At 53.7% G+C, this 115,343-nt stretch carries 98 protein-coding genes and 1 other RNA gene (1 of these 99 running past the window's edge); 49 read left to right on the top strand and 50 right to left on the bottom strand.

Annotation, left to right across the window (positions count from 1 at the left end):
- The 9 genes from AAC086_RS13400 to AAC086_RS13360 form a co-directional block, all read right to left on the bottom strand.
- On the bottom strand, window positions 1-124 hold the 5' end (the start) of the coding sequence (locus tag AAC086_RS13400; RefSeq protein WP_339779283.1) for a hypothetical protein. The gene continues 437 nt to the left of window position 1, outside the view; the window shows 124 of its 561 coding nt (coding positions 1-124); it begins with the start codon at window positions 122-124; its stop codon lies beyond the left edge, outside the window.
- Between the two features lie 396 nt (window positions 125-520).
- Complete coding sequence (gene hemA / locus AAC086_RS13395; RefSeq protein ID WP_339779281.1) at window positions 521-1,738, bottom strand: 5-aminolevulinate synthase; 1,218 nt, start codon at window positions 1,736-1,738, stop codon at window positions 521-523.
- 602 nt (window positions 1,739-2,340) lie between these two features.
- The gene (locus tag AAC086_RS13390) at window positions 2,341-3,774 is read right to left on the bottom strand and encodes an aspartate aminotransferase family protein (RefSeq protein ID WP_339779279.1); all 1,434 of its coding nucleotides are present in this window, start codon (window positions 3,772-3,774) and stop codon (window positions 2,341-2,343) included.
- Window positions 3,775-3,981: 207 nt separating this feature from the next.
- Window positions 3,982-4,824 carry a universal stress protein gene (locus AAC086_RS13385; protein WP_339779277.1) on the bottom strand — a complete coding sequence of 281 codons (843 nt, stop codon included), beginning with the start codon at window positions 4,822-4,824 and terminating at the stop codon, window positions 3,982-3,984.
- Window positions 4,825-5,058: 234 nt separating this feature from the next.
- The gene (locus AAC086_RS13380) at window positions 5,059-5,592 is read right to left on the bottom strand and encodes a hypothetical protein (RefSeq protein ID WP_339779275.1); all 534 of its coding nucleotides are present in this window, start codon (window positions 5,590-5,592) and stop codon (window positions 5,059-5,061) included.
- A 108-nt stretch (window positions 5,593-5,700) separates the two neighbouring features.
- Entirely contained in the window at window positions 5,701-6,687 is a 987-nt protein-coding gene (locus AAC086_RS13375; protein ID WP_339779273.1) for an ABC transporter permease, read from the bottom strand.
- Window positions 6,684-7,637: an ABC transporter permease gene (locus AAC086_RS13370; RefSeq protein WP_339779271.1), complete on the bottom strand. Its 954-nt coding sequence runs from the start codon at window positions 7,635-7,637 to the stop codon at window positions 6,684-6,686. Before AAC086_RS13370 ends, AAC086_RS13375 begins: the two co-directional genes overlap by 4 nt.
- A gap of 6 nt (window positions 7,638-7,643) precedes the next feature.
- On the bottom strand, window positions 7,644-9,308 hold the full coding sequence (locus AAC086_RS13365; RefSeq protein ID WP_339779270.1) for a peptide ABC transporter substrate-binding protein: 1,665 nt from the start codon (window positions 9,306-9,308) through the stop codon (window positions 7,644-7,646).
- 157 nt (window positions 9,309-9,465) lie between these two features.
- A complete protein-coding gene (locus AAC086_RS13360) occupies window positions 9,466-10,158 on the bottom strand; it encodes an orotate phosphoribosyltransferase (RefSeq protein WP_339779269.1) in 693 nt (230 codons plus the stop codon).
- Between AAC086_RS13360 and AAC086_RS13355 the strand changes: the two genes are divergently transcribed.
- Window positions 10,157-10,375, top strand: coding sequence for a hypothetical protein (locus AAC086_RS13355; RefSeq protein WP_339779268.1), 219 nt, complete (start codon window positions 10,157-10,159; stop codon window positions 10,373-10,375). The two genes, AAC086_RS13360 and AAC086_RS13355, sit on opposite strands and share 2 nt — an antisense overlap.
- A 99-nt stretch (window positions 10,376-10,474) precedes the next feature.
- Window positions 10,475-11,260 (top strand): enoyl-CoA hydratase-related protein, encoded by a 786-nt coding sequence (locus AAC086_RS13350; protein WP_339779266.1) that lies wholly within the window; start codon window positions 10,475-10,477, stop codon window positions 11,258-11,260.
- 23 nt (window positions 11,261-11,283) lie between these two features.
- On the opposite strand, the gene AAC086_RS13345 is transcribed toward AAC086_RS13350, so the two are convergent.
- The 7 genes from AAC086_RS13345 to AAC086_RS13315 form a co-directional block, all read right to left on the bottom strand.
- Entirely contained in the window at window positions 11,284-11,793 is a 510-nt protein-coding gene (locus AAC086_RS13345; RefSeq protein ID WP_339779265.1) for a DinB family protein, read from the bottom strand.
- 69 nt (window positions 11,794-11,862) lie between these two features.
- Window positions 11,863-13,092 (bottom strand): multidrug effflux MFS transporter, encoded by a 1,230-nt coding sequence (locus tag AAC086_RS13340; RefSeq protein ID WP_339779264.1) that lies wholly within the window; start codon window positions 13,090-13,092, stop codon window positions 11,863-11,865.
- A gap of 311 nt (window positions 13,093-13,403) precedes the next feature.
- Window positions 13,404-14,813, bottom strand: coding sequence for a TRAP transporter large permease subunit (locus AAC086_RS13335; RefSeq protein WP_339779262.1), 1,410 nt, complete (start codon window positions 14,811-14,813; stop codon window positions 13,404-13,406).
- A 24-nt stretch (window positions 14,814-14,837) separates the two neighbouring features.
- Window positions 14,838-15,413: a TRAP transporter small permease gene (locus AAC086_RS13330; RefSeq protein WP_339779261.1), complete on the bottom strand. Its 576-nt coding sequence runs from the start codon at window positions 15,411-15,413 to the stop codon at window positions 14,838-14,840.
- A gap of 36 nt (window positions 15,414-15,449) precedes the next feature.
- Window positions 15,450-16,445, bottom strand: coding sequence for a TRAP transporter substrate-binding protein (locus AAC086_RS13325; RefSeq protein ID WP_339779259.1), 996 nt, complete (start codon window positions 16,443-16,445; stop codon window positions 15,450-15,452).
- Between the two features lie 439 nt (window positions 16,446-16,884).
- Window positions 16,885-18,243, bottom strand: coding sequence for a sigma-54 dependent transcriptional regulator (locus AAC086_RS13320; RefSeq protein WP_339779257.1), 1,359 nt, complete (start codon window positions 18,241-18,243; stop codon window positions 16,885-16,887).
- Window positions 18,240-20,474 carry an ATP-binding protein gene (locus AAC086_RS13315; RefSeq protein WP_339779255.1) on the bottom strand — a complete coding sequence of 745 codons (2,235 nt, stop codon included), beginning with the start codon at window positions 20,472-20,474 and terminating at the stop codon, window positions 18,240-18,242. Before AAC086_RS13315 ends, AAC086_RS13320 begins: the two co-directional genes overlap by 4 nt.
- Window positions 20,475-20,701: 227 nt before the next feature.
- Here AAC086_RS13315 and AAC086_RS13310 point away from each other — a divergent pair, with 227 nt between their 5' ends.
- A complete protein-coding gene (locus AAC086_RS13310) occupies window positions 20,702-21,742 on the top strand; it encodes a mitochondrial fission ELM1 family protein (protein WP_339779254.1) in 1,041 nt (346 codons plus the stop codon).
- A 159-nt stretch (window positions 21,743-21,901) separates the two neighbouring features.
- On the top strand, window positions 21,902-22,729 hold the full coding sequence (locus tag AAC086_RS13305) for an aldo/keto reductase (protein WP_339779253.1): 828 nt from the start codon (window positions 21,902-21,904) through the stop codon (window positions 22,727-22,729).
- Window positions 22,730-22,802: 73 nt separating this feature from the next.
- Here AAC086_RS13305 and hemN read toward each other — a convergent pair whose 3' ends face one another.
- Together hemN and AAC086_RS13295 are read right to left on the bottom strand one after the other, a co-directional pair.
- A complete protein-coding gene (gene hemN, locus AAC086_RS13300) occupies window positions 22,803-24,197 on the bottom strand; it encodes an oxygen-independent coproporphyrinogen III oxidase (protein ID WP_339779251.1) in 1,395 nt (464 codons plus the stop codon).
- 40 nt (window positions 24,198-24,237) lie between these two features.
- The gene (locus AAC086_RS13295; RefSeq protein ID WP_339779249.1) at window positions 24,238-24,666 is read right to left on the bottom strand and encodes an HIT family protein; all 429 of its coding nucleotides are present in this window, start codon (window positions 24,664-24,666) and stop codon (window positions 24,238-24,240) included.
- A gap of 212 nt (window positions 24,667-24,878) precedes the next feature.
- Between AAC086_RS13295 and AAC086_RS13290 the strand changes: the two genes are divergently transcribed.
- On the top strand, window positions 24,879-26,198 hold the full coding sequence (locus AAC086_RS13290; RefSeq protein WP_339779248.1) for an NAD(P)/FAD-dependent oxidoreductase: 1,320 nt from the start codon (window positions 24,879-24,881) through the stop codon (window positions 26,196-26,198).
- Between the two features lie 135 nt (window positions 26,199-26,333).
- On the opposite strand, the gene AAC086_RS13285 is transcribed toward AAC086_RS13290, so the two are convergent.
- Window positions 26,334-27,035, bottom strand: a complete 702-nt coding sequence (locus AAC086_RS13285) for an NAD(P)H-dependent oxidoreductase (RefSeq protein WP_339779246.1) — start codon at window positions 27,033-27,035, stop codon at window positions 26,334-26,336.
- Window positions 27,036-27,158: 123 nt separating this feature from the next.
- On the opposite strand from AAC086_RS13285, the gene gcvA reads away from it, so the two are divergent.
- Both gcvA and otnI read left to right on the top strand, forming a co-directional pair.
- Entirely contained in the window at window positions 27,159-28,076 is a 918-nt protein-coding gene (gene gcvA, locus AAC086_RS13280) for a transcriptional regulator GcvA (protein WP_339779245.1), read from the top strand.
- Between the two features lie 93 nt (window positions 28,077-28,169).
- On the top strand, window positions 28,170-28,961 hold the full coding sequence (gene otnI, locus AAC086_RS13275) for a 2-oxo-tetronate isomerase (RefSeq protein WP_339779243.1): 792 nt from the start codon (window positions 28,170-28,172) through the stop codon (window positions 28,959-28,961).
- 76 nt (window positions 28,962-29,037) lie between these two features.
- Here the strand turns inward: otnI and AAC086_RS13270 are convergent, their stop codons facing one another.
- The 3 genes from AAC086_RS13270 to AAC086_RS13260 form a co-directional block, all read right to left on the bottom strand.
- Window positions 29,038-30,753 carry a methyl-accepting chemotaxis protein gene (locus AAC086_RS13270; protein WP_339779241.1) on the bottom strand — a complete coding sequence of 572 codons (1,716 nt, stop codon included), beginning with the start codon at window positions 30,751-30,753 and terminating at the stop codon, window positions 29,038-29,040.
- Window positions 30,754-31,385: 632 nt separating this feature from the next.
- Window positions 31,386-32,699 (bottom strand): glycerate kinase, encoded by a 1,314-nt coding sequence (locus AAC086_RS13265; RefSeq protein WP_339779239.1) that lies wholly within the window; start codon window positions 32,697-32,699, stop codon window positions 31,386-31,388.
- Between the two features lie 73 nt (window positions 32,700-32,772).
- Window positions 32,773-33,537, bottom strand: a complete 765-nt coding sequence (locus AAC086_RS13260) for a FadR/GntR family transcriptional regulator (protein ID WP_339779490.1) — start codon at window positions 33,535-33,537, stop codon at window positions 32,773-32,775.
- A 216-nt stretch (window positions 33,538-33,753) separates the two neighbouring features.
- Between AAC086_RS13260 and AAC086_RS13255 the strand changes: the two genes are divergently transcribed.
- The 6 genes from AAC086_RS13255 to AAC086_RS13230 all read left to right on the top strand — a co-directional run bounded on the left by AAC086_RS13255 (window position 33,754) and on the right by AAC086_RS13230 (window position 37,316).
- Window positions 33,754-34,554 (top strand): N-formylglutamate amidohydrolase, encoded by an 801-nt coding sequence (locus tag AAC086_RS13255; RefSeq protein ID WP_339779238.1) that lies wholly within the window; start codon window positions 33,754-33,756, stop codon window positions 34,552-34,554.
- Between the two features lie 10 nt (window positions 34,555-34,564).
- Window positions 34,565-35,725: a carboxylate-amine ligase gene (locus tag AAC086_RS13250; protein ID WP_339779488.1), complete on the top strand. Its 1,161-nt coding sequence runs from the start codon at window positions 34,565-34,567 to the stop codon at window positions 35,723-35,725.
- A gap of 119 nt (window positions 35,726-35,844) precedes the next feature.
- Window positions 35,845-36,090 (top strand): DUF2312 domain-containing protein, encoded by a 246-nt coding sequence (locus AAC086_RS13245; RefSeq protein ID WP_085581299.1) that lies wholly within the window; start codon window positions 35,845-35,847, stop codon window positions 36,088-36,090.
- 94 nt (window positions 36,091-36,184) lie between these two features.
- Window positions 36,185-36,628: an MmcB family DNA repair protein gene (locus tag AAC086_RS13240; protein ID WP_339779234.1), complete on the top strand. Its 444-nt coding sequence runs from the start codon at window positions 36,185-36,187 to the stop codon at window positions 36,626-36,628.
- Between the two features lie 116 nt (window positions 36,629-36,744).
- Window positions 36,745-37,023, top strand: a complete 279-nt coding sequence (locus tag AAC086_RS13235) for a type II toxin-antitoxin system RelE/ParE family toxin (RefSeq protein ID WP_339779232.1) — start codon at window positions 36,745-36,747, stop codon at window positions 37,021-37,023.
- Entirely contained in the window at window positions 37,023-37,316 is a 294-nt protein-coding gene (locus tag AAC086_RS13230) for a HigA family addiction module antitoxin (RefSeq protein ID WP_339779230.1), read from the top strand. The genes AAC086_RS13235 and AAC086_RS13230 overlap by 1 nt, the downstream gene beginning before the upstream one ends.
- Window positions 37,317-37,837: 521 nt before the next feature.
- Here the strand turns inward: AAC086_RS13230 and AAC086_RS13225 are convergent.
- Window positions 37,838-41,320 carry an indolepyruvate ferredoxin oxidoreductase family protein gene (locus AAC086_RS13225; RefSeq protein ID WP_339779228.1) on the bottom strand — a complete coding sequence of 1,161 codons (3,483 nt, stop codon included), beginning with the start codon at window positions 41,318-41,320 and terminating at the stop codon, window positions 37,838-37,840.
- A 357-nt stretch (window positions 41,321-41,677) separates the two neighbouring features.
- Between AAC086_RS13225 and AAC086_RS13220 the strand changes: the two genes are divergently transcribed.
- Window positions 41,678-42,109 (top strand): VOC family protein, encoded by a 432-nt coding sequence (locus AAC086_RS13220; RefSeq protein WP_339779226.1) that lies wholly within the window; start codon window positions 41,678-41,680, stop codon window positions 42,107-42,109.
- A gap of 64 nt (window positions 42,110-42,173) precedes the next feature.
- On the opposite strand, the gene AAC086_RS13215 is transcribed toward AAC086_RS13220, so the two are convergent.
- The 12 genes from AAC086_RS13215 to tkt form a co-directional block, all read right to left on the bottom strand.
- On the bottom strand, window positions 42,174-43,352 hold the full coding sequence (locus tag AAC086_RS13215) for a benzoate/H(+) symporter BenE family transporter (protein ID WP_339779225.1): 1,179 nt from the start codon (window positions 43,350-43,352) through the stop codon (window positions 42,174-42,176).
- A 334-nt stretch (window positions 43,353-43,686) separates the two neighbouring features.
- Window positions 43,687-44,850 carry a peptidoglycan -binding protein gene (locus AAC086_RS13210; protein ID WP_339779223.1) on the bottom strand — a complete coding sequence of 388 codons (1,164 nt, stop codon included), beginning with the start codon at window positions 44,848-44,850 and terminating at the stop codon, window positions 43,687-43,689.
- A 4-nt stretch (window positions 44,851-44,854) separates the two neighbouring features.
- The gene (locus AAC086_RS13205; RefSeq protein ID WP_339779221.1) at window positions 44,855-46,039 is read right to left on the bottom strand and encodes a flagellar motor protein MotA; all 1,185 of its coding nucleotides are present in this window, start codon (window positions 46,037-46,039) and stop codon (window positions 44,855-44,857) included.
- 12 nt (window positions 46,040-46,051) lie between these two features.
- Entirely contained in the window at window positions 46,052-47,665 is a 1,614-nt protein-coding gene (locus tag AAC086_RS13200) for an OmpA family protein (protein ID WP_339779219.1), read from the bottom strand.
- A gap of 240 nt (window positions 47,666-47,905) precedes the next feature.
- Complete coding sequence (locus AAC086_RS13195; RefSeq protein ID WP_339779217.1) at window positions 47,906-48,715, bottom strand: inositol monophosphatase family protein; 810 nt, start codon at window positions 48,713-48,715, stop codon at window positions 47,906-47,908.
- Between the two features lie 43 nt (window positions 48,716-48,758).
- On the bottom strand, window positions 48,759-49,325 hold the full coding sequence (efp, locus tag AAC086_RS13190) for an elongation factor P (protein ID WP_339779215.1): 567 nt from the start codon (window positions 49,323-49,325) through the stop codon (window positions 48,759-48,761).
- A gap of 141 nt (window positions 49,326-49,466) precedes the next feature.
- Window positions 49,467-50,765, bottom strand: a complete 1,299-nt coding sequence (locus tag AAC086_RS13185) for a YbfB/YjiJ family MFS transporter (RefSeq protein WP_339779213.1) — start codon at window positions 50,763-50,765, stop codon at window positions 49,467-49,469.
- Window positions 50,766-50,854: 89 nt separating this feature from the next.
- Window positions 50,855-51,793, bottom strand: coding sequence for a LysR family transcriptional regulator (locus AAC086_RS13180; protein ID WP_339779211.1), 939 nt, complete (start codon window positions 51,791-51,793; stop codon window positions 50,855-50,857).
- Window positions 51,794-51,890: 97 nt separating this feature from the next.
- On the bottom strand, window positions 51,891-52,547 hold the full coding sequence (gene thiE / locus AAC086_RS13175; protein ID WP_339779209.1) for a thiamine phosphate synthase: 657 nt from the start codon (window positions 52,545-52,547) through the stop codon (window positions 51,891-51,893).
- A gap of 60 nt (window positions 52,548-52,607) precedes the next feature.
- Entirely contained in the window at window positions 52,608-53,111 is a 504-nt protein-coding gene (locus AAC086_RS13170; protein ID WP_339779208.1) for a hypothetical protein, read from the bottom strand.
- Window positions 53,112-53,194: 83 nt separating this feature from the next.
- A complete protein-coding gene (gap, locus tag AAC086_RS13165) occupies window positions 53,195-54,202 on the bottom strand; it encodes a type I glyceraldehyde-3-phosphate dehydrogenase (RefSeq protein ID WP_339779207.1) in 1,008 nt (335 codons plus the stop codon).
- A gap of 102 nt (window positions 54,203-54,304) precedes the next feature.
- Window positions 54,305-56,287, bottom strand: a complete 1,983-nt coding sequence (gene tkt, locus AAC086_RS13160) for a transketolase (RefSeq protein ID WP_339779205.1) — start codon at window positions 56,285-56,287, stop codon at window positions 54,305-54,307.
- Window positions 56,288-56,566: 279 nt separating this feature from the next.
- Between tkt and AAC086_RS13155 the strand changes: the two genes are divergently transcribed.
- From AAC086_RS13155 to AAC086_RS13120, 8 genes are all read left to right on the top strand, one after another.
- Complete coding sequence (locus tag AAC086_RS13155) at window positions 56,567-56,854, top strand: hypothetical protein (protein WP_339779203.1); 288 nt, start codon at window positions 56,567-56,569, stop codon at window positions 56,852-56,854.
- A gap of 4 nt (window positions 56,855-56,858) precedes the next feature.
- Window positions 56,859-57,197 (top strand): cell division protein ZapA, encoded by a 339-nt coding sequence (gene zapA / locus AAC086_RS13150; protein ID WP_339779201.1) that lies wholly within the window; start codon window positions 56,859-56,861, stop codon window positions 57,195-57,197.
- Between the two features lie 59 nt (window positions 57,198-57,256).
- A non-coding RNA gene (gene ssrS, locus AAC086_RS13145) (6S RNA) lies at window positions 57,257-57,416 on the top strand.
- A gap of 125 nt (window positions 57,417-57,541) precedes the next feature.
- A complete protein-coding gene (locus tag AAC086_RS13140) occupies window positions 57,542-58,357 on the top strand; it encodes a TIGR00282 family metallophosphoesterase (RefSeq protein ID WP_339779199.1) in 816 nt (271 codons plus the stop codon).
- A gap of 337 nt (window positions 58,358-58,694) precedes the next feature.
- Entirely contained in the window at window positions 58,695-59,615 is a 921-nt protein-coding gene (locus tag AAC086_RS13135; RefSeq protein ID WP_339779197.1) for an AraC family transcriptional regulator, read from the top strand.
- A gap of 349 nt (window positions 59,616-59,964) precedes the next feature.
- The gene (locus AAC086_RS13130; RefSeq protein WP_339779195.1) at window positions 59,965-61,323 is read left to right on the top strand and encodes an Nramp family divalent metal transporter; all 1,359 of its coding nucleotides are present in this window, start codon (window positions 59,965-59,967) and stop codon (window positions 61,321-61,323) included.
- A gap of 307 nt (window positions 61,324-61,630) precedes the next feature.
- Window positions 61,631-62,350: a cytochrome c oxidase assembly protein gene (locus AAC086_RS13125; protein ID WP_339779193.1), complete on the top strand. Its 720-nt coding sequence runs from the start codon at window positions 61,631-61,633 to the stop codon at window positions 62,348-62,350.
- Between the two features lie 40 nt (window positions 62,351-62,390).
- Window positions 62,391-62,909, top strand: coding sequence for a copper chaperone PCu(A)C (locus AAC086_RS13120; protein WP_339779191.1), 519 nt, complete (start codon window positions 62,391-62,393; stop codon window positions 62,907-62,909).
- An 80-nt stretch (window positions 62,910-62,989) separates the two neighbouring features.
- Here AAC086_RS13120 and AAC086_RS13115 read toward each other — a convergent pair whose 3' ends face one another.
- Both AAC086_RS13115 and AAC086_RS13110 read right to left on the bottom strand, forming a co-directional pair.
- Complete coding sequence (locus AAC086_RS13115) at window positions 62,990-65,206, bottom strand: methyl-accepting chemotaxis protein (RefSeq protein ID WP_339779189.1); 2,217 nt, start codon at window positions 65,204-65,206, stop codon at window positions 62,990-62,992.
- Between the two features lie 649 nt (window positions 65,207-65,855).
- Window positions 65,856-68,087 carry a methyl-accepting chemotaxis protein gene (locus AAC086_RS13110; protein ID WP_339779187.1) on the bottom strand — a complete coding sequence of 744 codons (2,232 nt, stop codon included), beginning with the start codon at window positions 68,085-68,087 and terminating at the stop codon, window positions 65,856-65,858.
- A gap of 549 nt (window positions 68,088-68,636) precedes the next feature.
- Here AAC086_RS13110 and AAC086_RS13105 point away from each other — a divergent pair.
- The 15 genes from AAC086_RS13105 to AAC086_RS13035 all read left to right on the top strand — a co-directional run bounded on the left by AAC086_RS13105 (window position 68,637) and on the right by AAC086_RS13035 (window position 83,918).
- Window positions 68,637-69,383: a YebC/PmpR family DNA-binding transcriptional regulator gene (locus AAC086_RS13105; protein WP_339779185.1), complete on the top strand. Its 747-nt coding sequence runs from the start codon at window positions 68,637-68,639 to the stop codon at window positions 69,381-69,383.
- An 81-nt stretch (window positions 69,384-69,464) separates the two neighbouring features.
- On the top strand, window positions 69,465-69,986 hold the full coding sequence (gene ruvC / locus AAC086_RS13100) for a crossover junction endodeoxyribonuclease RuvC (RefSeq protein WP_339779183.1): 522 nt from the start codon (window positions 69,465-69,467) through the stop codon (window positions 69,984-69,986).
- A complete protein-coding gene (gene ruvA, locus AAC086_RS13095) occupies window positions 69,983-70,687 on the top strand; it encodes a Holliday junction branch migration protein RuvA (RefSeq protein WP_339779181.1) in 705 nt (234 codons plus the stop codon). The genes ruvC and ruvA overlap by 4 nt, the downstream gene beginning before the upstream one ends.
- On the top strand, window positions 70,684-71,763 hold the full coding sequence (gene ruvB / locus AAC086_RS13090; protein ID WP_339779179.1) for a Holliday junction branch migration DNA helicase RuvB: 1,080 nt from the start codon (window positions 70,684-70,686) through the stop codon (window positions 71,761-71,763). The genes ruvA and ruvB overlap by 4 nt, the downstream gene beginning before the upstream one ends.
- The gene (locus tag AAC086_RS13085) at window positions 71,760-72,209 is read left to right on the top strand and encodes a YbgC/FadM family acyl-CoA thioesterase (RefSeq protein WP_339779177.1); all 450 of its coding nucleotides are present in this window, start codon (window positions 71,760-71,762) and stop codon (window positions 72,207-72,209) included. Before ruvB ends, AAC086_RS13085 begins: the two co-directional genes overlap by 4 nt.
- Before the next feature lie 7 nt (window positions 72,210-72,216).
- Window positions 72,217-72,948 carry a protein TolQ gene (gene tolQ / locus AAC086_RS13080; RefSeq protein ID WP_339779175.1) on the top strand — a complete coding sequence of 244 codons (732 nt, stop codon included), beginning with the start codon at window positions 72,217-72,219 and terminating at the stop codon, window positions 72,946-72,948.
- Between the two features lie 3 nt (window positions 72,949-72,951).
- Window positions 72,952-73,413 (top strand): protein TolR, encoded by a 462-nt coding sequence (gene tolR / locus AAC086_RS13075; protein ID WP_339779173.1) that lies wholly within the window; start codon window positions 72,952-72,954, stop codon window positions 73,411-73,413.
- A 6-nt stretch (window positions 73,414-73,419) separates the two neighbouring features.
- Entirely contained in the window at window positions 73,420-74,439 is a 1,020-nt protein-coding gene (locus AAC086_RS13070; protein WP_339779171.1) for an energy transducer TonB, read from the top strand.
- 345 nt (window positions 74,440-74,784) lie between these two features.
- Window positions 74,785-76,155: a Tol-Pal system beta propeller repeat protein TolB gene (tolB, locus tag AAC086_RS13065; protein WP_339779169.1), complete on the top strand. Its 1,371-nt coding sequence runs from the start codon at window positions 74,785-74,787 to the stop codon at window positions 76,153-76,155.
- 127 nt (window positions 76,156-76,282) lie between these two features.
- Window positions 76,283-76,786: a peptidoglycan-associated lipoprotein Pal gene (gene pal, locus AAC086_RS13060; RefSeq protein WP_339779167.1), complete on the top strand. Its 504-nt coding sequence runs from the start codon at window positions 76,283-76,285 to the stop codon at window positions 76,784-76,786.
- 144 nt (window positions 76,787-76,930) lie between these two features.
- Complete coding sequence (ybgF, locus tag AAC086_RS13055; RefSeq protein WP_339779165.1) at window positions 76,931-78,103, top strand: tol-pal system protein YbgF; 1,173 nt, start codon at window positions 76,931-76,933, stop codon at window positions 78,101-78,103.
- Between the two features lie 61 nt (window positions 78,104-78,164).
- Window positions 78,165-79,655 carry a tRNA lysidine(34) synthetase TilS gene (gene tilS, locus AAC086_RS13050; RefSeq protein ID WP_339779163.1) on the top strand — a complete coding sequence of 497 codons (1,491 nt, stop codon included), beginning with the start codon at window positions 78,165-78,167 and terminating at the stop codon, window positions 79,653-79,655.
- A 111-nt stretch (window positions 79,656-79,766) separates the two neighbouring features.
- Window positions 79,767-81,704 carry an ATP-dependent zinc metalloprotease FtsH gene (gene ftsH / locus AAC086_RS13045; RefSeq protein ID WP_339779161.1) on the top strand — a complete coding sequence of 646 codons (1,938 nt, stop codon included), beginning with the start codon at window positions 79,767-79,769 and terminating at the stop codon, window positions 81,702-81,704.
- Window positions 81,705-81,723: 19 nt separating this feature from the next.
- Window positions 81,724-82,842, top strand: coding sequence for a dihydropteroate synthase (gene folP / locus AAC086_RS13040; protein WP_339779159.1), 1,119 nt, complete (start codon window positions 81,724-81,726; stop codon window positions 82,840-82,842).
- A 311-nt stretch (window positions 82,843-83,153) separates the two neighbouring features.
- Window positions 83,154-83,918 (top strand): response regulator transcription factor, encoded by a 765-nt coding sequence (locus AAC086_RS13035; protein WP_339779157.1) that lies wholly within the window; start codon window positions 83,154-83,156, stop codon window positions 83,916-83,918.
- Window positions 83,919-84,008: 90 nt separating this feature from the next.
- Here the strand turns inward: AAC086_RS13035 and AAC086_RS13030 are convergent, their stop codons facing one another.
- Both AAC086_RS13030 and AAC086_RS13025 read right to left on the bottom strand, forming a co-directional pair.
- Window positions 84,009-86,096, bottom strand: a complete 2,088-nt coding sequence (locus AAC086_RS13030; RefSeq protein WP_339779155.1) for a sensor histidine kinase — start codon at window positions 86,094-86,096, stop codon at window positions 84,009-84,011.
- Entirely contained in the window at window positions 86,096-88,000 is a 1,905-nt protein-coding gene (locus AAC086_RS13025) for a sensor histidine kinase (protein WP_339779153.1), read from the bottom strand. Before AAC086_RS13025 ends, AAC086_RS13030 begins: the two co-directional genes overlap by 1 nt.
- A 507-nt stretch (window positions 88,001-88,507) precedes the next feature.
- On the opposite strand from AAC086_RS13025, the gene glmM reads away from it, so the two are divergent.
- From glmM to AAC086_RS13005, 4 genes are read left to right on the top strand one after another with little or no spacing between them, the layout of a single operon-like run.
- Window positions 88,508-89,881 (top strand): phosphoglucosamine mutase, encoded by a 1,374-nt coding sequence (gene glmM / locus AAC086_RS13020; RefSeq protein ID WP_339779151.1) that lies wholly within the window; start codon window positions 88,508-88,510, stop codon window positions 89,879-89,881.
- A 26-nt stretch (window positions 89,882-89,907) separates the two neighbouring features.
- A complete protein-coding gene (gene thiD, locus AAC086_RS13015) occupies window positions 89,908-90,708 on the top strand; it encodes a bifunctional hydroxymethylpyrimidine kinase/phosphomethylpyrimidine kinase (RefSeq protein WP_339779149.1) in 801 nt (266 codons plus the stop codon).
- 23 nt (window positions 90,709-90,731) lie between these two features.
- Entirely contained in the window at window positions 90,732-91,292 is a 561-nt protein-coding gene (locus tag AAC086_RS13010) for a DinB family protein (RefSeq protein ID WP_339779147.1), read from the top strand.
- Complete coding sequence (locus tag AAC086_RS13005; RefSeq protein ID WP_339779145.1) at window positions 91,289-91,648, top strand: hypothetical protein; 360 nt, start codon at window positions 91,289-91,291, stop codon at window positions 91,646-91,648. Before AAC086_RS13010 ends, AAC086_RS13005 begins: the two co-directional genes overlap by 4 nt.
- Before the next feature lie 6 nt (window positions 91,649-91,654).
- Here AAC086_RS13005 and AAC086_RS13000 read toward each other — a convergent pair whose 3' ends face one another.
- A complete protein-coding gene (locus AAC086_RS13000) occupies window positions 91,655-92,530 on the bottom strand; it encodes an AEC family transporter (protein ID WP_339779144.1) in 876 nt (291 codons plus the stop codon).
- 247 nt (window positions 92,531-92,777) lie between these two features.
- Here AAC086_RS13000 and AAC086_RS12995 point away from each other — a divergent pair, with 247 nt between their 5' ends.
- Complete coding sequence (locus tag AAC086_RS12995; RefSeq protein WP_339779143.1) at window positions 92,778-93,416, top strand: HAD family hydrolase; 639 nt, start codon at window positions 92,778-92,780, stop codon at window positions 93,414-93,416.
- Between the two features lie 45 nt (window positions 93,417-93,461).
- Here the strand turns inward: AAC086_RS12995 and AAC086_RS12990 are convergent, their stop codons facing one another.
- On the bottom strand, window positions 93,462-95,531 hold the full coding sequence (locus AAC086_RS12990; RefSeq protein WP_339779142.1) for a tetratricopeptide repeat protein: 2,070 nt from the start codon (window positions 95,529-95,531) through the stop codon (window positions 93,462-93,464).
- A gap of 677 nt (window positions 95,532-96,208) precedes the next feature.
- On the opposite strand from AAC086_RS12990, the gene ilvD reads away from it, so the two are divergent.
- Both ilvD and AAC086_RS12980 read left to right on the top strand, forming a co-directional pair.
- A complete protein-coding gene (gene ilvD, locus AAC086_RS12985; RefSeq protein WP_339779141.1) occupies window positions 96,209-98,062 on the top strand; it encodes a dihydroxy-acid dehydratase in 1,854 nt (617 codons plus the stop codon).
- 193 nt (window positions 98,063-98,255) lie between these two features.
- On the top strand, window positions 98,256-98,897 hold the full coding sequence (locus AAC086_RS12980) for a LysE family translocator (RefSeq protein WP_339779139.1): 642 nt from the start codon (window positions 98,256-98,258) through the stop codon (window positions 98,895-98,897).
- 83 nt (window positions 98,898-98,980) lie between these two features.
- Here AAC086_RS12980 and ald read toward each other — a convergent pair whose 3' ends face one another.
- The gene (gene ald / locus AAC086_RS12975; protein WP_339779138.1) at window positions 98,981-100,096 is read right to left on the bottom strand and encodes an alanine dehydrogenase; all 1,116 of its coding nucleotides are present in this window, start codon (window positions 100,094-100,096) and stop codon (window positions 98,981-98,983) included.
- 168 nt (window positions 100,097-100,264) lie between these two features.
- Between ald and AAC086_RS12970 the strand changes: the two genes are divergently transcribed.
- Together AAC086_RS12970 and AAC086_RS12965 are read left to right on the top strand one after the other, a co-directional pair.
- The gene (locus tag AAC086_RS12970; RefSeq protein ID WP_339779137.1) at window positions 100,265-100,723 is read left to right on the top strand and encodes an Lrp/AsnC family transcriptional regulator; all 459 of its coding nucleotides are present in this window, start codon (window positions 100,265-100,267) and stop codon (window positions 100,721-100,723) included.
- Between the two features lie 310 nt (window positions 100,724-101,033).
- On the top strand, window positions 101,034-101,723 hold the full coding sequence (locus AAC086_RS12965; protein WP_339779136.1) for a TetR family transcriptional regulator: 690 nt from the start codon (window positions 101,034-101,036) through the stop codon (window positions 101,721-101,723).
- Between the two features lie 160 nt (window positions 101,724-101,883).
- Here AAC086_RS12965 and AAC086_RS12960 read toward each other — a convergent pair whose 3' ends face one another.
- From AAC086_RS12960 to AAC086_RS12935, 6 genes are all read right to left on the bottom strand, one after another.
- Complete coding sequence (locus AAC086_RS12960) at window positions 101,884-102,726, bottom strand: ABC transporter permease subunit (protein WP_339779135.1); 843 nt, start codon at window positions 102,724-102,726, stop codon at window positions 101,884-101,886.
- A complete protein-coding gene (locus tag AAC086_RS12955) occupies window positions 102,723-103,652 on the bottom strand; it encodes an ABC transporter permease subunit (protein ID WP_339779134.1) in 930 nt (309 codons plus the stop codon). Before AAC086_RS12955 ends, AAC086_RS12960 begins: the two co-directional genes overlap by 4 nt.
- Window positions 103,649-104,812, bottom strand: coding sequence for a polyamine ABC transporter ATP-binding protein (potA, locus tag AAC086_RS12950; RefSeq protein WP_339779133.1), 1,164 nt, complete (start codon window positions 104,810-104,812; stop codon window positions 103,649-103,651). The genes AAC086_RS12955 and potA overlap by 4 nt, the downstream gene beginning before the upstream one ends.
- Window positions 104,813-105,122: 310 nt before the next feature.
- Complete coding sequence (locus AAC086_RS12945) at window positions 105,123-106,229, bottom strand: polyamine ABC transporter substrate-binding protein (protein ID WP_339779132.1); 1,107 nt, start codon at window positions 106,227-106,229, stop codon at window positions 105,123-105,125.
- A gap of 169 nt (window positions 106,230-106,398) precedes the next feature.
- Window positions 106,399-107,502, bottom strand: a complete 1,104-nt coding sequence (locus AAC086_RS12940; protein ID WP_339779130.1) for a polyamine ABC transporter substrate-binding protein — start codon at window positions 107,500-107,502, stop codon at window positions 106,399-106,401.
- A gap of 232 nt (window positions 107,503-107,734) precedes the next feature.
- Window positions 107,735-109,084, bottom strand: a complete 1,350-nt coding sequence (locus AAC086_RS12935; RefSeq protein ID WP_339779486.1) for a glutamine synthetase family protein — start codon at window positions 109,082-109,084, stop codon at window positions 107,735-107,737.
- Window positions 109,085-109,359: 275 nt separating this feature from the next.
- Between AAC086_RS12935 and dgcN the strand changes: the two genes are divergently transcribed.
- From dgcN to AAC086_RS12920, 3 genes are all read left to right on the top strand, one after another.
- Window positions 109,360-110,364: an N-acetyltransferase DgcN gene (gene dgcN / locus AAC086_RS12930; RefSeq protein ID WP_339779128.1), complete on the top strand. Its 1,005-nt coding sequence runs from the start codon at window positions 109,360-109,362 to the stop codon at window positions 110,362-110,364.
- Between the two features lies 1 nt (window position 110,365).
- Entirely contained in the window at window positions 110,366-111,352 is a 987-nt protein-coding gene (dgcA, locus tag AAC086_RS12925; RefSeq protein WP_339779126.1) for an N-acetyl-D-Glu racemase DgcA, read from the top strand.
- 350 nt (window positions 111,353-111,702) lie between these two features.
- A complete protein-coding gene (locus AAC086_RS12920) occupies window positions 111,703-112,842 on the top strand; it encodes a GGDEF domain-containing protein (protein ID WP_339779124.1) in 1,140 nt (379 codons plus the stop codon).
- A 771-nt stretch (window positions 112,843-113,613) separates the two neighbouring features.
- On the opposite strand, the gene AAC086_RS12915 is transcribed toward AAC086_RS12920, so the two are convergent.
- Both AAC086_RS12915 and AAC086_RS12910 read right to left on the bottom strand, forming a co-directional pair.
- The gene (locus tag AAC086_RS12915) at window positions 113,614-114,216 is read right to left on the bottom strand and encodes an N-acetyltransferase family protein (protein ID WP_339779123.1); all 603 of its coding nucleotides are present in this window, start codon (window positions 114,214-114,216) and stop codon (window positions 113,614-113,616) included.
- Window positions 114,213-115,082 (bottom strand): N-formylglutamate amidohydrolase, encoded by an 870-nt coding sequence (locus tag AAC086_RS12910; protein ID WP_339779122.1) that lies wholly within the window; start codon window positions 115,080-115,082, stop codon window positions 114,213-114,215. The genes AAC086_RS12915 and AAC086_RS12910 overlap by 4 nt, the downstream gene beginning before the upstream one ends.
- Window positions 115,083-115,343: the final 261 nt, after the last annotated feature.

Raw genomic sequence — 115,343 nt, 5'->3', positions numbered from 1 at the left:
CCGTAAAATGACGCACCAGATTGGCCAGATCGGCATAGCTGATCGGTTGGTCTGACAAGGCCAGAGTCCCAAGTGCACACAGGCGAAGACATTCTTTGGGCAGCAAGGTTCTATCCGTATACATGGCGGTTCCCGATCCGTTTCAGGTTCCGACGTTAACGCGAACGGTTCTTAATTGCAAGGTATTTGACCAACCGCAATGATCTTCTACTTTCAGAATATAGCGACAAGACGGCCAATTGCAAACGGGACAAAGCGTGCATGGTTCTTTGCGTGTCGGGTAATCTGCTCGACCATTACCGCTATATTTTTAAAGGATGAATAAAGCATGGATCATATTAAAGGAAATATGCTTTAGAACCGTTATTGATGTCGGAAAAAGGGCAATCGTTATGGTCTGTTTACGATGCTTTACGACGGTCGGATCCATGACAAATCTGTATTTTGGTAAAACAAAACCCCGCCAATTTGGCGAGGCTTTGTTCGTTGTTCTGGCTGGTGGTTTTGCGGCCCGTTATGATCAGGCTGCTTTTTGAATGCCCAACTGGCCCCAGACGGTCAGCAGGGAAGTGATCAGATGGTCGATCAATTCGTCATTATGCAGTGGGCCGGGGGTAAAGCGCAGGCGTTCAGTGCCGCGCGGTACGGTCGGATAGTTGATCGGCTGAACATAAATGTCGTGATCATAAAGCAGGCGGTCGCTGGCTTCCTTGCACATGGCGGCATCGCCCACCATCAACGGCACGATATGGCTGGGTGCATCCATCACCGGCAGGCCGGCATCGCGCATGCGCTGACGCAGGGTTTCGGCACGTTCCTTCTGGGTTTCGCGTTCGACATTGCTTTCTTTTAAATGACGAATGCTGGCAAGGGCACCTGCGGCAATGCTGGATGGGTGGGAACTGGTAAAAATAAAGCCGTTGCCAAAGCTGCGGACGAAATCGATGACTTCGGCTTTGCCCGCGATATAGCCGCCAATCACACCAAAGGCCTTGGCCAGCGTGCCCTGAATAATATCAACGCGGTCCATGACGCCATCGCGTTCGGCAACGCCACCGCCGCGCGGGCCATACATGCCAACGGCATGAACTTCGTCAAGGTAGGACAGGGCGTTATATTTTTCGCACAAATCCAGAATCTTGCTGATCGGGGCGATGTCGCCATCCATCGAATAAACCGATTCAAAGGCGACAATCTTGGCGCGGTTGGGGCCAAGGTCAGCCAGAATCTGTTCGAGATGCTCAACATCATTATGTTTCCAGATGCGGCGTTCGGCCTTGGAATGGCGCATGCCTTCGATCATGGAATTGTGGTTGAACGCATCGGAAACAATTACGCAATCGGGCAGCTTGGTGCCCAGCGTTGACAGCGTTGTCCAGTTGGCAACGTAACCCGATGTCATCAGAAGGGCGGCTTCCTTGCCATGCAGGTCGGCCAGTTCTTCTTCCAGAGCAACATGGAAATGGTTGGTGCCAGAAATGTTGCGCGTGCCACCAACACCGCCACCCTGACCGCTGACATCGGCCATCATGGCTTCAAGCACCTTGGGGTGCTGGCCCATGCCCAGATAATCGTTCGAGCACCACACCGTAATTTTTCGCGGTGCTTCACCATTACCAGGATGAAGCCACGCGCGGGGAAATTCACCGACGATGCGTTCAAGATTGGCGAAGACACGATAACGGCCTTCAGCCTTCAGGCCACCAATCGCGTCTTTGAAGAAATTGTTATAATTCATCTTTATATCTTTCGCCTGTCGCTTCACGGTTTGTGTGCGGTGCATCCCGCGAAGGTCCTTATCTATCCCGCGTATCGTTTTGATCTGGCGGGAACAGCATTTCCGGGCGGGCTTTGTCCGGGGGTGTGCTGCGCTTATCGATCAATTAATCGTTCTGCGCATTGACCCTTATCAAATTTTTAAGCGATTCCAAGCTCACCACGAACCATGCTGGCAGAAAGGCGTTCCATCCTGTTATGTGTCGATCTCGCCCCTGGACACCAATTTGGCGTTAATGGCGGGGTTTGGCAAGCCCAACTGCCGTAATTTCGCCCACATGGCACGCATGCGTAGTTTAAATGACGCAAAATGTGTGAAACATCGACGGTACCAACAAAGATATATGATGAAAATCAGCCCTCTGGGGCATATCTGACCTTAAATTGTCGCCATTCATAGGCCGGGACAGGTTTGGTAACCGACCGGGTAGAGTCGCGGCAGTGCACAATGGGCCACGGGTTTGACGGACAAATCGCCACTTTTGAACTGCCAATAACATCAAGGCCCGGACGATATGCCGGGCCTTGATGCCATCAGGTTTTTGGTGGCGCGCTTTTTGGCTGTTAAATTGCCTTGTGCCATTTGGTCAGGGCGGCTTCGACGCCGTCAAACATGGCGTCAATTTGCGGGTCGGTAATGATTAGCGGCGGGCATATGGCAACGCTGTCGCCCAGCGCGCGCAAAATGACACCTTCCTTCAGGCACAGCTCGGCAACGGCTTTGCCTGCCCAGCCGACCGGGGTGAAGGGCGTTTTGGCACATTTGTCGGCCACCAGTTCAAAGGCACCAATCAGGCCCTTGCCCCGGGTTTCGCCCACATTTTCAAATTTGCTAAGATCGCGCAGGCGTTGCTGAAAATGTCCCATCACATGGCGAACATGATCAACGATGCCGTCTTCTTCATAAATCTTAAGAGTTTCAAGGGCAACGGCCGCAGCCACAGGATGACCGGAATAGGTGAAGCCGTGGCCAAAAGCTCCCACTTCATCAGCCCCTTTTTTCAGGGCCTGATAAATCTTTTCATTGATGAAAAGGGCCGAGATCGGTTGATAGGCAGATGAAAGCTGTTTGGCGACCGTGATCATATCGGGTTTAAGGCGGAAGGTTTCGGTGCCAAACATGCGGCCGGTTCGGCCAAAGCCGCAGATCACTTCGTCGGCAATAAACAGAATGTCGTAACGGTTCAGAACTTCCTGGATTTTATCAAAATAGGTGCGCGGCGGCACAACCACCCCGCCGGCCCCCATGATCGGTTCGGCAATAAAGGCGGCAACCGTTTCGGGGCCTTCGGCCTGGATCAGGTCTTCAAGCGATTCGGCCATGCGGGTGGCAAAATCTTCTTCGGTTTCATAGGGTTGTGCTTCGCGCCAGAAATGCGGGGTTTCGGTGTGCAAAATGCGGTCGATCGGTAAATCGAACAATTTGTGATTGCCCGGAAGCCCGGTAAGCGATGCCGATGCCACGGTAACGCCGTGATAGCCGCGCTTGCGCGAAATGATTTTCTTCTTTTCCGGCTGGCCAATGGCATTGTGATAATACCACACCATCTTGATCGCGCTGTCGGTGGCTTCGGACCCGGAATTGGCAAAAAATACCTTTGACATCGGCACCGGTGCCAGTTCCAAAAGCTTTGCCGCCAGATCAATGGTCGGGTTGGTGCTGCGCGAGGCAAAGTGATGGTAAAAGGGCAGCGTTTCAAGCTGCTTTGTTGCCGCGGCGACCAGTCGTTTTTCACTAAAGCCCAATGACGTGCACCACAGACCTGCCATGCCTTCGATATAATCGCGACCATTGTCATCGGTGACATAAATACCGTTACCCTTGGTGATCACCATCGGGCCGGTTTTTTCATGGGTGGTGAAATTGGTGTAGGGATGCAAAACGCTGGCAATGTCGCGGCTGGCAGCTGAATTGCCCAAGGCGGTGTTGGTTGGCGCTGCCGTGGGGGATGCGATATCAGCAGTGGTATCGGCAGTGGTATCGGTAGTGGTGGTCATGGCGAACCTCGTAAATCGGGTAAATCTGTTTGCGCCGACTGTATCTGCTTGGCATGCAACGGGGAATCATTTCTTGCGCTGATCGGGCGAATGTTGTGGTGATGCCCGGTGGGTCAGCTTGGGTTTGAAGCGGCCACAAAAGGCAAAACGGCCAATCTTGTGATCAGCCGTTTTGCGCGATGGGTCGATTGGGGACGAAATACAGGCCTAGTGTGAAAACAGCACAGGAACCGTCATGTGTTTCAACAGGTGCTGTGTGACGCCACCCAGCATCAGTTCGCGCAGGCGCGGGCGGCCATAGGCCCCGCACAGAATCAGATCGATGCTTTCATCCGCTGCACGCGACAACAGCAGGTCACCGACACTGATGCCTTCGGCATTCATGGTTTCCTTGCGGACATTCACGCCGTGGCGTGCCAGACGGTCGGCAATATCAACACCGGGCACAGGAATGGAATCCCGCGCTGCCTTGTTGGGATCGGCGCACAGAACCAGTGCCGATTTGGCATTTTCCAGGAACGCCATGCCGTCATTTACGGCGCGAACGGCTTCGCGGTAAGGTTTCCATGCCACCATGACACGGGTGCCAACGGTTTCGTATTTGCCATAGCGCGGCACCACCAGTACCGGTGCGCCCGCCGTCAGAATAACCTTGTCGGGCATTTCGGACGTTGACGACGGATCAGAACTTTCCGGGTCGTACTGGCCCAGAACCGTTAAATCATGATGGCGGGCATACATGGCGACCGTGTCGGAAATTTCGGTTGCCAGGCAATTTGCTTCTTGCCAGCTAAACGGCACACCGGCTTTTTCGCAGGCATCAACAAAGGTTACTTTGGCTTCGGCGGCACCTTCACGAATGGTGCGGCGCTGCGCTTCCATGATGTCGGCGGAGATCTGAACTTCCATGAAACGCGGAATTTCGGCGCGCGGCAAAACATAAACACCGGTTAAATGCGCCTTGTGTGCCTTTGCAACTGTCAGCGCAACCGACAACCTTTCGGTGCACGGTTTGGTATTGTCGATGTGAACAAGCATATCGCGAAACATCAGCCAGAAGCTCCTTCCTGCGCGGCCCGGACATATGGTTAGAACAGCCGGGCGATAATGATGATGACAGGGTAAACCAGCGATTTGACGTTAACTTTGTTCTATCTCAAAACAGTATTTAAAAACCTGCCTGCATCGTCCCGAACAACCGGGAGTAAGCAGACGTTAAGGGTATTTACCTGAAAACTCAATGCATGTGGCAAAATGGTGGGCAATAATATCGGTATCACGGCGTTAACCGCCGGGCGTTAGCGGAATTTCCTTTTCCATCGACGGTGCTGTTTGCGGCACGATGGGATCGACGAAATCCTGGCCCGAAATAGCGCGAAGGCTTTGGCGCAATTGCCGCGAAAGATTGGGCCAGTTAACCTGCAATGTCGTGCAGGATGCCGCGTCGGCCTCGGTCAGGCAACGGTTTGCCATGCGGTCCAGAATACCCAGGGCAATGCGGGCTTCGTCAAGTTCGATTTGTTGTGATGGCGACAGGGGAATGCCACTGCCATGGGCCGATGGGCCAGGCATGGAGGTGTCATTGGTGATCGATACTGGCGCGGGTGATGTTGCTGATGGTGCTGTCGCTGTTGGCGCGGCCATGCCATGTTGTGCCGCAGGGGAAGCTTGCAGGGTTGGTCCCCACGGCGTCACAATGCCGGAAGTCGCAGACGTCGCTGTATTTTGTTGCTGCGGATAGGTCGGCGCACAGCCGACAAGGGCCGCCAAAGCCGCTAGTGGAACAAGCCGCCCCATGATGCCGCGATATGGTGTCATGCAAGGCTCCTTTGCCCATCGGTTGCGTCGCCCCGATTTAGCGTCAAATCCCGGGTGCATCGACGTCATGATGTTGTTTCCCCTGGATCATATTAAAGGAAATATACTTTATTGTGCCGTTTGCGTGTCATCTTGTCCAGCCGCTGGCATGGTGTCGGTATCTGCCCGCGGGTCCAGCGCGTCTTGCAATCCGTCACCTAAAAAGTTTACCGCAATAACGGTGATAAAAATCAGCAGACCCGGCCACAGGGCCAACAGCGGCGCATCCCAGATAAATTCCTGCGCATGGGTCAGCATATTGCCCCAACTAGGTACGGGTGGCTGAATCCCTAACCCCAAAAAACTCAGCACACTTTCCATCAATATCACATTGCCCACCGCCAGCGTGGTGGCAATGATGATGGGCGTAACAACATTGGGTAAAATATGGCGCATAATAATGTGCACGGGTCCGCCGCCCAATGCCCGTGCCGCCATAACAAATTCGCGTTCGCGCAGGGCCAGGGTTGCCGCGCGCACCAGCCGTGCCACGGTTGTCCAGCCAAACAGGGCAATGATCAGGATAATGCGGTACAGGCTGAAACTTTCGCCATTGACGATGTCGCGCGGAATGCCAAGTTTACCAGGGTCAATCGCGGCCAGCACAATCAGCAATGGCAGCAATGGCAACGAAATCACCCCGTCGGTAAAGCGCATTAAAAAACCATCGATCCAGCCGCCGCGAAACCCGGCAATAACACCAATGATGGTGCCAAGAACCGCTGCACACAAAGCCGAACTCACCCCCACCATTAATGATACCTGCCCGCCATATAACAGGCGCAAAAGCACATCGCGGCCTAATTCGTCGGTGCCGAGCGGATGATCGGGGCTGGGCGCGCCGTAGCGCGAAAACAGGTCAACCGCCTGTGCGTCCGTTCCCAGAAAATGCGCCACCAGCGGGGCGCACAACGACGCTATGGCAAATAAAACCAGCACAAGCAGGCTGATCCAGGCCAGCTTGTGGCGTGAAAACCGATTTGCTGCCAGGCGCCACGGGCTGGCAGATTTGGGATGGGAATGGGGGGTGATGCTGCTTTTCCGAGGTTGGATCATGACAGTTTCACCCGTGGGTCGAGCAGCTTGTAGCCAATATCGGCCAGTAAATTGCCGATCAACGTCACCAGCGTTGCCAGCATTAACCCGGCCATAGCCAGATTGTAATCAGACCCGATCACCGCATTGTAAATAAGCCGTCCCATGCCGGGCCATGAAAACAGGGTTTCCGTGATCAATGCGCCAGAAAACAAACTGCCAAATTCCAGCCCCAACAGGGTCACGACCGGCATCATGCCATTGCGCAAGGCATGGCGAATGACAACGCCGCGTTCCGACAGGCCCTTGGCGCGCGCGGTGCGGATAAAATCCTGGCGCATGACCTCGATCATGGAACCGCGGACAAAGCGAATATGTGATCCGACACTGGCAATGGTAAGGGTGGCGACGGGCAAAATCATATAGCGTAATCCTTCCCAGCCACGGGCATTGTCAAGCTGGCCGGTGCCGCCTGCGGGCAACCAGTGCAGGGTTACAGCAAAGACCAGGATCGCCACCAGCCCCAGCCAGAAAGGCGGGATTGACACGCCGGCAAAAGCGGCAAGGTTAATGCCGTAATCGCGAAAGGATTGTGGTTTTAAGGCCGCATAAATACCGGCAGGCAGGGCAATGGCCAATGACAACGCCCAGCTTGCCAGCATCAGTTTCAGGCTGTTGACCAATGCCGGACCAATCAATGTGGTGACGGGTTGGGTAAACAGCCGGGAATAGCCAAAATCCCCGTTCAGCGCCGACCATAACCAGTGCAACCAGCGCAGGACTAACGGCTGATCCAACCCGTACAGGCCCTTAAGACGGGCGACATCGGCCGATGTGATCGACGGATTTGCCGTGATCATAAGATCAATCGGGTCGCCCGGCATCAGCCCGATCAGCACATAGGCCCCAAACGACACCAAAACCATGACCAATGCGGTTTGCCAAAGCCGACTGAAAATAAAACGCCGCATATCTGTTTATTGATCCGTGCGATGCCATTGCTCAGCCCAAAGCGAGCTGGGATACATATGGCCGGTCGGACGAATGCCCTTAAGCCATTTGGGAAAAATGAAACCGCTTTCACCATGATACAGTGGCAGGGCGGGAAGGTCTGTCGCGTAGATTTTTTGCAATTCGTGCCATAACGGGATGCGCTTGTTAAAATCAAGCTCCAGTTCGATCTGGTCGATCAGGGCGTTGACTTTGGGGTTGTTATAGCCGGTATAATTCTGGCCTTCATATTGGTTTTCTGCGGTTGGGATCTGGTCGGATTTTAAGATGGTCAGCGGCAAATGTTCGGGGGCTGATATCCAGCCAAACATCGCCAGGCCATCAAATTTGCGCTGTGGCAGGGTTTCGCCAAACAAAACGCGGGCGGGCTGGTTTAAAATATCCACATCAATACCCGCCTGTTTCCAGCGGTTTTGCAAGACCTGCTGAATGAGCTGGCCGGTGCTGCTTTCGGTGGCACCATAAAGGGTGAAATGCAGGGTTTCACCCGCCGCATTTTTGCGCATGGCTTTGCCGGTGCGTGTCCATCCGGCATCATTTAACAGGGCGTCGGCCTTTTTTGCGTCAAACTGGTAATGCAGGACATCGTCGGTAAAAACCGGGTCGTCAGGGTGAATGAAATCCAGTGTTGGTGCATTTTTACCGGCAAACAGTTTCTGGCTGATTTCGTTGCGGTCGATGGCATATAGTAATGCCTGGCGCACGCGGCGGTCGCCTAGCGGGGCAAAGGCACTGTTTACATCAAGATGATAATAGGACAGGCCCTTTTTGTAGGTAATGTCATATTGGTCGCCAAACCGTTTTTCAAAACCGATCACCTTGTCCAGCGACAGGCCGATTTCGCCGGGGGTATAATCAATTTCGCCCGCCCGCAAGGATGCCTCAAGGGCGGCTGTATTTTCAAAATTGCGCAGTTGAATGTCGGTGATTTGCGGTTTTTTGCCCCACCAATAGGGGTTTTCTTTCAGCATCACTGCACTGGCGGTAATCACCTTTGTGACCAGATAGGGGCCAAACCACAGGCCCGGTGTGTCGGGTGCTGTGACATACAGGCTGCGTTTTTGATAGGATGCCGGGTCCGCGTCAAATATTGGTTTTTCCAGATGGGCGGGTAAAATCTCAACACCCATAAAGGCGTTATAGCTGTAATCGATCCGGTCCAGTGTGACGGTGAAATGATGGTCATCAACAATGTTGAAATCGACAATCCGGTCGAAAACTTCCTTGTCGGCAACCGCAACATCCTTGTTCTGACCAACGGCGATGCTAAAAGCCATATCCTGTGTGGTTAGCGGTTCGCCGTCGCCCCATTTGGCATTTTCCGGCAGCGACAGGCTTAGCTGGACGCCTTCCTTGCCATTGGCAAGCGGGACTTTTTTGGCAAGGCCATTGTCAAAGGATGGTACCGTATCGCACAGCATACAGGCGATTTTCCAGGTATGGTTGTAAACCATGATCGGGCGGCGGACGAAACCAAGGATATAGGATTGCACCGCTGACGCCGAAAAAGAGGGATGCAATGTTTCGGGATAGCCACTGATGCCGATTTTAAGAGTTTCATTGGCCTGGGCGATGCTGGCCGATGTCAGGGTGACCCAGGCTAGCAGCAAAATCCCGATCAGTTTACGCATTCATGCCTCCGTCTGGCGGGCGGACCCGGTAAATTGTCATTGGCTTTTAATGTGATTGAATTTTGCCCCCGGTGCAACGCCCGGATGCTGCCATGCAAAAGGCCGCCCGGGCGGGGCGGCCTTGAAAGACGGTCAGGTGTGGCGCAAGGGCCGGGAATTAGTCGTGTTTGCCGCCATGGGCTTTTGACCAGCCAATCGGATCGGCCAGAAAATTGCGCACGCCGTCAATGGCGTCCTTGCTGAAATCTTCGCCTTCCTCGGCAACGGCCAGCACGTCGTGCCAGGTGCACAGGTAATGCAGTTCGATATCGTCTTTTTTCAGTTCTTCAAGGGCATTGGGGAACACGCCGTAAAAGAACACAACAAAGGCATGTTTGCATTCGGCACCGGCTTCGCGGATGGCATTAACAAAGTTAACCTTCGATGCGCCGTCGGTTGCCAGATCTTCAACCAGCAAAACACGCTGGTCTTCGTGAATGTCACCTTCGATGCGGGCTTTGCGACCAAAACCCTTGGGTTTTTTACGCACATACTGCATCGGCAGGTCCAATGCTTCTGCCAGCCACGCCGAATAGGGGATGCCCGCTGTTTCGCCACCGGCAACCGCGTCAAACCGTTCATAACCGGCATTGTCCGAAATCTGGCGGGCGGCCAGTTCGATCACTTTGCGGCGCGCACGCGGAAATGAAATCAGTTTGCGGCAGTCAATATAGGTGGGGCTGGCCCAGCCAGATGTCAGGATATAGGGTTCTTCCGGCCGGAAATTAACCGCACCGATATCAAGCAGGATACGGGCGACCGTTTTGGCGGCATATGAACAATGCGAAGCGGTTTTGGATTCATCTGACATGGCTGTATTTCCTCTGGGCTCGGATAACGCGCCCGTCTTAGCCTTTTATCAGCCAAAGCGCAAAGAAAAGCCGCTGTCTGAATGGTCAGGAATGACAATTTGTTGTTTCAGCTTGGCCCAAAATGATGATCCCGCGCTTAACGAAAATATCCTTTCGGGAAAATTGAGGGCTGTATTGGCGGTTTTTTGGCAAAATCAGGCTGCGTACATCCCATAATTGTAATTTATTGTATCGGGCAACTTGTAGCAGATTGGCAAAGGATGCAAATCGCGTTATCGATAAAGGTGTGACGCATTTGAAAAAAGGGGCAATACCATGATGACTGACACTGGGCTGATTGCCGATATTGATGCCGGTATTGCCACCGTTCGTATTCATCAACCCGAGCGTAAAAACGCCCTGACCAAACCGATGTGGGCGGAACTGTCGCGCATGATCGTCGATCTGGGCGCACGCGATGATTTGCGCTGTGTGGTGATTCGCGGTGGGGCCGGGGCCGGTTTTGGGGCGGGTGCCGATATTCATGAATTCGTGCGCGAACGACGCGGATTTAACAAGGCGCGTGATTACGGTATGCTTCATGCCGAGGCCCTGCAAAATATTCAATCCTGCATTCACCCGGTTATTGCCGCAATTGACGGAGTTTGTGTCGGGGCTTCGATGGTTTTGGCCGCCGCGTGCGATTTTCGTATTGCCGCCGATGATGCCCGTTTCATGATGCCGCCGATGAAACTGGGCGCAACATTGGGATACCCGGAATTGCAAATCCTGCTGGATGTGCTGGGCCGTGCGACCTTGCTAGAAGTGCTGTTTGAGGGGCAAATGTTTGATGCCGCCCGGGCGCGACAAATCGGATTTGTCAGCCATGTTGTGTCTTTGGCCGATTTTGAGGGCGAAATTGCCAATGTCAGCAACCGGATCGCACGGGGTGCGCCGATCAGCCAGCGGATGCACAAAAAAATGATCAACCGGCTGACCGAAGGTGGCAGTATTTCGGGTCGTGAATTTGACGAGGCCTATATTGCCTTTGACAGCGACGATTTCGAAGAAGGCTATTCGGCATTTCTGGAAAAACGCAAACCGGTATTTCAGGGGCGTTAATCCTTAATCGTTGATTGCGATCATCAGAACGGCATATCCGGGGTGAGCGGAATATCGGTGATGCCGTAATCAAGGCCCATTTTGTGAAGTTCGCTGGTAATTTGCGACCGGTGGTGGGTTTGATGGTTAAATATTTGCAAGAAAAGAATCTGTAGCGGCACATCGCGCACTTTGCCGGTCACGTCGGCCAGGGTGCGGGTATTGTCCTGCCAGGCCGGGTTTTCCATGCGGGCGAATTTTTCAAGGGTGGCATCGGTTTCAACCCGCAGGCGGCGCAGGGTTTCAAAATCGTCGGCCATGACGATTTTTGGGGTAAATTCACCCGGGTTGCCACCGTTTAGCAGGGTCAGAATACGATGGTCGATATACAGGATGTGGTTTAATGTCGCCTGGATCGATCCAAAAAACATGCCCCGGTCCAACCGGCGTTCGTCATCGCCAATCTGATCGCACAAGTCAAACAGAACGCGGTTTTGCCAGCTGTTATAGCGGGCCAGTTCCTGCCCGCAGGCATTAAAGTCCATTAATGGCATTGTGAAGTTTCCTGATGTTTTTCGATAATTAAAGTGGCATGTCGGGTGTAAAAGGCATGCCAGACCTGTTCAGGGGGCGATGGCTGTGTTCTCGGTTGCCTGTTTGGGTTTGGCTACCAGGTGGGTCATGATATTGGCGAAAATGCCAAAACCCAGCATACAAATGGTCACCGGCCACAAACCGTTTTCAAAGGCATGAAGCCAGCCCAGAAAGACTCCGGCCAAGGCCCCGCATGAAAACTGCATCGTGCCCATAAGGGCGGTTGCCGTGCCGCCAATATGGGGGAAATATTGCATGAAGGATGCGGTGGCATTCGGGGCTGTCAGGCCAATGGCGCCCACCGAAACCATGATCAGCGGCACCACGACGTAAAGCGACGGGGTAAAGAAATTGCAGCTCACAAACAATGCAACGACCGCAGCAAGCTGTACACTAACACCGATTGCCAGAATTTGATGACATTCCATGCGTTTCAGCAGCGGGTTATTGATGCGGTTACAAAAAATGATCGTAAGCACATTGGCCCCGAATAAATAGGGGAAATGGGCCGGTTCGACACCGAAATAGTCGATATACATAAACGGAGAATCGGTGAGAAAGCTGAACATCACCGCACTGGCACCCGTATGGGCTAGCATGAAACCAACGGCATTACGGGTGCGCAAAACCTCCAGATAGGTCCACCATACGCGACGGGCCGGTCCGGCATAACGCGGTCGCAATTTGGTGGTTTCGGGCAGTTTCATCCACACGATGACCAGCATCAGGCTGCCATAAATCACCAGCAGAACAAAAATCGATCGCCAGTTGGAAAAGCTGAGCAATGCTGCCCCGACCGTCGGGGCGACCAACGGGGCGATCATCATGATGACGGCAACCAGGGCAAACATGCGTGCGGCTTCCTTGCCGTCAAACAAATCGCGGATCGATGCCCCCACGATCACCAGCGCAAACCCGCCGCCAATCGCCTGAATAAACCGCATGACGTTTAGCGCCAGCGGGCTTTGCACCGTTAAAATAATTGCACTGGCAAAAACATAAATCGCAAGGCCGGTCAGGGCGACCGGGCGGCGGCCAACGCGGTCAGACATGGGGCCGCCAACCAGTTGCCCCAGGGCAAAGCCGATCAGAAAACAACTGATCGAAACTTCAACATCATGAATGGGGGCGCCAAAATCCTTTGCCATCGCCGGAATGGCAGGCAAATAGGTGTCGATGGCAAAAGGGGCTATGGCCGTTAGGGCGGCCAGTAAAATGGCAAGCCGTTTGGTATTTAACGGCATGGCAGGGCTCTTCATGGGGCGGTCCGATCCCGGTTGGTCATCACGGTTTATAACGGTGTGTGTTTAATGCGTGTTCGGGCGGACTGATTTCGGGCGGCGGTCGCCGTTTTCCCAAATGATAAACGTCACCCCGGTTGCGGGGAGGGGACGCTTTGCCTGCCTGATTTTGTTTGAAACGATTCAATGATGTCTATTATCCATAAAAATCAGCAGCATTCAAATGGGCATAGTCATGAAGATGGAATAGCAGCCATGCAATTTTACAAATGAAAAAAGGGGTATCCCGCAACCGGAATACCCCTTGATGGTCAGATTATGTGGTGATGTTAGTAATTCATCACTTTTTCCGGGCCCATCAACAAGGTTGGCAACCAGGTTGAAATCGCCGGGATATAGGTAATGATGATCAGGAACACCAGCAGGATCAACAGCCACGGGAAGGCCGCCTTGACCACTTTTAGCAGGGGCATTCCCGTTATGCCCGATGTGACAAACAGATTAAGCCCGACGGGCGGCGTGATCATGCCGATTTCCATATTGACCACCATGATGATGCCCAGATGGATCGGATCAATGCCCAGCTTCATCGCAATCGGAAACAGGATCGGTGCCATGATCATCAGGATTGCGGACGGTTCCATAAAGTTACCGGCAATCAGCAGGATGATATTGACAACAATCAGGAAGCCCCACGCCGGAAGGCCCCAGCCAATGATGGCTTCGGCAATGGTGTGGGGAATGCGTTCGGTGGTCAGCACATGGGCAAACAGCATGGCGTTGGCAATGATGAACATCAGCATGATGGTCACTTTGCCAGCTTCGAGCAGAACGTGGCGAATGTCCTTGTCAAACGGTAACAGAACAATCGCTTTGCCCATCAGGCCGATATTGCGCGTGGCAATCGCCCCAAAGCCGGTATTGCCACCTTCCGGGATCCAAGGCTGTTCCTTGATCGGGCCCATGTCACGGTAAAACAGCACCGCAACCAGCATGGCATAGAACGATGCCACAGCGGCGGCTTCGGTCGGGGTGAAGACCCCGCCATAAATGCCCCCCATGATCAGAACGACCAACAGCAGGCCGCCGGAAGCCGACAGCAGGCTGCCGCCCCATTCACCAATCGACGGACGATCCTGTTTAGGCAGCTTTTTGATTTTGGCGACCACATAAATCACCAGCATCAGCATGCAGCCCACCATCAGGCCGGGAATAACCCCGCCCAGGAACATGCGGCCAACCGATACCTGGGTTGCTGCGGCATAAACCACCATCACGATGGAGGGCGGAATAAGAATGCCAAGTGTGCCTGCATTACAAATCACACCGGCCGCAAAGCTTTGCGGATAGCCTGATTTTACCATACCGGCAATCACGATGGAGCCAATCGCCACCACGGTTGCCGGGGAAGACCCCGATACAGCCGCAAACAGCATACAGGCCAGAACCGATGCCATGGCAAGGCCACCGGGAAACCAGCCAACACTGTTAACGGCAAAGTTAATCAGACGGCGGGCAACACCCCCGGTCGAGAGAAAGGTGGAGGCAAGAATGAAATAGGGAATGGCGAGCAGAGTGTAATGCTCCATCCCGCTGAAAAGTTTTTCTGCAAGTGTGGCCAGGCTGTCATTGCTAAATAGCAGGATCGTTGCCAGCGACGAAACACCAAGCGACAGGGCAATCGGCGCACCGAATGCCATTAACACAAACAGCAGAACAAACAGGAATGCAATGGTCATGAATAAGCGATTCCTCTTTGATGCCTAGGATGCGGAACGGGACGAACCCGTGTCCTTTGCATCGTCATTTACATCCGCTTTGCTGCCAAGCTGGTCGATGGCTTCGCGGGCTTCGTCGGCAAGGGTAAAGCCGGTTTGTTTGCCCGTAATGATGCGCCAGCCCACCTGTGCCAGACGGAACGCCAGCAAGGCCCCTCCGATGGGCATGATCAGATAGACAACCCACAATTGCAGGGGCGAATCTTCGGCTTCCATTTCCAGCATGTGGTTAAATGCCACCAGTTCCCAGCCACCCTTGGTGATCCAGAAACAGTAAAGCAAACCCGCCGCAACAATGATCAGGCCGATAATGCGCTGCAAAGTTGCCGGAAACAGTTTCACCAGCGCATCAACACCAATATGGCTGCCAATCTTGACGCCATAGGACATGCCAAACAGGATCAACCAGGCAAACAGGAACTGAGTCATTTCCAGTGCCCAGGTGATGCCGGAATTGAACACATATCGTGCAATGACATTGGCGAATGTAAGTGAAGTCATGGCGGCAAGCAGGAGGGCGATAAAGCCCTCCTCCAGCCGGGTAACGACCGTCGAGATCATCGTAAACGGTCCCTCATCGGAGAAATTTACAGGGAATTATTTGTTGCAGGCTGCTGCGGCATCGATCAGGTCTTGACCAATTTCGCCAGCAAACTGCGTCCAAACGGGTTTCATCGCGTTCTGCCAGTCGGTGAACTGTGCATCGGTCAGTTCAACCAGCTGGGTTTCACCCGAATCAAGAACTTCCTTGCGCTGTTGCGCGGTCAGTTCTGCCGACAGATCGTTGCCGTATTTGGTGGCTTCGGTCATTGCCTGGGTCAGACCATCGCGGATTTCCGGGTCCAGACCTTCCCACCATTTGGTCGAGGTAACGACCATATAGTCGAGCAGGCCATGGTTGGATTCAGTGATGTAATCCTGAACTTCGTAGAATTTCTGCGAATAGATGTTCGACCAGGTGTTTTCCTGACCATCAACCACGCCGGTTTGCAGGGCCGAATAGGTTTCGGCGAAAGCCATTTTCTGCGGAACGGCACCAACAGCTTCAAACTGTGCGGCAAGAACGTCCGAGCTTTGAATACGGAATTTCAGGCCTTTGGCATCGGCCGGTTCGCGCAGCGGCTTGTTGGCTGAAAGCTGCTTGAGACCGTTGTGCCAGTAACCAACACCGGTCAGACCTTTGCTTGCCATCGAATTGAACAGGCTTTTGCCATCGTCGCTGTCTTGAAAGCAGGAAACGGCATTCATGTCTTTAAACAGGAATGGCAGGTCGTAAATGCCAAGTTTCTTGGTCCATTTGCCAAATTTGGCAAGCGAGGGCGCACCAAACTGGACATCGCCGCGCAGAATGGCCGGCAGAACCTTGTCGTCATCAAAAAGCTGGGAGTTCGGGTAAATTTCGACTTTGACCTTGTCGCCGAGAATTTCTTCGGCACGCTTTTTGAAAAAGTCGGCAGCTTTACCCTTCGGGGTGTTTGGCGCAACCACATGCGCAAATTTGATGATTTCCTGAGCCGAGGCATTGTAGGCCATGCCAAGACCCGCCATCATGGCAACACTTGCAATCAGAATCTTTTTGGTAACCGGACGCATATATATTCTCCCTAAAAGCTTAATGCGTTTTCCCAATAGTGCGCCATTGAATCGGCGTCATTCTATATCGCCGTAACTGGCGACGCTCATACTCGAGCAACCTTACAAAGCAACATTCGGGCCAGTTTGCTGTTTGCGCTATAACCATAAAGCATATCAGCTATTTGGCCTGCTTTTGGTCTATGGTGCGTTGCAGCGTAAGTTGTTATTTTTGTTATGATTTCCGCACAAGGCAAATTTAATATGTGCGGTTTTTCGCACAGTGTGTCTGCGCCTTTGGGAAAGCCCACAAGCAGCATGTGGGAAATGTTCGCGAAACGCCAACAAAAAAATGACCTGTTAATACTCGCGCCCAGGTTTTGTGGGTGCAATGCGCGGGGTGGCGCAGGCCGTAGCGCCATAACGGTCCGGTTCGGCACGGAAAAAGCGGGCCGCTGTGCTATTCAGCGTCGGCCCGGTTGCGGAAATCGGCAGGGGAAATATCGTATTTTGCCAGTTTGTCGTAAAACGTTTTGCGCGGCACGCCCAGGGTCAAAACTGTGGCGGTTACGTTGCCGCCATGCTTGCGCAGGGCTTCGCAGATCAGGTTTTTTTCAAAGGCTTCCACCTGGCGGGGCAGGGGCAGGGTTGTGCTGGTTTTGCTGCTGGCGTCGTTTGCCAGCGTATCAAGTCCCAGCACCCGGCGTTCGGCGGCATTGCGCAGTTCGCGCACATTCCCCGGCCAGTCATAACTGGAAAAACGGGCCAGTTCCTGCGGGTTTAACGGCTCGAAACTGCGGCCAAAGCGGTCTTTGGCCTGTTTGAGGAAATGGGCAAACAATAACGGAATGTCGTCTTTGCGATCGCGCAGGGGCGGGATGTGCAACTGCACCACATTCAGGCGGTAATAAAGGTCTTCGCGAAATTCCCCGCGTGATGCGGCGTCGCGCAGATCAACCTTGGTTGCCGCAACCACGCGTAAATCAATGGGTTGTGTGGTGTTGGATCCCAGCCGTTCCAGTGCGCGTTCCTGCAAAACCCGCAGCAGTTTTATCTGCAATGACAGCGGCATGCTTTCAATTTCATCAAGAAAAACGGTGCCTTTGTGGGCAAACTCAAATTTGCCAATCCGTTTGCGGTCTGCCCCGGTAAAGGCGCCTGCTTCGTGGCCGAACAGTTCGGATTCAATCAGGTTTTCGGGAACAGCCCCGCAATTAATCGCCACAAACGGCCCGGTCCGCCCCGACATATCGTGCAAGGTCCGGGCGACCACTTCTTTGCCCGCCCCGGTTTCGCCATTAATCAGGACATGGGCATTGGTGGTGGCGATATTGCCAATCAGGCTGCGCAGTTTTTCCATTGGTGGCGTGCGCCCGATCAGGCCGTTGCTGGCAGGAAGATGGCGGGCCAGTTCGGCTTTTAGCGCGTGATTTTCGCTGATCAGGCGGCGATGGGCGCAGGCCCGACGGACGATATCAACAAAATAATCCGGTGCGAATGGCTTTTCGATAAAGTCAAAGGCTCCGCTGCGCATTGCTTTTACCGCCGTTGCAACATCTCCGTGCCCGGTCACCAAAATAACCGGCAGGTCGGCGTCCAGGGCGATGGTTTGTTCAAGCAATTCCATGCCACTCATTTTGGGCATGCGAATGTCAGTGACCAGAATGCCGGGCCAGCCCTTGGCAATGCGATCTCGGGCCAGTTCGGGCCGCTCAAAACATTCGACCGGAATATCTGCCAGTTCCAATGTTTGCTGTGCGGCTTCCCGCACATCGGCATCATCGTCAACAAACAGTACATGTTCGCAGGGGTGGGTCACCGCTTATCCTTTGGTCGCAGTACAGATTGAACAACACCGGTCCCGGTCCCGGTTTCGTTTCGGCCCGTTATCGGGGCGGTGGCGGACGGGATGGCGGGTTTTTCGTTTAGCAGTGCAAATTCATGGTCGGGTGTTTTAACACCCGCTGTCGCCGCCGTCGAGCCTGCCGCGCCATTGCGCCGGTCATTGCGGGTGCCAGCTTTGCTGGCAGGGCGCAATTCAACCACAAAACAGGCCCCGCCATCAGGGGCGGGCAGGTTTTCAGCGCGGATGGTGCCGCCAAAACTGCGCAAGATGCCATAACAAATCGACAGGCCCAGCCCCAGGCCATCGCCAAATTGTTTGGTGGTAAAAAACGGATCAAACAGTTGCGGCATGGTCTGATCAGAAATGCCCGATCCGTTATCCGAGACACGGACAAAAATGCGGTCAATGCCACGGGTAATATCAAGCGTAATCCGCGCATCATCCTGATCACGGCTGGCATCGGCAGCGTTGGTCAGCAAATTGACAAAAACCTGTTCAAGCTGGGTTTCTTCGGCGGTGACAAAAATACTGTGATCGGGGCGGGTAAAATCGATCACGGCATTGGCAACGCGGCCGGTTTCGCGCACCAGATCGATGGCCTTTTGAATGGAGTGGGCGACATCAACCGGGCCGCTGTCATATTCGGGGCGGCGCGCAAATGTTTTTAAATGGTTGGTAATCCGGCCCATGCGTTCGGTCAGTTCGGAAATGCGGGTTAAATTGCGTTCAACCGGTTCGGTCTGGCCACGGGCAAAAAACTGGCGGGCATTATCGGCATAGCTGCGAATGGCGGTTAAGGGCTGGTTTATTTCATGGGCGATACCAGCCGACATCTGGCCAAGGGCGGCAAGTTTACCCGCCTGTACCAGTTCGGCCTGGGCCGTGCGCAGGGCATCTTCTGTACGTCGGCGTTCGGTAATTTCTTCGGCCAGCCGCACATTGGTATCCATCAGGTCGGCGGTGCGCAATTTTACCTGATGTTCCAGTTCGCGTTGCGACCAGTCGCGCATTTCAAGCTGTTCCAGCATCGCGCGCCGACGCTGCAACAACGTGAAGATGGTGCCCATAATAATAATGTGGATGGCCCCGGCGATGAAGGCCGCTGCCAATATCGACTGATCAAGTACCGTCTTGTCGGTTAACAGGAAAATCCGCCAGCCTTGCCGGGGCAAAGTGCTACCGATGGTGAGGTATCGGGTGGTTGCGGGTGTTTTGACCCCTGTGGTTTGGCTGCCATCCGGGCCGGGCGGGGGAAAGCCCGCCACGGAATGACCCGCAAATGACGGGTTGGCGGCATTGGACCTGGCCGGGTTCGGTGCGATGTTGGTGCTGTTTACATCGGCGGGGCGGTCGTCGCTGATGATGGTGTCGTGTTCAACAGGGGTTTCAGGTGCGATGGATGCCAGTTCTAACGTTGTCATCACCCCGTCGCGCGGCCAGTCGCCCTTGATAACGGGCATCGCTGTTAAGGGATATTCGCCGTATTTGCGCGATTTTAAAACATTCAGGCGTTGCCCGTCGGGCAGGCCGCGTAAATCGCGAAACCGCCATTCCGGGTGCGACGAAATAATGACGATACCGTTTTCATCTTCGACCAGAACGCTTTCACCGCCGCGTGCCCAGCGATTGATCAGCGTTTCCAGATGGGTTTTAACCACCATTACCCCGGCAATGTCGCGGCCATTGGTTAATACCGGGTGAGAAATATAATAACCTGGCACATTTGATGTGATGCCAAAGGCAAAATAATGCCCGGTATTGCCGCCCATCGCCTGTTTAAAATAAGGACGAAAGCCAAAATTGCGCCCGATAAAGGATGCGTTGCTGTTCCAGTTGCTCGCCGCAATGGTTTCGCCGCTGTTATCCATGAAATAAATGTCGGACGCGCCGCTGTCGGCGGCCAGTTTTTCCAGGTATCGGTTGACTTCGCTGGTGTCTTGCGCGGTCGGGTGGTGCATCCCGGCAAGGGTCAGAATGCGGCGGTCTGATGCCAGCGTGATCGGCAGATATTCGTGTTCCTTGATCGCCCCTTGCAAGTTGGAGCGATACAGTTCCAGCTTGTTGCGGCCTTCTTCTTCCAGGGTGACAAGGCGGGTGTCGCGCCAGCCCTGCATGCTGAAAAAAACCGTAACGGGCAATAACAGCAACATGCCCACCAGCACAAGGCGTGCACTGCGGCGAACGGATTGCGATGTTTTTAACATGCGGCGGACATTTCCCGGTTTTATCGGCACGGCAAAACAGTTTGGGTGCGTGCCTGTAATATGCCCTTTTACGCCAGTCTTGCGATATTTTCATCCCTGTTTGCCCAACCTTGCGTCAAAGGCGGTGGATTGCGATTATGTTACGGGGGGCTGGTAATTGTTTTTGCCTGTTTTATAACAGGGGGGAAAGGCCACCTTCTGGCCGCCACGCGACGATGCGGGAAATAATGACAGATAGCGCAATGAGCGAAACCGGGCACAACCGGATATGGGTTTTGGCCGATGACCGGGCGGGCAATGTTAATCAGGCGGTTGGTGTGGCCGAGGCAATGGCCTGCCGTTTTGAACGCATCGATATTTCCTATACCCGTGCGGCGCAACTGCCCAATTTTGTCCGCCGGGCATCGTTGCTGGGCGTGACCCCGCGTTCACGCGAAAAGCTGCATGCGCCGTGGCCGGAACTGGTCATTGCTGCAGGGCGCAGAACCGCCCCGGTGGCCCGCTGGATCAAGCGGCAAAGCGGGGGTAAAACCCGGATCTGCCAGATCATGCGCCCGGATGGCGGCGAGAAGGAATTTGATTTAATCGCCGTTCCCGCCCATGACGGTGTTAGAGCGGCTGAAAATATATTGGAAATCCCTGGTGCTCCACACCGCATTAGCGAAACCCGGCTGGTGCTGGAAGGCAAGGCATGGCGCCGTAAATTTCACGGGTTGCCGCACCCGCTCATCGCCCTGATCGTGGGGGGCAGCACCAAAAAAACCACCTTCACCGCCGAAATGGCCCGGGATATGACCCAAACCGCCATTAAGGCGGCACGCGATACCGGCGGGGCCTTGCTGGTAACAACCAGCCGCCGGACCGGTCGCGACAATGAAAGTCTGATTGCGGACCTGCTGGAAAACGCCAATGTCCCCTTTCACCTGCATGGCTGGAACAGCACCGAAGACAACCCGTATTTTGGCTTTTTGGCGTTGGCCGATATTTTGATTGTGACGGGCGATTCTGTTTCAATGTGTTGCGAGGCCTGTGCTGCCCCGGGCGGGGTGTATATTTATGCCCCCGATGGCATTGCCGCCCCGCGCCATCGCCGCCTGCATCAAAACCTGTTTGATCGCGGCTATGCCCGCCCCCTGGGGCAGGGGCAGGGGGCCGCATTGGCTGATGCGCGGAACACAGCAAAGCTGGAAGTTTTTCATCATCCTTCGTTGCAACCCGCAAGGCTGGTGGCGCAACGCTGCCTTGAGCTGATCGGCGAGCGTGGCTAAACGTTCAGGCCCTGCTTTTGGCGCGACTACATTGTGCATGACCGACAGCTTGGAATTTAATTCTCAGGCTTCGTCCTTGCATGATTTCAGAACACACATAGGTTCCGGGTTGAACGAAAGCGGAGGTTTTCCGTGACAAAATCAACAAGGAGACTTTGAATGCATCGCGTAAAAGCCAATGGTGCCGATATTCCCGCTTTGGGCTTTGGTACGTTTCGTATGCCCGGTGAAGATGTTTTGCGAATTGTGCCCAAGGCACTCGATGTAGGCTTTCGCCATATTGATACAGCACAGATTTACGGCAACGAAGCTGAAGTTGGCAGTGTCATTGCCAGGTCATCTGTGGCGCGGCAGGATATTTTTCTGACCACCAAGGTCTGGGTCGACAAGTTCCGCCATGACGATTTTATTGCATCGGTCGAGGAAAGCCTGAAAAAGCTGAAAACCGACTATGTTGATTTGCTGTTGTTGCATTGGCCGAAAATGGAAGTACCTCTGGCCGAGCAGATCGGCGCGCTTAATGAAGTGCGCAAGGCCGGTAAAGTTCGCCATATCGGGGTTAGCAATTATAGCATCCAATTGATGGCCGATGCCGTTGCGCTGAGCGATGCCCCGATTGTGACCAACCAGATCGAGGTTCATCCCTATATTGATCAGTCAAAAGTGATGGCTGCCGCAAAAGAGACAGGAATGTCGATTACATCTTATTACGCCATGGCCGATGGCAAGGTGTTTGAAGACGATGTTCTAAAAGAACTGGGGGCCAAATATGGAAAATCCGTTGCGCAGATTGTTCTGCGCTGGGTGATCCAGCATGATGGCCTGATTGCGCTTTCCAAAACCGTGGGTGAAGAACGGGTGGTGGAAAATTTCGATATCTTTGATTTTGAAATTTCAACGGCCGATATGCAGGCGATATCGGCACTGGCGCGGCCTGATGGCCGAATTGTCAGCCCCGATGGACTTGCCCCGGTATGGGATAACTGATTTGCCCCAGGCAATCAGGCTTCGGGGACTGGCAGCTTAAGTGCTGCCAGTCTCTGCTTTGTCGGGGGGTATATTATACCGCCTGCGAATGGCGGTTTGCACTGTGATCCAGAAATGTATCAAACACCGCACATACCGCACGTACCAGCGGGCGGCCAGTTGGTGTTACGGTGATGGTGTTGCAGCACAGCGTTGCAATGTCATCGACCACCATTTTACGGATTTGATCAAGTTCATCGGCAAAGTGCGATACCGGCACATTATGGGCACGGCAAACTTCATCAAGATCGACCGATAAATGACACATCAGTTCGTTGATCACGTCGCGGCGGATGCGGTCTTCGTTGGTAATGGCGACGCCTTTTTCAATGGCCATCAGGCCATCTTCAACACAGCGTTTCCAGCGGGCCAAAGCCGGGTCGTTTTGGGCATATCCTTGTGGCAGCGACGAAATCGCCGACGGGCCCATGCCAATCAGGGCTTCGGCGCGATCTGTCGTATAACCCTGGAAATTACGGTGCAAGTCACCTGCCAGCATGGCCTGGGCCATTTCATCATCGGCGCGGGCGAAATGGTCCAGTCCGATGGCAACATATCCGTGTTCGGACAGGCGTTTTTGAATGGCATCATATTGTGCCCACCGTTCCGATGTGCCCGGCAGGGCTTCGGTCGGGATCAGGTTTTGGTGTTTTTTCATCCATGGCACATGGGCATAGCCAAACACCGATAAACGATCCGGGTTTAGCGTTACGGTTTTATCAACCGTGTCCATCACGCCATCGATGGTTTGAAACGGCAACCCATACATCAAATCAACATTGATGCCGGTCATGCCGCGTTCGCGCAATCCTGCAATCACACCGGCGACCAGTTCAAACGACTGCACGCGGTTCACTGCTTTTTGCACGGTGTCGTTAAAATCCTGCACCCCGATGCTGGACCGGGTAAAGCCGCAATCACGCATTGCGTCCATAAAGTCGGGCTTTGCGGTACGCGGGTCCATTTCAATGGCAATTTCGGCGTCGGGCAGAACGTCAAATCCCTGCGCGATGTCATTCATGATATTGCGCAGGTCATCGGCACTTAAAATGGTGGGGCTGCCACCGCCAAAATGAATATGGGCAACCGGGTATTTGCCCGGCAGGGCCGATAGCACATTTTTAATCTCGGCGCGCAGCACATCAACATAGCTGCCCACCGGGCCGTAATGCTTGGTGATTTTGGTGTTGCAGCCGCAAAACCAGCACATTTCCTCGCAATAGGGCACATGGAAATAAAGCGACAGGGGCTGATTTTGGTCCAGCTCCGACAGCCAGCGCCGATAAACCACACCATTTACAGCGGGGCTGAAATGCGGGGCGGTTGGATAGCTGGTATAGCGCGGCAGGCGCAAGTCGTATTTCTGATGCAGGGCGGTGGATGTCATGGTAAATCTGGCCTCATCAATGTGATGAAGCGTTTTTTGCATTATTCCAAATCCACCGCCTTGATGTGCGTCAAGATATGGGTCAGAGGTGGCGAAAGGCTGAAATCAGGTCGGCACGCAACGCACTCAGGCGGTCTTTGGCGTCATCTTCGCGAAACGGAAGCGATTGCCCAACGCCCCAGATCGGGCCGGGCCAGGCCGCATCACCGGGAAAACGCGCAACAACGTGGCAATGAAGTTGCGGCACCATGTTGCCCAACATCGCAACATTGGTTTTATTGGCCTTAAACAGGCGTTTCAGGGTTTTGGATGTTTCGGCACATTCGCGCCCCAGCATTTCGCGTTCGTCGGCGGTCAAGTCGTCATAGTCGACCAGATCATTGCGGCGCGGAACCAAAATCAGCCACGGATAGCGGGCGTCGTTCATCATTAAAATACGCGAAAGCGGGCCTTCGGTTACCAGGTCGGTGTCGGCGGCCAGTTGCGGGTGCAGGCGAAAAGGTTCAGTCATGACGGGGCCCTGTTTTACGGTATCTGACAGGGGATTGTTTATATCAGCAAACGATCAGCTTGTCCTGCGCGGCGGGGGCGTGCGTGGAAAATGTTACATCCGTCATATGGGGGAACTTTCAGGGCTTTCAGGCGTTTGCAGGGGGCCATGTTCGGGTGTTATGATGCATCCGATACGTCATGGGGTCGGGTCCGTGATGGAGTCCATATACTATGCCTGAAAAAACAATCGCCAGAACAGGCGACAAACCCCGCGTCGTCATTGTGGGGGCGGGTTTTGGCGGGCTGGCTGTTGCCCGCCAACTGATCGGCAAGGATGTCGAGGTTGTGCTGATTGACCGCAGTAATCACCATTTATTTCAGCCCTTGTTGTATCAGGTTGCCACGGCCGATTTGTCGCCAGCCGAAATTGCCTGGCCCATCCGCAGCATTTTTAGCCACGCGCCCAATGTGGCGGTTTTTCTGGGCGAGGTCACAGGCATTGATTTGGCGGGCAAAACCGTCATCGTGCGGGATCATCGGGTTGAATATGATTATCTGGTGTTGTCGACCGGGGCGGTGACATCGTATTTCGGGCGTAATGACTGGGAAAAAGTGGCGCCGGGTCTTAAAAACATTGGCGAAGCCACCGCCATTCGCAAAAGGCTGCTTTTGGCGTTCGAACTGGCTGAAAATGCCGAAAGCGAAAAAACCCGCCGTAAATTTATGAATTTTGTGGTGGTGGGCGGTGGCCCAACCGGCGTTGAAATGGCAGGCGCGATTGCCGAACTGGCAAAACAGGCGCTGTCGCACGATTTTCGCAGGATCGACCCGCGCGATGCCCGCATCATTCTGGCCGAAGGGGGGCCGCGCCTGTTAGGTGCTTTTCCCGAAGATTTGTCCGATTATACCCGCCAGTCGCTGGAAAAGATCGGCGTCGACGTGATTTTGAACCAGCCTGTCAGCAACATTACCCCGCAGGGCGTGCAGATTGGTGATGACTTTATTGAAAGTGCCAATGTCATTTGGGCCGCCGGGGTCAAGGTTGATCATATGAAAGACTGGACCGGTGCGACAACCGACCGGGGCGGACGCGTCGAGGTGACACCCGATCTTGCCATACCCGGCCAACCCGATGCCTTTGTGATTGGCGATGCTGCCCATGTGGCATGGCATGATGGATTGACGGTGCCGGGCATTGCCCCGGCGGCCAAGCAAATGGGCAAATATGTTGGCCGGCGCATTTTGGACCGTATAAAGGGCAAGGATACGCAACCCTTTGTTTATAAACATGCGGGAAACCTGGCAACCATTGGCCGCCATCGCGCCGTCATCGACTTAAACGGGTTTAAATTAAAAGGTGTTCTGGCCTGGTGGGTGTGGGGCTTTGCGCATATTTACTTTCTGATCGGCATCCGTGCCCCGGCACTGGTTCTGGTGCAATGGGCATGGAGCTATCTTTTCCGTAAAAAAGGCGCGCGGTTGATTACCGGCCCGATTGAACCTGACCTGGAAGTGGCGCCGAAACCGAAGGACCCGCATCGCCCGATATAGGCATATCGGCGGGCAGGCAGTTAAGCGCTGCCGGTGTATGGGGGCTGTTTTGATGGCCGCAACAAAGCTCTGATCTTTGGCCGTTGTGGCAAAGGGAGTGCAGGTTTCCTTTGCCACAGTTGGCTAAGCTGCGTTTTATAGGGTTTGGTTTTGAACCGTTTTGTCGCCGTATTGGGTAACAAGGGTGTTCACAATTTCGGAAACGTTGGTTTCTGCTGCTGTAATTGACAGGCTTGTTCGATCATCGGCGAACTCGTCATATTCGATGGCGGCGCTGTAACTTTTTGTGATGCCGATATATTCCAGGGGCGTAAAAACGCCGCCTTCAACATGGTTGATATGGGCTAGTCGTTCGCCGGGATTATAGCCGTAATCGCCGCGCGCAGATAAAACGACAACCGATTTTCCCGTCGTCACCATCGGCCAATAGGGAATTGTTTTGCGCGACCGGTCAAAGCCAAAGGTGCGGCCCACCCTGACGATATTTTCGATCCATGCTTTCATTTGGGCGGGCATACCGAAATTATACATGGGTACACCTGCGACAATCACGTCCGCCTGAAGCAGTTCATCGATCAGGATATCGCTTTCACGCAAAACATCCTGCATCCAGTCTTCGCGCTGATCTGGTTTGGTGAAGGCCGCATGGATCCAGTCGCCTGTCACCGGGGTCGGGGGATGGGACCCGACGTCACGATAGAGGATAGTGTCATTCGGGCGCTGCAGACGCCATTGATCGATAAATCTGGCGGTTAGTCTGCGGCTGTGCGACCCGTGTGCGGCCAGATCAGACCTGCCGGGACGGGCACTGCTGTCGATATGAAGAACGGTTGTCACAGGAAGCTCCTTTGGTGAATTTAAATCATCTGTAATCATTCGGATTTGTGCTAATATTCGCCATAATTATTGCATCATGCAAAATCGAATATTTCAGCCAATAGATGAGTTAAATTCATCCCAATGACGTTACCCCCTCTTGCAACCCTGCGGGCGTTCGAGGCCGCAGCCCGCCATCTTAGTTTCAAGCATGCCGCGGCGGAACTTGCCGTGACACCAACGGCGATCAGCCATCAGATCCGGTTGCTTGAAGAAACGTTGGGGGTGAAGTTATTTGATCGCAAACCACGGCACGTCATGTTGACCGATGCCGGGCAAGAGATTTTTCCGGTTTTGCGCGATGGATTTTCAGAATTTTCCCGCGTGATTGACCGCATAAAAACACGCAAATCGCAACGCAGCCTGACAATATCGGTGCTGGCATCGTTTGCGGCAAAATGGCTGTTGCCGCGTTTGCCGCGCTTTCAACTCGCACACCCTGATATTCATTTGCACCTGCATACGTCGTCCGAGGTGGTTGATTTGGGCCGCAATGTTGCCGATGCCGCCATTCGATATGGGGCCGGGCCTTATCCCGGTTTGATAACACAACGTTTGTTTGCGGAAAATTTTGTGCCAATGGCCAGCCCGGCGCTGGCGATCACGACACCGGATGATTTACGACAAGCCCCCCTTTTGCATCTGGAATGGCTTTATCCCGATGCGATGACTCCAACCTGGGCGCGCTGGTTTCGTGCCGCTGGCATAAAGGATATTGACCTTGTTGCCGGAATTGCGTTTAGCGATGATACCCATGCCATTCAGGCCGCGATTGCCGGGCAGGGGGTGGTGCTTGCCAGTTTGGAAATGACACGGCATGAACGGCAAAACGGGCTTTTGCGGCCTCTTTTGGGGCCACAAATTGCCGGGCATGTTTATCATTTTCTGCATACCGGCAGGGGGCCGCATCAAAACGAAGTTTTGGCGTTTGGTGTATGGCTAAGCGGGGAAATTGCCAAAGATGCCGGTTGTTCGGCCCTTTCCCTTGGTGTTGAGCCTTAAATTGCAACCGAAAACCAGATTGAGTGTTGACGGTTGGGAGCCAAGGGGAAATCATGGTTTTCTTATTCATATTGCTGGAAAGGGGATGATCCCATGCCCCGTTTTTGTGCCAATCTGTCGTTTTTGTTTGCCGATCAACCGTTTGAAAAACGTTTTGCCGCTGCCGCTGCCGCCGGGTTTAGCGGGGTTGAATATGTTGGTGCCTATGACATGGCGATGGGCGATATCAAACGGCAATTATCCGCACATGATCTCACCCAGGTTTTGTTTAATCTGCCTCCTGGCGACTGGGACGGTGGCGATCGCGGGTTGGCCTGCCGCCCCGGACGTGAAGAAGAGTTTCGCGATTCTGTTTTCAAGGCGCTGGATTATGCCGAAGCCCTTGATTGCAAAATGCTGCATTGCATGGCGGGCAATATGCAAAAGGGCGAAGAGCCCGGCGAACTGGCCCGGCTTTATTGCGATAATTTGTTATATGCGGCGGATGAAGCGGCCAAGGCCGGTGTCACCATTTTGATTGAACCGATCAATGGCAGGGATATGCCGGGATATCTGTTAAACTCGGTCGAGCAGGCCGCCGTGATTATCGACCAGCTTGATCATCCCAATCTGGCGTTACAGTTTGACATTTACCATGCCCAGCTTGTGGGGGGCGATATTGCCGCGCGCCTGGGCAAACATCTTCCTAAAATTCGCCATGTGCAAATTGCCGGGGTGCCGGGCCGCCATGAACCCGACCGGGGCGAGCTGAACTGTTCGTTCCTGTTCTATCTGCTTGACCGGCTGGGATATGACGGCTGGATTGGCTGTGAATACAAACCCCAGGGCACAACAGAAGAAGGGTTGGGCTGGCTTTCGCTGTGGCAGGGCAAAGCGTCATCCTAAAGCATGTTTCCTGATAAAGGTTCTGGCCGGATATTGCATCCAGCCAGTAAAGATGTTCCATCGACAAGGTTGTCTATCAGGCCGTGCGGACACAGTTGAGGAAAGTCTCGACCTGCAATTTTAATCCGTCGGCCTTTGTTGTAAGGTCCCTTGCGACATTGCTGACCTGTTTTGCCGCGTCCTCGGTATTTGCGACGGAATGTCTGACTTCTATAATGTTGGCACTCACATCATTGGTTCCTGCCGACGCCTGCTGAATGTTGCGAGCGATTTCCGTGGTCGCGGCTCCCTGTTCTTCCATCGCCGATGAAATTGTCACGGCGATCTCGTTAATTTCGTCGATGGTCCTGGTAATCGATTGAATGGCGCTTACCGCCGTTTTTGTTTCGGTTTGAATGCTGTCAATTTGCTGGCTGATCTCTTGTGTTGCCCGGGCTGTTTCATTGGCAAGTCCCTTTACTTCATTTGCAACGACAGCAAATCCTTTTCCGGCTTCGCCCGCACGGGCGGCTTCAATCGTGGCATTCAAAGCAAGAAGATTGGTTTGTTTGGCGATATTTGAAATCAGGTTGACAACTTCTCCTACCTTCTGGGCTGCGATAACCAAACCCTGTACCTGGTGGTTGGTTGTCTCGGCTTCCTGCACAGCACGTTGCGCTGTGGCAGATGACTGTGCAATTTGACGGCTGATTTCGTCAATAGATGAAGAAAGCTCTTCAGTGGCCGTGGCAACACTTTGTACATTGGCCGAGGCTTGTTCCGATGCCGCTGCCACAGTTGCGGCGCGCTGGTTGGTATTGTTGGCGGTATCAAGCATTGAGGCCGCCGTATTGCCCATCTGGGCCGCTGAAGACACAACGGCGGTTAATACTCCGGCAATTCCTGCATCAAAATCCCTGGTTGTCTGTTCAATCTTTTTTGCCCTGGCTTCGCGCTCTTTTCCCTGTTCGATTTCGCGGGCTGCAAGGTGATCCGCCCGGATCATGTTTTCCTTGAATATGTTGACGGCCATCGCCATTTTACCGATTTCGTCACCCCGGTCCGTATCAGGGATTTCAACGGTTTTGTCACCCGCAGCAAGTATTCGCATGGTTTCTGTCATCCGGACAATCGGCGAGGCTATGGCGCCGCCTATTATAATGGCCATGCTCACCCCAACGACAAGGGCAATGACAACACAAGCTGAAATCATGACATAGGCAAGGAAAACCGTACTGTGATTTTCGGCCTGTCTTATATCGAGCAGCTTTGATTCTGCTTCATGGACGTCGTTCATGGTAGCGCGAAATTCATCCAAATATTTCTTCCCCTGGGCCTCGCCCACCAGACCAGCCAGCCCATCCATCGTCGTGATACCGCTACCGCTATCGATTCGGTGTGTTGCAATATCGCGCCGGATACGGATCATTGGCTCGGTTACATTGGTTTGCCAATCCCTGAGGATTTTTTCCGCTTCATCAAGACGGGTCACTTGTGCAGGATTATCTGAAACAATCTTTTTCAGATTTTCGATTTGTGAATAGGTGGTTTTTTCACCATCCTTATAGGGGGCGAGAAAGTCCTCCTTTCCCGACAGAAGAAATCCGCGCATCCCGGTTTCCATATTGACCGCTGATTCTGTAATTGCCTCTACGTCAATCAGAACCCGATTGGTATGTTCCACCCAGTTGCTTGTCGAAAGCATTGACTGGATACTGTTTAGGGAAACACCTGCGAGTAAAAGTAGAAAAAACAGCGGACTTAGTATTCCATACAGAATTTTTAGTTTCGTTCTGATATCGCGCAATGACATGATCTTTTCCTCTATAATTATGTCCCGATATGCTTTTGATTGGACATGACCAACATTTCTCGCGATTTGCCGGTTTTCTGGCAGGTATGGGAAAAAGAATTTACAGTTTTGATTTGTAGATTAATTTTATTTTTCAGTTTTTTGTGTACAATAAGTGAGGGGCCACGGTATCTTTGAAAAAATTGACCTCTTGGCTCTGGCTTTTCAGTCTTTCCTTACCAGGCGGCAGACTGAGCTGGCAAAATGGGTCATATTAAAGGAAAAGTGCTTTAGTAGATCGTTTGTGCAGTTTGATCGGAAATATCCCCGTCAGAAGGTTTTCGCTGCCTATAGGCACTTCAAAAAGTGTCCTATCAATCGAAATGCTTGCTTTCATCCGGATTGCGGCGAAAATGTCGTCATTTATCCCAATTTAGTGCCAGCATCTGAGGCGCATATAAGGGGCGACATGCAGTCCTCGTTTTTGGGTGTCTTATTGCTAGCGAAGTTGATTTCTGATTACAATTGCAACCCTTACGGATAATTTTAGATCATACCCCTGTGAAATATTGTGTGACAAATTAATGAAGGATGGTCCTGACTTGTCTGGGCTTGAGGCGTGCGATGTGATGGCTATCTGAGGCAAATTTTTGCTAAAAAATCAGGATTGCGCGGAAATCGTTCACGTTGGTTAGCGTCGGGCCGGTAACGATCAGGTCGTCCAGTTTTTCAAAGGCACTATAGGCGTCGTTGTGTGCAAGATGGTCGGCAAGGTCGATGTGCCGCTGCCGGGCTTTTTGCCAGCTATTGCTGTCCATGATGGCCCCTGCATTATCCTCGCTGCCATCAATGCCATCGGTATCAATGGCAAGCGCGGCAAAGCCCGCGTCATCGCGTAACTGCAATAATAACGATAACATAAATTCGGCATTGCGCCCGCCACGCCCGCCATCCCCCCGGACCGTCACCGTGGTTTCCCCTCCGGAAAGTAAAACACACGGTTTGGCTGCCGGTTGCCCATGCCGGGCGACTTGCCGGGCGATACCGGCGTGCATTTTGGCAATTTCGCGGGATTCCCCTTCTATTGCGTCGCCCAGAATAACCGGGTTAAGGCCAAGGTTGGTCGCAATATGGGCTGCGGCGCGCAATGAATCCTGCGGGCGTGCGAGCATGATGGTTTCATTGCCAGCAAAACAGGCATCATCAGGCTTGATGGTTTCAAAGGACGGGTCTGCCAGCAGTTTTTCCACGGCGCCAGGAACGGGAATGCCATAACGTTCAAGAATGGCACATGCGTCTTTCTGACGGGTGGGGTCGGCAACAGTGGGGCCGGATGCGATAATTGCCGGGTCGTCGCCGGGCACATCGGAAACCAGATAGGTCACCATGCGCGCCTTTGACCCGGCCATTGCCAGCCGCCCGCCTTTGATTGCGGAAAGATGCTTGCGCACACAATTCATTTCCGAAATCGTTGCACCACTTTTAAGCAGCGCCTTGCCAATTGCCTGTTTGTCTTTAAGGGTAATACCGGGGGCGGGCAGGGCCAGCAGGGCCGATCCCCCGCCCGATATCATGCAGACAATCAAATCATCGGGCCCGGCGGCATGGGTAATATCAAAAATGCGCCGGGCGGCTTTTTGCCCGGCTTCGTCGGGCACAGGGTGTGCCGCTTCGACAATTTCAATATGGGTACATGGCACAGCATGGCCATAACGGGTAACAACCAGCCCGCCCAGCCGGTTTTCAATATTGTCGCTGCCGTTGGCTTTGATCCAGCATTGCTCGAAACTGCGTGCCATATGGGCCGATGCCTTGCCCGCGCCAATCACAATGGTTTTTCCCCGGGGCAAATCGGGCATGTTTTGCGGAATTTGCACGGCCGGGTCGGCAGCGCGCAGGGCCGCGTCCATCAGGTTGTGCAAAATGTCGCGCGGGGCTTTGGGCAATCTGGCAGGCTGCAAGGACATCGGCATGTCTCCGTCTGGTCAGGATGTTAAATATCGCGTTATCGGGTATTTGAGCACCGCCGACAGGGCAGGGTCAGTTTTGGGGCCGGCTTTTATTGCGTTCTGTCACGTGGGCTATCACCGCCCCAATATGATCATACATGGCCTGTTCGGCGCGGTCCGGGTCGCGTGCGGCAATGGCATCGATAATGGCGCTGTGATGGTTTTGCACCATATCGTCAAATTGCGGCCCGGCAAAAATGTGAAACCGAATTTCATCCAGGGCGGTTTGCAAAACGTCATGCAGCATTTTCATCAGGTGATAATAAATGATGCTGCCGCTGGCCTTTGCGATCATCATATGCAGGCGGTGGTCATCCTCGGCGCGGTATTTAACCGCCCGTTTCGGGTCATGGGCGCGGGCAAAGGTGTTGCGTAATTCGGCCAGTTGTTCGTCGGTAGCGTTCAGGGCGGCCCGGCGAGCAGCCCATGTTTCCAGCGTGCGGCGCAGTTCCATTAAATCTGACAGATTGGTGATGGACCCGCGCACCAGATCGGTCATGGCGACATCCATTTCGATGCCGGTAGAGGATAAGACCTCGGTCCCGCCACCTTGCACGGCGCGCAAATATCCCCGGGTTTTAAGCTTTTGCAGGGCCGCGCGTACTGATACCCGGCTGACATTCATGTCTTCGGCCAGTTGGCGTTCACCGGGCAGGCGCTCGCCAGGCAAATAGTCGCCTGCGGCAAATTTGGCCAGCAGGGCATCGGCCACCCTGTCGGCGACGCGCTTGGGGCGTCCATCCTCGGGGGGGGCGATGCTGTTGTCGTCGCGGGGGATAGGCGGCACTGGCGGCATAGGCAACGGGTTCTCCGTGAACGGACGCGATGGTTCTGGCGAAATGGTCATGCCAGTTTACGTGAAGTTGTGGCGAAAATGAATTCCTTGCTGTCGCGATATTCGCTAGCTTGCCAGAATACGTGCAAATTGCTAGGCATTTGAAAGTGATTTCAGGCTGTCTGGCTTGCCCGCCCGCCAGACTTTTTATTTTATTGAATTTTCAGGAGACTTCGCGTGAGCCACCATCCCGCGCATCTGCTTTGCAGTGACGATCCCGCCCCGTTTGATGTTTTAAATGACGATGGCAAGGGACATGCGCTGTTTGTGTGCGATCACGCATCCCATGCCATTCCCCGGTCCCTTGGCACCCTTGGTCTGCCCGAGGCAGAGCGTAAACGCCACATTGGCTGGGATATTGGTGCGCGCAAGGTTACTGAAATTCTGTCGGAGCGCTTTGATTGCCCGGCCGTGCTGGGGGGATTTTCGCGGTTGGTGATTGATTGTAACCGCCAGCTTTGGGACCCGACCGGGATGCCCGAAGTTGCCGATAAAACCGTGGTGCCGGGCAACCAGAATGTATCGCCAAGCGAACATATGAAGCGGATTAAGGAAATTTTTCTGCCCTATCACTGGGCAATAGAAGAACGCATTGCCCGGTTTCATGCCCATAAAATTGCCCCGGCCATTTTAGCCATTCACAGTTTCACCCCGGTTTTTCAGGGATTTGAACGTCCGTGGGAAATTGGTGTTTTGTGGGATGAAGATGTGCGTATTCCCCGATCACTGCTGGAAAATCTGCGCACACAAAACCCGGATCTGACCATAGGCGATAACGAACCCTATTCCGGGCGCCATATGGCCGATTACACCATTGATCACCATGCCGAGGCGGCTAATTTGCCGTGCGTATCAATTGAAATTCGTCAGGACCTGATTGATACTGACGCGGGCTGTGAAAAATGGGCGAAAATTCTGGGCGATGCTTTTGACAGCATCCTGGCCGACCCGAACCTTTACAAAATCCGGAGAGACTGATTTGCCAGCAATTTTGCGCAAGGAGCCGGGATTTACCATTGGGATTGAAGAAGAATTCTGGCTGGTTAACCGGCAAACGCGCGATGTTGCAACCGACCCGGCCGCCGGTTTTTTAACAGACTGCAAAGCAGAGCTTGGCGACCATGTGTCGAGCGAGTTTATGCGCTGCCAGGTTGAAATTGGCACCAGGGTCTGTGACAGTGCCGTCGATGCACAGGGTGAACTGACCCGTATGCGCGGTGTTTTGTGTGATGTTGCGGCCCGTCATGATATGTCGCTGTTGGCGGCATCAACCCATCCCTTTGCCCATTGGGACAGCCAGAAACATACCGAAGGCGAACGCTATAGCACCATTGCGCGCGATTTACGCACGGTGGTGGAACGGTTGCTGATTTGCGGCATGCATGTGCATGTCGGGATTGAGGATAACGACCTTCGCATCGAATTAATGGCGCAGGCAGCCTATTTTCTGCCCCATCTTTTGGCCCTTACCACGTCCTCGCCGTTTTGGCGAGGGCGTGATACCGGGCTTCAAACCTTTCGCCTGTCGGTGTTTGATAATTTGCCCCGTACCGGCTTGCCCGAAGTGTTTGGCTCGTGGGCGGAATATCGCCGTCATGTGGATATGCTGATCAATGCAGGCGTGATCGAGGATGGCACCAAACTCTGGTGGGATCTGCGGCCCAGTGATCGCTGGCCGACCCTGGAAATGCGCATTGCCGATGTGTGCACCAACCTGGAAGATGCGGTGTGCGTGGCATCGTTAACGCGCTGTATTTTTCGCATGCTCTATCGGTTGCGGCGCAATAACCAGCGCTGGCGGATTTATGCCAATATGCTAATCCGCGAAAACCGCTGGCGGGCCTGCCGCTATGGCAGCACCAATAGCGACAATGCCGGGCTGATTGACTTTGGCCGCGGCGAAATTGTGCCTTATGCCGATTTGCTCGAAGAAATTCTCGATCTTGTCCGCCCCGATGCCGAGCATTTTGGCTGTGTGGCTGAAGTGGAACATGCGCGTAAAATTCTGGAGCGCGGCACCAGTGCGGATCGCCAGCGCAACATCTATAATGCCGCGATTGACCGGGGTATTAGCCCGCGTGACGCGCTGGTGGAGGTGGCGGATTATCTGATTACGGAAACCAGCCCTGTCAGGACGAAACCGATTTAACTGCTGTGGGCCTGTCTGAAGGCTTGTCATCAATTGGTGCTTTGGGTATCGTCGCGCCGCCTTGAAATTTTGCGCTTCGCATTATGCGCAGCGCCCTGCATATCATCGGAGATCAGAGAATGACCGAAGTCGGAGGAATCGCAGCCGACCAGCTCGTATCCTATGTCGAGCGTATCGAGCGCCTTGAAGAAGAAAAGGCCAACCTGATGGCCGATATCAAGGAAGTTTACGGCGAAGCCAAAGCCCTTGGCTATGACGTGAAAATCCTGCGCCAGATTATCCGCCTGCGTAAAATTGAAGAACATGAACGTTCCGAACAGGAACAGATCCTTGAAGTTTACAAACGTGCGCTTGGCATGAGCTGATTTTCTCCTGTCTGATACTGACAGTCAGAAATGCTATCAAGGGCCTGCTGGTAACAGCGGGCCTTTTTGATTTGAGACGACGGAGTTTGCGATCATGACCCGATCCCGCCCCGAAATAACCGCCGAGGTTACCGAAGGTGTTTGCCGGTTGCTGCATCATCATAATATGGCGTGCATCACGGAATTGCGGTTGGGCAACGGGCGCAGGCTGGATGTATTGGCAATGGGCACAAAGGGCGAATTGTGGGCGGTCGAGGTCAAATCATCGGTCGAGGATTTTCGTGTGGATGCCAAATGGCAAAGTTACCGCGATTATTGCGACCGATTGTTCTTTGCCGTGCCAATGGAATTTCCGCGTGATTTGATCCCGGATGATCAGGGGTTGATTGTTGCCGACCGCTTTGAAGCCGCGATTATTCGCCCCGCCGAAGAAAGCAAGTTGAACGCCGCACGCCGCAAAAAGCTGCTGATTGATTTTGGCCGTTTGGCCGCCGGGCGCCTGCGCGGCGATGATAAAATGGATATGCTGATTTCTTGAGGTCCTCTTATGTGTAATTTGCTGGTATTTCTTGGAAGAAGTCGCTGACACAGGCAATCTCGGTATGAGATAAACAAATTATTGCGTGATGCGCATAGCGCAATTATAGTGACTTTATGATCAGGAGTTTTATTCATAAAGGCTTGGAGCAATTTTTTATGACCGGCAGTACCGCCGGTGTGCAAGCCAAGCATGCGGTCAAGCTGAGAATGCAGTTGGCGGCGTTGCATACGGCAACCCGAATAGATGATATGCGCGCTCCAGGCTGGCGATTACATCAACTGAAGGGGCAACGGAAGGACACTTGGTCAATTACCGTGAGTGGCAACTGGCGCATTACTTTTCGGTATCAAGATGGTGATGTACACATTGTAAATTACGAGGATTATCACTGATGACCATCCACCAATTTAATCCCCCACATCCAGGTGAATTTATTCGTGAAGTGTATTTGGAGCCGCTTGGTTTGTCAGCAAATGAAGCATCTCGGAAGCTTAAGGTACATTCATCGACTTTCGGTCGTCTTATCGGGGGGAAATCTGATGTATCCGCAGAGATGGCCGTGAGACTGGAAACTGTATTTGGTCGGTCCGCCGAAAGCTGGTTGGCAATGCAAGATCACTATGATCTCGCACATGCCCGCCCAAAATTAAATCTTTCCGGGTTAGAGCCGGTAAAGTTTGATTAACGCAGAATGCGATTACGAATGTTCAGCGCACTTCAAAATAACCGTTGATGTTACAGAGAGTGTGTAGGTGACGCAAAACGTAAAACGCCGCGGCAATTTGATGCTGCGGCGTTTTGATTGGTCAAACTAAAGCATTTTTCCTTTAATATGACCCATTTTGCCAGCTCAGTCTGCCGCCTGGCAAGGAGAAGTCCGCCGGGCGTAATGGGTTTACGGACAAGGATTTCGACGCGGCCAGGCGGCAGACTGAGCTGGCCCACAGGGTTTGATTTTGGCGGTGTTTGGCAGCGTTACACCGCTCGCCCGATGCGCCGCATCGCGCAGCGCGCTGTGCCTTGCCAAACGACACGCCAAAAACAAACAAAATGGGTCATATTAAAGGAAATATGCTTTATTTGGGTCACGGCTTCGGCGTGGCGGTATAGCGAGCGTGGCCGATGCCATGAAAGGGACGGGCTTTAGAGATGCCCGCACGCCAAGTGAGGGTCTCGTTGATCTGTTTTGATCAATGAGATTTGATATTATTCCGCAGCCTGTAAATGTTCGGGCGGGTTGTGGAACTGCTGACGCAATTCGTCCTCGCGTTCTTTGACCCTGGCGAGATTGGCATCCTTAACGTGACCATAGCCGCGAATTTGTTCGGGCAGGGCCAAAAGGGCACCGGCAATGCGGTCATTGTTGGTGTTCAGGCCCGCAATCACTTCGTCCACCAATTGTTCGTATCGGGCAATCAGGGCGCGTTCGGTTTTGCGTTCGCGGGTTTTGCCAAACGGGTCCATCGCGGTGCCGCGCAGGAACTTGAATTTCGCCAACACACCAAAGACCTGCATCATCCAAGGGCCAAAAACCTGCTTTTTCAAATGCCCGCTTGTCATGTCGCGGGTGGCAAGGGCGGGCGGGGCCAAATGGAATTTGACCTTGTATTTGCCGGTAAAGTTTTTGCGCAATTTGGCGGTAAAGGCCGGGTCGGTATAAAGACGGGCGACTTCGTATTCGTCCTTATAGGCCAGCAGTTTGAAATAGTATTTTGCCGCAGCCTTGGCGAGATGATCATGCCCGTCGCCCAATTTTTGTTCGGCGCTCGCCACTTTACGCACCAATGCTTCATAACGGTTGGCATAGGCTGCGTTTTGATAGCCGGTCAGGAATGTTTTACGCTTTGCAACCATGTCATCAAGGGTGGTGGCAATGGGGTGGGCCTGTTTTTCGTTCGGGCCAATGACATCAATCACTTTTTGCGGATCATGGGCAAACAGACGGCCCCAGTAAAAGGACTGCTTGTTCATCTCAATCGCGACACCGTTAAGGTCAATCGCCTGCATCAGGGCATCTTCGGTAATCGGGATCAATCCGCGTTGCCATGCCACCCCCAGCATGAACAGGTTGGTGGCGATGGAATCGCCCATTAAACGGGTGGCAACGTCGCTGCCTTCGACAAAGCTGACGGCATCGGCCCCACAGGCGTCGGCAATGGCCTTTTTATGCTCGTTGCTTTTTAGCTCGAAATCCGGGTTACGGGTAAAGGCCCCGGTGATGGTTTCATGGGTGTTGATCACGGCCCGGGTAAAGTTGCGCCGCATTTTGGCAAGGCCTTCAAAGCTGGCCGCCACCAGCAAATCACAGCCCAAAACCACATTGGCTTCACCCGCCGGGATGCGGGCGGCGTGAAGTTTTTCCTGGGTATCGGCAAAGCGGATATGGCTGACAACCGCGCCGCCTTTTTGCGCCAGACCGGCCATATCAAGCCCGACAATGCCTTTGCCTTCAATATGGGCGGCCATGCCCAAAAGCGCGCCAATGGTGACAACGCCGGTGCCGCCGACCCCGGTTACCAGCACCGACCACGGCTCTGTCAGGGATGGAAGCACGGGTTTGGGCAAGGATGCAAAAACGGCATCGCCATGCTGATCGCCTTTGGCGGCGGCTTCGGGTTTGCGCAGGGTGCCGCCTTCGATGGTGACAAAGCTGGGGCAAAAGCCGTTCAGGCAGGAAAAGTCCTTGTTACATGCCGATTGGTCAATGGCACGTTTGCGGCCAAATTCGGTTTCAACCGGTATAACGGCCAGGCAGTTGGATTTTTCGCCACAATCGCCGCAGCCTTCGCAGACCAGATCATTGATGAAAACCCGTTTGGGCGGATCGACCATCAGTTTGCGTTTGCGACGCCGCCGCTTTTCCGCTGCACAGGTTTGATCAAAGATCAGGATCGAGGTGCCGGGAACCTCGCGCAGTTCTTTTTGGGTTTCATCAAGCGTATCGCGATGGCGAATATCAACACCCGGGGCAAAATGGGCATCAATCGGATATTTGTCAGGTTCGTCGGATAAGACGATGATGCGGGTTGCCCCTTCATCGGCCATTTGTCGGGTGATTTGCGGAACACTGATCGGTCCGTCTACCGGTTGGCCGCCGGTCATGGCAACGGCATCGTTAAACAGGATTTTATAGGTAATATTCACACCCGATGCGACAGCCGCGCGAATGGCAAGCGAGCCGGAGTGATAATAGGTACCATCGCCAAGGTTTTGGAAAACGTGTTTTGTGGTGGTGAACGGTGCCTGGCCAATCCATGTCGCCCCTTCGCCGCCCATATGGGTAAAGGTTTCGGTAGAACGATCCATCCAGTTGACCATGTAATGGCACCCAATACCGGCCAGCGCGCGGCTGCCTTCGGGCACTTTGGTTGAACTGTTATGCGGGCAGCCAGGGCAAAACCACGGAATACGTGCAACCTCGGGTCGGGGTTCGGCAATTTCGAGTTCTTTTTGCGCCAGCCATTCGATGCGTTCATGAATTTCGGGGCTGTCAAAAAAGCGGTTGATGCGCGCGGCCAAAACCTGTGCAATGCGGGCCGGGGTCAACTCATCCATCGAGGGCAGGTTCCAGTTGCCCTGTTCGTCGAACTTGCCAATCACGGTGGGGCGCACATCTTCGCGCCAGTTATAAAGCTGTTCTTTAATCTGGTTTTCCATCACCGCGCGTTTTTCTTCAACAACGATGATTTCTTCCAACCCTTGGGCAAATTCGCGCACATCATCGCGGTTCAGCGGCCAGCTCATGCCGACTTTCAAAACCCGAATGCCAATATTGGCGGCGTCGGTTTCAGAAATGCCCAAATCGTCAAATGCCTGCATAACATCCAGATAAGCCTTGCCGGTGGTGATAATGCCCATGCGCGGGGTGGGGCTATCAATCACAATGCGGTTCAACTTGTTGGCACGGGCATAGGCCAGGGCAGCGTATAGTTTGTATTTCATCAGGCGCTGTTCCTGATCCTTTGGCGTGTCGGGCCAACGGATGTGAACACCCCCTTCGGGCAGGGCAAAATCGGGAATAATCGGGGCAACGCGGCCCGGGGCGACATCAACGGCAGCCGAACTTTCAACGGTTTCGGCAATGGTTTTCATGGCGACCCAGCAACCCGAATAGCGGCTCATGGCCCAGCCATGCAGGCCAAAATCGATAATATCCTGCACGCCCGACGGGTTTAAAACCGGGATTTGCGCATCAATAAAGGCATATTCGGTTTGGTGGGGCAGGGTTGATGATTTGCACGAATGATCATCCCCCGCCAGCACCAGTACACCGCCATTTTTTGCCGTACCGGCATAATTGGCATGTTTGAATACATCGCCCGACCGGTCCACTCCCGGGCCTTTGCCATACCACAAACCAAAAACGCCATCATATTTGGCGTCGGGATACATGTTGACCTGCTGGCTGCCCCAAATCACGGTTGCGGCAAGGTCTTCGTTAACACCGGGCTGAAATTCGATCTGCTGTCTGGTCAGGAATTTTTGTGCCCGCCATAATTGCTGGTCCAGCCCGCCCAGTGGCGATCCGCGATACCCTGAAATACATCCGGCGGTGTTTAAACCGGCGCGTGCGTCTAACTGCCTTTGCATTAAAGGCAGGCGCACCAGCGCCTGGATACCGGTCAGGTAAATGCGGCCTTCTTCCAGGGTATATTTGTCGTCCAGGGTAACTGTTGCCAACTTTGCCATGATGATGACCTCTCTGGTCTTTGTCTCTTGCGGGAAGCCTCCGGGGTCTTTCGCTTTTTATTGTTTGATATGGGTCGCACGGGTGCGATGCGAAATGCCCGTTATTCTTATAATAATGGTAATGAATGCTGACCTTTTTTCAATCACTCTCGCAGTGCAATGATCAAAACGCCCGATTGCAGGGGTTGACGTTACGTCAACTTGTTATTTGCTTATTCCGGTACCGATTTGCCCGCAATTATATTGCGCGCCTTGTGCGCTGCGAAGTTTTTGCGGGGTGCGAGTCCGTCTTTGCCTTTGACCATCGTGATGTTATCATCGGTCAGTATCTGTTTGCCCTTCGTCAGGAGCCCTGAAATGGAGCAACGTCTTAGTCTGGTGACGCTCGGTGTGCGCGATCTTGCTGCTGCGCGGAATTTTTACGAGCAGGGGCTGGGCTGGAAAGCCACCAGTGCGGTCGAAGGCAAGGTGGTTTTCTATCAGATGAATGGCATGATCATTGGCTTGTTTGGCCGCGATGATCTGGTGAAGGACGGGAACTTTACCGATAGCGGGGCCCGTTTTTCCGGCATTACATTGGCGTATAATGCCCGGAGCGAGGCCGAGGTTGATGCGACAATGACGGAGGCAAAAAAGGCGGGGGCGGTTATTCAGAAACCGGCAGAGAAGGTTTTTTGGGGCGGCTATTCGGGATATTTTCGTGACCTTGATGGCCATCCCTGGGAAGTTGCCTATAATCCGTTCTGGAACATCACTGAAGACGGCCAGATGGTGATACCACAAGACTGACGGCGCAAAAACGTGCCAGTGCGATGACGATCAATGATGACCTGCCACATTGTGACGGGGGAGGTCATTTTTTAGTTCGTAAGTGGGTCAGATAATAAAGCAGCCCACCTGCGAGCAAGCCCCAAAATGCACCGGAAATACCATAGAATGACAGCCCGGCCGCCGTGACCAGAAAGGTGACTGCGGCGGCCTCGCGGCTGTTTTCATCGCGAAAGGCGGCAACCGCCGAACTGGAAAAAGCACCAATCAGCGCAAGGCCTGCAACCGCCTCGATCAGGATGGAGGGTGCCAGACTGACAAGGGCCGTGATGATTCCGGCCAACAGGCCAAACAGAACATAAAACATACCGGCAAAAATGGCGGCCCAATATCGCTTTTTCGGGTCAGGATGGGCATCCTCGCCAGCGCACATGGCAGCCGTGATGGCGGCAAGGTTTACCGCATGGCCGCCAAAGGGGGCGGAAAGCAGCGAAAATATGCCGGTTGCGGCGAAAAGTGGGCCAGGGGCGGTATTATAATTATGCGCACGCAAGACGGCGGTGCCGGGAATATTTTGTGAGGCCATTGTGACAATGAACAAGGGCAGGGCGATGCCCACCAGCCCGGCGAGGGTGAATTCTGGAACAACAAATTCGACAGGTGGCACCAGCGATAAATTCAAACCGTCGACGGCCCCGTTCGGAAAGCTGACCCCGAATGCCAGTACCAGCACAAAGGCGGCCAAGGCCGCAGGCACAGCAAATAACCGGTTGAATCGGCCAACAATGAGCCATGCCAGTACAATTGGCAGGCCCAGCAAGGGGCTAAACGCCACCGCCTGGATGGGGGCCAGGCACAAACCCAGCAACACACCGGCCAGCATGGCATTGGCGAGCGGTGCGGGTATAGCGGCCACAGCCTTGCCCAATGGTTTCCAGATGCCACAAATGATAATCAGGATGGCGGAAACGATAAAGGCCCCAACCGCGACCGGAAAGCCGCCTTCGATGGCCCCCGATGTTGCCAGTAACGCGGCACCGGGTGTCGACCACGCAATGCTGATTGGCATACGGGTTTTAAGCGACAGGACAATGGCACAAATCCCCATCGAGATTGAAACAGCCATCAGACCTGACGCCGCTTCGAACGGGGTCGCCCCAACGGCAGCCAACCCTTGCAGAACCACGGCAAACGAACTTGCAGCACCGACAAAGGCCGCCAGAAAACCCATAAAAAAGTTCTGGGCAGAAATATCACGTAGCATCAGTGGGCTCCGGCAAGGTGGGGCGTGGTTGTGAGGTGCGAAGCTAGCCAATGTTTGGTTTTTTATCTACAAAAATGTCGCCTTGGACGCGCCAGCGCCCCGATGCTGCTTTGATGTTTGCAACGGACATAAATATGGCGCGTAACCTGCGTTGGTTACGCGCCGGTTCAATTGCAAAAAAAACAAAAGCTTAGCTGCGGTAATGAACAGCCCCTTTGCCCGCATTCCTTTAATCAGATCGTAAATTCCAGCCAGCAATCAACCTTACCGATGATTGCGGGTTTCGTTTCGTGCGGGATAAAAAAGAGCCCGTTTGAAGGGCCCTTTTAATTTATTAACGTTCGGTAATTTTGAATTCTATGCGTCGGTTTCGGCGATAGGCGATTTCGTCGTCGCGGTTATCAAGGGGTTGATATTCGCCAAAACCAGCCGCCACCAGGCGACGGGGCGGCACACCTTGGTCGATCAGAAATTTCACCACCGAAATCGCGCGGGCAGCAGACAATTCCCAGTTTGATTTGAAATCATTATTGCGGATCGGAACCTTGTCGGTATGGCCGTCTACGCGCATGACCCAGTCAATATCGTCGGGAATCTCGGTTGAAATCTGCTTTAGGGTATCGGCCAGCTTGGCAAGTTGGACTTTACCGTCTTCGCCAATATCGGCAGAGCCGGATGCAAACAAGACTTCGGACTGGAAGACAAAACGGTCACCGACCACACGGATATTCTGACGATCCCCCAGAACCTGGCGCAGCCGACCGAAAAACTCGGACCGGTAGCGTTGCAATTCCGCGACCTTTGTTGCCAGTGCCGCGTTCAGGCGTTGGCCCAGATTAACAATCTGTGCGTCTTTGTCCTTGCTGTCGGCTTCGGAAATTTCCAAAGCATCCTGCAATTTTGAAAGTTGCTGACGCACCGCCAGCAATTGCTGGTTAAGGGCCTCAACCTGGGCACGCGCGGATTCACTGATGTCTTTTTGATCATCAAGCTGGCTTGCGCGTTGCGCCAGAAGTTTCGCCAGTTCATCGATCCGCGATTTCTGGTCTTGCTGGGTTTCGTCGGCTTTTTCTTCCAGCTTGGTCAGTTCGGATTTCTTGTCTTCCAGGGCAGCCAGGGCGGCGAGCAGTTTCTTTTCCTGTTCGGCGGCCGACATTTGCGCTGATGAAAGTTTGTCGGCCAGCGCAGAAACCCGGTTTTTCAACGCATCACGATCATCGCTGGTGGTTGAAAGTTCGGTGGTCAGCTGGGTGAGTTCCAGTTGCATTTCCTGGTTGTTGTTGCGTTCAAGCGACAACAGGTTGGTCAGTTCATTGACCTGTGATGTTAAATCGCTCAGGGCCTTGTCACGACCCGACAGGGCCGCGCCCAGATAAACCTGTGCGACGACAAAGATCATCAGCAAAAAGATGATCACCATCAAAAGTGTTGCCAGGGCGTCGACAAAGCCCGGCCAGGTATTTACATCGCGACTGCGGCGGCGAGACAAGCCGGACATGGGATTAACCCTCCTCGGCGATCGCGGCGATGGTACGTGCCAGAAGTTTTATTTCACTGCGAATTTCCTGGGTCTGCTGCTGGCGCCCCATGGTCAGTTCATCGGCAACGCGACCAACCTGGTTATCAAGCGAACGGATATGCGCACGGGTGTTGTCATCAATGCCAAAGCTGCCGCCTTTCATTGAATCTGACAATTGATCAAGCACCGGTTTGAGGTGCATCTGGCTTTCCGCGAGCTTGACCATCAATTGCTGTTCTGCCTTCATCTGGTCGGTCAGGGTCGACAGTTTGTCGGCAAGATCGATCAGGGTGTTGTGCGACTTGATTTGCGAAGATTCAGAACGCTGGATCGAGTTTTGCAACCCTTCCATATTATCCGCCATCTGTTCAATCAGGGCCGAAAGATAGGCCGGAACCGACTGTTCCCCGTCCGAAAGCGGCCCGCCCGACGAAACACGGGTGAAGCTCGACATCCATTCTTCAAGTTCGTTAAAGAAACGGTTCTGTGCCTGCCCTGCCTGCATGTCGAGAAGACCAAGGGCCAGCGATCCTGCCAGACCAAACAGCGACGATGAAAACGCCGTGCCCATGCCATTTAGCGGTTTGGCCAAGCCTTCCTTAAGCTGGCCAAACCATAATTCCATATTGCCGCCGCCGCCAACATTGACGTTTCCGATCACGTCGGCAACCGAGTTAACGGTTTGCAGCAACCCCCAGAATGTGCCGAGCAAGCCCAGAAACACCAGCAAGCTGACCAGATATCGCGATAATTCGCGGCTTTCATCGAGGCGCGAGCGGATCGAGTCGAGGATGGTGCTGGTCGCCAGCGTGGAAAGCTGTGGCCGGTCGCGGCGCTGTTCCTGCATGATGCGCGCCATCGGTGCCAGCAATTTGGGCGTGTCTTGCGCGCTCAGGCCGGGGCGGTTACGACGGAAATCTTCAATCCAGGCCACTTCCGGGTTGAGGCTGAACGCCATGCGGAACGTATAAACAACACCGATAATAAACACGCCGATGATCAGGCCGTTCAAAACAGCACTTGCCAGAAACGCAGCCGACAGGGTCGGATATAACAGGGCGGCGATGGCGACGATCACGACTGTGAAAATGCCCATCCGTGTCAGATAGGCGCCAGGTTTGGTGATAACCGGAATGCTGGCCGCGCCGTTGGACGCATTGTTGCTCATGACAGATAAATCCTAGCGTTGAACGGTTTTAACATCGACACGGTCGGCCGGGCCGGAGGGGACATTGGCACCGAGTGCGCGGACATCAATCCGGGTGGATCGCACGCCGCTATCGATCAGGTAAGAGCGGACCTGCAAGGCCCGCGAAAGCGAAAGGCGGCGGGCTTTGCTGGCATTTTGGGATTCACCTGCGGCATATGCCTGAAGCTGCACACGCAAATCTTCATTTTTGGCCAGCATTCCAACAATCGCATCAAGGCTTTTCCTGGTGCTATTGTCGAGTTCGAAGCTGTTTTCGCTAAAGGGAAGGCTGTAATCGCCACCTGCCGCTGGCACCGCTTTGGGTTTATCCATTGCCTGTGACACCGGCGCAGAGGCGGTTTCACGCGGCAAAGGCTGCAATTGCGATTTTTGTTGCGGCTTTGGCATCTGGCGTGGTTCAGGCAGCGGATCTGCTTTTTTTACAGCGGGTTTGGGGGCGGGCGGTTTTGGCATTGCGCGCGATTGCTGATCAAGCATTTTCTGCGGTGATGTCGTGGTGTCCGGCGTCGGTGCGGGCGAAGTTGGCACCGCATTTTCTTTTTTCAAAGGCACGGGGCCCACGGAGGGGGTGTCTTTTGGTTTTGGTACCGGCTTGGCAGCATTTTTGTCTGGCAACGGAACCGTTTTTACCGGCGGCACCGCCATTTTGTTTTTGGGCGTTTCGCGCGTCGTATCAAGATGCGGTTCTGTGATTTCAGGTGCTGCTGGCACAACAACCTTGGGGCGGCTTGTCGCGTTGTCGGCAATCTGGACCGGTTTTGCCGCATTTGATGCTGGCGGTGTCGCCGGGGTCGCGGCCAACAGGCTGGCAGGTTTCGTTGCCGGGGCAGGGGCCGGGGTGGGTGCTGTGGCGGGGACCGCTACCTGCATGTTTTGAACCGCAGAAACGTTTGTCGCATTCGCGATCATGGTCGTATCTTTGGGACGCGGCTGGTCGTCAAGCGAAATAGGGGCCGGTTGTTGGACCGGTCGCACCAGATGAATAACCTGTGGTGCGCCGTCATCGGCGATGTCAGAGGCAAGGGGACCGCCAAGATTGCCTGTTGTGCGTGCAGAGACAGGCGCAGGCGACCGGGTTATTTGTTCAACAGCCGGGCGTGCGGGAAACGATACCGGCGCACGCAGTTGGACACGCTCGACCGGAGGCCGCAAAATCACACGTTCTTGTGCGCTTTGCGGCGCGTCGTCTGTCGGGATTACACCCGCGCCATCGATCACCACGGTTTCCATATCGCCAATATCGGTGCGGCTATTGGGGGCTCCGGTCTCGAATCGCGGACTGTCTGACGGTGGTGAAAGCAGCAATTGCGGTGCTAAAAAACGCGATTTTGGCGGGGTTTGCGGATAGATCAGAAGTTGGCTATCGATTCTGATGCGCTGATTTGTATCCCGGCTGGAAAGTGAACGATCACGGGTGTCGGTTTGGCTGTTCCCAAGCTGTTCAAGAACGCCCCAGTCAACCTGGACATTGCTGCCAGGCATTGCCGTGGAAAACGATCGGGCACTGGCACCATGGCTGGTCACCATCAATGTTCCGAGCGCTGCCGCAATGGCAATCGCCGAAATCTTTGTATTCCCCTTCATCAATTCGCAGGCCCCTTGTTATCCTGTTTTCTGATCGCTCGCATTGAATGCGATTTTTGTGACGATCTTACGGCACTGCTTGTGCCACCCCTGTTCCGTTACGGGGCTTCCCTCCCGAACGGTCCTTTGGCACCATAACTTACCATATTGTTGCCGACAACCGGTTTGACCTGAACACAAAAAAGGCATCCACAATAATTTGTGAATGCCTTTGTGTCGTTTGTCAAAAACAGTTCCGAATTATTCGGAAACGGCTTTCTTCAAGGTCTTGGCCAGAACCGGCTGAATCGAGTCATTTGCGGCAATCACACTGCCGGTACCAAGCATATTGGTGCCGCCATTGATGTCGCGAATATAACCGCCCGCTTCGGTAACCATCAAAATGCCAGCGGCAATATCCCACTGGCTCAGATGTGTTTCCCAGTAACCGTCATAACGACCGGCGGCAACATAGGCCAGATCAAGCGATGCGGCACCGAAACGGCGCACACCGGAACAACGATCCATCACAGCATGAAGCTGTTTTTCAAACACGGCATGATCGCCACGTCCGACATGAGGAACCCCGCATGCCAGCACACAATCATTTAGACGGCGACGGCCTGAAACACGCAGGCGGCGGTTGTCAAGATACGCGCCAACGCCTTTTTCAGCCCAGAAGAACTCGTCCTTGGCCACGTCATAGATAATGCCGGCAATGATTTCATCACCACGTTGCAGGGCAACGGAAATGGCAAAATGCGGAATGCCGTGCAGGAAGTTGGTGGTGCCATCAAGCGGGTCAATGATCCAGCGGTGTTCCGGATCGCGGCCGATGATTTCGCCCCCTTCTTCAAGCAAAAAACCATATCCGGGGCGGGCCCGTTCCAGTTCTTCACGCAGGCGTTTTTCGGCACGATGATCTGCCGCCGAGACAAAGTCACCGGGGCCTTTCATCGATACCTGAAGATTTTCGACTTCACCGAAGTCGCGCTTAAGTCCATAGGCCGCCTTTTCGACGGCCTTGAACATAACATTGATATTTGCTGAACGACGGGCGGCGCCACGCACGGCTCATCTCCCGGTGTTTGAATGTGTCTGAAAAAACGCGACGTTAGTCTTTTGCGCGCTCAAGATAGGTGCTTTCGGCAGTGTTGATCACGATGCGCGTACCCGATTCAATGTGCGGCGGCACCAGAATACGAACACCGTTTTCAAGAACGGCCGGTTTATAAGACGAAGACTGGGTCTGACCCTTGACCACGGCATCAGCTTCCACGATCCGGAAGGTGGCGTGTTCGGGAATGGTCGCGCTGATCGGTTCATCTTCAAAGGATTCGACGGTAACAACCATCCCATCCTGAAGGAATACCGCAGGTTCGCCAATCAGTTCGGAATTGACTGTGATCTGTTCGAAGGTTTCGCTGTCCATCAGGGTCAGCATGTCGCCTTCGGCAAACAGGAACGTGTAGTCCTTCTGGTCAAGGCGAACACGTTCGACGGTTTCAGACGCACGGAAGCGTTCATTCAGCTTCGTATTGTCTCGCAGGTTTTTCAGTTCAACCTGGTTAAATGCACCGCCTTTACCCGGCTTTACTGCATTGGTCTTCACTGCGCGCCACAAGCTGCCATTATGTTCAATAATGTTGCCCGGACGGATTTCGTTGCCGTTGATTTTCATGGCATCAACCGTTCTTTCAGATCACAGATTCACAATGTTAAAAAAAGTGGCGTCTAAGTACCAGTTTGTCGGAAGCCTCGCAAGTCCCTTCATGGCGGTTAAACGCATGTTGGCCCCTGTGTGTTTGCATGGCTTGGCCGTTTACGGGCAACGGGGCTTCGCCATCGGCCTGTTATTTTGCCGCTTTTGGCGGGCTTGCTCGAATGCGGCGGCAATTTTACGTTCGAGGATCGGAAAACTGAACGTCAGGACCATCGCAAGAACAGCCGCCAGCCCTGCTACGGCATATATGTCATGCGCCTGTGTCGCGCCTTGCGAAAACATCCAGGCAAAAATATAGGCAAATGCTGCCTGAGCAATGGCAAACAGGGTTGTGGCAAAGCTCCAGGCTTGATGACGCGCTTCGGCATTATCAATCAGTTCATGGATCCAGCCCAGAATAAGGGAAACAACACCAGGCACCGTTGCACCTACGACAAAGGCGGATGCTAAAAGCATGGCATGGTTATCGCTCAGGGCCGGGAGAACCGTCATCACCATATCGATCAGAAAAATCCAGACCAGCGTTACCCGAAACCCGAACCGGTCGCCCAATTTGCCAAATGTGACCGGCCCCAAAAGTGCGCCGACGCCAAATACAGTCCAGCACAGGCTGGCGAACCCGTCACCCAGTGCGAGAATGCGCGCCGTATAGTCGACCAGAAAAACCATATGAGGCACCAGCGAGATGGCGGCAAGGGCATAAACAAGGCCAACCAGCCATACGGTGAAGTGTGGCCATTCGGGTTTTATGGTCAGCACGGGGCGCTTTGGCGGGCGGTTGCGGCCTGATGCGGGGCCGGTTTTGGGCGATATGTGATCCGCGGGTAGAAAAAACCACGCCGAGATCATACATGCGACGCAGGTTATGCCAAGCCCGACCCAAGCCCAACGGAGGTCATGACCGATCAATATCGGCACAATCGTTCCGGAAAGGATAATGCCGGTGCCAATGCCGCTAAAAATCAGGCCCATGGCGAAGCCGCGTTTGGCAACCGGAACCGAGGGCAGGATGGCCGGGGCGGTAAGGACAATCAGAAAGCCGCCGCTGATGCCCGATAAGATGCGCCACGGGAAAAACCACCAAAAGGAAGCCGGTTGCCAGCAGGCAAAAAAGCTGATGGCGGCACCCAGCATGGCAAGGCGTAAGGCCATGCGGTTTCCAAGTTTTGCCGCCAAAAATCGTGCGCCTGACGCGCCGAGAAGATAACCGGCAAGATTGGCCGCCCCCAGATAGGCGACATTGCCGGCTGAAAACCACTGTTGATGGATCATCGCGGGGATCAGGGCCGAATAGGCAAAGCGCGACAGACCCACTCCGATGAACGACGTGCAAAAACCGGCCCAGATATTAAGCCAGTTATTGGATGAAAGGCGGGAAACACTGGAAATACGAGGCATCAAGCTGTCCTGAACGGGGGAACTGACGTGATGCTAGGGGGAAATTAGTATCATTAAAAACGAATTATAATGATATCAGTGATCGTTATTTAAGATATTACGCGCAAACTGGCATTTGGCGCTGTCTGCCGGGAGTGCCGATCATCATCGGCGTTAACGTTATCCCAGTGATTTTGGATGGTCTGAAACAGGGCGGTGCGGGCGCTGGTGGGCAATGCGTCCTTGTGCTGAATGAAAACGGTTTCAACATGGGCACAGCTTGCGGGCAGGGCATGAAGGGATACCGGGCCAATGCGGTTGATATGCGCTAAAAGCGCGCGCGGCAGCATGGTAATGCCCAACCCGGCCGATACACAATTAATCACGGTTTCCAGCGTGCCAAATTCCAATACCGGTACATTCTTGCGGCCAAGACGGGTCAAAAAATCTTCCAGCATAAACCGGTATTGGCAACCGGCATTCATGACGACAATGCGCAAACGGGTATCATCACATTGTTCGGCAATCGAGGTCATGTCTGGCGGGCCGTAAATCGCCAGTTCTTCGCTAAAGCAGGGGGATGCTGTTAAATTGGGGTGGTTAACCGGCCCGCATACGAAGGCACCATCAAGTTTGTGGTCCAGCACAGAACCGATCAGGTTTGCTGTGGTTTCGGTTCGCAAATTCAAGTCGACGTCAGGATATTGCCGAAGAAATTTGGCCAGCACGGGCGATATGCGCAATGCTGCGGTTGTTTCCTGTGATCCGATTTTAAGCGGACCTTTGGGAATACCATCATCAAGTGTCGCCTGCCGGGCTTCCCCCATCAAATGGGCAAGCCTTTCATAATAAGGCAGCAAGCGTTGCCCGGCCGCACTTAGTTTGACGCCACGATGATGGCGTTCAAACAGGGACGTTCCCAGGTTTTCCTCCAGGGTCCGTATCCGTGCGGTAATGTTCGATTGAACGGTATTTAGTTCTTCGCCAGCTTTGCGCATACTGCCCAGTCTGGCGACAGTGGCAAAGATCTGTAAATCTGCAATATCCATGTCTGACAGGCCTGCTTTCAGAGGTTCAGCAGCGGTTCAGGCGAACACGAAACCAGACAAAGCATAAGCCGCAATCACGGGCAGGGCAATATCTTGCCTATTCTGCCGTCAGGCCTTCGCTGGCTGTTGCAATGGCGCGTGCAATGGCAATGGCCCCGGCTTCCGGCCCGTTTGGGTGATTCCAGACAGCACCGCTAACGGCAACAAAATCTGCCCCGGCCTTCACCAGCGGTGCCAGATTATCGGCATTGATGCCGCCAATGGCAACACAGGGAACGGTCGTAAATGTCGTCCAGATTTCGATAATTTCGGGTTCAACCCATGTGCCGGGCTCTTTGGTGGTGGTGGGAAAAAAGGCACCAAAGGCAACGTAATCGGCCCCTTTGTCGCCCACATCCATGGCCCGGTGGCGGGAATCGTAACACGAAACGCCCACAACATGTTCTTCGCCCATGATCTTGCGCGCATCGGCGTAGCTGCCGTCTTCGGCACCGATATGCACGCCGTCACAGCCGGTTTTATGGGCCAGATCGGGGCGGTCATTTAAAATCAGGGGAATGTCGCGTTTGCTGCAAACAGGCAAAATCTTTTTGACAGCGGCAATGATGCCTTCGTCATTGATGTCTTTCAGGCGCAACTGAACACAGGCAACCGCGCCGGTATCAAGCACACGGGCCAACAGATCCGGGAAGGTTGCCAGATCAATGCCGGGCGGTGTCAGCAGATAAAGACCGGTTTGTTCGTCGCTATTCACGGCTGATATTCCTGTTTGCAATTACTGCGCCTGTTTAACGCGCCCGGGCGGACTTGGCAATCAAAGCTGTTCAAATCTGGCGCGCAGGCGTTTTTCCAGTTCATGTTCGGGCAGGAAATGGTCATCCATATCGTAAAATGCCAAGGCATTTATGACGAGGGTTTCGGTGCTGTTCCGGGCAGGGGCGTCAAAAACCATATTAGTCCAGACCTGGCATCCGATCTGATGGGCAATGTCGCGCAAACTTGCCAGGGCAGGAGGGCTGACATCGCCCACAAAAACATGTTCGATCCCCGATTCCAGCGCCGATAAGGCTTGCCCGGTATGGTGCGCGCAATCAATGGCCCCGGTGAGGGGGGTATGAGGCCAGTCGCGGCGCACGTTTTTCAGCAAGGCGGCAAACCATTTTGCGCCATGGGTTTCACCGCAATTTTCCGGGCCATGCAAAACAAAGGGTGTTTTGCCCATAACGCGACACGCAACTGTGGCGCCGGTAAAATTATGAATGCGGATGTGAAATAGCGATGCTGTCATAGCGGTCCGGTCTGTGGCAGAACGCGTCATTATTCAGGCTGGCGCGGTAAAATGCAGCCATAAAAATGGGGCGATCCGAAGATCGCCCCAGAAATTTGTGCAATCGATAACGATTACAGATATTTCGCCATTTCCACAGCGGTATCGGACATCCGGTTCGAAAAGCCCCATTCGTTATCGTACCACGACAGGATACGCACGAAGTTGCCACCAACCACCTGGGTCTGGGTCGCATCAAAGGTTGAGCTGTTCGGGTTGTGATTGAAATCAATCGACACCAGCGGTGCTTCATTGACGCCAAGCACACCTTTCAGGCGGCCATTTGCGGCTTCGGCGATCGCAGCATTGATTTCTTCGGCAGTCGTATCACGACCGGCAACGAAGGTCAGATCGACCATCGAAACGTTCGGGGTCGGAACGCGAATAGCGGTGCCGTCCAGCTTGCCTTTAAGTTCCGGCAGAACCAGACCAACAGCCTTGGCCGCCCCGGTCGAGGTCGGGATCATGGAAAGCGATGCCGCACGGGCGCGGTGCAGGTCCTTGTGCAGGCTGTCAACCGTGTTCTGGTCGCCGGTAAAGGCGTGAACGGTGGTCATGAAGCCTTTGGTGATGCCAACGGTTTTGTTCAAAACATCGGCCACCGGTGCCAGGCAGTTGGTGGTGCAAGATGCGTTTGAAACAATCACGTCATTGGCGGTCAGGCTGTCGCTGTTAACACCATAAACAACGGTTTTGATATCGCCCTTGGCCGGGGCGGAAATCAGAACGCGTTTTGCACCTGCGGTCAGGTGTTTGCCTGCACCGGCTTCGTCAAGGAAGATACCTGTGCATTCAAAGGCAATATCAACATTCAGTTCACCCCAGGGCAGGTTCGCCGGGTCACGTTCGGAACATACCTTGATCGCCTTGCCGTCGATGACCAGATCATTGCCTTCGGCTTTAACATCGTTGGCAAGCGTGCCGTGGACAGAATCATATTTCAGCAGGTGAGCATTGGTTTTAACATCGCCGAGATCGTTGATGGCAACGACTTCAAGGTCGGTGCGGCCGCTTTCGACAATCGCACGCAGAACCAGACGACCGATACGGCCAAAACCATTAATCGCAACACGAATAGCCATTCATACCTCCAAAAACACACTGATTGTGACCGGACGGTCAACCCCCACAGACGGGGACAATCAAAAAGGCCGGATCGGCATCTTACCGGTCCGGCCCGAAAATTAAACCAGTTCCTTGGCCGCTTTGACCATGGCATCGGCGGTAATGCCGAAATGTTCGTACAGTTCAGGTGCCGGTGCCGACGCCCCAAAGCCATGCAGGCCAATGATCTTGCCATTGTCGCCCACGTATTTTTCCCAACCGAAAACCGACAGGGCTTCGATGGCGATACGCGGGGCCGTGCCCAGAACGCTTTTGCGATATTCGGGTGACTGTGCATCGAACAGTTCCCAGCACGGCAGCGAAACAACCGCCGCCGAAATGCCGTCGGCTTTCAGTTTTGCCTGGGCATCAACCGCAATTTCTACTTCCGATCCGGTGGCAATCAGGGTGACCTGGGTGTCGCCTTCGGCCTCGGAAATGATATAACCGCCGCGTGCAACCAGGTTGTCTTCGCGGTATTCGGTGCGCAGGGTCGGCAAATTCTGGCGGCTAAGGGCCAAAACCGTCGGGCCGCTTTCATTGGTAATCGCCAGGGCCCATGCTTCGGCGGTTTCAATCGCATCGGCCGGACGGATCATGGTGACATTGGGCATGGCACGCAGGGAGGCAACATGCTCGACGGGCTGATGGGTCGGGCCGTCTTCGCCAAGACCGATTGAATCGTGGGTCATGACATAAACAACGCGCTGGCCCATCAGGGCTGACAAACGAATGGCCGGGCGGCAATAATCGGTAAAGACCAGGAAGGTGCCGCCATAAGGCATGATGCCGCCATGCAGGGCGAGGCCATTCATGGCAGCTGCCATGCCGTGTTCACGAATGCCGTAATAAATGTAACGGCCTTCATATCCGCTTTGAACCGAAATCGGCTCCTGTACGGCGGTTTTGGTGTTGTTGGACCCGGTAAGGTCGGCCGAGCCGCCAATCATGGCCGGGATCGCTTTGGTCAGAACTTCCAGCACATTTTGCGATGACTTGCGGGTCGCAACCTTGGGCAGTTCTTCGGTGATCTGTTTTTTATACGCGTTAAACGCTTCGATCCAGTTTTCCGGCAGCTTGCCTTCAATCCGCTGTTCAAAATCAGCGCGAATATCGGCGTTCTGGGCGTCAAAACGTGCACCCCAGGCGGCAAATTCGTCGCCACCACGGGCACCGGCGGCGCGCCATGCGTCAAGCACATCGCTCGGAACATCAAACGGCGCATAGGACCAGCCCAGCTTTTCGCGGGCAGCGGCCAGTTCGGTGGCACCCAGCGGCGATCCGTGGGTGGCCGAGGTGCCGCCCTTGGTCGGTGCGCCAAAACCGATAACGGTTTTACACGCAATCAGCGACGGGGTGCCGGTGGTTTTTGCCTTGGCAATGGCAGCTTCGATGGCAGTGGCGTCGTGGCCGTCAATCTGCTGAACATCCCAGCCTGCGGCTTCGAAACGTTTTTTATGATCTTCCGAGGTCGAAAGCGAGGTCGGGCCATCAATCGAAATGCCGTTATCGTCAAACAGCACGATCAGTTTGGAAAGCTGCAAATGACCGGCCAGCGAAATGGCTTCTTGCGAAATGCCTTCCATCAGGCAGCCATCACCTGCAACCACATAGGTGAAGTGATCAACCATATCGTCATTGAACGCGGCATTCATGATGCGTTCGCCCAGCGCGAAACCAACCGAGGTGGCAATACCCTGGCCCAGCGGCCCGGTGGTGGTTTCGATGCCGGCGCCATGACCAAATTCAGGGTGGCCGGCGGTGCGTGCGCCAAGCTGACGGAAGTTTTTGATCTGATCGAGGTCGAAATCTTCGTACCCGGTAAGATAGAGCAGCGAATAAAGCAGCATCGATCCGTGACCGGCTGACAGGATAAACCGGTCGCGGTCGGGCCATTGCGGGTGCTTCGGATCGAATTTCAGAAACTTGGTAAAGAGAACAGTCGCGACATCGGCCATGCCCATTGGCATGCCCGGATGGCCGGAATTGGCTTTTTCCACGGCGTCGGCGGAAAGAAAGCGAATGGCATTTGCCATGCGGCTATGTTCTGCTGGTTTCGTCATTGAATGCGCTTCCTGGGGTTCGCTATCGGGCGTTGATTAATAGGTACTGAACCTAAGGCGAAATAAATCAGATAAGACGGGCGGAACATGCCCCCGCTATCTGCGCACGTCAACCTGTTCTGTCGAAAAATGGACCCGATTGCTTAGATTGCGGTTAATCCTTACATGTTATAACTGCGTTAAGAATGGTTTTGGACGGGCAGGATCGCGGAACAGTTGACGCCCTGCTTTGTCACGACCTATCTTGTTACGTGAGTATGAAGGATCAGGAAGGACGATATGTCACGTCTGCAAAATGCCGGTGAACGTCTTGAAATTGCCCTTGCCACCCTTGAACAGGCGGTGGAGTCGCGGCTGGCACGCGCGGCGGCAGAAGCTCGCTCGGGGCAGAGCGAGAGTGCTGCGGCCCGGGCACGGTCCGAGGAGATGCGTGTTCAGATTGATGCCTTAAAGCATGATTATGACGTGTTGGTACAGGCAACTGAAACGGTTTCGCAGCGCCTGGACGGGGCTGTGGGGCAGTTGCGATTGGTGCTGAACGACGAAACTGAACAAAAGCAGGCTTAAAATCATGGCACAGGTCTCAGTCCGTATTAATGGTCGCAGTTATGATGTTGCCTGCGAGGATGGGCAGGAAACCCGCCTTTCAGAGCTGGCGGAATATGTTGACGAACGCGTTGGTGAAATTGCCGGGATGGTTGGCCAGATCGGCGAACAGCGTCTTTTGGTGATGACCAGCCTGCTGATTGCCGATGAACTGGGCTATGCAAATGAAAAGCTGTCCACGCCTGCAAACACAGCTTTGCCCGAAGGGGCGGTTACGCCAGGTGACGCCGATCGCATGGCCCAAAGCATGGAAAATCTTGCTTCACGTATAGAGGCTATTGCACAAAAGCTTTCAGCTGACTAAGTATGCATCGGATGCTGCTGGCGATGCGTTCTTCGGAACGATCAAAAGTGGCTCCAAAAAGGGGGCTGCCCTGCTCGTCAGATTCGCTAATTCCCGGGGCCGATGCTCATTTCTCAGGGAGCTGTCCCTGGCGGGACCGTGGTCTCGTTATATGGCGCCCACCTGCACACGCAGGTCACGAGGAATTACCACATGGTCAACGGCAGTGGTGGCTCCCGCTTTCCTTCGGGAAAGCGGGATTTTCCTGTTAAGACAGTTTAATCGAAATTTGTTATCGGGGGATGACCTGCCCGGTGGGTGGGGTTGCCGCGTTTGGTCATGCGGTATGATAGACGGAAATAGAAATGCGGCTTTTACATTTGGGCGACGTTTTGGGGCAATCCGGGCGCAAAGCTGCGTTAGAAGCATTGCCGATGTTGCGCGACCGCCTGCAGGTTGATGCTGCGGTGGTGAATGTTGAAAATTCCGCGCACGGATTTGGTGTTACCGCAAAAATTTGCCGCGAATTTTATGATGCCGGGGCTGATGTCCTGACGACCGGCAACCATGTCTGGGATCAGCGCGAAATCATCACCTATATCGACGAAGACAAAACCCTGTTGCGGCCATGGAATTTCCCCGATGGGACGCCAGGGCACGGTGATTGCGTTTTTACCGCCCGTTCGGGCAAGAAGGTTGCCGTGATCAACATGATGGGGCGCCTGTTCATGGACCCGCTTTCATGCCCGTTTCAAGGGGCCAACAAACTGTTTGGCAAATACCGGCTGGGCAAGAATGTGGATGCCGTTCTGATCGATTTTCACGCTGAAACGACATCGGAAAAAATGGCATTCGGGCACCATTGTGATGGTCGCGCGTCGCTGGTTTTGGGCACACACACCCATGTTCCAACTGCGGACGCGCAAATTTTGCCCGGCGGAACCGCCTATCAGACCGATGTTGGCATGTGCGGTGACTTTAATTCCGTGATCGGCATGAAGCACGAAAGCTCGGTGGCAAAGTTTCTGACCAAAATGCCGTCCGGAAAGCTGGAGCCTGCTGAAGGCCCGGCAACTGTTTGCGGTGTCTATGTTGAAACCGACGATAAGACCGGTTTGGCAAAGCGAATTGAACCGGTGCGTATTGGCGGGCGCTTGCGGGGCAGCTGGCCCAACGCCTGATCGTGCTGTTCGCAAGTTTGCTGTTTGCATATGCAAATTGCCGGGAAAAAGAATACGGGCCGATGCGGGTTTGCATCGGCCCGTTTTTTATACCGTTTCCAACCTTGCAGACATCGCGGGGTCGGGGGGGATGATTGATAGCTGCAAGGTTTTATCCGGTCTGAACGAAACCTAACGCAAATCATTACCGGGGCGATAGCCCGGTCCTCTATAAAAATTGCACAATCCTGCAAATGCGTAAATATGGTCTGTTGTTTCCGGCAATCGATGGTTATGTGCTTTTTTACAAGGCCAGCCATTGGTTGGCATGTGGGTGATCGGCTGGGGAAAGGCAAAAATGATGACGACTGGCTTGGACAAATTTGCATGTTTGATTGAACAATATTGCGCCAGCACCGGGCGTTACGATACCGCCATTCCCGGCGTTGCCTTGTTGCGGGCGGACGCACCGATGGCACCGGTGAATGTGGTGTATCAGCCATCCATCTGTATTTTGGCGAGCGGTGAAAAAACCGCCCTGATGGGTGATAGTGTTTATATTTACAGGCCCGGGCAATATTTGACGGTGTCGCTTGATGTGCCGGTTTTGGGGGAAGTAACGGTTGCCAGCCCCGATGCGCCTTATTTATGTTTCCGCCTTGCGTTGAACGTCAAAGTCATGGGCGAGATTATGATGGAAGCCCGCGAAAACGACATCATACCCAAGGGCCGTCAGCCCGGATCGGCCTTGCAGGTTAGCGATGCGGGCGATGCGTTGATTAACGCGGCCACCCGGCTGTTAGACCTTCTGGCGACCCCGCGCGATATTCCCGTTCTGGCTCCGTTGATAGAACGCGAAATTCTGTATCGCTTGTTAAATGGCCCGCAAAGTGCGCGTTTGCAGCAATTGGCCATGGCTGATAGCAAGCTAAACCAAGTGTCGCGGGCAATAGAATGGATCAAAAACCATTTTCGCGAACCTTTTAGCGTCGATGTGCTGGCGCGCGAAGCCAATATGAGTCCTTCGGCGTTACATCAGCATTTCAAGGCCATCACATCGATGAGCCCGCTGCAATACCAAAAGCAATTGCGCCTGCAAGAAGCAAGATCCTTGATTATGGTTCGGGCGATGGATGCCGCCAGTGCGGGATACCAGGTGGGATATGACAGCCCATCGCAGTTTTCGCGCGAATATCGCCGCATGTTTGGGGCACCGCCCCGGCGCGATGTCGAACAGTTGCGACTCTCGGCATCTGACGGGATGGTCGAGGTTGCCTGACGTCGCGTCGCCCAACCACTGATCTGAAAATCAATGGTTTCGTGTGCGCATATCTTCGTATCGTCCGTTTGGACGGGGATAAAAGCGGTTGTTTGCGGGGTAATTTACCAGCATCGCGGCGCGAAACAATCCATACGTATAGGTGTGCGGTCCATAATTACACTTGCGCAAAATTTAGCCTTGACTAACTTTTAAAGTCCGCACAACAATTGGGGATAAATTTCCTGATGATTTTGGTTGTGCGTTTTGTCGTTCCTGCATCGACATAAGACGGCAGCCGGGTTTTTTCAGGCCTGGAATTATTTAAAATATAAGCGGGGCAAAGTTTCCCGCTGGCGGAGAAGGGCAGATGGCCGATATTGGTAATATAAAACGCAAGCAGGGTGACTGGCGCCAAGAGGCCGAACAACCTTCGCTGGTCGAAGTGTTTCGGTCGATTGCGGTGACCCCCGATGCCGGTTTTTTCCGCAAGTTTCTGATATTTGCCGGGCCGGGATATCTGGTGGCGGTGGGCTATATGGACCCGGGAAACTGGGCCACTTCGCTTGCTGGCGGGTCACAGTTTGGCTATGCTCTTTTATGTGTTGCGCTGCTGTCCAATATCATGGCTGTGGTGTTGCAGTCATTGTGTGCCAGGCTGGCAATTGCCACCGGGCGCGATCTGGCGCAGGCCTGCCGCGACGCTTTTCCGATCTGGATGTCATGGCCGTTATGGGTGCTGGCCGAACTGGCAATTTGCGCCACTGACCTTGCCGAAGTGATCGGGACGGCAATTGCCCTGAATTTGTTGTTTGGTATTCCGCTGGAACTGGGCGTGCTGATTACGGCAGCCGATGTTTTGTTGATTTTATGGTTGCAAAATCGCGGTTTTCGCTGGGTTGAAGGGTTTATTATTGCCCTGCTCGGGGTGATTTCGATTTGTTTTGCCATTCAAATATTCATGGCCGATCCGGACTGGTATGGCGTTATTGTCGGTTTTGCCCCTACCACCGATGTTTTGACCAACCAGAATATGCTGTATCTGGCATTGGGGATTATCGGTGCCACGGTGATGCCGCATAATCTGTATTTGCATTCGGGCATTGTGCAGACCCGCGATTATCAACGCACGATCAAGGGTAAGCGCGAAGCACTGCGCTTTGCCACGCTCGATTCAACGGTGGCGCTGACCTTTGCGCTCGTGATCAATGCCTCAATCCTGATTTTGGCCGCGGCAACCTTTCACGCGGTCGGGCAAACAAACGTTGACGACATTGGCAAGGCCCATGAATTGTTATCGCCCTTGTTGGGGACGTCAATGGCGCCCATTCTGTTTGGCATTGCCTTGCTGTGTTGCGGGTTAAGTTCGACCGTCACGGCGACAATGGCCGGGCAGATTGTGATGGAAGGGTTTATTAAAATGACCCTGCCAGCATGGTTGCGGCGATTGGTAACCCGGCTGGTGGCGATTATTCCCGCCATTGCGGTAACAATGATTTATGGCCCGTCGGAAATGGGGAAACTGCTTATTTTATCCCAGGTGGTGTTAAGTTTTCAGTTGCCGTTTGCGGTGGTGCCACTGGTGATGTTTACAGCATCGCGTCAGAAAATGAAGGAACTGCGCGCACCGCTTTGGTTAACGGTTGTTTCTTCGATCATCGCGCTGATCATTATCGCGTTGAATGTCAAACTTCTTTACGACATTTCGTTTGGTGTGGTGCAGGGCTAAATCCTTTCGGATGAAAGAGCGTATCTGCTTAAAATGGTTTTGGGGCCGGTGATAGCTTCACATCAATGTGAGGGATATTTCCGGCCCTTTTGCATGACGGGGCTTGAAAGCGGGGCAGGGCCGCGATACCAGTTTTCGCCTGTACCGCGATTTTCTCTGGATTATTAATAATTCGCAATTACGTCGCAGGTATGGATGTTTATAGTGCGCATCGGGTGTTTCGTGCCGTATCGTGCCCCGATAGTGTCCTTAAGAATTACAGCCACAGTGCGTGCGCTTTTTTGTTATCACAGCAAAAGACATTGCCATGAATGATCAGCCCGAAAACCAGACCCGAAAGGGAAAACGTCGCACCCTGATTGCCATGGGATGTGCTTTTGCCGTTATGGTGACATTGGTGGTCTATTCGCCAACTTTGTATCGCATGTTTTGCGCGGTCACTGGCGTTGGCGGGGCTGTTCGCCAAATATCGGTGCCAAATAAAACGGCCAGTGGCGCGGGTGGCGCGGAAGGTGCAAATGCGCAGGCAAGTGCCCTCGCAAGCGCAGAGAGCGACATGGTCGAAGTGTATTTCGATGCCAATGTTGCCAAGGGACTACCGTGGGAATTTTACCCCGAAGAACGTATGGTAAAGGCCAAACTGGGCGAACCGGCGAAGGTCTATTATTATGCCAAAAACAATTCAAACGAGACGATCGTCGCGCGTGCGGTTTTTAACGTCACGCCCTATAAATCAGCCCAGTATTTTTTTAAAATCGAGTGTTTCTGTTTTACCAACGAAAAACTGGCGCCGGGTGAAAGCGCGCGGATGCCGCTTGTTTTATATATCGACGATCAGATCCGCAAAGACCCCAATACAGCCGAAGTTAAGGACATTACCCTGTCTTACACCTTTTACCGTCAGTCGGATTTGACCGATCAGGAAATTGCCGAGGCGCGCGAGTTAAAAGCCGGGTCGGATCAGAAAGAAGCCGAATTGTCGCATTCGGAAAATGTCGATCTGGAAAATGATGTCCGCCGACACTAAAGGAAACGCGCTTTAGGCACTGTTGCAAACTGGGGAACGCATGAACAGGAAAAATACGTTAGTTCGGCTATTGCGACGCAACGGGCGGGGTAAATCTGCTGTTATGGCCGCATTGGCGGCGGTGATGGCTGTTGGTGGCTCCGGTGTAGTTGTGGTGGCAATGTTGCCTGCGACAGCACAAGCCCACAGCTACACGCTTGGCAAAATCATGATAGGTCATTTTTGGGCCCCCCCTACCGATCAGGATGCCAAGGGGGCCGCCATATATGGTCCGCTGTTAAATGGTGGTTCAGAGCCGGTGATACTTCTGGGGGCAACGACCCCGATTGCCGATAAAGTCCGGTTCCGTATCGAAAAGGACGGGGTTGAAAGCTGGGTCGATCACATTACGCTGACCCCGAACAAACCGATGGGGCTTGCCGCCTGGCGCCAGCATATCTGGCTGAGCGGCCTGAAAGAACCATTGGTCGCCGGGGGATCGTTCGATCTGAGCCTGGATTTTGGCAAAGCAGGCCACAAGATGATCCAGATTGTGATTGAGCCTGAAGGAGGGCATTAAAGCAGTTTTGGGGAAATATAAAAACGGCCTGTCGCATATCTGTGACGGGCCGTTTTTATTTAAAGCTTCGTCAGACCTGATCAGGAAGCCGCGCGATCATGGGCTTTGTGACGCAAGTCTTCCAGAATGGAATTGATGCGGTTGTTAAGGGTCTGAATCTTCTTGGCCGCATCCTGCGAAGTCTGCAGGACTTCGCTTGACAATTCGCCGGTTTTGCCGGTTTCCGTGGCAACATCCGTGATCGCGGTCGAAACCATCCGGGTGCGGTCGGCTGCATTACGAACATTGCGGGTGATTTCGTTAGTTGCGGCACCCTGTTCTTCAACCGCTGCCGAAATGGTGGTGGCAATTTCATTGATATTTTCAATGATGCTGCCGATCATTTCGATGGCCGAAACCGATTCACCCGTGGATTTCTGAATGCCGGAAATCTGACCGGCAATTTCATCGGTGGCTTTTTCGGTCTGGTTTGCAAGATTTTTAACCTCGGCGGCAACCACGGCAAAGCCCTTGCCCGCATCCCCCGCACGGGCGGCTTCGATGGTGGCATTCAGGGCCAGCAGGTTGGTTTGCTCGGCGATATCGGTAATCAGGGCGATCACCTCGCCAATGCGATTGGCCGATTGCGACAGGCTGACAACCAATTCATTGGTTTCGCGTGCCTTTTGCGCTGCATCATTGGAAATGCGGGTTGATTCCGCCATTTGCCGGTTGATTTCAGCATTCGATGCCGCAAGCTGTTCGGTTGCGGCAGCAACGGTTTCAACATTGCTGGTCGCTTCGCGGGCCGAGGTGGCCACTTCTTCACTTTGTCCCGAAACCAGTTCGGCACTTTGGGTCATCTGCCCCGAAACACCTTGCAACTGTTCGGCCAGGGCGGCAATCTCGCCAACGGCACTTTCGACTTCGTCTTGCAGCGTGTCGGCCAGGCCCAGCAATTCGTCGCGCAGGGCTTCGTTGCGTTCGCGGTTCAGGCGTTCTTCTTCGGCTTGCATGTCACGAACTTTAAGGGCGTTGTCCTTAAAGACTTCGACGGCACGGCCCATTGCGGAAATCTCGTCGTTGCCCTTGGCCGGGACCACCACTTCGAGATTGCCATCGGCAAGTTTGATCATGGTTTGCTGCAGGCCATCCAGGCGGCGCAACAGATTACCACGGACGTAAATGACGTAGATTGCCAGCGACAGCAAAACAGCCGCAGCCGCAACGATATAGAGAATAAGCGATCCCTGCTGTTGCAGGTTACGGGCAGAAGTTGCCGCACTATCAACGTCGCTTTGCAGGGTTTCAACAACCTGATCGACGCTATATCCCATGGCCGAAGCAAATTCAGCCGACTTGGCAACCAGTTGCTGGGCATCAATGGCTGACTTTAACTCGCGCGATTGCAAATCGGGCAGGCTGCCATCCCCAACGGAAAGCTTCTGCATCTTGTCGATCAGGTCCTGGTAAAAACTGATCAGTTTGGGGTTGTCCAGATCCTGGAGCATGTTTTTGGCATCGGAATAGCTGCCGCGGACGCGCACACCAACAATGGACAACCGCGTTGCATCGCGTTCAGAGGCTGAACCGATAACGATGTTTGAAATCTGGTTGCCAAGGTTGGTCAGTGCGACCAGCGGGGCCCGTTTGCTGACACTGTCGTGATATTTAAACAGCGACGAAATCAGGTCTTCGCGCGGCTGGCGCGTTTGCATGAACGGGCTTTTACGCAGTTCCTTGACCATTTCAGAAATCTGGCCAAGTTCGTTGGACGTCACCGTCATCAATGGTTTCAGCGTACTGACGAAACGATCCGACAGTTGCTGGAACTCGGTGAGCTTTTGGGACTTTTCTTCGCTAATCTGGAACCGTTTCTGCGTCAGATCGTGCAACTGGGCCAGGGTGTCTTGCAACTGTTTGCTGTTGCTTTCGATGACATCAAGCGTATCTGGCTGCATGCCGGATTGACGGAGCTGCTCGACCCGGTTTTTCAGGGACACAATCCGGTCGTCGAGTTCCGCCTTTACGGTTTCTTCTTCTTGCGGTGTCGACGCGGCAACGATGCGTGGAGCAATGGCAACAATTTCAGCACTTTCGGTTGCCAGTTGTTGCGCCCCAAACATCGGCGGCAGTTTTTCTTCGGTGATGTTATCAAGCTGTGCGCCAAACCGTTCAAATGAAACGGCACCAACAGCTGCGGCGATAACGGCCATCAGCCCAACCAGCGCGAAGGAAACGAGCAGTTTTCCACGAACGCCCATACCACTTTTTTGCACGGATTTTCGTTGGTTCCGGCCCCCTGTCGTCTGTTGCATTTAGTCTCAACCCTGTGTTCTGCGATTGGCACGTGACAGGCCTGACTGGGAAGGACAAGATCCTCAGCGTCTGCTTTCACAATGCCACCCCGTGCTGCCGCGTTATTGCGGAAGCCGGAAAATTCAAAATGTCTTTAGGCATGTTGCAGGCCGGATTGTTGATTGTCCCCAACCGGCCCACCCCCGAATTTTCTTTTTATTCATAACATATCGACAAAATTCAAGTAATCGCTTTGTATTTTGTACAGATGCATAGATAACTTATTCTAAATCCGACGTATATTATTCTTCTGGTATTGAAATTGTGACCACAGGTCGTGATACATACAGACGCATCAGGGTTTTTACGTTCAATTTTGCAAGCAGAGTCGCATTTTAGGCGAATCTATCATCTTGCGGGTCCTGATTGGTGCTGTTGTATTACATATATTCAACTTATGGTTTTCATTAGTGTTTCATTAATTATCCCGCGCCGTTTTACCGATCCCGGCAATGTCTGAAGTAAAGGCCCGGGATTTTATCGTTTGAAATGTATTGTTGTATTTAAGCTGGCAAAGGAAAACCCCACCCGAATTTTGAGTGGGGTTTGGTCTGATCATACCAGATATTTCCTCAGAACCTGACATAGAACCGTTTCAGGGCCATTTCGTTACGATGCGGCACGGTCGTGGGCCTGTTTGCGCAAATCTTCGAGGATCGTATTAATTCTGCTCCGAAGATTCTCGACTTTTTCTGATGCTGTTTGCGCTGTTTGCAAAACCTGACCGGACAATTCGCCGGTCTTTGCCGTTTCACTGGCGACATCAGTGATTGAACTTGAAACGGCCCGGGTCCGGTCTGCCGCGCCACGAACATTACGGGTGATTTCGTCGGTGGCCGATCCTTGTTGTTCAATCGCAGCCGAAATAGTGGTGGCAATTTCATTGATATTTTCAATGATACTGCCGATCAATTCGATGGCCGAAACCGATTCACTGGTTGACTTTTGAATGCCGGAAATTTGACCGGTAATTTCATCGGTGGCTTTTTCGGTCTGGTTTGCAAGGTTTTTGACCTCGGCGGCAACCACAGCAAAGCCCTTGCCCGCATCACCCGCGCGGGCGGCTTCGATGGTGGCATTCAGGGCCAGCAGGTTGGTTTGCTCGGCGATGTCGGTAATCAGGGCGATCACTTCGCCAATGCGATTGGCCGATTGCGACAGGCTGACAACCAGTTCATTGGTTTCGCGTGCCTTTTGCGCTGCGTTGTTGGAAATGCGGGTTGATTCCGCCATTTGCCGGTTGATTTCAGCATTCGATGCCGAAAGCTGTTCGGTTGCGGCAGCAACGGTTTCCACATTGCTCGTGGCTTCCTGTGCCGAAGAGGCCACGTCTTCGCTCTGGGTTGAAACCAGTTCGGCACTTTGGCTCATTTGCCCCGAGACACCCTGTAACTGTTCGGCCAGGGCGGCAATTTCGCCAACCGCACTTTCGACTTCACCTTGCAGCGTGTCGGCCAGTGACAGCAGTTCATCACGCAGGCTTTCATTACGCTCGCGGTTGAGGCGTTCTTCTTCGGCCTGCATGTCACGAACTTTAAGGGCGTTCTCTTTAAATACCTCGACGGCACGGCCCATCGCCGTGATTTCGTCATTTCCCTTGACCGGAACCGCGACATCCAGGTTGCCACTGGCCAGTGTAACCATGGTTTTTTGCAAACCTTCCAGGCGACGCAACAGGCTGCCACGCACATAAAACATGTAAATTGCCAGCGACAGCAAAATTGCAGCAATGCCGACGGCATAAAGAATGGTCGAGCTTTGTTTTTGCAATATTTCGGCATTGGCAGCCGATGTATCGACTTTGTTTTGCAGGGCGTCGACCAATTGAGCCACACCTGCGCGCAGGGTATTTGCCGACTGGGCACTTTCGGTGACAAATTTTTGGGCGGTATTGATCGCGGCGAGTTCCTTGGTCCGCAAATCGGGAATACTTCCATCCCCAATGGAAAGGGCTTCCATTTTGTTGATCAGGTCGTTGTAGTAATTTTTCAGCTTTTCGTTATCCATCCCGTTTATCAGGGTGCGGGCATCGGCATAGTTGCCCCGAACCCGAACGGCGGTGATGGACAGGCGCACCACCTGGGTTTCGGTGGTGGCGGCAATAATCATGTTGGTGGCCGTTGCCCCCTGGCGCTCAATATCGAGAATTGGCGCACGGGTTTGTACGGCGTCATGCAATTTATAATATTGCGCCAGCACGTCTTCCTTCGTGAAATCATCGCTGCTTGACGGGTCCTTGCGAAGCTTTTTGACCTCGGCATCGGCCTGGGCGATATCATTTTGAGTGTAGGACAGAAGCGGCTTCAAGGTATCGCCGTACCGTTTGCTCAAGTCCTGAAAAGCTTGGGTTTTTTCGGTTTTTTCAGTTGAAATTGCAAAGCGCGCCTTGGTTGCGTCATGCAACGCGGTCAGGGCTTGTTCAAGTTGCTGGCGGTTCTTGTCAATTTCATCGAGAATGTCGGTTTCAAGGCCCGCATCGTGCAATTGGTCAATCTTGGTTTTTAATCCGATCAGTCGCTGGTCAAGTTCATCCTTGACCCCCTGTTCTTCGTCGGGGCTGGTTGCGGCAATGATGCGCGGCGCTATCGCGACGATTTCAGCACTTTCGGTTGCCAGTTGCTGTGCTGCGAACATGGGGGGCAGTTTGTCTTCAGTAATATCGGCAAGCGTCACGCCAAAACGGCCAAAAGAAAATACCCCGACGATCACTGCGGTAACAGCCATAAGGCCGACCAGGGTAAACGAAATCAGAAGTTTACCTTTAACACCAAGACCAGACGGTTGTTTTTTTTGCTTTTTGCCGGGTTTGGGTTGTGTTGGGGTCCCTGTTTTTTTTCCCATTCTGTCCTACCTTTTTGTTGCGCCGGTGTTCATCCCCACCGGTTTTGGAGGCACGGACCTCCTGAAAGGTATCCGCGTTTCCACCCTTTTTCCGGTTTGATTACCTTTCGCGGGCTCAAACCTTGTTTGCATTATTGTTGCGTCGTCATTTTATATTTCGATACTGTTTCATTATGAGAACCTCTGCAATAGGCAAGCGACCCTCATAAAGTAAAATTTTCCTATTCGTTAGTATGGTATGATTGGGTTAGCTGGCTTTGTTGCAATGACCGTGCAGTTTTGCCATCGAAATTTGTCGACAAAGGGCGGGGGCGCTGTTTGCAAGGCAATGTGCGCGCGATGGCTGGACCTTGGGCAGCAAACACGTTATAGGAGCTTGCGTTGCGTTTGCCCGCCTTGTTCATAAGGGGACTTTGGCGGGACCAAACGCAAGAAAGGTTTTCACAATGTCGGAACGGCACAGAATACTTTATGTATTGGTGGCGGTTCGATACGGGGCCCGGGCGGCACCAGATCGATAACGTAATTCAAGAATACAGGTTTCAGGTTATGGCCGGTCATTCCCAGTTTAAAAATATCATGCACCGCAAGGGCGCGCAGGACAAAAAGCGCGCCAAGATCTTTACCAAACTTGCCCGTGAAATCACGGTATCGGCAAAGGTCAGCGACGACATTAACAGCAACCCGCGTTTGCGTGCTGCCATTGCGGCGGCTCGCGGGCAGAACATGCCCAAGGATAATATCGATCGCGCCATTAAAAAGGCGCTCGGTGCGGGGGAAGGCGACAATTTTGAAGAAGTCCGCTATGAAGGTTATGGCACCGCCGGGGTTGCCGTGATCGTTGAAGCGCTGACCGATAACCGCAACCGCACGGCATCGGAAGTGCGTGCTGCTTTTGCCAAGCATGGCGGCAACCTTGGTGAAACCGGGTCGGTCGGGTTTATGTTTAACCGAATTGGCGAAATCGTTTATCCGGCGGACAAAGGCGATGCCGACGCGATTTTTGAAGCCGCCCTTGAAGCAGGGGCGGCCAATGCGGAATCAGATGACGACAGCCATGTTATCGAAACCGAAATCGAAGACTTGAACACAGTGCGTGAAGCCCTGACCGAGATCTTTGGGGATCCGGAAAGTGCCAAACTGGTGTTCCGTCCGGTGGTTTCGGCCGAGGTGACGGTCGATCAGGCACAAAGCATCATGAAACTTGTTGATGTGCTTGAAGACAACGACGACGTTCAGAATGTCTGGACCAATGTCGACTGGACAGACGAAATTGTCGCGGCCCTTGATAACTGATCTTGCCTGCGCCCGTCATTTTGCTTTGAATGACGGGCGTATTTTATTTTGGCGTCAATTATAACAACAGGTGGTTGTCACGTGGTCAGGGTTCTCGGCATCGATCCCGGTCTTCAGCGTACTGGATGGGGCGTAATCGACCTGAACGACAATCACATGCGCCATGTTGCCAATGGTGTCGTTACCTCGACCCAGGCATTGTCGCTTGCCGAACGGCTGGTGCAGCTTTATTCCGGTCTGACCGACATTATCAATCAGTGGGAGCCCGACGAGGCCGCCGTTGAGGAAACTTTCGTCAATAAAAACCCCGTTTCGACCCTGAAGTTGGGGCAGGCACGTGGCGTGGCCTTGTTGGCCCCGGCCCGAATGGGCATTCCTGTTGCCGAATACACCCCGAATGCGATTAAAAAAACCGTGGTTGGGGCCGGGCATGCTGCCAAACAGCAGGTCGAAATGATGGTTTCAACATTGTTGCCGGGGTGCAAAATTGCCGGTGCCGATGCGGCAGACGCGTTGGCGATTGCAATTTGCCATGCCCAGCATGCCGGAAACCGCATGATGCTGGCCCGGTATCAGAACCAGAACGGGGGATCTGCCCGATGATTGCCAAATTGCGCGGTATTGTCGATTTTATCGGCGAAGACAGCGTTATCCTTGATGTTAACGGTGTGGGCTATCTGGTGTTTGCCTCGCGCCGGACTTTGTCCATGTTGCCGCAGGCCGGGGGCGATGCGGGGCTGATCATCGAAACCCATGTGCGTGAAGATCATATTCACCTTTATGGTTTTGCCGATAATGCCGAAAAACAGTGGTTTTCCCTGTTAACCACCGTGCAGGGGGTTGGTGCGAAGGTTGCCTTGGCATTGTTGTCGGTTTTATCGCCGACCGATCTTTTGCGCGCCCTGGCATCGCAAGATACCACGGCCCTGTGCCGTGCACCGGGGGTAGGGGCCAAGGTGGCGACCCGGATTGTCGGCGAGCTGAAAGACAAGGCTGCCAAGTTGAATTTAGGGCCGGTCGCCGCACCGGCGGCCCCGGCAATGCCGGTTTCATCGCCTGATGGGGCGGCGGCCCAGGCCCCAAAACCCACCCGCAAACGGGCAGAAAAACCGCAGCCGGTCGCGCCAAAAGCCCCGGTTGTGGATGACGGGGCGATTATGGCCGATGCTGTATCGGCCCTGGTTAACCTGGGTTATGGTCGTTCCGAGGCCTTTGGTGCTGTTGGCAAGGCTGTTCAACTGGCCGGTGAAAGCCGTAATCTTGATACCCTGATCCGTTTGGGACTAAAGGAGCTTAGCGCGTGAGCGACGAAGATGACCGGTTGTTGACGGGCGAACGCCGCGACGAAGACCGTCAGGATGGATCATTGCGCCCCCGGCGTCTGGATGATTTTACCGGGCAAAAGGAAGTGCGCGAAAATCTTGATGTGTTTATTCAGGCCGCGCGCGGGCGTGAAGAAGCCATGGATCATGTGCTTTTTTTCGGGCCTCCCGGGCTGGGGAAAACAACCCTTTCACAAATCGTTGCCAGTGAACTTGGTGTTGGCTTTCGCGCAACATCGGGCCCGGTGATTGCCAAGGCAGGCGATCTTGCCGCCCTTCTTACCAATTTGCAGCCGCGCGATGTGTTGTTTATTGACGAAATTCACCGTCTGAACCCGGCTGTTGAAGAAATCCTGTATCCTGCCATGGAAGATTTTCAGCTTGATCTGATCATTGGCGAGGGGCCAGCGGCCCGTTCGGTGCGGATCGATTTGCCGCCTTTTACTCTGGTTGGGGCGACAACCCGGTCCGGGTTGTTGACAACGCCGCTGCGCGACCGGTTTGGTATTCCGCTGCGTTTACGATTTTACGAACCGGAAGAACTGGTTGATATTGTTGCCCGCGGGGCGCGGTTGCTCGATTTTGACATGACGCGTGACGGCGCAATGGAAATTGCCCGCAGGTCAAGGGGCACACCGCGTATTGCCGGGCGCTTGTTGCGCCGGGTAAGAGATTTTGCCGTTGTGGCAGGCAAGTCGCCGGTGAACGCCTTTATCGCCGATGCTGCCCTGACCCGGCTTGAGGTCGACAAGATGGGGCTTGATAGCCAGGACCGGCGGTATCTGACCTGCATTGCCAGCAATTATGGCGGTGGTCCTGTTGGCGTCGATACGCTGGCTGCGGCCCTGTCTGAGGAACGCGATACCATCGAGGATGTGATCGAGCCCTATTTGTTGCAGCAGGGATTGATACAGCGCACGCCGCGCGGCCGGATGCTGGGCGTTAAGGGCTTTACCCATTTGGGATTAACCCCGCCACGCAATCAGGGCGGGGTGCCAATGGCCGACCTTTTTGAAAGCGAAGCCCTGAAAAATGCAAATGACGAGGGTGAAGCATGACAGATCAGCTGCTGGGGGCAATAGTTGGCAAGCGGCACATATACCCGCTTTGCGTGTTCTATGAAGATACCGACGCCGGTGGAATTGTATATCACGCGCAGTATCTTGCCTTTGCCGAGCGTGCGCGAACGTCAATGATAAATTTATTGGGTTTTTCCAATAGAAACATTGCCGAACGCCACAAAGTTGCCATAGCGGTTAGACATTGTACCGTCGATTTCCGTCGGACTGCGCGGCTAGAGGATCGATTGACTGTCGAAAGTCGATTGATCCGCATTGGCGGTGCGTCACTGGGGTTTGAACAAAAGATTATGCGGGACGGCGAGGAACTGGTCGTGATCGAGATCGTTCTGGCCTGCATGTCGTTGGAAACCTTTCGGGCGCAACGTCTGCCGGATGAATTAAGAAATGTGTTCAGTGACTATCTCGATGTGAACGAGGGCTAAAGAAACGATGGAAAATCAGGTTATCGATGCCGTGTCGCTCGGCCAGTCGGTTATGGCGCACGACATGTCGATGTGGGGGTTGTTCCTCCAGGCTGGTCTGGTGGTCAAAGTGATCATGATTGGCCTGTTGATGGCCTCTGTCTGGGTTTGGGCGATTGTTTTTGAAAAGATGTTCCGCCTGCGCAAATTGCGTGCCCAGGCCAACCAGTTCGAAGAAGCCTTCTGGTCGGGTGGGTCGCTTGAAGACCTGTATGATCGTATCGCCGATCGCCCCAAGGACCCGATGGCAGCCATTTTTGTCTCGGCCATGCGCGAATGGCGCCGCTCCAATGCCCGTGGCGTCAGTGGTGAAACCATGCGCGCCCGTCTGCAACAACGTCTTGAGCGGGCCATGGAAGTGACCCTGGGGCGCGAGATGGACCGGGTTGAACGATATATGACGTTTCTGGCATCGGTTGGCTCGACAGCACCGTTCGTGGGCCTGTTTGGCACCGTTTGGGGTATTATGGCATCGTTTCAGTCTATTGCAGCGTCGAAAAACACATCGCTTGCTGTTGTCGCACCTGGCATTGCCGAGGCCCTGTTTGCGACAGCGATTGGGCTGGTTGCGGCTATTCCTGCTGTTGTGGCCTATAACAAAATTTCAAGCGATCTGAACCGTTATGGTAATCGCCTTGAGGCGTTTGTCGATGAATTCAGTTCGATCCTTTCTCGCCAGCTTGACGAAAAACGGGACTGACAGATGGGCGGACAACTAGCTTCGGGAAATTCCGGCGGCGGTCGGCGTCGTGGTCGGCGGGGGCGCGGTGGTCGCAAGGCCATGAGCGAGATTAACGTCACACCGATGGTTGACGTCATGCTGGTGCTGCTGGTTATTTTTATGGTGACAGCACCGCTGATTACGGCCGGGGTGGATGTTGACCTGCCCAAGGCCAGTGCGACCCAAATGACAGGCCAGGACGAGCCTTTGGTGGTGTCGCTGACCAAGGACGGCGTTGTCTATATCATGGATAGCGAAGTGGACCGCGATGACCTGGTGGCCAAATTGCGGGCAATTACGGAAAACAAGCAGGAAACCCGCATTTTTGTGAAGGGCGACAAGGCCGTCGATTACGGTCAGGTAATGGATTTGATGGGGCGCATAAACGAGGCCGGCTTTAGCAAGGTCGCCCTGATCGCCGATCTGCCAGATAAAGGCAAATAAACGGTCATGCTGCGTAATGTGCTGATTTCACTGGCGGTGCATTTGGCGATCCTTTTGATCGCCTATTTTGGCTTGCCGGACTTGTTTAAGCCCGAGCCGTTGGAAATGCAGTCGGTTTCGGTCGATGTGGTGACTGTGGACGAATTTGCGGCAGCCCAGAAAAAGGCACCACCATTGCCCAAGCCCGATACCAAACCGGCCGCCAAGCCCGAGCCCAAGGAAAAACCCGCGCCGCAGCCAAAACCGCAGGCGCAACCAGAGCCCAAGCCTGAACCAAAACCCGAACCCAAGCCCGAGCTGAAACCGGAAGCCAAGCCTGTCCCGGAACCTGAGCCGAAACCGAAACCGGCGGTGAAAAAAGCCCCGGAAGCGGCATCTGTGCCAGAAAGCGATGTTGGCGTGTTAAAGCCCAAGCCGAAACCGGTTGAGAAGAAGGTTGAAAAGCCGGAGCCGAAACCGGAAAAGAAACCTGATCCCAAGCCCGAGAAAAAGCCTGATCCCAAACCGCAACCAAAACCGGAACCCAAGCCCGAGCCAAAGCCCGCGCCCAAGCCGGAGAAGAAAGCCGAGCCTGCGCCCAAACGGACCCTTGCCGACATTTTGAAAGATGTGCGCAAGACCGAAAGCACGCAAGAGCCTGTGCCAGACCAGTCCAAGGAAAAGCCAGCCAAGGAAGCGGCCAGCGAACCGACGGCAACGCGCCTGTCTGATCGCCTGAGCATGAGCGAGCTTGACGCCTTGAAGCGGCAGATTGCGCAATGCTGGAACCCGCCTGTCGGATCGAAGGATGCGGATTTTGTGGTTTATCTGAATATTCAGGTGAACCCGGACCGGACGGTGCGGAGTGCCGAAATTGCCAATCGGAATGAAATTGGCAATGATATATCAAAGCGGACAGTTGCTGAAAGTGCATTGCGGGCCGTTCGTAACCCGGCGTGCAGCCCGCTTAAGTTGCCGGAAAATAAATATGACCTTTGGAATACAGTCGTGATGACCTTTAACATGAGGGAAATGTTGGGTTTATAGGCTGATTTAAGAATTGTTTGTGAAATTGTGGCGAAGCGACCCTAATTTCGCCGGATTGATTGCCAATTGTTGTCTTTTAACGTTGTGAATGTTTGCATACCGCATTAGCGATGCTGACAAACCGTTGAAGATAGACAAGAATCGGATAATAGCAGATGGTAACTTTCGCCAATGCTGCATAGCGAAATCTGCACAAAATGATGTGCTAAAAGCGCAATGCTGACCTTTGAAAGTGCCGCTGGATAAAAATCAATTCTAGCGCAAATTCACGCTCGTTTTGACGCGCGTGAATTGACGGGTTAATAAGCTATCCTTTTGAAAACGCGTGGAGAAAAGCGAGGCAGAATGAGAACCAAGACCAAGGCTTTTAAACGACACTGGCATGTGCGCGGGCTATCTTGCCTGTGTGCCCTTGCCGTTGCTGTTGGCTTGACCATTGCTGCGGCCGCCCCGGCGCAGGCGGAATTGCGTGTTGATATTACGCGCGGTGAAGTCAAACCGATGCCGATTGCCGTAACACGTTTCGCTGGTGAGGGCGTTTCGGAGACGGATGCCGGGCAAAATATTACCAAGGTGATCAACAACGATCTGGCGCGCTCCGGGCTTTTTAAGACGATTGATGAAAAAGCCTTTATCCAGAGCGCCAGTTCGCTGGCGGTTAATCCTAACTTTGCCGAGTGGCGTACAATTGGCGCCCAGGCTCTGGTCAATGGCCGGGTCCTGACCGAGGCAAACGGGTTATTGCGGGTGGAATTTCGTTTGTGGGATGTTTTGGCCGAAAACCAGATGGCCGGTGTTGCTTATCGCACACAACCGGGCAACTGGCGGCGGATCGCTCACAAAATTGCTGATGAGATCTATAAACGCATAACCGGTGAAACCGGGTATTTCGATACCCGCATCGTTTATGTTTCCGAATCGGGACCGGCGACCCACCGGATCAAGCGGCTGGCCATCATGGATCAGGACGGTGCCAACCATCGTTTCCTGACGGACGGCAAGTTTCTTGTTCTAAGCCCACGGTTTTCGCCGACTGCACAGGAAGTGGTCTATATGTCGTATTTTAACGACAAACCACGGGTCTATGTTCTTGATATCGACACCGGAGAGCTTGAACTCCTTGGTGATTTTCCGGGGATGACTTTCGCCCCAAGATTTTCGCCAGATGGCAATTCGGTGGTTATGAGCCAGGCCCTGGACGGCAATAGTGAAATTTATTCGCTGGATTTGCGCACCCGCGAAAAGCGCCAGTTGACGCGGCACCCCGCGGTTGATACATCGCCATCCTATTCGCCTGATGGGTCGCGTATTGCTTTCAACTCGGACCGTAGTGGCGGACAACAACTTTACGTGATGAATGCAGATGGAAGTGGCGTGCAACGGATCAGTTTTGGGGGGGGACTTTACTCCACACCGGTCTGGTCTCCACGCGGCGACCTGATTGCCTTCACGAAGACGCAAGGAGGTCGGTTCTATATTGGTGTTATGCGGCCAGATGGCAGTGGTGAACGGTTGCTGGCTGAAGGGTATCTCGTCGAGAGCCCGACATGGGCACCGAATGGTCGGGTTTTGATGTTTCATCGTCAAATCCCGTCCAAGGACGGAACCAAGGACAGATATCGCCTGTTTTCGATTGATTTGACCGGGTATAACGAACGCGAAATCGTTACACCGGCGGATGGATCAGATCCGGCATGGTCACCCTTGATTCCCTGATTTCTCAATTGTATAGTCTTCGCGAAACACCGTATGCGATTCGTTTTTAAACGAGCATGTGATGGTGTCGCGAGACATGGTAAAACCAACTCGGGCGAATGCGTCCGGTGTTAAGGGGAAAACTTAAATGAAACTTCGGATTCTGAGTGTTTTTGCTGCTGCCGCTCTTTTGGCCGCTTGTGAAACAGCACCTGACAGCGCTGCGACTTCGCAGGGCGAGGGTGTCTCTACAATGAACCAGCCTGCAGAAACCACCACTTCGAATGCGCTTTCTGAAAGCAGCCCGGAATGGTTTGCGGTTAATGTTGGCGATCGCGTCTTCTTTGCCTACGATCAGTATGACCTGTCGGCTGAAGCCCGTCGCACCCTGGAACTCCAGGCTGCCTGGCTGAAGAAATACCCGCAATACACTGTTCTGGTTGAAGGCCATGCCGACGAACGCGGCACGCGCGAATACAACCTTGCACTCGGCGAACGCCGTGCGAACTCTTCCAAGGATTATTTGATTGCTTTGGGCGTTGAACCGTCCCGCATCGAAACCATTTCCTATGGTAAAGAACGCCCGGTTGCTCTGGGTCATGACGAAGCCAGCTGGGCTAAAAACCGTCGCGCTGTAACGGTTGTCCGTTAATCGCGGCCGGGTTTAAATCCGGTTTGATTTCAGGCGCCTGTCCCGGTTTCGGGGCAGGCGCCTTATTTTTGCCGTTTGACAGCGCAACGATTTTTGTTTGAAATCTGATGCATGTTAGCCAAATTGACCGTAAAGGACCGGGAAATGATCCGACCAGAACCCGTCATGATCCGTGGCGTTTCCTTGCTATCTCGGAATGCGGCCTCCGCCGCCTTGCCAGTTTCGCATCATACACGCCCGTCTCTGCTGGCCCGCATGGGCGCGCTGGTGATTTTGGGGTTTTTGACTGTCGGGTTTACGTCCCCGGTAATGGCGCAGGACGCCTCGGTGTCGCGCCAGGTTGAGCAGTTGCGCAAGGATCTTGATCTGCTGCAACGTTATGTTTACCGCGAAGGCCCGCCTGCTGACGGTGCGGCTTCTGCGGGAACAGCGGGAGGGGGCAACGCCCCGGCTGCGGCGCGCCAGCAGGTTCAGCTTGATAATTTGCAGGCCCAGATAACCCAGCTTACCGGTCAGATCGAAGAACAGGGTTACAAGGTCCGGCAGATGTCGGATCGTCTTGATCGCCTGATTTCCGATGTTGATTTCCGTTTAAGCCAGCTTGAAGGCAAAGGCACCCAGACAGGGCAGGCCGGTGTCGGTGCAGGTGCGGCGACCGGCGGGATGGCCCCGGCAAATGATGCCGGTAATCAGCCAGGCGCGGCAGGTGCCAATTCCAGTGGCGGCAGTGGTAATCCTGACGGAACAAGTGCCGGACAGCCGCTGGATAAAAACGGCACCCGTCTGTTTGGTGTGATCAAGGGGCAGGGCGAGGCTCCTGAAATTCCATCTGGTCCGCAGGCCGGTGCGAATGGTGCCGCCAGTGCGGCAGGTGCCAGTGCCGCAGCCGCCGCTACGGCTGCCAGCGCGTCGGATGGTGTGCTGCCCGCAGGTACCCCGCAAGACCAGTACCGTTATGCCTTTGGTTTATTGCGCCAGCAAAAATTCCCCGAAGCTGAAGCCGCCTTGCGGGCCTTTGTTAAGGCCCATCCCAAGGACCCGTTGGCAGGGAATGCTCAATATTGGTTGGGCGAAACCTTTTATGTCCGGGGCAATTATGACCAGGCATCACTGGCTTTTACCGAGGGTTTCCAGAATTATCCTGATAGTCCGAAAGCGGCAGACAATTTGCTGAAACTGGGCATGTCGCTGGCTAATTTGGGTAAAACCGACGATGCCTGCCTGACCTATGATCATTTGCTGAGCAATTTTGAAGGATCATCGACGGTTATTCTTGATCGCGCGCGGCAGGAAAAGAAAAACCGGAAATGCAAATAAGGCTGTAATGGCAATTATGACGACTGTCTTGCCAGATAATGCGGCGTCTAACGGGGTTCCCTTGGACGCCGCTTCTTTTTCCGCCTTGATGGCGCCTTTTGCGCCGTTTGAGGAAAAGCCACGGCTGATGGTTGCGGTATCGGGCGGCGCGGACAGTATGGCCCTGGCTATTTTGGCGGCACGCTGGTGTGCGGATCATGCTGGCAAGCTGGTTGCCGTTACCGTGGATCACGGGTTGCGCGCAGATGCGGCGGGCGAGGCGCAATGGGTGAAACGGCAACTGGCCAAATACGGCATCACGCATATGACGTTGCGTTGGACCGGCCCCAAACCCGGTGCCGCTATTCAGCAAGAAGCGCGCGCGGCACGCTATCGTCTGATTGATGATCTGGCCGGGGAACTTGGTATTTTACATGTCCTTGTGGCCCATCATTGTAATGATCAGGCCGAAACAGTTGCCATGCGACAGGATCGTAAAAGTGGTCCCATCGGGCTGGCGGGCATGTCTGCACAGCGATATTTGCGCCACTGCCGGGTTTTGCGCCCTTTGTTGCCCGTTGCCCGCAAAGACCTGTCGGCAACACTGATGGCGCTGGAAAAAGCCGGGATCGTGCCTTGTGGAACAGGCCGAAGCGAAACAGCGGATAGCGATCCTCATTCCGGCGGGCAAAACTGGATCGAAGACCCATCGAACAGCAATCTTGCGTTTGAGCGGGTGCGAATGCGGCAAAGACTGCAATTGTGTGCTGTCGGCGCGGGTGATTTTTCATCACAGGCATATGCACGCCAGAACCTGGAACAGGCCATTGCAGGATTTTTGGCCCGGTATGTTTTTGTCGCAGCGGATGGTGCGGCCTCGGTTCAATGGCCGTTCATGGCGGATTGCGACATCAAAGCCGACGGGGATGCCGCGGGGGCGAATGTTGGTGTCGGTGAATTTGATATTGCCGCCTATGGCATCGGCCATGTTTTACGAATTATCGGCGGTGGCCAATATGCCCCGGCGCGAGACTCGGTCAGGCATGTTTTGCGATTATTGCAGAAAAACACTGCGGCGCGGCACAGTCTTGCCGGGTGTGTGCTGCATCGGCGTGAAAATCATATTTTGATTTATCGGGAAGCCGGGCGGATGGATGTATCCCCGCAACCGGTTTTGTCGCACGGCCTGACACGGTGGGATAACCGGTTCGAACTTTGCCTGAAATTACCCGAAAAAACCGCCACACGCGGCGATATGACTGGTTTTAGCATTGTGCCATTGGCGGTGTGTGACCCGTTTCACAAGCGTGTCTTTCGCCGGGCGATGGCACGAACTGTGCCGTTTTGGGCATCCCGGCCCCGGCAGGCGCTGGCGGTATTGCCGCTTTTGTTGTGGCAAGATCAGCCTTTATCTGTCGCTGGCCTTGAGATTTGTGCACTTTCCGACGTATTATCCGCCGCCGGTTGCCCGACAGATCATTTGGAACTGTTTCGGGTGATCAAAGTGACGTGGCGGTTTGCACCATCGGCCCCTTTGTGGGAAGGTGGTTTTAAATTCGTCGCAAATCCGTGACTTCGTACTTGCGCCGGGCCTGCCTGATATTATCTGATGGTGCAGGTCATGTCGCGGGGTGCCTGCCGCGTAGTGGCGGATATTGTTCGCGACCAGTAGCTTGGAAAGAATATGGGAAAAAATCTCGCACTGTGGGTCATCATAGCCATTCTTTTGGTGGCTTTGTTTAACCTGTTCCAGTCGCCATCCGGACGGTCGGGCCAGTCACAGCTGGCATTTTCGGACTTTCTGTCGGATGTAGATTCCGGGCAGATTTCTGAAGTGACCATTCAGGGCAAAACTCTTACGGCGCAAACGCGCGACGGTCGCACCGTCAATGTCTACACGCCGAACTATCCCGACCTTGTTGACAGACTGAACAAGAAGGGTGTTCGTATTGTTGCCAAGCCTGAAGAATCGCTGTCGCCGCTGATGAGCGCGCTGATCAGTTGGTTCCCGATGCTGCTGATTATCGGCGTATGGATTTTCTTCATGCGTCAGATGCAGGGCGGCGGTGGCAAAGCCATGGGCTTTGGTAAATCAAAGGCAAAATTGCTGACCGAAAAGTCCGGTCGGGTCACCTTTGAAGACGTTGCCGGTATTGAAGAAGCCAAGAACGAACTTGAAGAAGTTGTCGACTTTCTGCGCGATCCGCAAAAGTTCCAGCGTCTTGGTGGCAAAATCCCCAAAGGTATGCTTTTGGTCGGCCCTCCGGGCACGGGTAAAACCCTTTTGGCACGTGCCATTGCGGGTGAAGCCAATGTCCCGTTCTTCACCATTTCGGGTTCTGACTTTGTCGAAATGTTTGTGGGTGTCGGCGCATCGCGTGTGCGTGACATGTTCGAACAGGGAAAAAAGAACGCACCCTGCATCATCTTTATCGACGAAATTGATGCTGTCGGCCGCCATCGTGGTGCCGGTCTTGGCGGTGGTAATGATGAACGCGAACAGACGCTGAACCAGCTTCTGGTCGAAATGGATGGTTTTGAAGCCAACGAAGGTGTCATCCTGGTGGCCGCAACCAACCGTCCTGACGTTCTGGACCCTGCATTGCTGCGTCCGGGCCGTTTTGATCGTCAGGTTGTTGTCCCAAACCCCGATCTTGAAGGCCGTGCGCAAATTCTTGGTGTGCATGCCCGCAAGATTCCGTTGGGACCGGACGTTGAACTGCGTACGGTTGCCCGTGGAACCCCGGGGTTCTCGGGTGCGGATCTGGCCAACCTTGTCAACGAAGCAGCCCTTGCGGCAGCCCGTCTTGGCAAGCGCGTTGTCACCATGTCGGATTTTGAAAACGCCAAGGACAAAGTCATGATGGGCGCGGAACGTCGCTCCATGATCATGACCGATGACGAAAAGAAACTGACGGCCTATCACGAAGGTGGTCATGCGCTGGTGGCCTTGCATACACCGGCATCTGACCCGATCCACAAGGCAACCATCATTCCGCGCGGTCGTGCGTTGGGGATGGTGATGCGCCTGCCGGAACGTGATCAGCTGTCAAAATCCTATGAACAGCTGATTTCCGATCTGGCCGTTGCCATGGGCGGGCGCGTTGCTGAAGAACTGATTTTCGGCAAGGACAAGGTCACCACCGGGGCATCTTCCGACATCAATATGGTGACGCAATATGCGCGCAAGATGGTAACGGAATGGGGCTTTTCCGAAAAACTGGGTAACGTGAAATATGTCGATAACCAGGAAGAAGTATTCCTGGGGCATTCGGTTGCCCAGCATAAGAATGTTTCGGAAAAAACCGCACAGCTGATTGATGAAGAAGTTCGTCGTTTCTCGGATGAAGCTCTTAGCTTTGCCCGTCGTGTTTTGACCGAACATATCGATGACTTGCATATCCTGGCCAAAGGGCTTCTGGAATATGAAACCCTGAGCGGCAAGGAAATCGAAGCCTTGCTGCGCGGCGAGGAAATCAATCGTCCGGGGCATACCGGTGGTACGGGCACAGATAGTGGCAACACGGGTCGTCGCTCTGCTGTTCCGGCATCGGGCGTGCGCAAGGAAAATCCTGGTGAAGGTAAGGGGGATCTGTCACCCGAGCCGCAGCCAGGAAATTAAGATGAAAGTTTGCTGACCTATGGACAAGATCCAGGGATCGGTCCTGCGAAGCCCCGCCGATGTGCGGGGCTTTGCTGATTTTGATGGACCGCTTTATTACGTGCCGACAGGCTTTATCGACCGGGCGGATGACCCGCAGACCTTGCCCCTTGCGGGCGGGCGGCGTGGTTTTTCGGCCCTTGAAATTATCCGGCGCCGCGATGGCGGCGGTGCCCAAAGTATGATTTTGCCGTTACTGGCACTGGAAGGCTGGGTGCAGAATTCCGGTCGGGTTGACGAAATCAATGCGGTATTGGACCGTCTAACGGGCAATCGCCGGGCATTTGCCAATCAGGATATGGAAAGTTCTCATATCATGGGCATTGTCAATGTCACACCAGATAGTTTTTCCGACGGCGGCGATCATGATACGGCGGAACGCGCCATTGCCCATGGCCGGGCCTTGGCCGGGCAGGGGGCGTCCATTCTTGATATTGGCGGTGAATCGACCCGCCCTGGTGCGGCGACTGTGTCGATTGATAAGGAAATCGAACGGGTTGTTCCGGTTGTTCGCGCCCTTGCGGATGACGGACATTGTGTTTCTGTTGATACCCGTCACGGGGCGGTTATGTCCGCCGCAATGGATGCCGGGGCGCAGATCATTAATGATGTAACGGCCCTTGAAGGCGATGAAGCCTCGCTGGAATTTGTCAGCCAGTCTGACACGGCACCGGTGATCCTGATGCATATGCAGGGCGAACCGGGAACGATGCAAAATAATCCGCAATATGATTGTGTTGTGCTCGATGTGTACGATTATTTGCTTGATCGTATCGAAAGCTGCGAGCGCGCGGGTATCAGCCGGGATCGTATCTGTGTTGATCCGGGCATTGGATTTGGAAAATCCCTGTCGCACAATATGGAGCTTTTGTCTCGCCTGTCGATCTTTCATGGTTTGGGATGCCCGGTTTTGCTGGGCGCGTCACGTAAATCCTTTATCGGTAAAATTGACCCCTCGGCAGAGCCCAAACAACGACTGGGCGGGTCCTTGGCTGCTGCACTTAACGGCTGGCGCCAGGGCATGCAGATTTTGCGCGTTCATGACGTTGAACAAACAGCACAGGCCCTTGGCATTGCTTCGGCAATGGGCACAGTCTGATGCTGCTTTGGCCTGTCCGGGGCGGGTGATATTGACGGGGAGGTAGTCTGTTAAAGGCACCTCCCTTGTCTGTTTTGAAGGCAAAATGATTCTGTCACTTTCTGACACTGCTGGCTTCAGCCTTGCTATTGAAGTTCATTATCTTCATATGTCTATGATCGGATGAACTTTATGTTTTTGCGAAAATACTGATTTGCGCGAACTTTTTTCCTGTCGCCAGGAGAAAAACGAATCCGTTTGAATATTGACATCTATGTAGGGTCATATTGTAAAAGCCTTTTGGTGCTATCGGGTAGTCGGAGCAGAAATAAATGGCTGCGTGTATTTTTGTGGTCGAAGACAATGAGGACCTTAACCGCGATCTTTGCGAGTATCTGGAGATCTGCGGGTTCGACGTCGTCGGGTGTGAAACCGGGCAGCAATTTCATCGCGCTTTGGATGATCTGACGCCGAACGCTGTTATTTTCGATGTCATGCTGCCCGATGCGGACGGGTTCGATCTGGCGCGTTTCACCCGCAACAAACTTGATTGCGGTATCATGATGCTGACATCGCTTTCTGGCATGGATCAGCATTTAGCGGGGTATCAGGCGGGGGCAGATGTTTACCTGACCAAGGACAGTCCGCTTTCGGTGATCGAGGCGGCCTTGCGACCGTTGTTGCGGCGCGTATCGACAAATTCTGTTGAAACAACCGGCGAATCGGTGGTCGAAAATTCGAATGACTGCTGGACGCTTGATCGTTTGAACTGGACGCTCACGTCCCCGCAAGGGGGCAATGCCGTTCTGACGGCTGGGGAACGGACCATCATCAGTGTCCTGATCGAGGCAAATGGCGGATGGTTGACCCGGCCTGACATTGTCAGTGCGCTTGGTAAAGCCGATACTGCTGAAAACTGTCGCAATCTTGATACGGCGATCCGCCGGGTTCGGCAGAAAATTTCCAAGGATATCGGGGACGAGTTGCCTGTGCGGACCGCCTATGGTCGCGGATACGCATTTGCATCACCAGCCGTTATTGTCGGTGACGAACCCGAGGCAGAGGCCGTTGCCGCCAAGGCCCGTTCAAACGCCTGATGCGGTCTGCTTGAAATGTTCAAATGAACATAGGCCGAGATTGTTTTGATCGTTGGCAGTCTTGTCTTGCGCTGTAAACCTGTAATTACCTTATAATGGTGATTCCAGTGGCAATGTGATCCGGATGTTAAACCCGGTTTCGGCGTTGGTGACAATGTCTGTTTTGCCGCCATGTGCGGCAATGATGCGCTGTGTAATGTGCAGCCCCAACCCGATCTCATTTCGGGGCAGCAAACTTTCAGGGTCGGTTTTTTTCTCGTAAAAGCGGTTTGGGTCGGTTTCCGGCTCAATCGGGCTGTGAAATGAAAACAGCGAATTGCGTAGCGCTTCGATATCTGCAGCTTCATCAAGAACAAGACCCGGATGAGAAATGTCGATTTTCAGGGTCATTTTATGTTCTTCCTCCGCGACCAGTGAAATCGTTTCGCCGGGCAACTGTCGGCGGGCATTTTCAATGACGTTGGTTAATGCCAGGCTCAGCAGGGTTTCATCGGCATAAAGAACGCTGTTGGCCTTGCCGCTATAGCGAAGACCGATCTGAGCATTTTCGCGCTGTGCCATCGCCGTAAATTCGCCAAGGAATCCTTTTGCCGGAATAAGTTTGCGGGCGAGGGCAAATTGCGGTGCGTTTAAATTGTCTTTTCCTAAAAATACATCAACCAGCCGGGCCAGTTTGCCAGATTGATCCTGGATGCGTTTCAGGCGGTCGGTTACGGGGCGCGGAACGTCGTAGGTGCCATTTGCGGCAGCTTCTTTGTGTAAACGCAGGGTCACCATTTCGGCGGCACGCTGGATAACAGCCAGGGGTGTTCTAAATTCATGCGATAGCATCGAAACCAGTTTGCGTTGTTCCTGAACCAGGTTTTCGGTGCTTTCTGCCATGGTGGCGGCTTTTATTCGGTCCCGGTCAATGGCCGTGATGCGCAGGCCCATCAGCGCGCTCATCAGTACAAGATGGGCAAGCAGCGCAAAGGGGTATGCTGCTTCGGTAAAATTATTGACCGGCAACAGATGGTTTAAGGCCAGATAATAGATCATCAGTGCCACCGTTGGCACGGCCATGACCGTCAGATAAATCCAGTGCACAATAAAGCGCGGATTTCGGATGATGCGCCGTATCTGAAAACCAATGTAAATCAGCATGATGGCGGTGTGCGAAAACTGGCAATAGCTGGCAAATATGGTGTAAAGCGGCGAGGTGGCAGTCACCGCCCCCAATAGAACAACAACGGAATATGCACAGAAAATCTTTTTACAAAGTCGACATTCCGAGCCAATATCAAGGATATGAACCCATAGCAGGCTGGCCGCTGAAATATTGATGGCGGTGCCTGCCCCAACCAGCAAGTCACTGGTATAAGGCCATTCCGGTGCAAAGATGGTCAGGAACACGCCGCCAACTGCCGAGGCTAATGTGCCAAATGCTGCAAGGCATACCCCATAAAGTGCAACCGCGTAATCGCGGATAAAGATGCCAACAATGACGTAAATAACCGCCATCATCATCACGACACCGATAAAAAGTCCCTTGGCGACCAGGCCAAGAGACCAGCGGCTTATTTGCACATCATTTGATAGCAGGGATGCTTCGATAAACTGGGTGCTGTTTGACTGGGTGCGGATGTAAAGGCTGTATTTTCCTTTATCGATGGCCGGGAAGGTCGCCAGATGTTCCGGTGCCAGCACCGGCCGCTGGCTTGAGGGTAAATGGTCCCCCAACAGAGCCGACCATAGCGGCGCAGAAGTGTCTTTTTGAGTCAGATACACATTGATTTCGTTCAAAAAGATTGGCCCGATATCGAGATAGCGGCTTTCACCGATCGGCCCGGAAGCAATCAGATCAATGCGATACCAGATGGCATTGTTGGTATAACCAAAGGCTGGAATATTGGAATGTGCGGTAAAGGCACTGTCGGGCAGGGCGCGGATATCGTTAAGGGTTTTGCTTTGTTCGGGATCCTGAAAGCTGGCGATATGCCCGGTGAACAAAATATCGTCCGAGGTCGGGGCAGAAATATTAACGGGTGGCGCCAAATCCGCCCATGCTGTGCGATGCTGCACATCAAGCACGGTTATCAGAACCACAAACAAAAGGCAAACCAGCCCGGTTTTAAGCGGCCTTGAAGGGGCGCTTGTAACGGCATTTACGGCTTGGCATATGGCGGAAAGAAGGACCATTATTCTGCCCCCCCATTGTGCGCATTCCGCCTCGCTACCATCCGCTGGCTGTTATGGCGGATGTTATGAATGGTTGCATCGCGATCAATGGGCAGCTTGAAAACGACGGTGGTGCCACCTTTTTCGGCGACAGACATGGTGATAGAGCCGTTATGTGCTTCAAGAATGCGGCTGGCAATGTGCAGGCCAAGGCCAACGCCACGTGTTCCGTCTGATGTTTTTCCGCGATAAAACGCCATTGAAACCTGTGACAGGTCTTCTTCGTTCATACCAGGACCATGATCGAGCACACGGATATAGGCATAGCCATCCCCGCGATGGTTGCAATCGACCGAAACGGGTGAACCTGGTGCATATTTACGTGCATTTTCTATGACATTAGCAATTGCGAGTTTTAACAGGGTGGGGTCGGCCATGATGGCAGTACTGGCATCGCCATGCAGCGTAATGTCAATCTGAGTGCCTTCCTGATCAATTGAATCGACAATGTCAGAGAGAAAATTCAAAAGATTGACGGGGTGAAGGTTCAGAGTAAAGGCACCGCGATCGAGCGTGTCTTTTGTCAGAAAAACATCAACCAGTGCCGATAGTTGGCCCGCGTGGCTGCGGATACGCGCCATGCGGTCGACAATCCCGGCTCCTGCTTCGCCCAGGTGAAGTGAAATCAGTTCGGCGGACCGTTGAATGATGGCCAGCGGGGTCCGAAATTCGTGCCCCAGCATGGTAATGAATTCGCGTTGTTCTTCGGCAAGCTGGCGGGTTCGGTAGCGGCGGCTTTGGGCGGCAACGCGGGCATTTTCCAGATAGCTGGTTCGATAGGCCATGGCCATTCCCATCAAAATCAGATGGAAAAGGGTCGATACAGGATAAATGGTCTGGGTTAGCCGGTTGGCTGGTGCCAGTCCGACCAGCGAGGCGATATAGATCAGTGCCGCAAGACAGGGAAGGCCCAGCGCAAAAAGATAGAACAAGTGCATGCCGCGCGGGTTAAGCCAGACGCGATAAATCAGGCAGCAAAATAAACTCAACAGCACCAGAAGGTGAAAGGATAGAAAATAATGGCCAAAATCGACATAAAAGGGTGTCGGGGCCAAAAAGGCCATCGCGGCGGCGGTCCCCGCATAAATACAATAGGCGCGATAAAGACGGTAACTGATCTGGCGCAGGTCAATCACCGTGATCCACATCATGACACTGGTCGCCACCGACAGGGCGGTACCACCACCGGTGACAATGTCGTTCAGGGCTGTTCCAAGCGGTTGCAACAGCAAAATGCCCAGCCCGGAAAGGCCGATGCCCAGTATTGCAACGGATAAAACATAGCAGCCGTACCAGAACAGGGAAATATCGCGGATCAGCATGCCGCCAGTAATGTAAACACCGCCAATCACCACCAGGGCAGCAACCAGTATGCTCGACAAAATCAGGGCGCGTCCTCCCCGGGACATCAGGGTCGAGTCATTGCGAAAGCTGGCCGAGAGAAGATTGGAACTGGTTGTTTCCACACGAAAGATGATCCTGTATGTGCCGGGCATCAGGGCGGGAAGGCGGGTTGTATGACTGCGGTTTTTTATGGTGTCCCTTTTGACCTTGATTGTGTCGCCCAAAAGATCACGCCAGATGAATTTTTGTTCATTCAGGCTGAAAATGGCGACGTCAATCCGGTCAAGATAGGGGGGGCTGACTTCCAGAAACAGGCGCATATTTTGTGATGACACTGTTTGGGTATTGGGGGAGGATTCTACCTCGAATTCGGCGCGATACCAAACGGCATCCCGGGTATATCCAGTACCGGGACTGGTGATGATCGATACAAAATCCTGGTCAGGGCGGTCGACAACATCGCGAAAAGACAGGGATCGTTGCGGGTCGCTCAGGCGGATAATGTATGGGGTCAGGGACATGTCAAACAGGGTTTGTTTACCCGGTGGTGTGACAATGAGGCGCGCACCCTGGAGACCCGTACCCTGGGCACAGGCGGTCTTGCCGGGCAGGAAAAACGTTGCGCAAAATACTGTAAACAAGATGCAAAAAACCGACAGAACCCAATGCGGGCCTGTTCGTTCATCGATACAAACAAGCCGTGCCTGTTGACCCGTGGTTGGCACGTTAGAAGAACTCTGCTGAAAAATTCCCCGCGTCATTTTTTTTGACGGCATCAATCCCCTGGACCCTCAAAAATCACCCCTTTCATGTGTTAACGTTAAATCAGGCCCGATGCCATTGCTTTATTGTGCCAACCTGCGCAATGCTATTGTCGGCAATGTATATTGCTAACTGTTTGGCCGGGGGCAGATACAGGAACAAGGCCGGTGGCATTCTGACCCGATTTTGCTATAACCGGAGGCCAGCACGAGAGCACAACCCGGTTTTTGAGACACCGGATCAAGCATAGAGAAAGAATACAACACATGAGCCGCAAATATTTTGGGACCGACGGGATCCGTGGAACCGCAAATAACGCGCCGATGACTGCCGAAGTCGCCCTGAAGGTCGGCATGGCAGCCGGGCAATATTTTACCCGCGGCCATCATCGGCATCGTGTTGTGATTGGTAAGGATACCCGATTGTCGGGCTATATGCTGGAGCCTGCACTGGTTGCCGGTTTCACATCGATGGGGATGGATGTGATTTTGGTGGGGCCCATGCCGACCCCGGCTGTGGCCATGCTGACCAAATCCATGCGTGCCGATATTGGTGTGATGATTTCTGCGTCGCATAATCCCTTTGAAGATAACGGTATTAAACTGTTTGGGCCTGATGGTTTCAAGTTATCCGATGCTGTTGAAAGTGAAATTGAAGCCCTGATGGATCGCGATCTGTCATCGTTGCTCGTACCTGCCAAATCGCTAGGGCGTGCCAAACGGATTGAAGACGCGCCGGGGCGCTATATCGAGGCGGTGAAATCGTCTTTACCAGGCCATGTCACGCTTGAAGGGCTGCGAATCGTGCTCGATTGTGCCAATGGGGCCGCCTATAGCGTGGCACCGATGGTTTTGCGTGAACTGGGTGCCGATGTTATTGAAATTGGCACCAAGCCAAACGGCTTTAACATCAATGATAATTGTGGTTCGACCCATACCAGGCCAATGTGCGATCTGGTGGTGGACCAAAAAGCCGATGTTGGCATTGCCCTTGATGGTGATGCCGACCGTGTGCAGATGTGCGATGAAAATGGCCGCCTGATTGACGGTGACCAGCTAATGGGCCTGGTGGCCGCACATTGGCATAAAACCGGCCAACTGCGCGGCAATGCCCTGGTGGCAACTGTGATGTCCAATCTGGGCCTTGAGCGGTATTTGGAAAAGCAGGGATTGCGGCTGATTCGAACCAAGGTTGGCGACCGTTATGTGGTGGAACAGATGCGCGCCCTTGGCTGCAATGTGGGGGGCGAACAATCTGGCCATATTGTCTTGTCCGATTTTGCCTCGACCGGGGATGGTTTGCTGGCATCCTTGCAGGTGCTTGCGGTTTTGTCCGGGCATGACGGGCCGGTATCGCAGATGACACATGTTTTCGATCCGTTGCCGCAAATTCTGAAGAATGTGCGTTATGCTGCCGGAACGGACCCATTGGGCCATAGCAGCGTGATCGAGGCCATTTCAGCCGCCGAAAAATCGTTTAATGGTGATGGAAGGGTGCTTATTCGCAAATCGGGGACCGAACCCCTGATCCGTGTTATGGCCGAAGGCGATGACGCCAGCCATGTTGAACGGGTTGTGGACGGTATTATCATGCAAATTAATGCTGTAACGGCCGATACCGGTTTCAGCTTTTCAGAATGACGGGTTTGAAGAACAGGAGACTCCCGATGAAGGGGCGTGTGTTGATCCTTGCCGGCTCTGACAGCTCCGGCGGGGCCGGTATTCAGGCGGATATTAAAACGGTGACGGTTCTGGGCGGCTATGCCGCAACGGCAATTACCGCGCTGACAGCGCAAAACACCCAGGGCGTGTTTGGCGTGCTGGGGATCGACCCCGCCTTTATCCTGCAACAGGCCGAATTGATGCTGGACGATATCGGTGCCGATTGCCTTAAAACCGGGATGCTGCATTCGGTTCCCGTGATCGAGGCGGTTGCAGGCTTGCTTGCTGGCAAGGCCGCAGGATTACCCGTGGTGATTGATCCGGTGATGATATCGCAAAGCGGGTCGCGCCTTTTGAACGAAGACGCAGTGGAAAGCCTGATTAAATTACTGGTGCCCCGCGCAACCGTTTTAACGCCCAATATTCCTGAAGCCGAAGTTTTGTCGGGCATACGTATTTCAAGCGAGGCCGACATGATCCTGGCGGCCGAGAAAATTGGCGCGATGGGGGCAAATGCCGTTTTGCTTAAAGGCGGACATTCCGACGGCAGCCGGATCATTGATATTTTGTGGCAGCACGACCACGGCATTTCCGGTTTTGAAGAGGACCGTATTCCGTCGGAAAATAACCACGGTACAGGTTGTACCCTTGCCAGTGCGATTGCCACAGGTATTGCCCAGGGACTGGATTTGGGCGATGCGGTCGCGCGCGCGCGTGCCTATGTGCGCGAAGCCATTCGCACCGCACCCGATTTTGGCAAAGGCAATGGGCCGCTAAACCATGCCCATCCCTTAACGGGTGAATAGCCTGCAACAGAAAGCCACACGTCATGCCGCGACAAACCGCAATGCCAGGAACATCGTTTTTTGATCAGGCCCGTAATAATGCCTGGTCTAACTTTCGGATGTTGACCTGTTGTGAAAAACTGTCACCTGCTGAACTAACAGCACCGCGGACCTCGTTTTTCCCGACAATATTGCAAACCCTCAATCATATCCTGATTGTCGATTGGTATTATATTGATGCTCTTAACTCTGGTGGTCGGGGGCGCGCCTGTTTTGCCAATGCAAACCCGTTTTCCGATATCGACAAGCTGGCCAGGGCCCAAACTGACAGCGATCGTGAATTGCTGGATTTTTGCGAAAAGCTGACCGGCGAGGGGGCGGCGCAAACTGTGGCATTGGACCGCGGTGAGGGTGAATTGGTCCGCGAAACAGCAGGGGCAGTATTGTCGCATCTGTTTGTGCATCAAACGCATCATCGCGGGCAGGTGCACGCCATGCTGTCGGGCACATCGCAAAAACCACCACAACTTGATGAATATTACCTGGAATGCGACGCCCTTTATCGGGGACGTGATTTTAACAAGATGGGCTGGGACGGTAAATGATGCGTTTCATCCGGGGGCGAATGGGCCGCCGATTATTGGCGGTGGGTATTATTTCCCTTTTGGCATGGGCCTCACTGGGAGGGCCGCGAGAATGGTTTGCCAACCGGTTCTGGGCAACGGATGCGGCCCCGTGGGAACGCGTAACGGCAGTTTATTACCCCGACAAAGCCGATAGATCGGTGTTTAAGTTCGCGGGAGAAGGCCTTGAAAACACAGAAAAATGCCGGGATGCTGTGATGGCGCTTGCCGTTGAAAACAATGACCCGCAACTGGCGCATGGGTCCTATGATTGTGCGGTGGGTTTCTATGCCGACGACGATCATACAGGGCATTATCGACTGACAATCACGCCCTGATCCGGTTTATAAAACGTACCATAACAAGGCAGGCAAGCTGATGGCGGCCAGGAAGGTTGAGGCAATCACAACCCCGGCCACTTCTTCGGGTTCGTTGTCATATAGCTGGGCAAACAGATAACAAAAAACTGCCACCGGCATTGAACATTGCAAAATCACCACACCGCGCGCAATGCCTTCAAGACCCAGAATTTCGGACAGTCCAAGGCCGACGGCAAAGCCCATCGCCAGGCGCAAGACCGATAAACCAATGCTGCGTTTCAGGCTGACCGGTTTAAGCCGGGCCAGCGACACACCCAATGTAAACAGCATTAACGGGATGGTCATCTGACCGATCAGATCGGTTGTATTGTAAAGCCATGCGGGCACGGGTGTTTTGGTTGCCAGAAAAACAATCGCAATCAGGGTTGCCGGTACAATTGGCATTTTTGCCAGAGAGCGGATTGAAAATGACCCGGCGACAAAGGCAACCCCCACGGTCAGTTGCAATACGATCATGGCGGCAAAAAAGGCAACAGCCAGTGCCAGGCCGTCATTGCCAAAAGCCAGCAGGCATAACGGCAAGCCCACATTGCCAATGTTGGGCCAGCTTAGCGATTGCAAATAGGTGCGTGGCGACAGTTTGAAGAGCTTCAGGACCGGCCAGCCAATGGCGATAAAGGCCAGAATTGACAGAACCGCAGCACTGCCCATCGACAGCAAAGCATCCGATCCCAGCTTGACCGTGGCAAGGGCGGCAAATGTCAGGCAAGGGGTGCCAAAATAGGTGACAAGCGATGTCACAAGGGATGTGTCAAAATGCTTGCCGGCGCGCGCCCAGAAATATCCCAGCCCGGTCGTGATAAAAACCGGCGCAAGAATGGCAAAAATATTAGCAAACATACCTGATCCCCCTGACAAAAACGCCAGTGAAGGTAATTGCCATGTTCAGGCAGGGTCCGACAAGTTAATAATGGTAATACCAGTTATAACACGGATGTTATGCAACCCTGGCGGGCCGGTTAAAGAACAGGGCTTTTGCAGTTCCCCCTTGCTGTGGGCGGTCATTTATCCCATTCTAAAGGTTGCCAGTTTTCCTGTTGGCGGTTCTGATTTTGGATTTAACCCGTTGTCGGGCGGATGTTTTCTTATGAATGACTATTCCTTTGTTCGCAGACACCTGATTGATCCGGCTCCAAAATGGCGCGATCGGCGGCATCCGTTGCCAGCGGTTTTTCTCGACCGCGACGGGGTCATAAACGAGGAAGTGCATTATCTGTCCCGGCCCGAGGATATGGTGTTGATCCCCGGGGTGGCGAAGGCCATCGCCAGGATTAATGCGGCAAGGGTGCCGGTGGTGGTTGTGACCAATCAGTCCGGTGTCGCGCGCGGGTTTTTATCCGAAGACCAGTTACAAGATTTGCATGTGCGAATGACGCAGCTTTTGGCAGACGAGGGCGCATCCGTGCAGGGCATTTATTATTCACCCTTCCATAGCGATGGTCAGGGTGACTATCGCAAAGACAGCATCTGTCGCAAACCTGGCCCCGGCATGATTTTCGCCGCCTGCGAAGAGTTTGCCATTGATCGTGCCGACAGCGTGCTCATTGGTGACAAAATTGCCGACATTCGTGCCGGTAACGCGGCCGGGTTAAAAACCGTTATGGTGCGAACGGGGCATGGTGCGCATGAAACAACGCTGCCCGAAGCCGCCGAGGCGGGTTTTATTGCCGATGATTTGCAGGCAGCTGTTGATCAGCTATTTGCCAGTGGGGCCATTGCCCTATAGGGCATATTGCCGTGCGCGGGATGGTATAAAACGGGTGCTGGGTATTTATCTGGTGCACCATGTGCGCCAGATATCGCGATAGGCTTCTTCAAAATCAGCTGCAATCAGGCGATGATTCATCATGCTTGCCTTAAGGACCCTGTCGCGCAAGGTGCGGCGGATCATGGATAATGCATCGACGTCGCGGCCAAGCAAAACCGCCTTTTGAACATAGCCGTTGCGGGTTTCTGCTGCCAGGGCATCCAGCCCCACATCGCCTAGCACACCCAGCCCGCATCGTGCCGATGGCATGGTACCGGCCAGCGTAACAAACGGCACCCCATGCCACAGCATGTCGCAGCCCGCCGTAATATTATTGGCAGGGAACGGGTCCAGCCCGATGTCAATCTGGTCATAAATTGCGGTGTTACGGATTTTGTCGGGGGTTATACCCTGGCAGGTAACGCGATCAATATGAATGCCAGCTTGCCGGGCGCGATCAAGAAAATTCTGGCGTACAAATGCGTCATGGAGCCCGTCGGCCTGAATGATCAGGCGGCTATTGGCGGCTTTGTTCATGATGCGCGCCCAGCTGTTAAGTACGGTATCGCCAATGCGTGGCAAGGTGCCCACAAATCCGAAGGTCAAATATCCGTTCAACAGGGCTGGCAAAGGGCCTGTCGCCTGGCTGTTTTCGGGCGGGGTATAGGCAAAGGCGGCATGGGGCAGGCGGTGCAGTGTTTCGCTGCAAATGCGGTTTTCTGCGGCCCCGGCGGCGGTCATATCGACATGGCCAAACATGTGGTCAATTTGCCCGATACCGGTCGAGGCATGATAAAATGTGACCTGCACCGGTGCCGGGCGATGGGCGAAAACCTCGATCGGGTGATCACGGGTAAAACCCGACAGATCCACCAGAATATCGATCTTGTCCTTGCGAATGCGTTCAGCAATGCGTTGTGCATCCTGGCCTGCAACATCGCGCCAGCTATCGGCAACAATTTGCCATTGCCGGGTAATGTCATCATGGCGGGTGACGGCAGAATATAAAAACAGTTCAACGGTATTGCGGTCATGATTTCGCGCCAGTCCCATCAGCCGGGCATAGAGCGGGTGATCGCGAAAATCGGGTGATATCCAGCCAATGCGCAGCCTGCGATCCGTGCTGCGGGTATTGGCAAATTTGGGCGGGGATGTCTGGGGGGCTAAATGCGACCGCGCCCATTGCCGGGCCTGTTTTAAATATTCCGGTCCGTCAAATTGCGGCAAATACAGCAAGGCCGATAAGAGCCGGGCATGAAAATCGGCGCGGGCCGGGTTTTTCTCCACCAGGGCCGCAAGGCGGGCAACCCCGTGGGCGGTATCGCCACCCCGGATCAGAATATCGGCAAACAGACCCTCGATATCGGCCATGTCGGGGGCATGGGTGCGTGCAGCTTCAAGGACGTTATTGGCTTGCTGATATTTGCCCGCAGCAATCAATGATGCCGCCATATTGACCATGGAAGGCACATGATCAGCATGGATGCTGAGCGCGCGGGAAAACAGGTTTTGTGCGGCATCAAGATGGCCGAGGCGCAAAAGTACCGCGCCAACCTGGTTGATTTTATCGGCATCAAGTTTGGCGGCTTCGGCCGCATTTTCAAAGGCCATCAAAGCGGCTTCATATTGCCCTAGCGCGTTAAGGGCTTCGCCGAACAGCAAAAATGCATCAAAATTGCCGCTATGCAGGTTCAGCATCCGGCCCAGAAGGTCGATTGTTTGGCCGTAATTGCCGCGTGCCTTTTCCAGGCGCGCCAGATGGAACAGCGCGGTGGGAAAGTCGCCATGATAGCTTAGTGCGAGGCGGAATTCATCAATCGCGTGTTCAATATTGCCATTGGCTTCCAGGGCGATGGCATAGTTACACCGTGCCGCCGGGTTTGCCCCCATGTGCGAAACGCAGTTTTCAAACAGCTCCAGTGCTTCACGATGATGCCCCTGGCGGGTTAGCAACGTCGCGAGCAGATGTTCTGCCTCGCGATTGTTCGGGGCAATGTCGAGAACACGGCGATAAATCTTTTCCGCCTCTTGCAGGCGGTTGCCTTCGTGGGCTGCCAATCCGCGCCGCAGCAATGTTGAAAGCTCGGCTGTCATGCAATGCCTTGTTTTTGGTGTCTTTGCCGATAAGGGCGTACCCGTGACCCGTTTGTCATCTTACGCACATCGTGCGTCTTTAACATAAAGAAATTGACGACGGTATAGCGACGGTATCGGCGCGCAGGAAATGCCGTTAATGCCCCTGTGGCATTCTGCACGCATTGGCATTGCGCGGGCCGACCTGGCAAACTACCTGCAGTGATAGAGGTTGCGGTTTATAAGCTGCCTTTGGGTCGGTTATTGCCAGGTCCGTGTCCGATATTGGTTCGGGCCAGGGCACGCGGGGCCGTGGACCCGCATAAGAACCCAAAAAACCCCGGCCATATTGGGCCGGGGTAAGAATGGGAGTGGGAGAATCGCCTGGCGGCGATAATCAGACATTATAATATTCTTTCGTGATGGCAGCGTCTCCTATCCGTTTGATTGATCTTATGGGTCTTTGGGATAGGGGATTTTATGTACATAATCCATTGGAGCAGTACATTCTGGGGTTGGATGTTTGGTCGCGGCATTTGGGGGCTGTCCCGACGGGCTGTTTGCCGATAAGCTGTCAGGTATAAAAATACGTGCATGGCAGATTTGTCGAAACTTTCGGGCAAAAAACTGTAAATCGACGCCAAGTCTGTGCTAGAACGCGAGTTCAAAAATATTACGTATAAAGAGAGGGTCGACCCATGCCGGAATATCGGTCTCGTACAACCACCCATGGTCGCAATATGGCCGGCGCGCGCGGCTTATGGCGCGCCACAGGCATGACGGATGAAGACTTTGACAAGCCGATCATTGCGGTGGTTAACAGTTTTACCCAGTTCGTGCCGGGCCATGTGCATCTGAAAGATCTGGGGCAGATGGTTGCGCGCGAGATTGAGGCATCGGGCGGTGTTGCCAAGGAATTTAACACCATTGCCGTTGATGATGGCATTGCGATGGGGCATGACGGCATGCTCTATAGCCTGCCGTCACGCGAAATTATCGCGGACTCGGTTGAATATATGGTCAATGCCCATTGCGCCGATGCGATGGTGTGCATTTCCAACTGCGATAAAATTACCCCGGGCATGTTGATGGCTGCGATGCGGCTTAACATTCCGTGCGTGTTTGTTTCGGGCGGGCCGATGGAGGCAGGCAAGGTCACCATCGATGGCAAGGAACGCCATCTTGACCTGGTTGATGCGATGGTTGAAGCCGCCGATCCCAAAATTTCCGACGAACAGGTCGCTATTGTTGAACGGTCGGCATGTCCGACCTGCGGGTCATGCTCGGGCATGTTTACCGCCAATTCCATGAACTGCCTGGCCGAGGCCCTTGGGCTGGCATTGCCCGGTAATGGTTCGGTGCTGGCAACCCATGCAGCGCGCAAGGAACTGTTCCTTGAAGCGGCCCGCACATCGGTTCGGTTGGCGCGTCGTTTTTACGAAGAAGACGACGTCACCGCATCGCCGCGTGGCATTGCAACGTTTAAAGCGTTTGAAAATGCAATGGCGCTTGATATTGCCATGGGCGGGTCGACCAACACTGTTCTGCATTTGCTGGCAATCGCCCGCGAAGCGGAAGTTGACTTTACCATGACCGACATGGACCGTCTGTCGCGCAAGGTGCCGCATCTCTCCAAGGTGGCACCGTCTCATCCGTTATATCACATGGAAGATGTGCATCGTGCCGGTGGCATCATGCGTATTTTAGGCGAGCTTGATCGTGGTGGCTTGCTGCATACCGATGTGCCGACAGTCCATGCCAAAACCATGGCGGATGCCCTTGATAAATGGGACATTCGGCGCACCAGCAATGAAAATGTGCAGAAATTCTATCGCGCCATGCCCGGTGGTGTTCCCAGTCAGGTGGCCTTTAGCCAGGAACGGTACTGGGACGATCTGGATATGGACGAAAAAGAAGGCTGCATTCGTGATGTCGAACATGCCTATAGCAAGGATGGCGGTTTGGCGGTTCTGTTTGGCAATATGGCGATCAATGGCTGTATTGTTAAAACCGCCGGTGTTGATGCCAGCATCCTGAAATTTTCCGGCCCGGCCGTAATTTGCGAAAGCCAGGACGAAGCCGTTGCCAAGGTTCTGGGCGGTGAAGTCAAGGAAGGCGATGTTGTGGTCATTCGGTATGAAGGACCAAAGGGCGGGCCGGGGATGCAGGAAATGCTCTATCCGACCAGCTATTTGAAATCGATGGGGCTGGGCAAGGCCTGTGCATTGATTACCGATGGTCGTTTCTCGGGTGGAACGTCCGGTCTTTCAATTGGTCACGTTTCGCCCGAAGCTGCGGCGGGTGGCGATATTGCCCTGGTTGAGCCGGGCGATATGATCGAAATCGATATCCCCAACCGCACCATCCATATCGCGATTGACGATGCCGAAATGGCCGCGCGCCGCGAAGCCATGGAAGCCAGGGGCACTGCTGCTTGGAAGCCCGAAAAACCGCGCAAGCGCAAGGTGACAACCGCGTTGCGGGCCTATGCCGCCCTTGCCACCAGTGCCGATAAGGGTGCTGTGCGCGATGTAACCCAGGTTGAATTCTGATTTAACCAGCATTCGCGACAAATCATTAAAACCACCCGGCACGTCAAAGCGTGCCGGGTGGTTTTTTTATGGAAACTGATAAATAGGCGACGCTGAAAACCCGTCGGCGTGTTTTTGATTTTCACAAACCTCTCGTTCCGTGTCATGATTTTATCAAGCAATGAGCATTTGTAACGTCAGGGGGCGAGGCAATATGGAACTTTCACTGCTGATCGGGGCAATGATTGCCGCAGCGATATATGTGTTAACACCGGGTCCTGCCTTTTTGGCGATGCTGGGGTTAGGGGCGGCCCAGGGCAGGGCGGCCAGTGCCGGGTTTTTGTTTGGGCATTTGGCAGGCGACATCATGTGGGCCGGGCTGGCATTGGTGGCGATCATTGGCTCGCGCGTGATGGACCCGGTGGTTTTTCACGCCTTGGCCATGGTGTGCGGTGTTTATTTGTTCTGGCTGGGATTTCGGGCGTTGACTGCGCGCAGCAAGGCCGAAGGCGGGGTTGATATGGTGATCCGTCGGCCATGGCGCCGCGGGCTTATTTTTGGCATCACCAATCCCAAGGGATACCCGGTGGCGGTCGCAATGTTTACAGCCCTTCTGGCTAAAAATGCTGATATGCTCGATTGGGGCAGCATGGCGGGCTTGCTGGCCGCCTCTTTGGTCGGGTTTATTCTGGCTGACCTTATCTTGATCTGGCTGGTCGGGCTGGGCTTTTTGCGCAAGTTCTATTTGCGCTATCAAATCTGGATCGTGCGGGCGACAGGTTTGATTTTTATCGGCTTTGCCGTTCAGGCCATCACCAGTTCACTGCCGGGGCTTTGGCATTGGCGTAAAACATAAACCGGGTTTTGTGCCGAAGAACACCGGGCACCCCCCGCCAGAATGACGGGGGGGAGCAAAGCAGATTTTAAGATGTTACGGGCTTATGCCAATGCTTTTTGCAGCGGCAGATGGTCGTAGCCCAGTTCGCGGGCCACGGCTTCATAGGTTATTTTACCATCATGCACGTTCAGGCCTGCTGCCAGATGAACATCATCATGGCAGGCCTTTTTCCAGCCCTTGTCGGCAAGGGCGAGCAAGAATGGCAGGGTGGCGTTGTTCAGGGCAAAGGTTGACGTGCGGGCGACAGCGCCGGGCATATTGGCAACGCAGTAATGCACAACATCATCAACAATATAAATCGGATCGGCATGGGTGGTGGCTTTGGATGTTTCAAAACACCCGCCCTGATCAATGGCGACGTCAACAATCACGGCACCGGGCTTCATTTTTGAAAGCTGTTCGCGGTGGATCAGTTTCGGGGCGGCAGCACCGGGGATCAGAACCGCGCCAACCACCATGTCGGCGTCGTAAACCAGCGATTCGGTATCGTCGATGGTGGCATATTGGGTTTTGATCCGCGCGCCGAAAATATCATCCAGATAGGTCAGGCGTTTGACGTTTTTATCAAGAATGGTGACGTCCGCGCCCATGCCTGCCGCAATGCGGGCGGCATTGGCACCAACCACGCCGCCGCCAATGATAACGACCTTGGCCGGGGAAACACCGGGAACCCCGCCGAGCAGCATGCCGCGCCCGCCATAGGCCTTTTGCAGGGCCGCCGCACCAACCTGCGGTGCCATGCGCCCGGCAACTTCCGACATCGGTGCCAGCAGGGGCAGGCCGCCGGTGCGGTCGGTTACGGTTTCATAGGCAATTGCGGTAACGCCCGATTTGATCAGGCCTTTGGTTTGTTCCGGGTCCGGTGCCAGGTGCAAATAGGTAAACAGCAACTGGCCGGGGCGCAGTTGCTCATATTCTACCTTTTGCGGTTCCTTGACCTTGACCACCATTTCAGCAGTGGTAAAAATTTCGCTGGCCGTATCGACGATGGTAGCCCCCGCTGCCTGATAATCGGCATCGCTACACCCAATACCGGCACCGGCACTGGTTTCGATAATCACTTTGTGACCGTGGGTAACGGCTTCGCGTACGGATGACGGGGTCATGCCGACGCGATATTCATGGTTTTTGATCTCTCTTGGGACACCGATTAACATCGCGTGACCTTCCTGATTTGGGGTGGCGGGTGGGCTTTTTGCCCGGCTTTTGGTTATTTTTGAATGATACCCTAAAATTTTGGCAATTTCTCTTCAATCTGGGTCGCCAAAAATGGTAATGTTGGCAGATTATTTTAAGAAACGCCATTATGTCAGGGAAACATTCGAATGGACATTGATGACCGCGACCGGATGATACTTCGTTTGCTGCAACAGGACGGGCGTATCAGCAATGCCGATCTGGCGGAAAAAGTAAATTTGTCGGCCTCGGCCTGTTTGCGTCGTGTGCGCTTGCTTGAGGAAGCCGGTTTTATCGATCGCTACGCGATGCTGCTTAATCCCAAAAGGATCGGCAAGCCTGGCAATGCTTTTGTGAATATTTCCATTGCTCGCCAAACCCGCCAGGCGCTGGAAGATTTTGAACGCGAAATCCAGTCGGTTCCGGAGGTTGTCGAGTGTTATCTTCTGGCCGGGCAAAGTGATTATCTGGTGCATGTGGTTTATAGCAGTACGTCAGATTACGAACGTATCCACAGCGAAGTTTTGACCCAGTTACCCGGTGTTGAACGGGTTCAGACCGTGATTACCCTGCGCGAAGTGAAACGTACCACAGAACTGCCTGTGTGAAAACAATCCGGGGATGGTCCGAGTCTCTGGCTGGTCATTCGAAAAAGTAATTTGTTGGTTTGCACCGAAAATTTGACAAGCAGTGACCGATAGTCATTTTCTGTCGCGCAAATAAGCATATAGAATCATACGACTGTCTGTATCCATTCTGAAAAGAGGCACACTGTTTTGACATTGCTGACCGCATGGCGGTATTGCGCATCGGGCATTTGTTTGATGGAAAATGCGGTACTTGCGGGAACGGTTGTTTGACTCTGTACTTCTTTGCGGGCAATAATTCGCCGGGGAGAAGATCGGGGAAGAATAACGTATGGAAAACGAATGCCTCGTTCGTGCGCGCAGTCATGAACAAAAACTGCGCCGCAGGAACGATATAATAGACGCCGCCGAGGCGCTTTTTCTGGAAGGTGAGGGGCAACTGCCGTCTGCGGCGGAAGTTGCAAAAAAGGCCAACCTGGCCAAAGGCACATTATACCTTTATTTTTCCAGCAAAGAGTCCTTGTTTTTGGAAGTTCTTCGTCGCTTTTTCAAGGGATGGAGCGAGAACAATCTGGATGTTATCGAGCAGGAAGCCCTTCGAGCTCCTGCCGAGCGTGATCCGTTGCGCGTTGCACGCCAGTTTGTTGACTATTTGGTTAAAAGATCGCGGTTTTTATATCTGGCTTCGTTATCGCATGGTGTGCTGGAACAAGGGGCCGATGATGAAAGCGTTTTGATTCACAAACGGTATGTGGCCGCAATGGTCAAACGTACAGCAGATGCGCTTTCGGAAATTTATGCGATTACCGAACAACAAGCTCGAAATCTTATGGCGAATTCCTTTGCCCTGATACTGGGGCTTTGGCAAATGTCGCAGGTGCCTGACAGGGTGGTGGTGCTCATGCGCCAAAACGCCCTTGAAGATATGATCATTGATTTTGCCCAGTCTGCCGAAACCGCCATTATTGAGTTTTGGCGTGCTGAAATTACGGTGATGAAACAAGTCATTGTGACAGCATAAGCGATACGCCCTGCTTTATCGGCATTGCGTACCTGCATTTAAAAAGGATGGTGCCTTTAACGGGAACCATCCTTTTTTGCTGCTTTAGCGGTTATGGTGATCGACAAATGAAAACAGCCCCGCTCACAAACGGGGCTGTTCACGACCTGCCGTTAAAAAATCAGATAGAAATATCGGGATTGTCCTGTAGCTGTCGGCTGCGTTGCCGTTCTGATCGCATTACAAGGATGCTGGCAACAATGATCAGGATGGAAATGGCAACAATGATCAAGGTGGCCAGCGCGTTGATTTCGGGTGAAACCCCCAGCCTGACCGATGAAAACACTTTCATGGGCAGGGTGGTGGAGCCAGGACCGGCAACGAAACTGGAAATCACCAGATCATCAAGCGACAGGGTGAAGGACAAAAGCCAGCCTGCCATCAGGGCCGGTAAAATCATTGGCAGCGTGATCAGGAAGAAAATCTTGGTTGGTTTTGCCCCCAGATCCATCGCCGCTTCCTCGATCGAGCTGTCCATACCGGCAAGGCGGGATTGGACAACAACGGCAACATAGGCAGCACAGAATGTTGTATGGGCAATGACGATGGTGGTCATGCCGCGCCCTTCTGGCCAGCCGATAAGCTGTTCCATGGTAACAAATAGCAACAGCAACGAAAGACCGGTAATGACATCGGGCATCACCAGTGGGGCTGCCACCATGCCCGAAAACATCGTACGGGTCCGAAAACGGCCGAAACGCGACATGACCAGCCCGGCCGGGGTGCCAATGGCAAGTGCAAGGGTTGCCGCCATGACACCAATGCGCAGACTGTTCCAGGCGGCATCAATCATGCCGTCATCGTTAAACAGTTCAACATACCATTTCGTCGAAAACCCGGCCCAAACCGTTACCAGTTTACCTTCGTTGAACGAATAAATGATTACGAGCATGATCGGCACATAAAGGAATGCAAAGCCGAAACACAGCGTCGAGGTTAAAAAGATCGATCGTTTTCCGCTCATTTCCCGGCCTCCTCGGATTTGCCCTGGATATGCTGGAAATACATGATCGGAACGACCAGAAAAATCAGCATGGCGATGGCGACGGACGATGCAATCGGCCAATCCCGGTTAGAGAAAAATTCGTTCCACAGTGTGCGCCCGATCATCAGTGTATTGGGGCCACCCAGCAGTTCCGGGATCACAAATTCGCCCACGGCGGGAATAAAGACCAGCAAAGACCCCGCCAGAACGCCCGGCATTGAAAGCGGAAGCGTGACTTTTAAAAATGCTTTCCACGGCTTGCAGCCAAGGTCGAGGGCGGCCTCAAGCAGGCTGACATCCATTTTTTCCAGCGTTGAATAAAGCGGCAGGATCATGAAGGGCAGATATGTATAAACAATGCCGATATAAACCGCGAATTCAGTCTGACGCATGATCAAGGGTTCGGAAATGATATGCATGCCCATCAGGGCGGCGTTGATCAGTCCTTCGCGGTCCAGAATGCCGATCCAGGCATAAACGCGGATCAGGAAACTGGTCCAGAACGGCAAGATCACCAGCATCAGCAAAAGGTTGCGCGTTGATCCCTTGGCCCGGGCAATGCCATAGGCCATCGGATAGCCGATCAGCAGCGTGATGACCGTTGAAATGGCGGCAATGCGGATTGAATTGAGATATGCGGTGATATAAAGGCTGTCGGACAGCAAAAACAGGTAATTGCCAAAATTAATGGCAATATTAACCCCGTCATCAACCCACTGAAACAGGGGGGTATAGGGGGGCAGGGCATATTGGGCGGTGGCGAAACTGATTTTTAAAACAATCAGGAACGGTACCAGGAAAAACAGGAACAGCCACAAATAGGGTAAGCCAATAACAAGAACCCGCCCATGCCGGATCATCCAGCGGTCAAAACGTTGTTTAAGGGTTGGTTTTATCTCGCTCATTGGTTCAGCACCGAGGCGGACCCCGTCTCCCAGGTTACCCACACCTGATCTTCCCACGTATAGCGCGGTTCGTTGTGGCGGTGGGTGTTGGGTTCGCTGACCTTGATGCGCATGCCGCTTTCAAGGCGCACGTGATAGGTTGAGAGACCGCCGAGATAGCCGATTTCCTCGACTTTGCCGATAAAGCAGTTATGGCCGCTATCGTTTGGTTTTTCGGAACAAAGACGCAGGCGTTCCGGGCGCAGGGCAACCCACAGGGTTGTGCCTTCATGGCCCTGAACGGCATGGTCGATATAAATATCGCCGCCCATATCGTCAGACCGGATGATAGCGTATTTTTCATCATCATCAACCAGGGTTCCTTCAACCAGATTGACCTGGCCCAGGAAATTGGCAGTAAAGCGCGAGTTGGGATATTCATAAAGCTCAAACGGGGTGCCGGTTTGTTTGATCACGCCTTCATTCATGACGGAAATGCGCGATGCCATTGTCATGGCTTCTTCCTGGTCATGGGTAACCATGACAAATGTGGTGCCAAGTTTTTCCTGGATATTGACCAGTTCAAACTGGGTCTGTTCGCGCAGTTTTTTATCAAGCGCCCCTAACGGTTCGTCAAGTAAAAGCACTTTGGGTTGTTTGACAAGCGAGCGGGCCAGGGCCACGCGCTGACGTTGCCCCCCCGAAAGCTGATCGGGTTTGCGTTTGGCAAATTTGCTCATCTGGACCAGTGCCAGCATGTCGGCCACACGGTCTTTTATTTCAGATTTTGAATAACCATCCTGATGCAGGCCGAAGGCAACATTGGTTTCAACACTCATATGCGGGAACAGGGCATAGGATTGAAACATCATGTTGGTGGGCCGTTCATAGGGGGGCACACCGGCCATATCGACGCCATCAATGAAAATCTTGCCTTCGGTCGGCTCTTCAAACCCGGCCAGCATCCGCAGCAAGGTGGTTTTTCCGCACCCTGATCCGCCCAAAAGGGCGAACAGTTCATGGCGATAAATATCGAGCGATACATCGTCGACAGCGTAAAAATCGCCAAATTTTTTGGTTACTTTTTCAAACCGGATAAACGGAACCGCATCCGGATCGTTCCACGGTTGGCTTGTCTGCACGCATTCGCGCGCCTCTTGCTGATTGGCCCCCTGCGACACCAGGATTCTCCCGTCTGATGTTGTTAAACTATTTGTATTTTTCTGCTTAACAGGATGAAGCAATTCCGCAATCTGTAAAGAGAAGTGTGCGATATTTCGAACGTTCGGATGTTGATTTTGCCTGAAATGCGCGGAAAATGGGCGGTGATGTTCAGTAATTGAGCATTTTTTGCTTCACGTATGCGCGTCTTGCCGTCTGCGTAATTGCGATCGGGCGTGGTTTCTTCGCAGTGCGTTATGCGAGTCATAAATGAAACAAGGCGCGGAGATACCGCGCCTTGTTTATATCAGTTTTTTATTGAAGACGTGTCTATTGGCCGGTTTTCAATTTGGTCCACAAACGGGTGCGTTCGCGCAGCAGTTTGGGGCCAGGTTCGACTTTGGCGCGCAGCTTTGCCTTGACCTCGTCGGACGGGTAAATGCCCGGATTGTTTTTAATTTCGGCATCAACATATTGCATCGCTGCCAGGTTCGGGCCTGCATAGGTGACATAGTTGGTGATCGAGGCACTCACCTTGGCATCGAGCACGTAATTGATGAATTTGTGCGCGAGATCGGGGTGCGGTGCATCGGCAGGGATCAGCATGGTATCAAACCAGATCAACGTGCCTTCTTTCGGGATCACATATTTGATGTGAATATTGTCCCCGGCCTCTTCTGCGCGGTCACGCGCGATAAACACGTCGCCCGAAAAACCGACAGAGACACAGACGTTGCCGTTGGCAAGGTCGTTGATATATTGCGAGCTGTTAAAGTAGGTGATAAAGGGGCGGATCTTTTCAAGCTGCGTCATTGCGGCCTGAATGGTTTCCTTGCTTTGCGGTTTGTCACCATTGCCGAGATAGAAATTGACCGGATCAACCATTTCGCCCGGATCGTCGAGCAGGGTCAGACCGCATTTTGACAGCGGTTCGGCATATTTCGGGTCGAAAATCAGCGCCCAGCTATCGGTCGGGGCATCGTCGCCCAGAATCTCCTTAACCTTGTCAACGTTATAACCATAGCCGTTTGTGCCCCACATATAGGGGACGGCATAGGCGTTGTCAGGGTCGTATTTGGCGGTCTGTTTTAAAATCGCCGGGTCAAGATTGCCATAGTTCGGCAATTTCGATTTGTCGAGTTTCTGGAAAATTTTAGCCTGGATCAGGCGTTGGGCGTCGGCAAGGGTCGGCACAACGATATCATAGCCGGAATGACCTGCCAGCAATTTGGCTTCGACAACCTGGTTGCTGTCATAGACGTCGTAATTGACCTTAACGCCATATTCTTTTTCAAAATTGGCAATCGTATCTTCGGCGATATAGTCCGACCAGTTATAGATATTCAAGACATCTTCGGCCGATGCCATGGTCGCATGGGTCGAAACCGCCGCAACCAGAACAATCAGGCTGGTGGCGCATTTTTTTAGTGACGACATGTCGCTGTGCCTCCCTTATTGGCATCATTGAGACAGGCCAACGGGGGATGTTGCCCCCGCAAGCTCCTGTCTATCCTTTAAACCGTTCAGGGATTTGTCAAACACAAGATATCGTCATCACAACAATTTTGTGCTTTTGGCAAATCCCCCAAAGCCGCTGATGGCTGACCTATTGGCCGGTTTTCAGTTTCGTCCACAGACGGGTCCGGGTCCGCAAAACCTTTTGCCCCGGTTCAACCTTGGCATACAGGCGTTGTTTGACGTCGTCTGACGGGTAAACGGCAGGGTTATTTTTAATCCGGTCTTCAATATAGTCCATCGCCGCCAGATTCGGTCCGGCATATTCAACGTAATTCGTGATCGCAGCACTGACATCGCCGCGCAGAATATAGTTGATGAATTTCAAGGCCAGATCGGGATGCGGGGCATCCGCCGGGATCATCATGGTATCAAACCAGATCAAAGTGCCTTCCTTGGGGATGACATATTTGATTTCGTTCCCGTTCCCGGCTTCGGCTGCGCGAGATGCGGCCATATACACATCACCCGACCAGCCAATGGCGGCACAAATATTGCCGTTGGCCAGATCGTTGATATATTGCGAGCTGTGAAAATAGGTGATGTAGGGGCGGATTTTTTCCAGCTGCGCCATCGCCGCTTCGACGATTTCGGTGCTTTGCGGCTTGTCGGCTGTTCCCAGATAGGCACTGACCAGCGGGACAATTTCGCTGGGATCGTCCAGCATGGTCAAGCCGCATTTGCCAACAGCCTGCGCATATTCGGGATCAAAAATCAGCGACCAGCTGTCTACCGGCGCGTCATCACCCAGCACTTCTTTTATTTTGGCCACGTTATAGCCAATGCCGTTCGTGCCCCAGAGATAGGGCACAGCATAGGCATTGTCCGGGTCATATTTGGCGGTCTGTTTTAAAATGGCAGGGTCAAGATTGCCGTAATTGGATAATTTTGACTTGTCGAGTTTTAAAAACAGTCCTGCCTTGATCAGGCGTTCGGCGTCGGCCAGCGTCGGCACCACCAGGTCATAACCGGAATTGCCAGCCAGCAACTTGGCTTCGACCATCTGGGTACTGTCATAGACATCGTAATTTACCTTGACGCCAAATTCCTTTTCAAAATTGGCGACGGTATCTTCGGCAATATAATCCGACCAGTTGTAAATATTTAAAACTTCTTGTGCAGATGCGCTATGGGCAAGACCCATAAGGCCCATCGCAATTGCAATCAGGCTGACAGATTTTTTATTTGGTTTCATTTTGCGGTGCCTCCCTTGTGGCAACGTCATTAATCATGGGGGCCTCCCTGTTCCGCCCATGCCTGACGCAATCCTGTTACGATTCGGGCCTTTGTCAAACACTTGAATTTGTGTTTCATCGTATTTCGAATTTTATGCCGGTATTGTGCTGATGAATGAAAAATCATTGCGCCGAAACGGGTGTTCCGGCGCAATGATTGCTTAAAACAAAGCGTGTCTAAAACCGTCAAGATCAGACATTAAGCAGAAGATGTTCGCGTTCCCATGCGCTGATAACGGTCTGATAGGCATCCCATTCGGCTTCTTTAACCGCGAGAACGGCTGCGGAAAACTCGTCACCCAACAGTTCTTTCAACGGGCGGGACCGGCTGAATTTTGCCAGGGCTTCGTGGATATGGCGGGGCAGGGAATGCGCCCGGTCATAGCCCGATCCTTCAATAGGTGTTGTTGGATCGATTTCTTCCTGAATACCCAAAAGACCGCAGGCAAGCGATGCGGCAATGGCCAGATAGGGGTTGGCATCGGCACCGGGAATGCGGTTTTCAATCCGGCGTGCGCTGGGTGGGCCGTTGGGCTGGCGCAGGCCAACAGTACGGTTATCAAGCGCCCAGTGCATGTTGATTGGCGCATCCGACCACGGTTGCAAACGGCGATAGCTGTTCATGTTGGGGGCCAGTAACGGCATTGCCGCAGGCAGATAGCGCTGTAGACCACCAATATAGTTCAGGAACAGTTTCGAATTTTGGCCGTCGTCATCGGAAAACAGGTTTTTACCGGTGTCGATATCGATCAGGCTTTGATGAATATGCATGGCACTGCCCGGCAAATTCCCCATCGGTTTGGCCATAAAGGTGCCATAGACGCCGTGTTTCAAGGCCGTTTCGCGGAGCGTTCGTTTGAACAAAAAGGACTGATCGGCAAGTTCAAGTGGCGCGCCGTGGTTAAAGTTCATTTCCAGCTGGGCCGGGCCCGATTCGTGGCTCATGGTATCGGCGTCGATATTCATGGCCTCGCAATAATCGTAAAGATCCTCGATCAGCGGGTCGAATTCGTTAATCGCATCAATGCCAAAGGCGTTTGATGCCCGTTCCGGACGGCCGGAACGCCCGACAGGCGGTTCCAGCGGGTTGTCGGGATCGGTGTTTTTGGCAACCAGATAAAATTCAAGTTCCGGTGCAATGATCGGGCGCATGCCCAGGTTTTCAAACTGTTTGAGAACCCGTTTAAGAACATTGCGTGGCGAAATTGACACTTCCTCGCCAGAGAAATGGTAACAATCGCAAATGATCTGGGCGGTTGGTTCTTCGTACCAGGGAACAACGCGGATGGTTTCGGCATCGGGGACCATCACCACGTCTTTTTCGGCCGGGTCTAAAAAGGCATCGGTTTCCTCGGGGTATCCCCCGGTGACCGTCAGGCAGAAAATTGCCTCGGGAATCGCGAGGCTTTTGTTTTCGACTCCGCGCAAAAACTTTTGTGTTGGCAAAACCTTGCCGCGTGCCACCCCTGACATGTCAGGCACAATGCATTCGACTTCTTCAATTTTTCGTTCGGATAGCCACGTTTTGAGATCCGTACTCATCATAAGTCGGGCGCTTTCACGCCAGTCCTTCATAATTGCAGTTTATTGCTTTTTTACCGGTTTTTACCGGCGTCCTTTACAACAAACTGTGTTTAAGTTGGCAAATTGTCGAATAAATTTCGGTTTTTTGTCTGTTTTCCCGAATTCACTGCGAACATCTAACGGTATAGCCGAATATGACCCAAGAGTAAATCTGGCAGGATACGTCCTATTCGCGCTATAGTCGCTTTCAGATTATAAGTTCAGCGTTTGGACGCTGGTCAAGGAGGTAAAGAATGAAAATCGAACATCCCTATCTAATGTTTCTTGGCGATGCCCCGGATGAACTGGCTGCGAAGACCGCCATTGGCATCAAACAATGGCGCCCGCAATGGTGCAAGGGCCAATTGCGTTTGGAAAACTGCCATGCCGATCTTGGCCTGCCAGATATGACCATTGCCGAAGCCCGCGAAGCCGGTGTGAAAACACTGGTTCTGGGTGTTGCCAACCGTGGCGGCATCATCGGACCGGCATGGATGGAAACGCTGCTGGCAGCGATTGATGCCGGTATGGACATTGCCAATGGGTTGCACACCAAGCTGACCACGATCCCCGAACTGGTCGACGCCGCAGCCGCCAAGGGCGTTTCACTGTTTGACGTGCGCCATTTCGACGGCAAACTGCCGATTGGCAATGGTGAAAAACGCAGCGGCAAGCGGGTTCTGGCTGTTGGTACGGATTGTTCGGTCGGCAAAATGTACACCGCCCTGGCCATTGAAGAAGAAATGAAAAAGCGCGGTATTAAATCGACCTTCCGTGCTACCGGCCAGACCGGCATTTTTATTGCGGGCGAAGGTATTTCGGTTGATGCCGTGATTTCCGATTTTATTTCCGGCGCGGTTGAAACCATTGCCCCGGCCAACGACGCGGACCATTGGGACGTTGTTGAAGGGCAGGGCAGCTTGTTCCATGCCTCGTTTGCGGGGGTGTCGATGGGCCTTTTGCATGGCGCACAGGCCGATGCAATTGTGGTTTGCCACGAGCCGACTCGTACCCATATGCGTGGTTTGCCCGGCTATTCCCTGCCGGACCTGAAAACCACGATGGACGTCAATCTGATGCATGCGCGTCTGACCAACCCCAATTGTGTTGTGGCCGGTTTTGCCATTAACACCAAGGCACTGGACGCGGATGCTGCCAAAAAGATGATGGCAGATATTTCGGCTGAATTTGGCTTGCCCTGTGTTGATCCGGTGCGGGACGGCGTTGCGCCGATTGTTGACCAGTTGCAGGAGATCTGATGTGCCGAAATTAAGCGTCACATCCGAAGTTTGGCCATTGCGAACAGCCTTTAAAATTTCGCGCGGGGCAAAAACCCAGGCGGAAGTTGTGGTTGTTACGCTTGGCGACGGCGAGTTTAGCGGGCGCGGGGAATGTGTTCCCTATGCCCGCTACGGCGAATCAATTGATCAGGTGATTGCCGATATTAATGCCCAGGCCGATGCGCTGGACCGCGGGATGACCCGTGCGCAATTGCAAGATGCGATGAAGCCCGGGGCGGCCCGCAACGCCGTTGACTGCGCCTATTGGGACCTGGAGGCCAAACGTTTCGGCCGCCGGGTCTGGGATTTGCCGGGTCTTGAAACCCCGGCCCCTGAAGGGTTGGTCACGGCGGAAACGCTTAGCCTCGATACGCCCGATGCCATGCGTGAAGCTGCGAAAAAGGCCGCGTCTGCCCCGCTTTTGAAATTAAAGCTGAACGGGGAAAACGTGCTGGAATCGGTGCGGGCCGTGCGCGAAGGAGCGCCCGTAGCGCGGTTGATTGTCGATGCCAACGAGGCATGGTCGATCGAACTTTTGCGCGATATCGGAGCCGAGCTTGATGCGCTGGGTGTTGAAATGATCGAGCAGCCCTTGCCAGCTGGCAGTGATGACGGGCTGGCTGATATTGATTGCCCGGTTTTGCTGTGTGCCGATGAGTCGGTTCATACCGTGGCCGATATTCCGCGTCTGGCCCGGCTTTATGACATGATCAATATCAAGATCGATAAAACCGGTGGCTTGACCGGCGCGATTGAACTTGCAGATGCGGCCCTTGAGGCCGGAATGCAATTGATGGTGGGCTGCATGGTGGGAACGTCGCTTGCGATGGCGCCTGCCATGGTTGTGGCCGCCCGGGCGCGCATTGTTGATCTTGACGGTCCGCTTTGGATGGCAAAAGACCGCGAGAATGGCATAGAGTTCACAAAAGGCGTTATGGCTTTACCCGATGTAAGACTTTGGGGATAATCTGACAGTTGTAACGCAGGTTTTTTGTCATTCAGTATGATGAATATAAGGGGCAGTTGTGCAGCTGCCCCTTTTCTTTTTTTGTGTTAGCCATCAAATATTGCGTGTGGCGTCCATTTTATGTTCAGAATAATTCATGAAATTTGGCGCTAATTTAGTTTTGTTGCGCATTTACTGCTCTTTTGGATAGTTGTTATTTCGCGCTTATAAGGTGAGGATGGCCTCGAATTTCCGGGACGTTCGGTGCTCCTGGTCAAAACAGGTGACGGAGCCCCTTGGTGCCAGCCTCGAAATCTCCTTTAGCGTCCTCCCTTCAGGGCAGATTGCGATGTGATTGTCGCGATCTTGTTGTGCCGTTTTTTCACAATGATGCTTTGCGCCTGCGCCGTTCCGAAATTTTACGCCATACCGGGCGTCTGGCGGCGGGGTTTGTCTTGTTATTCCTGTTTTGTGCGCCGTTTTGGGATGGTACCTATGACACCCTGTTTTCGGCAAGCGCGCCGAATGTGTCACGGCTGGTTGTTGTGCTGGTGGCGTTTTGGGTGGTGTTTGACGGGCGTTTGGGCGCGCGGTTGCGGCGCAAGCTGCCCTTGCTGCCCTTCGCTTTGCTTATGCTTGCGGCGGCGGCATTGCTGGCGCTGTCGCTGATGGATCCTGCTGCGTCGGCCGCATCGGTGATGACCCATGCGCTTTTGTTGCTGGCAATTGGTATGCTGCTTGCCGCGATGCCATTATCCGTGATCGAGGTTTGCGCTTTTTTGGCAATCCCCGCCGCACTTGATCTGTCGGGTTTGCTGCCCGATACGGCAGGGGCGGTTGATGTCGGTGTTATGTCGATCAGGGTGCTTTTTCTGGTTATGACCCTGACCGCCGGTCTTTCCGCCCTGTTGCAGTTACACCGTACCATTATCAATATTCAGCAGATCGCGCAGGACCCGCTGACCGGGGCTTATAGCCGGGGTTTTGGCAGTGAAATGTTGTTTTTGGGGTTCGAGGGCGCCCGGCGAAATTGCCGCCCGTTTTCGGTTGCCTTTGTTGATCTCGATAATTTCAAGCAGGTGAACGACCAGTTTGGCCATGACCGTGGCGATCGCATCCTTGCCAATAGCGGCGAAAACCTGATTGCCGGTTTGCGCCGGGGTGACGTTGTGGTGCGTTGGGGCGGGGAAGAGTTTTTGGTGCTGCTGCCTGGTTTAAATGTGGCACAGGCCCGCGAGGTGATGCGGCGTGTGGTTGAAGTCGGCCTGGCCGAGCTACCGGATGGCGGCAGGCAGCACTGCAGTGTGGGTATTGCCGAGCGGATTGAGGACAAAATAGAAGAGCCTCACTCGCTGGTCGATCTGGCCGACCAGCGTATGTATGAAATCAAAAAGGATCACGCAACAGATGGCATGGGGGCATCTCGTGCCGGGCCACAATCCGCCGAACCGGAAAGCGATGCACCCGGTGCGACGATTATTTTGCATCCGGCATGTGATGCATCGGTGTAAGCAGGTCTGATTACCTGTTGATGTGCCCAATGGTGCTTGCGGTAAAGTGCATTTGCGCAGAAATCATCATGGCCTGATGATTTTGTTTGGTGCGGCGCGGCATAATATCGAATTACGGTGATCAAACCGCTCAACCAGCCCCTTATTTTCATATTTTCGTGTTTATCCGTGACGCTATCACGGAAGGGGCACTGTTCAGACCAGTGTTGTGGCTGGTTACACGACAATGGGTGTCGACCATATTGCGGGCCGTAGAGATTCGATTGGCTATTGCGACTCAGATTTCCCTTAATTTTCGTTTTTTGATACGAAAAACGGCAAAACTGAAAATATGGTCGGAATTTACCATCCGATTCGGCAGCGATTCTGTCGTAATTTTGCACGCGCTTTGGGTTTGGCTGCTGCATTTGAGGGCAGTATCGGATCGAAAAAGCGTCAGTCTCGTGAATTTTTGATCAAAAAAACAGCACAAAATTTAATGGTAAAAAAATAGACAGAAAAATGTTGCACAGCAGCGCCGATCTGGTTATTCTCTATTTGTGCGCTGCGGTAGGACGCAGTGCATTCCGGCGAGCGACTAGTTCGCTCGTTTCTTGGACGTTTCCTCCCTAGACTTGGGCCGCTGTCATAGGCGGCCTTTTTTTTGTCTGGAATCTGGGGTTTTTAGCGATATTAGACGCGCTTTTGGCAAATTAATTGCTCGGAGGTGCTCCAGATAAAATCCTGATTTCTCTTTGTGCGCTGCGGTGTAAATGCTGGCGAAAGAACGGGTTATGATTGTTGGGGGGCTGGCTTTGCCGGGACCTCCATGCGCGGATCGGCATCGGGAATGGTGCCGTCGCCGTCGCCAAGACCGCGCTGCATGATGACGCTATCGACCCAGCGGCCCAGTTTATAGCCTGCCGACTGCAACGTTCCCGCCACACGAAAGCCAAGCCGGGCATGCAGGCCGATAGAGGCAACATTTGCGGAATCGCCAATAATGGCGACCATCTGGCGGTATTGCAGGGCCGTGCAGCGCGTGATCAGTTCTGACAGCAGGGCGCGCCCGGCACCTTTGCCGACAATTTCCGGGGCAATATAGATGGTATCTTCGATAGTGAAGCGATAGGCGGGGCGGGGGCGATAGGCCCCGGCATAGGCGAAGCCTTCGACATTGCCGTCAATTTCAGCGACCAGATAGGGCAGGCCGCGTTCGCGCACATGTTGCCAGCGGGCTGTCAGTTCGGCAATTTCAGGGGCGCGTTCTTCGAACGAGGCAAGGCCATGCAGCACATGGTGGCCGTAAATTTCGGTGATGCGGGCAAAATCATCGGGCCGGGCATCCCGGATCAGCAGATTGCCGAGTTTATGATCGGTGGTGGCGGCAGTCATTCCAGGGGGCTCCCGTCGAACTGGTGAAAGGTTTCGATAAGGCGGCTCATCTGATCGCGCAAAAGCGTGAAACCGCGATGGGGTGTCAGGGTTTCTTCTTCCATATACAGGGCGCGGTTAATTTCGATTTGCAGGGTGTGGACGTGCTGGTCGGGTTGGCCATAGTGGCGGGTGCAGTAACCGCCCGCGTAGGGGTCATTATAGGCCGGGCGATAGCCCATGTCGCGAAAACATTCGTCAACAAAACGGGTTAATGCCGGATGGCAGGACCGGCCATAACAATCGCCCAGGACCAGATCCACGCGGGACTGGGCGGAATCCATCGAGTCACCCGGCATCGAATGGCAATCGATCAGGATGCAATAGCCAAACTGATCCCGGGTGGTGTCGATCAGCTTTTGCAGGGCTGCGTGATAGGGGGTGTAATAGGTATTGATGCGGTGCAGGGCATCGGCGATCGGCAGGCGGGTTTTGTAAATTTCCACCCCGCCGCTGACAACACGCGGGATTGATCCCAGCCCGGAAAGGGCGCGCATGGAATGAATGTCGGCATTGTCGGGCAACGGGCCATCAAACATGCGCGGGTCCAGTTCCAACGCACCGCGATTAACATCGACATAGGCGCGGGGGAAATTCGCGCACAGAAGCGGGGCGCCGTTTTGCGGGGCGGCAGCAAACAGCCGGTCGACAAAGGCATCTTCGGAGGCGCGCAGGGCAAAGGCATCGATTCGGGCCTGCGACACCAGATCATCGGGATAAGCCCGGCCAGAATGCGGCGAGGCAAAGACCACAGGAAGGGTCTGGCATTGCGGCAGAAAAACAGTCGCCGGGGTGCTGGTGCTTTGTTCAGGTGGCATCAGGTTCATGTGGCTTTCGTCGCGCAGGCTGTCAGGGGCACCAACATGGTGCAAATCGGGCGAGGCATTCTCTTATCATGAAGATTTTTTTGCAAAAAGCCAAATGGGGGGTTGCACCTTTGCAAGCCTTGGGCTAAATACCGCTGCGCCGCAGGAAACAACGCCGGAGCATTTCGGCAAGTAACCATATTGCGGCAAACGGAAGATGGCAAGATGGGCCTATAGCTCAGTTGGTTAGAGCGTTCGCTTGACATGCGAGAGGTCACAAGT

Origin of the sequence: uncultured Thalassospira sp., assembly GCF_963976115.1 — a bacterium.
In the GTDB taxonomy this organism is placed as follows: domain Bacteria; phylum Pseudomonadota; class Alphaproteobacteria; order Rhodospirillales; family Thalassospiraceae; genus Thalassospira.
Note: the sequence above shows the minus strand (reverse complement) of the source record. Positions and strands in the feature narration are given on the sequence as shown.

Coding starts and splice junctions, on each gene's coding strand:
- AAC086_RS13340 (WP_339779264.1), bottom strand. CDS start 13,092: ATGAAGAGCCCTGCCATGCCGTTAAATACCAAACGGCTTGCCATTTTA.
- hemA (WP_339779281.1), bottom strand. CDS start 1,738: ATGAATTATAACAATTTCTTCAAAGACGCGATTGGTGGCCTGAAGGCT.
- AAC086_RS13135 (WP_339779197.1), top strand. CDS start 58,695: ATGATGACGACTGGCTTGGACAAATTTGCATGTTTGATTGAACAATAT.
- AAC086_RS13205 (WP_339779221.1), bottom strand. CDS start 46,039: ATGAGCAACAATGCGTCCAACGGCGCGGCCAGCATTCCGGTTATCACC.
- AAC086_RS13260 (WP_339779490.1), bottom strand. CDS start 33,537: ATGCCGCCAGTGCCGCCTATCCCCCGCGACGACAACAGCATCGCCCCC.
- AAC086_RS13125 (WP_339779193.1), top strand. CDS start 61,631: ATGAATGATCAGCCCGAAAACCAGACCCGAAAGGGAAAACGTCGCACC.
- tolB (WP_339779169.1), top strand. CDS start 74,785: ATGAGAACCAAGACCAAGGCTTTTAAACGACACTGGCATGTGCGCGGG.
- AAC086_RS13310 (WP_339779254.1), top strand. CDS start 20,702: ATGACAGATAGCGCAATGAGCGAAACCGGGCACAACCGGATATGGGTT.
- AAC086_RS13025 (WP_339779153.1), bottom strand. CDS start 88,000: ATGTCCCTGACCCCATACATTATCCGCCTGAGCGACCCGCAACGATCC.
- AAC086_RS13330 (WP_339779261.1), bottom strand. CDS start 15,413: ATGATCTCGACGGTCGTTACCCGGCTGGAGGAGGGCTTTATCGCCCTC.
- AAC086_RS13210 (WP_339779223.1), bottom strand. CDS start 44,850: ATGTCCGGCTTGTCTCGCCGCCGCAGTCGCGATGTAAATACCTGGCCG.
- AAC086_RS13315 (WP_339779255.1), bottom strand. CDS start 20,474: ATGTTAAAAACATCGCAATCCGTTCGCCGCAGTGCACGCCTTGTGCTG.
- AAC086_RS12940 (WP_339779130.1), bottom strand. CDS start 107,502: ATGAAACCAAATAAAAAATCTGTCAGCCTGATTGCAATTGCGATGGGC.
- AAC086_RS12980 (WP_339779139.1), top strand. CDS start 98,256: ATGGAACTTTCACTGCTGATCGGGGCAATGATTGCCGCAGCGATATAT.
- AAC086_RS13170 (WP_339779208.1), bottom strand. CDS start 53,111: ATGACGCGTTCTGCCACAGACCGGACCGCTATGACAGCATCGCTATTT.
- pal (WP_339779167.1), top strand. CDS start 76,283: ATGAAACTTCGGATTCTGAGTGTTTTTGCTGCTGCCGCTCTTTTGGCC.
- AAC086_RS13180 (WP_339779211.1), bottom strand. CDS start 51,793: ATGGATATTGCAGATTTACAGATCTTTGCCACTGTCGCCAGACTGGGC.
- AAC086_RS13035 (WP_339779157.1), top strand. CDS start 83,154: ATGGCTGCGTGTATTTTTGTGGTCGAAGACAATGAGGACCTTAACCGC.
- AAC086_RS13230 (WP_339779230.1), top strand. CDS start 37,023: ATGACCATCCACCAATTTAATCCCCCACATCCAGGTGAATTTATTCGT.
- AAC086_RS12960 (WP_339779135.1), bottom strand. CDS start 102,726: ATGAGCGGAAAACGATCGATCTTTTTAACCTCGACGCTGTGTTTCGGC.
- AAC086_RS13110 (WP_339779187.1), bottom strand. CDS start 68,087: ATGGGAAAAAAAACAGGGACCCCAACACAACCCAAACCCGGCAAAAAG.
- tolQ (WP_339779175.1), top strand. CDS start 72,217: ATGGAAAATCAGGTTATCGATGCCGTGTCGCTCGGCCAGTCGGTTATG.
- ybgF (WP_339779165.1), top strand. CDS start 76,931: ATGATCCGACCAGAACCCGTCATGATCCGTGGCGTTTCCTTGCTATCT.
- ald (WP_339779138.1), bottom strand. CDS start 100,096: ATGTTAATCGGTGTCCCAAGAGAGATCAAAAACCATGAATATCGCGTC.
- AAC086_RS13335 (WP_339779262.1), bottom strand. CDS start 14,813: ATGACCATTGCATTCCTGTTTGTTCTGCTGTTTGTGTTAATGGCATTC.
- AAC086_RS13185 (WP_339779213.1), bottom strand. CDS start 50,765: ATGCCTCGTATTTCCAGTGTTTCCCGCCTTTCATCCAATAACTGGCTT.
- AAC086_RS12990 (WP_339779142.1), bottom strand. CDS start 95,531: ATGACAGCCGAGCTTTCAACATTGCTGCGGCGCGGATTGGCAGCCCAC.
- dgcN (WP_339779128.1), top strand. CDS start 109,360: ATGAAAATCGAACATCCCTATCTAATGTTTCTTGGCGATGCCCCGGAT.
- hemN (WP_339779251.1), bottom strand. CDS start 24,197: ATGCAAAAAACGCTTCATCACATTGATGAGGCCAGATTTACCATGACA.
- AAC086_RS13225 (WP_339779228.1), bottom strand. CDS start 41,320: ATGGCAAAGTTGGCAACAGTTACCCTGGACGACAAATATACCCTGGAA.
- AAC086_RS12995 (WP_339779143.1), top strand. CDS start 92,778: ATGAATGACTATTCCTTTGTTCGCAGACACCTGATTGATCCGGCTCCA.
- thiD (WP_339779149.1), top strand. CDS start 89,908: ATGAAGGGGCGTGTGTTGATCCTTGCCGGCTCTGACAGCTCCGGCGGG.
- AAC086_RS13085 (WP_339779177.1), top strand. CDS start 71,760: ATGACAGATCAGCTGCTGGGGGCAATAGTTGGCAAGCGGCACATATAC.
- AAC086_RS12945 (WP_339779132.1), bottom strand. CDS start 106,229: ATGTCGTCACTAAAAAAATGCGCCACCAGCCTGATTGTTCTGGTTGCG.
- AAC086_RS13105 (WP_339779185.1), top strand. CDS start 68,637: ATGGCCGGTCATTCCCAGTTTAAAAATATCATGCACCGCAAGGGCGCG.
- AAC086_RS13005 (WP_339779145.1), top strand. CDS start 91,289: ATGATGCGTTTCATCCGGGGGCGAATGGGCCGCCGATTATTGGCGGTG.
- AAC086_RS13305 (WP_339779253.1), top strand. CDS start 21,902: ATGCATCGCGTAAAAGCCAATGGTGCCGATATTCCCGCTTTGGGCTTT.
- AAC086_RS13030 (WP_339779155.1), bottom strand. CDS start 86,096: ATGGTCCTTCTTTCCGCCATATGCCAAGCCGTAAATGCCGTTACAAGC.
- AAC086_RS13220 (WP_339779226.1), top strand. CDS start 41,678: ATGGAGCAACGTCTTAGTCTGGTGACGCTCGGTGTGCGCGATCTTGCT.
- AAC086_RS13010 (WP_339779147.1), top strand. CDS start 90,732: ATGCCGCGACAAACCGCAATGCCAGGAACATCGTTTTTTGATCAGGCC.
- zapA (WP_339779201.1), top strand. CDS start 56,859: ATGGCACAGGTCTCAGTCCGTATTAATGGTCGCAGTTATGATGTTGCC.
- AAC086_RS13115 (WP_339779189.1), bottom strand. CDS start 65,206: ATGCAACAGACGACAGGGGGCCGGAACCAACGAAAATCCGTGCAAAAA.
- AAC086_RS13200 (WP_339779219.1), bottom strand. CDS start 47,665: ATGAAGGGGAATACAAAGATTTCGGCGATTGCCATTGCGGCAGCGCTC.
- tkt (WP_339779205.1), bottom strand. CDS start 56,287: ATGACGAAACCAGCAGAACATAGCCGCATGGCAAATGCCATTCGCTTT.
- AAC086_RS13360 (WP_339779269.1), bottom strand. CDS start 10,158: ATGTCAGATGAATCCAAAACCGCTTCGCATTGTTCATATGCCGCCAAA.
- AAC086_RS13385 (WP_339779277.1), bottom strand. CDS start 4,824: ATGTTTCGCGATATGCTTGTTCACATCGACAATACCAAACCGTGCACC.
- AAC086_RS12915 (WP_339779123.1), bottom strand. CDS start 114,216: ATGACTGCCGCCACCACCGATCATAAACTCGGCAATCTGCTGATCCGG.
- AAC086_RS13375 (WP_339779273.1), bottom strand. CDS start 6,687: ATGATCCAACCTCGGAAAAGCAGCATCACCCCCCATTCCCATCCCAAA.
- gap (WP_339779207.1), bottom strand. CDS start 54,202: ATGGCTATTCGTGTTGCGATTAATGGTTTTGGCCGTATCGGTCGTCTG.
- AAC086_RS12970 (WP_339779137.1), top strand. CDS start 100,265: ATGGACATTGATGACCGCGACCGGATGATACTTCGTTTGCTGCAACAG.
- AAC086_RS13265 (WP_339779239.1), bottom strand. CDS start 32,699: ATGTCCTTGCAGCCTGCCAGATTGCCCAAAGCCCCGCGCGACATTTTG.
- AAC086_RS13235 (WP_339779232.1), top strand. CDS start 36,745: ATGATCAGGAGTTTTATTCATAAAGGCTTGGAGCAATTTTTTATGACC.
- AAC086_RS13120 (WP_339779191.1), top strand. CDS start 62,391: ATGAACAGGAAAAATACGTTAGTTCGGCTATTGCGACGCAACGGGCGG.
- glmM (WP_339779151.1), top strand. CDS start 88,508: ATGAGCCGCAAATATTTTGGGACCGACGGGATCCGTGGAACCGCAAAT.
- ilvD (WP_339779141.1), top strand. CDS start 96,209: ATGCCGGAATATCGGTCTCGTACAACCACCCATGGTCGCAATATGGCC.
- AAC086_RS13365 (WP_339779270.1), bottom strand. CDS start 9,308: ATGCGTAAACTGATCGGGATTTTGCTGCTAGCCTGGGTCACCCTGACA.
- AAC086_RS13390 (WP_339779279.1), bottom strand. CDS start 3,774: ATGACCACCACTACCGATACCACTGCCGATACCACTGCTGATATCGCA.
- AAC086_RS13350 (WP_339779266.1), top strand. CDS start 10,475: ATGATGACTGACACTGGGCTGATTGCCGATATTGATGCCGGTATTGCC.
- AAC086_RS13325 (WP_339779259.1), bottom strand. CDS start 16,445: ATGCGTCCGGTTACCAAAAAGATTCTGATTGCAAGTGTTGCCATGATG.
- AAC086_RS13240 (WP_339779234.1), top strand. CDS start 36,185: ATGACCCGATCCCGCCCCGAAATAACCGCCGAGGTTACCGAAGGTGTT.
- gcvA (WP_339779245.1), top strand. CDS start 27,159: ATGACGTTACCCCCTCTTGCAACCCTGCGGGCGTTCGAGGCCGCAGCC.
- AAC086_RS13155 (WP_339779203.1), top strand. CDS start 56,567: ATGTCACGTCTGCAAAATGCCGGTGAACGTCTTGAAATTGCCCTTGCC.
- AAC086_RS13355 (WP_339779268.1), top strand. CDS start 10,157: ATGGCTGTATTTCCTCTGGGCTCGGATAACGCGCCCGTCTTAGCCTTT.
- AAC086_RS12935 (WP_339779486.1), bottom strand. CDS start 109,084: ATGAGTACGGATCTCAAAACGTGGCTATCCGAACGAAAAATTGAAGAA.
- AAC086_RS13295 (WP_339779249.1), bottom strand. CDS start 24,666: ATGACTGAACCTTTTCGCCTGCACCCGCAACTGGCCGCCGACACCGAC.
- AAC086_RS13380 (WP_339779275.1), bottom strand. CDS start 5,592: ATGACACCATATCGCGGCATCATGGGGCGGCTTGTTCCACTAGCGGCT.
- ruvA (WP_339779181.1), top strand. CDS start 69,983: ATGATTGCCAAATTGCGCGGTATTGTCGATTTTATCGGCGAAGACAGC.
- ftsH (WP_339779161.1), top strand. CDS start 79,767: ATGGGAAAAAATCTCGCACTGTGGGTCATCATAGCCATTCTTTTGGTG.
- AAC086_RS13290 (WP_339779248.1), top strand. CDS start 24,879: ATGCCTGAAAAAACAATCGCCAGAACAGGCGACAAACCCCGCGTCGTC.
- AAC086_RS13270 (WP_339779241.1), bottom strand. CDS start 30,753: ATGTCATTGCGCGATATCAGAACGAAACTAAAAATTCTGTATGGAATA.
- AAC086_RS12965 (WP_339779136.1), top strand. CDS start 101,034: ATGGAAAACGAATGCCTCGTTCGTGCGCGCAGTCATGAACAAAAACTG.
- AAC086_RS13245 (WP_085581299.1), top strand. CDS start 35,845: ATGACCGAAGTCGGAGGAATCGCAGCCGACCAGCTCGTATCCTATGTC.
- AAC086_RS13140 (WP_339779199.1), top strand. CDS start 57,542: ATGCGGCTTTTACATTTGGGCGACGTTTTGGGGCAATCCGGGCGCAAA.
- AAC086_RS13000 (WP_339779144.1), bottom strand. CDS start 92,530: ATGTTTGCTAATATTTTTGCCATTCTTGCGCCGGTTTTTATCACGACC.
- efp (WP_339779215.1), bottom strand. CDS start 49,325: ATGAAAATCAACGGCAACGAAATCCGTCCGGGCAACATTATTGAACAT.
- AAC086_RS13070 (WP_339779171.1), top strand. CDS start 73,420: ATGCTGCGTAATGTGCTGATTTCACTGGCGGTGCATTTGGCGATCCTT.
- AAC086_RS13130 (WP_339779195.1), top strand. CDS start 59,965: ATGGCCGATATTGGTAATATAAAACGCAAGCAGGGTGACTGGCGCCAA.
- AAC086_RS12910 (WP_339779122.1), bottom strand. CDS start 115,082: ATGAACCTGATGCCACCTGAACAAAGCACCAGCACCCCGGCGACTGTT.
- AAC086_RS13215 (WP_339779225.1), bottom strand. CDS start 43,352: ATGCTACGTGATATTTCTGCCCAGAACTTTTTTATGGGTTTTCTGGCG.
- folP (WP_339779159.1), top strand. CDS start 81,724: ATGGACAAGATCCAGGGATCGGTCCTGCGAAGCCCCGCCGATGTGCGG.
- otnI (WP_339779243.1), top strand. CDS start 28,170: ATGCCCCGTTTTTGTGCCAATCTGTCGTTTTTGTTTGCCGATCAACCG.
- tolR (WP_339779173.1), top strand. CDS start 72,952: ATGGGCGGACAACTAGCTTCGGGAAATTCCGGCGGCGGTCGGCGTCGT.
- AAC086_RS13370 (WP_339779271.1), bottom strand. CDS start 7,637: ATGCGGCGTTTTATTTTCAGTCGGCTTTGGCAAACCGCATTGGTCATG.
- AAC086_RS12955 (WP_339779134.1), bottom strand. CDS start 103,652: ATGAGCGAGATAAAACCAACCCTTAAACAACGTTTTGACCGCTGGATG.
- AAC086_RS13345 (WP_339779265.1), bottom strand. CDS start 11,793: ATGCCATTAATGGACTTTAATGCCTGCGGGCAGGAACTGGCCCGCTAT.